Source organism: Lysinibacillus sp. NPDC093210 (assembly GCF_044753985.1).
Classification (GTDB): Bacteria; Bacillota; Bacilli; order Bacillales_A; family Planococcaceae; genus Lysinibacillus.
This window is the reverse complement of the sequence record NZ_JBIVOE010000006.1, coordinates 1-115,343: the sequence shown is the minus strand read 5'-3', so window position 1 is coordinate 115,343 and position 115,343 is coordinate 1. Positions and strand designations below refer to the sequence as shown.

Sequence of the window (115,343 nt, the reverse complement as noted above, 5' to 3'; positions counted from 1 at the left end):
GTTAATAAAAGGGGCACGAAATGCAATAACAAGTACATAAATGCCAATAAGTAAGTACGTGATAAAAATACTAGAAGTCAATTTGTGCATAATATATCCTCTTTATTTTTCATAATCATTATGAAAATGCCTCGTTTCATCAATAAGTATCTACTGTATTATCCCTAATTTTAGGTTTTTTTGGAATACCGAAAAAGTGCGTTTCGGAAAACCACTATCATTTTTTCGGAATAACGAAATAGTCTTTTCGGTAAAAGCTGTGATAATGTGAATCTAGCTTATGAGAAGGAAAGGGGAGCCTGCATGAAAAAAAGTGTGCTAACACTAATCCTATTTTTCCTAGTCGCCATCTCTATATATCCGATGACAACAATCGCTAAAACTATTGTTAAAAATCCTGTTGAAGTGGATATCTGCATCATAGGAAGTGACAATCATTTTGTTTACAAGATTCCTAAACAGTTACATAACAATACGCAATATAATGAAATGAAAAATGATATTGAAGCCTCCTTAGCTAGTCATTGGAAAGTGGAAAGTGCTCATTTTGAAACTAATCAATCTAATGTAGCCTATACATTTTTTATCGGGGATTTGTTTCAAGAGAAACAAGATGGTCAATTGAAATTATCAATCCCCTATCGCACATTAGTAGGGATGTTTAGTGAAGATGAGACTATACAATTACGTATTATGGCAAGTAAATTAGCAAATTGGCAAGTAAATGCTAAAGAATGGTCAACATTTGGATTTGACCAGCCGCTAACATTTTTGAGTGAGCGAGAATACGTCTATAATGGTGCAGTTAACGAACTGTTACAGCAGCGAGTTGCACATTTCGATGGGGCAATTGCAAAACAACAAATGATCTTACGTAGTATTATGTATTTTAGCTTTATTATCGTTCAAATTTTCACATGCTTGTTTTTATCTAAACGTTTAAAAAAGCGAATTATTCAGCATCCAGAAAATATGCATCAATTTAGAAAACTAAACTATTTATATCAACTCATTCCGTTATTAATTGTCATTGCACAAATTGCATTTTTAGTGATGTCTGGATTACTGACAGCATTTGGCCTCTTTTTTAGCCCTGGCATCGATTTATTATTTATTGTTGGACCTATTCTTGTATCAATTATACTGTTACCGATGTTTTTCGTTGCAACGGAAAATGAAATTTCTAAAGAATTACACGATAAAACGTTGGGTTCAGACATGTAATTGACCTTTAAATGAAGATGAAAAACAAATAACAGTAGATTCTAATGTAGATGTTGATTTGTAGTTTGTTTTTCTATTTGGGCGTCCATTTATCAACATTAGATGGTATAATGTTCAACAGCATATTTGAAGGAGCTGGTGACAAATTGACGCATCCAGAAACTGCGTATTTAAATTTACTACAACATATATTAGAAAATGGTGTCAAAAAGGAAGACCGTACTGGTACAGGCACATACAGTGTTTTTGGCTATCAAATGCGCTTTGATTTAAGTAAGGGTTTTCCACTTTTAACGACAAAGCGAGTACCATTTAAACTTGTAGCAAGCGAGCTTCTTTGGTTTATTAAAGGCGATACTAATATCCGCTACTTATTGCAAAATAATAATCATATATGGGATGAGTGGGCATTTAAAAAATGGGTAGAATCTGATGAATACCGTGGTCCTGATATGACTGATTTTGGTCGTCGTTGTCTAACGGATGAAGCGTTTAATGCGGTATATCAAGCTGAGCTGGCATCGTTTTGTGACCGCGTTATCAAGGATGATGATTTTGCGAAGAAATACGGGGACCTTGGTAATGTCTATGGCAAGCAATGGCGTAATTGGACAACATCAAATGGGGAAAGTCTTGATCAATTACAAGATGTCATTCACCAAATTAAACATAATCCAGATTCACGACGTATTATTGTGAATGCTTGGAATCCAGAAGATGTCATTAATGCAGGTGCAAAGGGCAGTAAAGCTGCTTTGCCACCTTGTCATGTAATGTTTCAATTTTATGTAGCAGAAGGTAAGTTAAGCTGCCAATTAATGCAAAGAAGCCTAGATACATTGCTTGGGTGTCCATTCAATATTGCATCCTATGCATTACTAACACATTTAATTGCCCATGAATGTGGGCTTGAAGTTGGCGAATTTATTCACAGTATTGGCGATGCACATATTTATGCAAATCATATCGAGCAAGTGAAAGAACAGCTCTCGCGTGAGCCACGGGAACTACCAACCTTGAAAATAAACTCAAATAAAACGTCAATATTCGATATAGAACTTGAGGATTTATCGATCGAAGGCTATAACCCACATCCAGCAATTAAAGCACCCATTGCGGTATAAAAGCGAGCAGTAACCATTGTGGTTGCTGCTCTTTTTAACTTTTCTTTTGTAAGAAATAGGTAATAAGTTGGATGGTAACACGACAAAACGTCTATTATAGTATTTATGGTATTAATAGGAATATTTAGGGGTGGCTATGTTGCTAGAAAAAGCAGAGCTTCAAACGACAACGAAAGCAAAACGTTGTCACTTGAGAGAAAATAGACAATGGGACGCTTTAATCCAAACAGAACAGCAAATTGAACAAGCATGCGCAATCATTCATAAGACATTAACAGAACAGCAATTAGAGGAAATGATGCAAGTTATAGAGGAAATCCGCCTTAATGGTTATAACATAAAAATGTAAGCGCCTTCGATAGATGAATAAAAAGCTATTGCCTTATCTCTTGTCCGATTTTATCATAAAAAGTAAAAATGGCAGGAAACGTATCTACTGCATCAGGAGGTAGTTTAAATGTTTTCATAAATGGTGTAGAAGTATCAACTTCGATTTCTTTTTCAAAATTCATCCAGTTTGTTGTCAATTTAATTTTGGCAACATTGCTGTCTAATTCGTGTACATATAGTGTGCCATAGTTGCCTTTGTTGGTTTTATATTGTCGATAGGTTTCTGAGGGATCTGTTGCTAAATAAATAAATTTAAGTTTGCCATTCCACCCTTTATTAAAACGTGCATGACCATACTTACTATCATTTATTTTCAACTGGACTAACCACATATTTGTTTCTTCTATTCGTTCAAAATGCATGATTTGTATGCTACTGTCGATAAATTCCTCTATAAAATCTTTCACTGTCGTTTCGGATGATTTTAGATGATAGTCGTTATAATAAGCATTTCCGTAAATGAAAAGTCCTAATAATAGTAATGGTGAAAATGAGCATATTACAATTAATATAAATTTGATTTTCATGCTAAATATCCTCCTATTTTATAGAAAATACTTTTACTTATTTTTTTATAATTTATCATTTAATTATGAAAAAAAAAAAGAGGAAACCAATATAAAAAAATTATTTTAGTCTTTTTTTCAGCTAGTCAGTCCAGTAAATTTACAGAAGCTACGACACATGCAAAAGTAATATTTTAATAAAAGCCTTCCCTAGGCGAGTATAGAGACTCAACTTAATTAACGCTATAAATCCAAGCACCTTCTAAGCTATAATGGCTAAGGAGGTGTTTTTAAATGAACGTATTTTTTATTGAAACGATTTCAGGGATGGAACTTTTACATATAGTGTCACATGATGTGGCTGGTATACTCGCTGCAGCTCAAGGTGAGAGCGTGACATTTCCTGTTGGTCATTTTAAATATGAATTTCATAACTTAGATTTTTATGAAGAGAATGGGCAAATTCAACAAGAGCTCGTTATTTATGTGTCAAAAATATAAGAGGGGTACATGTTAGATTTCTCAACATGTATTGTGTTCAGTAAGAATGAACAGGTTATGATAAGAGCAAAATACTTGTGATTATCTCAACCTGTAACTATAATAGTTACAACAGGTGGTGATTCATATGGTGAACAGTCGATTTTCGGTCGCAATCCATATACTTTCGCTCATTGCAACAACATCTGATAATAGCATGCTGACATCTGACTTTATTGCTGGTAGCGTGAATACAAATCCGGTAGTTGTGCGGCGTATGATTAGTGTATTAAAAAAAGCAGGGTTATTAACATCCCAATCCGGCGTTGCTGGCTATCGTCTCGTAATTGAACCGCAGAATTTGTCTTTACTAGCTATCTATCAAGCGATTGAAGGACCTGAGCAAATTTTTGCAATTCATGATGAGCCAAATCCAGCATGTGCGGTTGGTCGAAAAATTCAGCACACGTTAGAAGCCGTTTATTTAGATGTTTGGCATGCAATGGAAAAACAGTTACAAGCACAAACTTTACAAGATGTGCTAGATCAACTTCGTTAATGTAAAACGAGGTCGGTCTTACTGTGATTAACCTGTAACTAAAATGGTTACAATTCTATTGAGGAGGAATTTAAAATGAAAATAGGCGTTATTGGAGCAACAGGGAAAGCGGGACAAAAAATAGTTGAGGAAGCATTGCAACGTGGCCATGAAGTTACTGCCATCGTTCGTTCAGCTTCTAAAGTAAAAGAAGACATTAAGGTGATTGAGAAGGATGTATTGGAATTAACACAAGAGGACATTAAGGATTTTGATGTTGTTGTTAATGCATTTGGAGCGACTTTCGGACAAGAGGAGTTACATGTGAGAGTAGGACGTCATTTGATTGATATTTTCAAAGGCATTGCAACAAAATTATTTGTTGTCGGTGGCGCAGGAAGCTTATTTGTTGATCCAGAGAAAACAGTTCGTGTTATGGATACACCAGATTTTCCGGAAATGTTCTTTGCAACTGCAAAAAATCAAGGTGAAAACTTAACTGATTTACAAGCATCAAGTATTACGTGGACATTTTTAAGTCCATCTGCAATGTTTGATCCAGAAGGTCCACGAACAGGGCACTATACTACAGGAAATGATCATCTACTCTTAAATGCGTCGGGTGAAAGTTATGTCAGCTACAGTGATTTTGCCATTGCCGTTTTAGATGAAATTGAAAATCCGCAAAATATTAATAAACGTTTTACCGTTTCTTCAACGAAATAATAATGCTACCGAGCGTGCGAATTGCGCTCGGTTTTTATTGATTATCGTTAAAATTGAAAAAAACTTTCGATTTATGGTGAACTGACTGTTTACAAGACGGCATTTATTAGCTACTATCAGTGTGAGTATTACTTCAAAGGAGACGACAATAATGTCCACACAACGTATAGAAAAAGATTTTTTAGGTGAACGAGTATTACCAGCAGAAGCTTATTATGGGATTCAAACGCTTCGCGCAACAGAAAACTTCCCGATTACAGGTTACACAATTCATCCAGCCCTTATAAAAGCAATGGGAATAGTTAAGAAAGCTGCTGCACTAGGTAATATGGAAGTACACCTATTATCAAAAGAGATTGGAGAGGCAATTGTCGAGGCTGCACAAGAAGTCATCGATGGTAAATGGGATGCAGAGTTTCTTGTAGACCCAATCCAAGGTGGTGCAGGCACTTCTATTAATATGAATGCTAACGAAGTTATTGCGAACCGTGCACTTGAAATTTTGGGTAAAGCAAAAGGCGAATACCAAACGATTAGCCCAAATAGTCATGTTAATATGTCACAATCAACAAATGATGCCTTCCCAACAGCTATTCATATCGCTGTTTTAAATTTAATAGATGAACTTCTTGTTACTATGGAAAATATGCAAGCTGTATTCCATCAAAAAGCAGAGCAATTTGCCCATGTCATTAAAATGGGACGTACGCATTTACAAGATGCTGTACCGATCCGTTTAGGACAAGAGTTTGAAGCATATTGCCGTGTAATTAACCGTGATATTGTCCGTATTCGACAAACGCGTCCAAACTTATATGATGTAAACATGGGTGCAACGGCTGTTGGTACAGGGTTAAATGCATTCCCAGATTATATTAAATCTGTAGATGAGCATCTTGCTGAAATTTCTGGCTTACCATTAAAAGGTGCTACACATTTAGTAGATGCTACGCAAAATACAGATGCATATACTGAAGTATCCGGTTCACTTAAAATTTGTATGATTAATATGTCTAAAATTGCTAATGACTTACGTTTAATGGCATCTGGTCCCCGTGCAGGTTTAGGTGAAATCATTTTACCAGCACGCCAACCTGGATCATCCATTATGCCTGGTAAAGTTAACCCTGTTATGCCAGAGGTGCTAAATCAAGTAGCATTCCAAGTAATTGGTAATGACCATACGATTTCTTTAGCATCTGAAGCTGGTCAATTAGAGTTAAACGTTATGGAACCTGTGCTTGTCTTTAACCTAATTCAATCTATTAGCATTATGAATAATGTTTTCCGTGCATTTACTGAAAACTGCTTAAAAGATATTGAAGCAAATGAAGAGCGCATGAAAGAGTATGTAGAGAAAAGTGTTGGGGTCTTAACTGCAGTGAACCCACATATTGGCTATGAAGTAGCAGCACGTCTTGCACGTGAAGCGATTCTTTCAGGACGTTCGATTCGTGAGCTTTGTATTGAAGCGGGTGTTTTAACGAAAGAACAATTAGATTTAATTTTAGATCCATATGAAATGACACACCCAGGTATCGCTGGTTCTAGTATGATGAAATTAAAATAATTTTTTAGAGTACTTTGCTATATATTTAGTACTTAAAGTGTCGACAGAAGGCATCAGGAGTGAACTCTTGATGCCTTTTGTCTTTTATATTTCTTTAAAAGACTTAATAAAGAGCGTCTTTTACAAACGGGTGAGTAGAAATTAAATGTCTTTGTCTCTTTATTCTTTTCCCTTGAATATAAAGTAGGCGTTTTTCTGTGAATATTAGGATAAATCGACTATAATAATGGTATTATAGTAATATTATAGTTGGGGGAATTTAGTATGAGTTTACGAAGAAAAAGCATTATCGGTTTTTCTGTTTTAAATTTAATTATGATTATTGTATTAATTATTGATTTGGCAAATTTAACATCATTAGCTTGGCTTTCTACAATTTTAACAATCGTTGGTATCTCGATTACTTTGTCTTATATGTTCTATGTCAAATATAAAGTAATTTTACCGATTAACCAATTATCAAATGCTGCAAAAGCGATTACAGTAGGTGAATTTGATTCAATTACAATTGCCACACATGACAATAGTGAGATTTCAGAGTTAGCTATAGCCTTTCTTGAGATGAAAGAACAACTTCATACGATGACGCAAACAATTGCCAACAGCTCGACCGATTTATCTGCAAGCATAGAGGAACTTTCAGCAAGTACAAATGAAATTACGATAGCTGTAAAAGAGGTTGACCATCAAATGGAGAAAACGTCAACTGGTCTAAAACAAGCTGCACAATCTGCTAATGAAAGTGCTATTGCCATGCAGCAAACGGTAGATGGAATTGAACATATTACCACTGCAACACAAGGTGTTTACGACCATGCTAAAGAAGCGAATGATATAGCAGGAAACGGAGCAGAAATATTGCATGTAGCGAAAAAACAAATGGAATTTATTTCAACTTCTACTGATAAAACGAGTGGATTAATGCAACAATTAACAAATAAAATGACAGATATTAAAGCCATGACAGAAATGATTACAACAATTACCGATCAAACGAATTTACTGGCATTGAATGCTGCGATAGAAGCTGCACGTGCTGGTGAACATGGCAAAGGCTTTGCTGTAGTTGCAGAGGAAGTTCGTCATTTAGCAGAGCAATCCAAACATTCGGCTACTCAGATTGTTGACCTAGTAGTAGGTATTGAAAGTGATACGAAGCAAGTAGCTGTAGCTGTTGAGGAAGATTTAAAAAATGTCCAACAGGGTGTTTATGTTATTGATGAAGCGACAAAATCTTTTGGTAATATTTCAAATCATGTGAGTCAAATGACTAATCAACTCGAAGATATTTCGACTACTGCAAAACAATTGTCGGGAAGCGCCAATGAGGTAGCAACATTAGTAACCAACATTGCAGGTGGCATGGATAGATTATCTAACTATACGGAAGCTGTGTTACAATCTATGGATGAGCAAACGGCCTCTATGCAAGCAGTCAATCAAGTTTCTCAGGAATTAACGATTCAGGCTGATGACTTGCAAAAGGTTACAAATCGATTTCAAGTAATTTAACCCTAGCAAGAGGGATTTATGGGGTCAATAAATGCTTCTTTAAAATAAAAAAATAAGTTTACTAATATACCTTTTTTAACGTTTCTATGTTCGAATATAGCAGGCTATTTTGCAAAAGTAATTTATTTTTGTGAAATAGTCTCTTTTTTTTACTTTTTATTCAGAAAACTTGTAAGTTCACAGACAAATAAAAATGTTGAATTTTTTAATATAGTTTCTTATAATGGACTAACTGTTACCTCTTCTTAACACACTTCAACTATTGCAACCCGCTCTCGCCGGGTCAACAAGTCATTTCTATAACCTTCGCAAATCCCAGCGAAATCATAACTTATATGAAAAAACAAAAAACTAAATTGTAAGAAATTGAAAGACTGAATTATATCGAGAATCATTATAGAAAGATAATTCTGAATTTTGGAAAGAGAGAGATTGGATTGAAGCTATCACAAGTAGAACAAGAAAAACTACTCCTCCATGTGGCAGGAGAACTTGCGCTGAAAAGAAAAGCGCGTGGATTAAAACTGAATTATCCAGAGGCTGTAGCGCTCATTAGTAGTTTTATTATGGAAGGCGCTAGAGATGGAAAAACAGTTGCACAATTAATGAGTGAAGCGAAACATGTTCTAACTGCAGAAGACGTTATGGAAGGTGTGGGTGACATGATTTCCGATGTGCAAGTAGAGTGTACATTCCCAGACGGAACAAAGCTTGTTACTGTACACCGTCCAATTCAGTAAAGGAGGAATTGATAATGATTCCTGGAGAAATCAGACCAAAAGATGATGTTATCGAAATAAATGTAGGAAGAGCAACAAAAAAAGTACTTGTGTCGAATACGGGAGACCGTCCGATACAAGTAGGCTCCCATTTTCATTTTATTGAAGTCAATAGATTTCTAGAGTTTAACCGAGAAGATGCGATTGGAATGCATCTTCATATTCCATCAGGTACAGCAGTTCGATTTGAACCTGGCGAAGAAAAAGAAGTGGAGCTTGTTGAGTTTGGAGGCAAACAGCATGTTTTTGGATTGAACATGCTAACGGAAGGCTCTACTCATCATAAGGATGAAATATTAGATAAGGCAATTGAAGGTGGCTTTAAAGGAGCGGAAGAAAAATGAAGGTAACGCATGAAGCTTACGCGAAAATGTTTGGTCCAACAGTAGGAGATAAGGTTCGGCTGGCCGATACAGATTTATGGATTGAAATCGAGAAGGACTATACAACGTACGGGGATGAAGGCGTATTTGGTGGTGGTAAATCACTGCGTGTCTCAATGGGACAAAACGGAAAGAATACGCGAAATGAAGGAGTGCTTGACACAGTAATAACGAACGTCATTATCATTGATTATACTGGGATTGTGAAAGCTGATATTGGAATAAAAGATGGGCGAATTATTGGCATTGGCAAAGCAGGCAATCCGAACAGTATGGACGGCGTCGATCAGGATATGATTATTGGCGTTGGTACAGAGGTTTATGCGGGTGAAGGTCTTATCGCAACGGCTGGCGCTATCGACACGCATATTCATTTCATTAGTCCAGATCAAGTAGAAACAGCGTTATTAGCAGGGACAACAACTTTTATTGGTGGAGGTACAGGTCCCGCTGCTGGTTCTAAGGCGACAAGCTTAACTGCTGGTGAATGGCATCTTCATCGCATGCTACAAGCTGTAGAAGGTTTTCCGATAAACGTTGGATTACTTGGCAAAGGTAGTGCATCTGATCCGGAGCCAATTATTGAGCAAGTTCGTGCTGGGGCGATTGGTATGAAAATACATGAGGACTGGGGTGCAACACCCGCAGCACTTGATCAAAGTTTAACAGTTGCTGATGAATATGATATTCAGGTGGCATTACATTCAGATACATTAAATGAAGCCGGATTCGTAGAAGATACGATTAAAGCTATTGATGGTCGTGTTATTCACATTTTCCATACGGAAGGTGCAGGTGGTGGTCATGCGCCAGACCAATTAGTAATGGCATCATTACCTAATATATTGCCAGCATCTACCAATCCGACAAAACCGTTTACAACGAATACGATTGATGAGCATTTAGATATGTTAATGGTCTGTCATCATTTGAAGCATGATGTACCAGAAGACGTGGCGTTTGCCGATTCTCGTATTCGTCCAGAAACAATTGCTGCAGAAGATATTATGCAAGATTTAGGGATTTTAAGTATTATGTCTTCCGATTCACAAGCGATGGGTCGTGTTGGTGAAGTGACAATACGAACGTTCCAAACGGCAGACAAAATGAAGAAACAGCGTGGTGCTTTACCGCAGGATGAAGGGAAAGATCACGATAATTACCGCGTCAAGCGCTATATGGCTAAGCTCAATATTAACCCAGCGATTGCACATGGAATTAGTCATGAAGTAGGCTCATTAGAAGAAGGCAAGCTAGCGGACATCGTACTTTGGGATCCAGCGTTCTTTGGCGTCAAAGCAGAAGTTGTCATAAAAAGTGGTATTGCAGTTTACGGTATTACAGGTGATCCGAATGCGTCAATTCCTACACCGCAGCCTATGAAAGGACGTCGGACGTTTGGCTTCTATGGACAAGGCCCTCAAAATTGTGGCATGACATTTTTACCAAACATTGCAGTAGAGGAAGGATTACCGGAAAAATTAGGTTTAAAACGTATGATAGGGACAGTGAAGAATTGCCGAAACATTAGTAAGGCTGATATGAAGCTTAATAATGCTACACCGAAAATTGATGTGAATCCGGAAACATATGAAGTGAAAATTGATGGTGAATTAGCTACATGTGAACCAGTTGATGTTTTGCCAATGGCACAACGATATTTCTTATTTTAAGAAAAAAATAGAGAGTGTGTAACAGGAACAGAGGAACAGTCAAATAAATCGATGAAGAGGTGCAACATAGATGTTAATTGAAAAAATTATCGGCAATATTGCTAATGAAGAAGAACATTCACATAAAACAACAGAGTGGATAGAGCTTGAGTGGGAGGAATTAAGCAAACGTATCCTTCGAACAGAAACAGATAAAGGCACGGATATTGCTTTACGTTTAGAAGGTGACGAGCCATTACAATATGGTGACTTATTATTTGAGGATGATAGCCGTCGCATTGCGATTCGTACCAAACTCGAACCAGTTATCGTCATTTCACCGAAGGATATGTATGAGATGGGGAAATCTGCATTTGAATTAGGCAATCGCCATACACCTTGCTTAATTGAACATAATGAAATCATCGTACGAGCTGATCATACGATTAATCCATTATTAGATGAAATAGGAGTGAACTATGAAACGACAGAACGACGATTTAAACAACCATTCAAATACCGCGGACACGCTCACTGATTTTTCGTTATTGCGACTATTACAAATTCATGATTCTGCATTTCCAATAGGCTCTTATACTCATTCATATGGGATGGAAACGTATATTCAGGAAGATGTGATTCGCACAAAGGAACAATTAATAGATTATTGTAAGTCGTATTTATTTCATAATTTAGTGAATGGTGACGCCTTAATTATTCAGAATGCGTTTCATGCAGCAAAAGTAAGAGATGGTGCTCGCCTCACAGAGTTAGACGAACTTTGCGGCGCTATCAAACTAGCAAAAGAATCAAGAGATGCTAGTGTCAATGTTGGCAAGCAATTTATACGAACAGTGGCACCTCTTTTGGACAGCCCTTTATTATTGCAATGGCAAGAAAAGATAGCCAAAGAAGAAGTGCAAGGCCATTACGCAGTTCTTTATGCGATTTATAGTGAAGCACTTGGTGTAGATGTCTATCATGCAGTGATGACTTATATGTATGCATCCATTAGCGGATTAGTACAAAATGCTGTTCGTGCTGTGCCATTCGGACAAAATACAGGTGTACAAGCATTAAATAAACTTCTTGTTTTTATAGAGGAAGCTGCGGAAAAGGTCATGACCTTAACGATAGATGACCTCTCTAATAATGCTTTAGGTATTGAGCTAGCATCGATGAAACATGAATTTTTATTTTCAAGATTATTTATTTCATAGAAAGAGAGTGGATATAAATGACTCCAATTCGAATTGGTATAGGAGGCCCAGTTGGCTCTGGGAAAACATCTTTAGTAGATCAATTAACACGTGCAATGCATGAAAAATACAATGTTGCAGTAATCACAAATGATATTTATACAAGAGAGGATGCCCAGTATTTAATTACAAATGGTGTTCTAGAAGAGGACCGTATTATCGGAGTAGAAACAGGCGGATGCCCGCATACAGCTATTCGTGAAGATGCGTCGATGAACTTTTCTGCAATTGATGACTTGAATAAACGCTTTGAAGATTTAGATATTATTTTCATTGAAAGTGGTGGAGATAATTTATCTGCTACATTTAGCCCAGAACTTGTTCATGGCTATATTTACGTAATTGATGTGGCTGAAGGACAAGATATACCTCGTAAAGGTGGACCAGCATTAACACGTTCGGATTTACTGCTAATCAATAAAACATCACTGGCACCTCATGTTGGTGTAGACCTAGAGATCATGGACCAAGATGTGAAAAAAATGCGTGCGGGACGTCCATATATTTTTGCAGACGTTCGTTCTCAAACAAATGTCGACAAGGTTGTTGAATGGATTCAGCATCACATGTTACTTGAAGGCGCCGAAGCAGCTGACGTGAATGCTTAATCAAGGAAAAGTGAATCATTATGGCAAATTAGAGATGGCATTTGAGCCAAGAAGGGGCTATACACGACTTGTTCATGTATACCAGCAGCCGCCATTGAAGGCAAGCAGAGAATTGTATGCTGACAATAAGCCAACTGCCACAGTTTTTATAATGGAATCATCTGGTGGCATGGTAGCGGGTGACCGAAATGAAATCTCTATAAAACTTGCACCAGATAGTCAAGTAAAATTAAAACAACAATCCGCTCTAAAAATTTATCCTTCTCACAATGGTGAACAATGCACACAGGAAACTACGGTGGAAATAGCAGAAGGGGCAAGATTAGAATGGCTACCTGAGGTGACCATTCCTTTTGAACGAGCGAAATTTCAGGTGAATACAACGATTCGCATGGCAGAGAACGCTACATTAATATGGGGTGAAATTATTGCACCAGGTCGAGAAATGCGAGGAGAAATCTTTGATTATCAATCCTTCCAATCCAAATACAAAATATTTGTTGAGGAAGCGCTAATTGCATTTGATTCATTCCATTTTAAACCTCAGGAAATGAACCTTTCTACGATTGGTCTGTTAGAGATGGCATATTATATCGGTTCGTTATGGATTGTATCTCCACAAGTTGAGAATCTCAATATACGAGAATTACAGGAAATGATTCAACAGGAGAGTTCAATTCAGGCAAGTGTTACAAAATTAACAGATCATGCAATCCATTGTAGATGGCTTTCAAAAGAGCAGCGAACACTTCACAAAGAAATCAATCGCATGTTTGAACATGTGGCAACAATACTTTAAATTTCTGTGGTGATGAAGGAGATAGAAAATTGAAAAAGTTTTCAATATTTATTTTATTATTCATACTTAGTCTTGCTGGCTGTAGTAATGAGTCTAGTCAGGGCGAGGAAAAACAGCCATCCGCTGCTTCCTCTTCAAAAGCAAATGAGCTTATTTATGCATCTGAATCCGAATTTGCAGGGTTAAATCCAATTTTAGAGGAAACGAATTTAGATGCATTACTTTTTAGAGGCCTTATGCGCTTTGATGAACATAATGTACCAGTATATGATATTGCCAAAAGCGTTGAAATATCGGATGACCTGTTAACTTATACGATTATGATTCGTGATGATGTGACATTTCATGATGGGCAAGTGTTAACGGTAGATGATGTCATGTTTACTATTAACAGTATTCTTGATGATGTAAATGGGTCTTATTTAAAATCAGATTTTATCCATGTTAAAGCGATGCAAAAAGTAAATGACACAACGATGACAATCCAATTGGATGAACCATTTACGCCAATGTTAGATAAATTAACAGTGCCAATTTTGCCGAAGCATGTCTTTGAAGGTCAAGAGATGAGAACGGCTACGTTTAACCAAGAACCTATTGGTGCTGGACCTTATATGGTGGAGCAATGGAATAAAGGAACTAGCTTGACGCTTAAAGCATATCCATCTTTCTTCGGAACAAAAGCATCCATTGAAAAAGTGATTTTTAAATTTATTCCTGATAGTAATGTTCGTGCATTGCAACTAAAATCCGGTGAGGTAGATATTGCCTTACTTGATCCGAATCAGGTTGAAGAACTTTCAAAAGTAGAGCAGTTAAAAATGTATGAAGTTGAATCAGCAGATTATCGAGGCGTGTTATTTAATATGAAGTATCCACTTTGGAAGGATGTCAATGTTCGAAAAGCGATAAGCTACGGTACAGATCGAGCTGGCATCGTCAAAGGTATTTTACATGGTTATGGTACAGAAGCGTATTCACCGCTACAAAAGCATGCCTATGTTAACGAAAATATTGAACATTATACTTTTGATGTTGAAAAAGCAAATGAATTATTAGAAAAATCAGGCTGGATATTAGCAGATGATGGATTCCGCTATAAAGACGGTAATAAGCTTGCCTTTACTATTACTGCACCAATTACCGATACAGTTCGCGTCAATATGGCCAATTATGTCGCCCAAGGCTATAAAGAAATAGGGGCAGATGTAGAAGTAGCTGCACTTGATTGGGGCAATATTGTTATTGAAGAATCACAAGCGTTTATGGTGGGCTGGGGAAGTCCGTATGATGCTGACCACCATACGTACAGTTTATTCTATTCAGACGAATCTAGCGTAACAAGTGCTGGCTACAATTATGGTAGCTATGCAAATGCGAAAGTAGATGCTTTGCTAGAAGAAGGAAGAACAACTGTCGATCCTGAAAAACGCAAGGAAGTCTATATGGCATTACAAGAGGAGCTAGCAGAAGATCCACCGTTCGCTTATTTTGCCTATGTTGATGCTGTTTATGGCATTAATAAAAATATTAGTGGTGTGAAAGAGCGTATTTTAGGTCATCACGGTGCCGGCTTCTTATGGAATGTCGAGGAGTGGAAATGGAATGATCGCTAAGTGGATCGGGAAGCGAGTGATATTGGGGACAATTGTCCTCATTATCGTGAGCTTCCTCTCTTTTTTCATTATGCATGCTGCACCTGGCAATCCGGCGGCGGCTTATTATGGAGGTAATGCTCAAACATTAACATTAGCTGAGCAAGAACGAATTGAAAAAGCGTTTGGTTTAGATAGGCCAGTTCTTCTTCAATATGGCACTTGGCTAAGTGAAGCGGTAAAAGGGAATTTAGGCATTTCTGCAAAAGAAGGTAGACCAGTAATAACGATTTTATTAGAGCGTTTACCCAACACATTACAGCTGGTGGCACTCACATTATTCATCGTTACAATTGTCTCTACTTGGCTAGGTTTACGGGCAGGAATGAAAGAAGGTTCTTTATTGGATCGAGGATTATCCATCTTTAGTATTGCGAGCTCTGCGATTCCTCCATTTTGGCTAGGTATTGTCTGTATTATAATATTTTCCCTACAGCTTGGTTGGTTTCCTTCTTCAGGTATGAATGATGTGCGTGGCAATGGAGGTTGGCTAGATCGTTTAAACCATATTGTACTCCCTCTAATCGTTTTAGTAATTTCTCATGTGGGCATATTCGCACGATTTTTACAGGACAGTGTTAAGGCAGAGAATCGTAGCTATTATGTCCAAGTTGCACGTGCAAATGGAGTACCAGAACGCCAAATAAGAAACCTCATACTACGGAATTCTGTTATTCCGTATATCAATTATATTGGTGTGACGATTCCTTCATTCTTTGGTGGTTCCATAGTAGTTGAAACACTCTTTGGCTGGTCTGGTTTAGGATCACTGCTAGTGAAATCAGTGATGGTAAAGGATTTTCCTGTACTTATGGGAGCCATTCTGATTATTGGTGTTGTGGTGGTCATTTGCTTATTTGTAATCGACGTTTTAATGATTTGCATCAACCCTAGATTGAGAAGAGGGGAAATAGTATGAGAAAACGACGGAAGTTGCCACTATTTTGGCTTGCACTTCTTTGCATAATATTAGGAACAACTATTTTCTCCTCACTGTTGGCACCTTTTGAGCCAAATGCAATGGATATGAATCAGATTTATGAAGCACCTAATCTTACACATTTACTCGGTACAGATCAGCTAGGCAGAGATGTTTTATCACGAATACTTATTGGAGGGAAAGTTACACTTTTCATCGCCATTGTGTCAGTCGTAATTGCTAGCATTATAGGCATTATTTACGGTGGTATAAGCGGTTTTGTTGGTGGTGCCGTCGATGTAATAATGATGCGCATTTTGGAGGCTTTTTTAACGATCCCATCCTTGGTAATGGTGCTTGCTCTGCAAGCAATTATGCAAGGAAGTATTTGGCGAATGGCCATGATTATCGGATTCACAGGCTGGTTTGTCACTGCTCGAATCGTGCGCTCAGAGTTTATTCGTTTAAAGGAAATGGAATTTGTTCAAATGGCTAAAATGTTCCGTACCCCACTGTGGAAAATATTATTTAGTCATTTATTACGTAATAGTTTGCCAGCCATCGTTGTCGTGACAATATTTAATTTTGCTGGTGCGATTTTTACCGAAGTGTCTTTAAGCTTTTTAGGTATCGGTGTGCCGCCAGCCATCCCATCATGGGGAACGATGCTGTATACAGCGCAAAATGATTTACTCGTTGGCGCTTGGTGGATCGGCCTCTTTCCTGGGTTGATGATTTTTATAACGATATTATGTGTGCAAGCGATCGGGAGCACTTTCAAACAAGGAGGAGAACGATCACATGTTTAAAATCGACAATTTAACTGTTCGAGTGAACGATAAAAATCTCATCCACAATATCTCGTTAACAGTGCCAAAAGGCCAAATTACAGCAGTTATTGGTGAAAGTGGGAGTGGGAAAAGCACAACCGTATCAGCTATTTTAGGGTTGCTCCCGCCACAGGCTGAGGCGACAGGAGCAGTTTACTTTAATGGGAAAAACATAATGGCGATGTCTAAAAGAGATAGGTTACTTTTACGGACAAAACATATTTTCACCATTTTTCAAGATGCTACAAATAGCTTTTCTCCTACCCAAAAAATGAAACAACAATTGTATATGTTTACTGCCTTACGAATGGGCGAGGAGAAAGAGATGTTTCTTCCTAAAATGACCGCTATATTAAAGGAATTAAACTTGACCGAAGATGTATTAGATTGCTATCCATTTGAGTTGTCAGGGGGAATGCTGCAACGTTGTATGCTTGCCTGTGCATTGTATAATAAGCCAGACATTTTGATAGCTGATGAACCAACTTCTGCCTTAGATATGCTGCATCAACAACACTTTATTACATTACTAAAAAATCTTCATGCTCAACAGGGAACAACTATTATATTGATTACCCATGATTTAGGGGTTGCTGTTTCACTAGCGGATACGATTGTTGTGATGAAAAAAGGAGAGATTGTCGAGACGGGGCAAGCGACAGAAATTTTTGAGCAACCAAAACATCCGTATACAAAACGGCTTGTCGCAAATCATTTTTAGGAGGCGTTTTAGTTGCTTCGGGTAGAAAACGTAAATAAAAGTTATGGAACAGGACAGCAAGTTTTAGCAAATATAAACCTTACTGTAGGAGAAGGCGAAATTGTCGGACTTGTAGGAGAAAGTGGAAGCGGTAAAAGTACTTTAGCCAAAGTCATTATGCAGTTAGAATCACCTGATAAAGGGACCGTAAATTTTCAAAATCAACAAATCACAAAGAACAATCGAAAGTCCTTCTATGAAAAATGCCAAATTATATTCCAAAATGCAAGTAATGCTTTAAACCCTATGTGGACGGTAAAGGAACAATTAAGGGAGCCACTGCAGCATCAGAAATTCGTAACGGACACCTATTTACAAATGATGCTTGAGAAGGTCAAGTTATCAAAGGATGTATTACATGCTCTGCCTTCTGAACTTAGTGGTGGAGAGAAGCAAAGAGTAAATTTATTACGCTCTATTCTAGTTGAACCGAAATTGATAGTATGTGATGAAATTGTTTCTAGCCTAGATCGTCTAATTCAACGGGAAATTATCGATTTATTAATTACGTTAAATAAAGAAAGAAACATGGCTATTTTATTTATTTCTCATGATTTAAAAGCAGTTTCATATTTAAGTGAACGGATTTATGTAATGAAAGCTGGCGAAATTGTCGATGAACAATACAAGGAACAAGGTGGATTTAATTTCACCGATAGTTATGCACAAAAGCTATTTCAAGCGATGGAAAGTGAATGATATTTAAAAAAGATTTGCTTTGATTTGGCGGGAAAAGTATCTTTTTTACGTACGTTATCAACACTATATTAACCCGTAAGTCTTGATAGATACCTTATACTGTTCATTGACATTGAAATTCCAGTACTTTACAATATGATTTAATAGTATACTAGTGATACTATTCATTTCATTACAACTGAATAGCGTGTAGTAATAGGTGTAAATTGCGTGCAATTTACTGAAAAGGGAAGTCGGTGCAAGTCCGACACTGTCCCGCAACTGTAAATGTGAGCGTCTTTTCAAATACCACTGTCAAATGATGGGAAGGTGAAAAGAAGCGATGACCATAAGTCAGGAGACCTGCCTGTTACAAGTACACACCAATAACCTACGAGGAATAGGAGGTGGCATGTTGACAAAACAGAATGTTCTGTTCGTCACAGTACGTCAAACGATAAAAACCAAAGGATATAAAGGGATACGGCATCGAGCCAATTCTCTCCCATTGGTGCGATGTTTGATGTTGCTGGATGAATGATAATGATTAGCCGAATGACGGATTTCCTCTCAAAGCAGGAAATCCGTATTTTTATGTGTGATCTAAACATTTGTTTTGAAAATATGTACGAAAAGAGGTGCACGTATGACGAAGATTCATATTTGTACAACACAGGAAAAGCAATATGGAGATATGAAGATTTGTAAACTGCCGCGCATTGAAGTTGCCAAGCAGCCAAAAACTAGAATGGTCATTGAAGCACTTGTTGATCAGTTTTTAGCAACAGGACTTATTCGGAACGAACGTTTATTTAATCAAATTTTCTATAACAAAGGCATCATTTGGATTCAAAATGAGGTATATGAAGGGTGCCTTTTTGCTAAAGCAAGTGTGGCGGATGAGCTGAAAACAAAAAAGAATAGCTTTATGATGTACATGCCAACAAATCCAATCGTTTATGAGGTAAATGGTGAGCCGTATCATTTAATAACACGTATTGATTCGATTCGAGCTAAACCAAATTTAGATAGGCTTGATTTAGAGCCAAAGCCCATCTTAAGTGCTGCAAGAGTCAATGATTTGCTATGCTCGATGGTTATGCGTTTCTATCACACCTATTTAGAAGAGTTGTCGTTAGTAGTTCATACAAATCAAGATAGTAATAAAATAGTACATTTAATAAAGTATGTAGAGTCCGAATACGCTCAATTTCTTCAAAGTGTTAAAGAATTAAATGATTATCATTTAAATTGGCATCCAAGAGGCAATGGTCATCAATTATTGCTCCAATTAATTGAGCAATTACAAATTTTAAAGAGTAAACCAGGTTCAGTTCTTGTTGATTTTTCAAATAGTAATGGTTACGTAATTGTGGAATCAGCGAATACTTTTGTTGCGAAAGCAAAAAAGGCTTTATAGGATTTATATAAAAGGCATCGAGATATTCTCGATGCCTTCAGTCATTAATTATGGTAAATAACATGGATGAATTTTGCCGTTAACTTTTAACCGATAAAACCATCCCCAATTTTTGTGATGCTATTGGAAATTGCGGTTTCTGGATAATTACAAGCAATGCATGGCTTCTTTTGCCTCATACCAAGGTACTGAATAGCCCTTTCCTTTCGCACAAAAAATACTTGATGATGTATAGTCGGGATCTGCCTGTTTATTGTAATTGATTTGCGCAATTATTTCTTCACTATTATGGCATTTATCATAGCCATCAAATTGTAACGATATTGACCCTTTGCCGTTTGTATAAGCAGCGAAAGTAGTACTATAATGCATAAATGTTGCAACAGGGACACGTCCTGTTAATGTTACTTGTTCCTCTGTTAATAGAGGGTCATCAAAAGTACCATCTGCTTGCTGGATATCGTTCATCATACGACCAATAAAATCATTCGATGCTTTCAATTTAAAGCGATAATATGGTTCAAGCAATATATTTTCGGCTTGCTCCAGCCCTTGTCGAAGTGCACGGAAAGTTGCTTCGCGAAAATCGCCACCCTCTGTATGCTTGATATGAGCACGTCCTGTCAAAAGGGTGAAGCATACATCTGTCACTGGGGAGCCTGTTAAAACACCGTGATGCTCTCGTTCAAATAGATGTTTTTCAATTAGTCGTTGGTTTCCAACTGATAAATCATCAGCATGACAAGCGTTAACAAAAGTGTTACCAGTTCCTCGAATATTAGGCTCCATTAACAGGTGTACTTCAGCATAATGTTTTAAAGGCTCGAAATGACCGTATCCTGTTACAGTCGTGACGATTGATTCCATATATAAAATTTTTGGCTCACCAAAAGTAACAGAAAGTGAAAAGCGATTTTTTAACACTTCAGCAAGTACTTCAAGTTGAATAACACCCATAATATGTACATGGATTTCTTGGAACTTCTCATGCCAAACGACTCGCAGCGATGGTTCCTCGGCTTCTAGTAAACGGAATACTTGTAAAACTTCCTTTAGATGCTGTTGTCCATCATACTGTACTTTAGCTTGTAACGTAGGCACAAGCTCATATGGCTGAGGAGGTATTGTACTACCTAAAATATCACCGATTTTTGCTAGACTAAGCCCCTTAACCGCGAAAATTTCTCCTGCTTGCACTTCTTGTGCTGTGTCAAAACGGCTTCCATTATATAATCGAATTTCAGTTATTTTTTCAGTCACATCACCAAATGTAAAGTCTTGGCGTGTATGTAAAGTTCCTTGCAATGCTTTGATAAACGTTAACCGTTGAGTTCCATCATGACGAATTTTAAATACCTCACCTTGAAATGGTGCTTGATGGTCGAATCGAGTTTCCGTAAGTAGAGGAAGCTGTGATAAAAATTCTTTTATTCCAATATCCTTTAATGCCGCACCAGTAAAGCAAGGAAATGCTTGCTCTTGTTTAATCAACTTTTGCAACTGTAATAGGCATGTTTGTGCATCAAGAGTTTCTGTCAAATAGGCATCGAGTAGTTGTTCATCACGTTCAGCTAGCCATTCAGCAATGTGGCTCTGGACATAATCTGTACGCAATGGGTCGTCTATTAAAAGTACGTCGAGAGAACATTCCTTTCGAAGCTGCTTCATAACAGCATCTACATCAGCGCCTTCACGATCTATCTTATTAATAAAGAAGAAGGTTGGTACGTTGTATTGACGTAGCAATTGCCACACGGTTTCAGTATGTCCTTGTACACCTTCTACAGCGCTTACGATAATAATGGCGTAATCCATTACACGAATTGCGCGTTCCATCTCTGGCGAAAAGTCGACATGCCCAGGTGTATCAATTAGTGTGTATGTATCATCCCCAATTTGCATCCGTCCTTGTTCGGCAAAAATGGTAATACCACGAGCTTGTTCGATAGTATGATTATCTAAAAAAGTATCTTGGTGATCGACTCTTCCACGCGTTTGAATACTGTTCGTATGGAATAGTAGTTGTTCACAAAAGGTTGTCTTTCCTGCATCGACATGTGCGAGCACACCAATCGTTTTATACATAAAAAATCCTCATTTCTATTTTTCCTATATTCTTATTGTAACAGATAGTCCTAAAAAACATTTCGGGTAGAATAGTTCTCGTTTATGTTTGAATAGTGGTCAATTATTCGTAATTATTAGTTATGGATTTTTTTGTGTGATTGAAAACAAAAATTACTTCTGCTAGGCTATTTTTATAACTTAATACTTCTATATATTGGTGCAAATGGTTTCTATCATTTGCTTAAAAGGGAAATCGGTGTAAATCCGATGCTGTCCCGCAACTGTAAATGGGGAGTTTATACAACACAGTCACTGTAGTTTAACTATGGGAAGACGTATAAACGTTGAACCTAAGCCAGGATACCTGCCAATATATATTATTTTACTTAACACCACGAGGATGGGAATAGTGATTGGTTGAATAACCATTGTTTTTTCACTATGTCACCCTCTTGGAAACAAGAGGGTTTTTTGTGTCCATTTTGATGTGCAGTAGATTAAGCAGGAACCATAGCATTAAACAGCAATTCATGCTTTTACCAGGAAATGAAGCGTCAAGAAGTGCTCGTGATCAGTAGCAATGAAGTCATTGATTTCTTACTATAAAGATGAAAAATTACAAACTAAAGGAGAAACAAACATGAACAAATGGAAAGGCATGTGGCTAGTTTTTGCAATTGCACTATTGAGCATTTTAGGCGCTTGTAGTGCAAAGGATGATTCAAAATCAGCTGCACAAAGTGAAAACATTGAACCAGCACAAGCAGAGGCAAAAGAAGTAACAATTGATAATAACGATACGACACAAGTTTATAAAGAAGCTCCTAAAAAGGCGATTAGCTTAAATCAGCACGTCACAGAAATAATGCTAGCATTAGGTTTAGAAGATTCAATGGTTGGTACTGCCTATTTAGATGATAAAATTTATGAACCTTTACAAGCAGCTTACGATAAAGTACCAGTGATAGCTGAGCAGTACCCGACAAAAGAACAAGTAATTGATAGTGAAGCGGATTTTTTATACGCTGGGTGGAAAAGTGGTTTTAGCGAAAAGGGTGTTGGTACACCAGAAGAGTTAGAAGCACTTGGTATTCACACATATTTACATACTTCTTCAAGTATTACAAAACCAACGTTAGAGGATATATTTACCGATATCCGTAATATTGCAAAAATCTTTCGCGTTGAAGACCGTGGAGAGGCATTAATTAAACAGATGACAAAGGATGTTGATGCTGTTCGCGCAAAGTTGCCACAAGGTGAAAAAGAATTACGTGTTCTAGTTTACGATAGTGGGGATAAGGAAGTCTTTACAGCGGCACAAAACTTTATGGATGAACTTGTCACAGTTGCTGGCGGTAAAAACATTTTTGGTGATGTTGAGTCGGGCTGGACAACGGTATCAAAAGAAGAAACAGTTGAACGCAACCCTGAAGTCATTGTCGTAATTGATTATGGTTCCCAAACTGCAGAAGACAAAATTAAATTCCTAAAAAGTGATCCAGCACTAAAAGAAACAGATGCTGTGAAAAATGAACGCTTTGTCATTTTACCGCTTTCAGCAGCTTCAGAAGGGGTTCGAGCTGCAGAGGCTATTGAAATTTTAGCAAAGGGATTTTATCCTGAAAACTTTTAAATAACATCGAAAGAGTTAGCTACTTGCTAGCTCTTTTTTATAAGGAGAACAAACAATGAATGCCTTTCGTTCAAATACACCAGATCGAACATTTGAAAAACTAAATACAAATGGGCATTTTACACGCCTTGCAGTAAGTCCAGGTATTATCAATAAGCATTATACACCAGCTCAGTTTCAAAAAATTGCTGAGGTTGTAGGCGAAAGTGGCGCAATTAAATACTCGGCTTCCTATAGTATTCTTTTGTCAGTCCCAACTATAAAAGTAAATGAAATTATAAGAGAGCTTCAAGAAGAAGGCTTGTATATTGCGAAGCAAGGTCCTATCGTAGCGATAAAAGCATGTGATTTTTGTGATGGGGATAAAATGGAGGCTGCCGAAATAACAGAACAACTCTACGAAGCATTACAGGAAGAAACGGTGCCTTCTAGACTACGCTTAAATATTAATGGCTGTGCATCGGCATGCTATAATGCTGTATATGATGATATTGGGCTTGTCTATCAAAAGGATAGCTTTGATGTTTACTTAGGCGCCGTGCCGATGGGTGCCAATGCAAAGGCGGGAACACTATTTGCTAAAAGGGTTTCAGTACAAAAAATAGAGGGCTTTCTACAACAAATAATTAGTCTTTATCAGAAACAAGCTCGTCCAAATGAACCTTTCCATAAATTTTATCGAAGAACGCATAGCGCTGAATATTGGCAAGCATTAAAGAAAGAGTGATTCTCCTTTGATTTCTGGTAGGAAGGGGGAGTTTCTAAGCGTTCCCTCTTTGGAGTCGATGTCCTTTTAAACAACTGAATGAAAGCAAAGAGCTAGCTCTTTTTTAATGGAAACAATAGATGACTAGGTAGGGGTATAGATGTTAAAAATAATGTCTTTTAAAGGAGAAGTTTTAGCCTGATACGCTAGGGAAAGTTGGGTTAAAATATTAAAAATTAGGGAATGATAAGGACGAAAATCTAAATGTAGGGGGGATGGAATGACCATCATAAACAATCATAACAATACACAAGTTTATGTAAGCCGTAATTTATTGTCAGGGTTTCTATTTGGGATAGGACTAGTTGCTTTTATAGATGAGACTATTTTTCATCAACTATTTCGCTGGCATCATTTTTATGATAAGTCTACAACGGATATTGGCTTAATTTCTGATGGTATATTCCATGCGATTAGTTGGTTTGCTACAATTGCAGGATTATTTTTACTTGCAGATATTCGTCGTAAAAGTGGGTTTTGGTTGAAGCGATGGGTTGGTGGCATGTTACTAGGTGCAGGCGGTTTCCAATTATATGATGGCATCATTCAACATAAGCTAATGCGAATACACCAGATTAGGTATGTAGAAAATGTAATCGTATACGATGTAATTTGGAATGTACTTGCTGCAATTATCCTCATAATAGGACTTTATCTAGCCGTTCGCACTAGCAATAAAAATCTTAAAGCAGAGGCTACCACGAATGAACGCTAACCATCACCAAATAGTAGAGGGTGGACCTAGTCATGAAGTTTTTGGGATCATTCATCCTCAACTATTTTTTTTATGTTTGTTTATTACTATATTAATTTTGTATAGTAGTGCTACTGTAATTACGAATCGTAATTATAAAACATGGCCATTTTATCGTACAGTGAGTTTTGTTGTTGGCATTTTGTTGGCGATTATTGCAGTTGTTGGTCCCTTAGCAAATCGTGCTTCTATAGATTTTACAGCACACATGTTTAGCCATTTACTTTTAGGTATGCTAGCACCGTTATTAATTGTACTTGCAGCTCCGATGACCTTAATACTTAGAACTTTAAGCACCCCATTAGCTCGGGGGCTTTCAAAAATTCTAAGAAGTTGGCTAGCGCGTATACTTATTCATCCACTAGTTACTAGCTTTCTAAATATAGGTGGACTTTGGTTATTGTACACTACGAACCTATATTCATTAATGCACGACAATAGTCTAATACATGTAATTGTCCATTTACATGTATTCATTGCAGGATATTTATTTACCGTTTCTATCATTTATTTTGATCCTGTATATCATAGAAAATCCTTTATTTACAGAGCAATAGTTTTAATTATCGCATTAGCAGGACATGGAATATTATCAAAGTATATTTATGCTCATCCTCCTATAGGTGTTCCAATAGAACAAGCAGAAATCGGAAGTATGGTTATGTACTATGGTGGAGATGTAATTGATGCCATGATAATTTTTACACTTTGCTTGCAATGGTATAAGGCAGCAAGACCACGAGACCGTGAACTGCAAAACGGTAAAGGAACATTAAAAGTTAATTAAAGAAAGCGTGACTTATGTAGAGTCCCTAACAAACAGTAGACAAACTATTTTTGGTGAGTTCAGATGCTAAAACTAGTTTGTCTCTTGCTTTATAGAAAATTTATCTAGCGACATTTATACGTAGTGCTTTCTATGCTACAATTTCCTTGAAGTGAGGGAGGAAGGTGTCTTATGAAAATATCCGTTTATGTTGCAAGTGCATTTAGCAAGGATCAAAAAGGCGGAAATAAAGCAGGAGTAGTATTTATGGAGAATACATTGACCACTACTCAAAAAATGGCCATAGCCAAACAACTGGGCTATGCGGAAACCGCATTTATATCAGAATCTGAAATTGCTGATTATAAATTTGAGTATTTTACACCAAAAGAAGAAGTTGATTTATGTGGCCATGCCACAATTGGCTCATTCGCGATACTGATGCATTTAAATAAACTTTTCAGGAATCGCTATACGATTGAAACGAACAGCGGTGTTCTTACTATTACTATAAAAGATGACATCATATTTATGGAACAAAACAAACCGATATTCTACGATGTACTATCTCCAAACGAGTTCGTCGACTGTTTTGACATTCAAGCTATAGACAATAAATACCCAATTCAAATTGTCTCTACGGGCTTAAAAGATATTTTAATGCCTATAAAAAGCGAAACACAATTACATGCACTGCAACCTAATTTTGAAAAAATTAAAGAAATCAGCAAGTATTATAATGTTGTAGGGATGCATCTATATACTTTTAAAGACAATCGAATTATATGCAGAAATTTTGCTCCACTATACGACATCAATGAAGAAGCAGCGACTGGAACTTCCAACGGTGCATTAGCTTGCTACCTTTATGAACATCATTACTTGCAAAAAGAAGTCTATGTATTTGAACAAGGTTATTCTTTACACTCGCCTTCCGAAATATTAGTTAAATTAGCAACCAATAGCAAGAATGAAATAGAAAAAGTTTATGTTGGCGGCAAAGGCTATTATTGTGAAACTAAGTGTTTAAATGTATAAAAAATTGAGTGAAAAAAATAACGAATAAAAAGGTTGAGAAAATAATTTCTCAACCTCAGTCTGTAGACAAAGTATCTGATTATTTGATACTTTGTTTTTTTCTTGGTAAAACGGAGAAATGAAGCTGATCTAGATGTTGAAAAACAAAATATGAGTAAACGAGATCAAGTTGGTTTTTATTCTTTAGATGATCTAGTTAACAGGAACAATTGTTAAGAGATAAATATAGATATGTTGATTTCTATTTTATTTATGAATTAGTAGTGAAGAGACACTCTTGTTAGCTTCGCTTTTGAATAAAAACCACTTTTAAGTAATTGAATTCAGGATGCTCACACGGCACACGGAAATCTTTTGGTAAACCATATTCCATTCCTTTCTTTATATAATTTCATATTAACTGACTAATAACCTTACATAAAAAATCGCTTATTATATTGCGAATTTTCAGTTCGTTTAATAAAATAAAAATATAAATGACTGGTTAAATACTATCATAATGGTTCATTACCATAACTTAGGGTTGTCATCCATTTCCGCTGGCCGTTTTCATGAGCATCCAGATTTCACTCCAACAGCTAACATTCTAAAATCCATTTTCTTTTTTTATAAAATGTTATTCTAGCCTTTTGATGAGACATAATAATGGTATTTTACCTAATAAAATATCGAAAGGAGCTAAGATTAGATGAAAAAAATAGGTTCGTTCTTTGTTGCAATGTCAGTTTTAGTTTCTTCACTCTTTTTGGGGGGAGGTACAAAAGTTTTTGCAACGACAGGAGAAGAGTCATCTTTGACAGATAAAGAACTTTTAAATGCGTGAACAGTTAGAATCCTATATTTATTATGAGGACGGAAAACCGTTTGTTAATATTGAAAAAGTAAAATTAGATGGCTTAGCAGAGGAATATATTGAAATTAGTTTGATGGTGAATCACATTAGTAATAGTTACGCTAACTATCAAGCAAACACTACAATGAGTACTAGAAAAGGGCTACCTATTTGGGGGAATTGGTGTGGTCCTGGACATGGTTCTGGCCCTCCACAAGATGTATTAGATAGGGGTTGTCAAATACATGATATGTGCTATGAAGATAAAGGGTATTTTAGCTGTTCATGTGATTGGGAGCTTGTTGCTTATATAGATAGAAATTTTCATAGAATGGGACTCAAAGAAAAACTATTTGCTTCTGCGATAAAAATATATTTTAATAACAATTTATGTAATCCGTTGAAATAAGGAATGGTTAAAATGGTGAAAGCTTTAGCTGTAAGTACGATCATTATTTCTTTATTACTTTGGGTACCGAATATTGTGTTTCAAAAAGCATCAACTTTATGGATTTTCACGTTTGTATTATCAGGCATAGGTATTGTCTTAGCCGTATGCGTTAAATCTAAAATATTAATTATAGGGAATATCATCACATTCTTTAGTTTTTTTATCCTAATGTTTTTAGGGTATATTTTTGTTTTTTTAACAAAGTAATGGAAACTTGATTCAAAAAAATAGTAGACAAAGTTGAAAAATTCGACTTTGTCTACAGTCTGAGAGTGACTTTCTGAGAGTCGCTCTTTTTTAGCTTAATTTTTCAATAAAAACAACTTTTAAGTAATTGAATTCAGGATGCTCACGCGGCACGCGGAAATCCTTTGGTAAACCGTATTCTTCAACGATTTTATAACGCGTATTTGTTTCTTTAAATGCTTGGTCGATAAAGCCTTTAAACTTTTTCATGCCAAAGCTTGCATTGTTCGTAGAGGCAACAATGATACCATTCTTTTCAGTAATAGCGATTGTGTCCATTAATAATTTAGGATAGTCCTTTGCTGTTGAAAACGTCATTTGCTTTGTGCGCGCAAAGCTAGGCGGATCTAATACGACAAGGTCGAACTTCAACTGATGACGCTGCGCATATTTGAAATAATGAAATACATCCATTACTTTAATGTCCTGTGCTTCATAGTCAATATTATTGACACTAAATTGCTCAATTGTTTTCGCTAAACTACGTTTGGCTACATCCACACTTGTTGTTTTTATAGCGCCACCAAGTGCTGCTGCTACAGAAAAAGCACCTGTATAAGAAAATGTATTTAACACGCTTTTATGTTGAGAATAGCGTTCTCGAATGGCAAGTCTCACTTCACGTTGATCCAGGAAAATGCCTGTCATTGCACCATCATTTAAATGAACAGCATAGTTCATGCCATTTTCCTTCACGATTAGTGGGAATTCACCACGTGTACCCATAACAAAATCGTCCTGTTCAATATATTGCCCTTTACTATCAAAACGTTTTTTCTCATAAATGGCTTTAAAGTTGACTGTTTCTGAAAGTGCCTCATAGATGGCTTCTTTAAATGAATAAATACCTGCACTATACCAGCTCACCATATAGTAGCCTTCAAAGAAATCGATGGTCATGCCCCCAATTCCATCACCTTCGCCGTTAAAAGCACGAAACGCCGTCGTATTAGCGTTATTGAAAAATGCTTCACGATTTTGTAGCGCCTTGCTTATTTTTTTTGCAAAAAATGCCTTGTCAATTTCTTCATTAGCATCCGTAGTTAACAGCCAACCGATGCCTTTATTTTGGATACCGTAATAGCCAGTGCCGATAAAGCGATTATGAATATCTAATAGACGAAGTACTGCACCTTCTTCAGTAGGCAGTTTTCGAGTATCGACTGCTTCCTTTGAAATTAGTGGATAGCCTTTTTTTAATGGGCCAGCATATTGATTATTAATTTGTAATGCAATCGTTTGTGTCATGTTGTCATCCTTTAAAAAACATTTTGCTCTATTATCGCATTGTTTAGTAGCATTACACAAACTTATTTCACGAATGTCGCAATTTTTCTTTTTATGCTTAGCTCACGGTAAATAGAGATAGTGTATGAAACAGATAAAATAAGAGGGAAAACGAGAAAACCCTTCTATTTTAACGAGAAAATAAGTGGAAAATTAAGTGAGGGCGTTTCTATATAATTGATTATTAGGTAAATTAATAAGGATTTATCTCTATAATTTTTGAAGCAATATTCGAAATAAACGTTTGATTATGTTCAACAAATAAAAGTGTAGGTCTATATTTTACTATCATAGTTTCAATTTGCTTTTGATTGAAGACATCTAAATAATTTAGAGGCTCATCCCAAATAAATAGCTCTGCAGGTGTTCCAAGTGACTTTGAAAATTCCACCTTCTTCATCTGTCCATCGCTCATTTGTTCAATCGGGATATTAAATACGTCACGTTCAATCCCTAAAATACGAAGGTTATGTAAGAAAAGTGTATAGTCAAGATGATGTGCATTAGCAAAATCTTTTAATAATCCATCATTGTCATTGTAATGTTGGCGAATAATACTTTTCGTAATACCTTGGGGAATAATAAGCTCGCCACTAACATTTCCTGGAAAATTATGATTGATTAAATAATTCAAGATTGTTGTTTTTCCACTTCCATTTGGTCCGACTAATGCTACTTGCTCTCCTTGAAAAATTTCAAATGTAATTGGCTGAAAAATTGACTTTTCTTCAAAAGCTAATGAAAAATTTTTCACACGAAGCACTGGATTTCGGTGATTGAAAACACAATTTATCGTAAGAGAACTAACATTTTCAATATTTTTTAGTAGTTTTGTTTTTTCTTCAATTTTTGAAAGCATACGTTTTTCGATTACTTTTGACTTTTTCATCATGCGAGCCGCCCGTGCATTCTCAAATGCATCATTTCCTGATTTTTTTTCTCTCTTAAGTGCCCAATCAGCTTTTTCCTTCGAAGTTTTCTTCAAACGCTCAATTTCAACTTTTATCCGACTATTTTGTTCAATTTCAAATTGATCTTTTAATTCTTTTTGTCGTTCATAGGTCGAAAAATTTCCCTTATAAATAGTTAATTGGGATTTTTCAATAACTAATATGTGATCAATCACTTCATCTATAAAATGCCGATCATGACTTACCACAATGTAGCCTTTCTTTTTCTTCAAATACTCTGAGACAGTCTTTCTTGCATTAATATCTAAATGATTAGTAGGCTCATCTAAAAGAGGATATCTTGACTTTTCACAAAAAAGAGCTGCTAACAGAACTTTTGTTTGTTCACCACCAGATAATTCTTCAAATGGTCGCCACAAAATTTCTTTATCTAACGATAGTAATTGACATTCTCGTTCTAGCTTCCACAATTCTACGGGCATAATTTCTTCAATCGCATAGTAAGTTAAGTTTTCTTTACTCGGAATAGATTGAGGAAAGTATACAAAATCTACATCACAAATAATTTCACCTTCGTAAGAGTATTTTTGCATAAGTATGTTTAATAACGTAGTTTTTCCCCGACCATTTCTTCCTATTAAACCAAGACGCCATCTCGTATCTAGATTCAAATTGACATTATGAAATATAGGTTGTTCAAGCGCACCAAATGAGAAGTTCAGATTTCTAATTTCTATTTTCATATTAGTATGACCTCCAACTTTATAATATAGAGATGAAGTGATTTATAATCATTCCAATTATTTGGTATTAATGTATACGTATTTAAAAATAAAAATCCTACTGAAAAAATACAGAAGGATTAGAAATCTTAATCGAATAAGCCTATAAGATATAAACATGAATAAGTTGACTAATCCTAGTTTTGATCTCTTTCTCTATTTTGGATACAAATAAAGGGGAGTCCAGATAAGATTGATAAAGTTGATATTTAATTTAAAGTTTTTCAGGAATTGTAGAATATTTTTTACTTAGTATAATAGAAAAAAATAATAATATAAAAGAAATTATTAATAAAATGAACCATGAAAATTCAACTGATACAGTATTTGCCATTAATAAAAAAATTGCACTTCCTATAGGTACTGTGATCTGTATAATGGAATAAAAAATACTAGTTACTGAACTTAAAGAGTTTTCAGGAGTAATTATCATTATAAAAGAATCAATCCTAGGATTTGATAAACCTAAAAAGTAACCAGATAAAAAGGTAAGTAGAAATAATATATACTTATCTTGAATATATATTATATTAAGAATTATCCCGCATGTTAAAAAGATTTCCATTATTAGATTAGACTCTATAGATTTATTTCTAAAATAGCCCAAGGGTATTAGTGCACCTATGATTAATCCCAAACTTTCTATAGTTCCAAATAAAGCAATTGTCAATCCAAATGAACTGAATTGTAGATGTTCATATTTGTTGAATGTCAGGGGAATTAAAGAAAACTGTGCAGAACTAATTAGATTCATTATAGAAAATACAATAGTAAAATGGAATATTTGACGAATGGAATTCAAAATTTTTAAATTATTTAAGGAGTCTATATAAAACTGTTTAATCATTTTTATATAGATTTTATTTTCACATTTTTCTTTCTTTACAACCTCAACAACCTCATAAAAATTTTTTCGATTTACCCAAAATAAAATACAAGATAGTGAGAAGAAAAACGCGTTTAATAACCCAAACAATGTGTAGTTATAATTTAATAGAATGATTAAAGTTGCACCAAATAATTTTCCAGTCAAATCTATTATATTCATAACACCAGTTTGAAAGGATCTAGCAGACGTCAAATACTTTTGCTCAACAATATTTTTAGTAATAGGTAAGGTTAGGTAGGTAGTATAAGTACCTGATAAGTCACTAAGCAAATTAATTAAAAGCACAATCCCGAAAACTAGCCAACTTTGAGAAAAACCTACTATTAGCGCAAAAATAAAATAAAGTGAAGCTTGAAAAGCTCTTATCTTAATAAACATCTTGATTCTGTCTCTAGTTTTATCTGCAACATATCCTAATAAAAAATCTGATAAATAAGGTAATGTAGAAATAAATGTAACAGCACTGATTGCTAATTCGGGATTAGGAAAAGATTTTGCATATATGATAAAGACAATATCAAATAGAGTTATTCCAATGACACTTAATATATTTGATGTTAAAAGATACCTGAAATTTCTGTTTTTTATGAATATATTCATTGTTACATATCCTTTTTGAAAGATTCCAAAATCCTATATTGTACATAGGCGATCCCAGCATTACCAGATTTAAAGTCGAAAGTAAAATTATTATATGTTCTATTTGGGATATATGCGCAGAAGTGTTTATCAATATTAAAGGTATCGACATTTAATAAAATAGACATAGCTTCATCTAACAAAGTATTTAAAGAGAAAGCTTTACCCACTTTGAAAATCGTATAGGCAATTCCTGTTAACCCATCAATAAAACCAGGGTATTGAGCCCACTTCTCTTTTAATAAGCTTTTAACACAGGGGAATATATATTTGTCTTTAAGTTCAGTTTTGATAGTATCATCTAAGTCATCCATTAAATATAATTCTAATGTTACATAAAGAAATCCAGACAGCCCGTCCATTAGATATGGTGAGGATGTATTGCTTCCAATAGTAATTGGAAAATATAGTGTTTCATTGGGTTCCAATTTAATAATACAGTCTTTTATTTTATTAATAATGGACAAGGAGCTATTTAAATTCTTTTTATTTTTATTCCTGTTATAAAGTAATAACTTAAAATAAGCTAGTCCAAGATAGCCATCAATTAGACCTAAATTTTCTCCCTTATTAAAGAGTAAAAGTTTATCATTTATTTTTTTATCTATTAGGCTTAAATAAATTTCTATTTCAAAGATTTCCTTTTTAGGATCACAAAGCATTAAAATTATCCCAAATCCTGTTATCCCGTTTGAAATGCTTAAATCAGTAGAATTTCTTAACCAATTTATGATGTCTAAATCAAGTGTTTTTTTTGCAAAAAACTCTTTTTTAAAATGAGGATTTAATAAGAATCCTAGGTTACTATTATTTACACCCCCTAAAGCTATATCATTTGGTAATATTAGGTCATGTTTGTTAATTCCAGCAACCAACGTTGGAATGTAGAAACCGGATAAAATATTAAAAAAAGAGGTATTAGGAGGTGAAAGGTGATACTCATTGAAATATTTATCATATACAAATTGAATAGTGTTTAAATTCTTTAAGTATGAATTTTTTATTTTTTCTAGTAAAATTTCTCTTCTTGGAGTAGGTTCTTTCCTTAAACTTTCCATATAATTAACATTATTAAGTAATGTAAACAGCTCTTCTTTCCAACCTTCATTTTGGTTAATTAATAGATTTATTATTTTAGATACAGATATTGGAACTTTATTATCTTTACAATATAAATTAAATTGTTTCAATGAGGATGCTCCACTTAAATCAATATAGTTTAATCTATTAGATGGGAAAATAAAGTTCATTAGTAAATAACCTAATTTTTGATAATCAGATTCGAATGCGGTTAAATTAGCGAGAGTATTATTATAATAACCTTCTGTAGCTCCCAATTTAAAATGAGGAGGAGAATAGTCATTATAAATATAAGATGAACCAAAATCACAAATCCAAACATAAGGTTTTGTTTTTCTACATAACATAAAATTATTTGGACTTATATCGTTTAAAATAACATTCTTTTGGTGTATTTTTTTTAATAATATAATAGACTCCTTAATAATTTTATGAATGGTTATATCTTTATTAAGTGTGACATCAGCTCTTATTTCAGTAAAGGTAACCCCATCAATAAATTCTTGTATAACAAAAAAGTTTTCCCATTCAATAAATTTACTATATATTCTTGGTATACCTGGAATTCCTTTTAGTATATCTAATATTCTAATTTCATTTTTCAAGTCATCAATGGCTGTTCCCCATATACCTGTAACATATGGCCTAGCTTCTTTTAGGATTGCTTTTTTTTCATTATAGATTGAAAAGTATACATTCCCTGATGCTGATTGATGAATTATTCTTTTTGGAAAAATGATTTTATCAATGTATTTATTTTCTTGTTCAATGGAGTTTTCATTTAGAAATGGTTCTTCTTCAAATGAAGGAACAGAATAAAAACGACGTTCATCTAAAATTTTATCTCCATTAGGGGCAATTAAGTAATCGCTATCAGATCCGATTACTCCATATCTATAATAAATATTCGAATTTTTATAGCGTTTATCAGATAATACATATGGACCTTTGAAGTTTTCTAATAGTTTGTATAATGAATGTATAATGTATTTAAATTGACTTTTATCGATGGGATAGATAGTAATAAATTTGCCTATCTGTAATGGAGAATTTTCGCCAGATATACAGTAAAAGAATTCAGATTTATTATAAATAAACTTGAAGCTAATGTTATTATCTATACAAAATTTGTAAACAATATCTAAGACTTGTTGATAATTTAATTTTGTACATGAAATATGAACTTTCCACCCCTGTCTTGGTAAGATAGATTTTTTGTAAATATATAAATGAAATATTGAAAAAAAGTTTTCTTCAAAATTTGCAACATTTTTAATCATTAATGTGGGAATTATATTTTCTTTTAATTTTAACTGGTGCATCTTACTACCGTATAGAAAATCTTCTACTTGTAATTTATCCATCATTTAATACTCCTTCAGTCAAAAAAATTATTTAAATTCTGGAATAAATCAAAAAATATCAGTATGATTGTTTACATTAATCATACTGATATTTTAGTTTGGTGAAAATTCGTATATGAGAATTTTCTGGTTCTCAGTAATTATAATGTTGTTTTAGTTGATTTTTCTATGCATTTTGTAGATTTAGCCATTCGCACATTTTTTTCTGTCTTCTCAGCCGGTAATCGTAGTAATTCTAATACTTTGTTCATAATATCACCTCCTATCTTTGTAATTATTATATTAATTAGCAAATTAAAATACCATTTAACAATTAAGAAAGTAAATGGGCATTAAAGAGTGTATTTTTATAAAAATTACATAAAAAAATAAAAAGGGGAGATTTTATATGAAAAAAAGGGATTATAATTTTGGCCCTCTGATTAAAATTACTAGACGGAGATTAGGATATACACAAGAGGAAATTTGTGATGGTATATGTACTCCATCTTATTTAAGTAGAATTGAAAATTGTCATGTAATTCCGAGTGAAGAAACGTATAAATTAATATTAGAGCGGTTAAATCTGGATTACGATAAGTTTATTGAAGATCTAAATAATTTAGACGACAATTTAGAAACTATTTATTCAAAACTTCTTTCAAAAAAAGAAGATATTAAGGATTATGATTTGAGAATTTTCGAAAATTCATATTTGTATTTAGGTAATAATGATTTATATATAAAATCAAGGCTTATAAATTGCAAATATTTACTTTCTTTACAAAAATATTTAGAAGCAGAGGATATTATTAATCAACTAAGTGTAATATATAACTCATTTTCTAATAGAAATAAGTTTATTTATTTAAATGTTGCAATATCACTTTATTATCTTACAAACCAAACAAACAAAGCCTTAAACTTAATAATAAATAATAAAAATAATTTTAATATTCAAGGGAGTGATTTCGAAGTAGCGTGTTTCCGCTTTAACGTTGCATTAATTTTATGTAAAGAATACAGGCATTTCGAGTCAATTGATTATTGTCAAAATGCACTAGAATATTTCAAAACGGTATATCTCCCGAACTTTTCTTTTAAATGTCACATCTTATTAGCGATAGCTAAAAATAATCTAGCTCAATATAATTTAGCACGAACTCATTTTAATATATGTTTCAATATATTGGAAAATTCTGAAAAAATGAATCGCCCTGAGAATTATAATATGGTCTATTCAAATTTGGGGTGTTGTTTTGAGAGGGAGGGTAATTTAGAAAAAGCAATTTATAACTATAAACTTGCGTTAAGTTATAAAAAAGAAGGAGGTGATTATATTAATATCATACGTTGTACATATAAGAAGGGGGATCTAGGGGAAGCTATAGAGTATTTAAACCATGTAAATAATATTCATGAAGAACTTCCACTTAAATTACAATATCAACGGGATATTTTTTCGTTTATTTTATTAGGGCAATTAAATAGTAAAGTAGCTAATAGTTTTAGTGATTTAGAAGAAACATGCTTGAAATATTTTGAAAAAAATAAATTATATAATTTATTAATTTTTTATACAAAATTATTCGCAGACTTTTATAAAAACATTAAGTTGTATAAAAAATCATGTGAACTATATGAGTTTGCTTTAGAAACCAGTGAAAATATAAGAAAAGGAACAAACTAACGATTGTTTAATATACAACGAAACGCCATTGTAACAGTATTTTGCTTATTATTTTAGCAAAAAAATGTCTAATATATTATTTTTCAAAGGCATTGGCTGTTAGCGACCAATGCCTTACTTTGTGTCATGTTGTCATCCTTTAAAAAACATTTTGCTCTATTATCGCATTGTTTAGTAGCATTACACAAACTTATTTCACGAATGTCGCAATTTTTTCAACTGTTTCAATTGTAGCAGCTTCGAAAAACTCCATTTTACTGAAATAACTATGAATCAAACCCCCCATTTTGACATGTTCCACATACACGCCTGCTTCAGATAATTTTTGAGCGTAAGCAAGTCCTTCGTCATAAAGTACATCTGCTTCAGCAGCGATAATTATTGTTTTTGGAAGTACGCCAAAATTTTCAATTTGCAAAGGTGAAACGAGTGGGTTTTTAAAGTGACTCGGTTTTGTATAATGCTCAGCAAACCATTGCATCCCTTGCTTATCTAAACCAAAATGTTCTCCGTAAGCACTATAAGAAGCGGTCGTAAAATCAAGGTTTACTACAGGGTAAATAAGTGCTTGTGAAGTAATAGTTGGACCATCAAATATCGCTGCTAAGTAAGAAACTACCGTTGCGAGGTTACCACCAGCACTATCACCAGCGACCGTTATTCGCGTGTTATCACCACCGAAAGACGCAATATTGTCAAATACCCACAGTAACCCATCATATGCGTCGTTTAGTGGGATAGGGAAGGGGTATTCAGGTGCCAAGCGGTAATCTACAGATACAACGATAGCTTGCGCTTTATCAGCTAATAACTGACAACCGGCATCTGAGGACTCTAAATCGCCAAATACCCATCCACCACCATGATAATAAATGATAACTGGTAAATTTTTTGCGTGTTCAGGAATGTAAAGGCGAATATTAATCTCTTGTCCATCGCGCATAGGTATTTTTCGATCCTCAATCGATGCGAGGTGAGGCATATGGCCAGATTGCCAAGTTGGAACTGCGCGCATAACTCTTGCTTCCTGTGGTGTCATTTCATAATAATGTGGTTTTAAATCCGTAGCTTGAATATAGCAAACGGCCTCTTTTGTTAAATGTGTCATAACATCATCCTTTAGTAATTTTTATTGTTATCCCTTATTATAAACTATTCTTATAAATTTACTATGATTTAACATTGAAGAAGAAATTTATTTTCATAATGAGCAGAAATATTCCGATAGTAAAGTAAAATTATGTTTATAATAGGATGAATGATATAACTTGGAGGGTAATTATGATTTCATTAATAGTAGCGCATGATAATAATAATGTCATTGGATATGAAAACGGTATGCCATGGCATTTACCTGGTGATTTACAATATTTTAAGGAAAAAACAATGGGCAAACCAATGATAATGGGACGTAAAACATTTGAATCGATTGGCAGACCGCTACCAGGGCGACGCAACATTGTCATTACACGTGATGCCAACTATCGTGCTGATGGGGCTGAAATAGTGACTAGTCTCGACGAAGCACTGTCATTAGCGGGTGATGTACCTGAAATCATGATCATCGGTGGCGAACAAATTTTTAGACTATCAATGGACATAACAGATCGAATATATGCTACAAAAATTAATCATTCCTTTAAAGGGGATACATTTTTCCCAGAATATGAAGATGACTTTGTGCTATTCTCGTCACAACAACCAGTAACAGCACCAGAAGGTTACACATTTCAATATCAAATTTTTGAACGCAGAAAATAAATGTATTTTGAGGCGTTTGCCACATAGTGGACGTTGTTTGAAGCTGTAGTCTAAATTATAAGAAAAAGCACACGGACTTATGCCGTAGTGCTTTTCTTGTTTAAGATACATATTTTTATTTGAAAAACTTCATTATTATAAATAAAGATACACACAGGCATACATTGAACCACATCCAGCTAACACAAAAAGATGCCAAATTGTATGATTATAAGGGAGGCTGCGCCAAGCATAAAAAATAGCGCCAAATGTATAGAAAAGACCACCAGCTAATAAAAAAGCAAAGCCGTTACTTCCTAAGAAAAAATAAATAGGCTTAATGGCAAAGATAATAAGCCAGCCCATACCAATATAGAAAATAAGGGATAGTATTTCAAAACGGTTAATAAAAAAGCATTTAAAAACAACGCCTAGTAAGGCAAGTACCCAAATGATACTTAATAAAGTAATCCCTAATGTGCCACCGATAGCGATCAATAAAAACGGTGTATAGGTACCGGCAATTAAAATGTATATAGAAGAATGGTCAAGAATAGCGAAAAAATATTTGTATTTTTCAGGCATGCTGTGGAGTAATGTTGACATAAGAAACAAGATGATGACAGAAGCACCAAAAATACTAAAAGTTGTAATATACAATGCACTCCCGTTTTGGACGGCAGTTAATATTAAAATAACAAGTGCTGGAATACTTGCAAGTAAGCCTATACCGTGAGTAATGGCATTCCACAATTCTTCCTTCCATGTTTTATAGTCAAATGAATCCACCATTATAAACACTCCCTTCGTTGTATATTTACTATAGCCCAATAATGTGCGTCTTACTATTTACATTTGTCACATATTTACTTATCTAAAATGTCATGTCGAATTTTAGAGGAAATTGTTAGACAAATTTATTGAAAAAAGGCTATAGTAGCGAAGGAAGTGGAAATGAAAAAGACTTGAAATAGACACTTGAGATGACAAATGTCATGTTTACATATGGAAACATTAGTCTATATAATAATTTCAATGATGTTAAAGGATGTGTCAAAGTGGGACGAATTCATATTGTAACGGACTCTACTTGTGATTTAACAAAAGAAGAAGTAGAGCAACACGGTATACATATAGTACCGTTAACAATTCAAATTGATGGGAAAACATATATAGATGGTGTAGATTTAGATCCACAACCTTTTTTAGGCTTGATGAAAAATGCTAAAGAATTGCCGAAAAGTTCGCAACCTGCACCAGGGAAATTCAAAGAACTATATGACGAGCTTGGCAAAGATGGCGACCAAATACTTTCTATTCATATGACTGGTGGAATGAGTGGAACAGTGGAATCTGCTCGACAGGCTGCACAAATGACGGATGCAGATGTAACGGTCATTGATTCTCGTTTTATCGCAATTGGTCTTGCTATTCAATTAAGAGAAGCTATTAAAATGCGCGATGCCGGAGCGAGTGTTGAAGAAATCGTCACACGTTTAGACAAGGTGCGTGACAATACACATTTATATGTAATCGTTGACACACTTGAAAATTTAATTAAAGGCGGTCGAATTGGTAAAGGGACAGGATTTATTGGTTCTTTACTAAATATTAAAGTCATTGCGAACCTTGAGGGTGGAGCATATAACCCTGTGTCAAAAGTTCGTAGTCATAAACAGGTTGTGAACTACTTATTCAAACAATTCCAAGCGGATACTGCTGGTAAAACAGTTAAGGCTGTAGGTATTTCACATGCTGACGGTTTGACAACAATGGGGGCTCCATTAAAAGAGCTAGTTGAAGGAACAGGCTTCAATGATGTTGAAATCGCTTTTACGTCACCGATTATTTCTACACATACTGGACCAGGTGCAATAGGTTTTATATATTTTTCAGAATAATTGACAAGAGCTGCTACATAAGTAATTGTAGTAGCTTTTTAACGCTTTACGTGGCTAGTTGTAAAAACGTATACAGGTAATGTGATGTTTATGCTTGGATTTTCTTGATAAACTGAAGCATCGTCACTTTTCATTGTAGCGACAACTAATTATAATAGAACTAACAGTAAATGATGGAAGGTGGTCAAATGGGCAGCTGGCGAATTATTTTGTCATGTTTGATCGTCTTAGTACTAAGTGGTTGTGCAATATCAATAGATGAACCGAATGCACCTGCAGATAAAGAAAGTGAGCAGGCAGAGACGGAGCAAGATATGAGACAGGATGAGCAACAAGCAGAAGAGGAGGCAAAACCTTCTAGTAATGTATTGACGCAAATTTTTGAACATTTTTTTGAACCTTCAGAGGAAGATTTACGGCAAATTGATGATGATAACGCAAAACAACTACATTACTTGGCACTTGGAGATTCACTAACAGATGGTGTCGGGGATGAGTATGGTCAAGACGGTTATGTTGGAAGATTAGCAGATTCGATGCTAGCGTGGACTTCGATTTCAGAAGTGGATGTTGATAATCGAGGAAAAAGGGGAAGACGGAGTGATCAGCTATTAAAATTAATAAAAAAAGGGCATTATGATGAAGAGTTGCAACAAGCACAGCTTATTTCATTAACTATGGGTGGAAATGATGTAATGAAAGTAGTCAAACAGGATCTGTTTAATTTAAAACGAGATGCGTTTGATAAGGAATTATTAACCTATGAGGATCGTTACGGTAAAATTATTGCTAATATAAGGGCAAAAAATCCAACCGTGCCTTTATTACTTATTGGATTTTATAATCCTTTTTCCATTGTCACAAATGAGGCAAATGAATTTGATACAATTATTACAGAATGGAATAATGTCATTAAAAAAATAGCAAGTAAAGATTCAAATGCTTGTTATGTCTCAGTTGAAGACTTGTTCGATTCGAATCAAGAACTGGTCTATCATACAGATTTTTTCCATCCTAATGCAAAAGGCTATGATAAAATGACTGAGCGAATATTAGAAGCAATGGAGCAATGTAAATTGGAACAAAAAATTAATAAGGAAATAGGCTTCGAGGAGTGACTAAATGAATAAATGGAAATTCGCATTTTTTGCGTTAGCAGGTATGGTTCTTCTTTCAATCCTCCTCGTCGTTTATTTAGCAACGAAACCAGTAGATGGATATGATATAACAAAGAGCTCAGACAGTGATACTGAAATAACAGGAAATGTACTAGTTGTCCAAACGACTACGAAAGAGTTAGAGTCAATTACGAAAAAATATTTAAAAGACAGTGCAAAAGGCTCTCCACTCCCATTGGATTTTTCCATTGGGGATGATATTGAATTACGAAGTAAATTAACTGTTTTTTATACAGAAATCCCGATTTCAATGAATTTTGAGCCTATTGTCGATGATAAGGGTAATATTATTTTAAAGCAAACAGGGATGAATGTGGGGTTATTAAATATTCCACCGGAGACGACAATGAAAATTATGAGAGATTCGGTGGATTTCCCTTCGTGGATTACTGTTAATCCGAATAAGGCTGAAATTTATATTGACTTATCGCGAGTGAATATTGCATCAGGATCTCGTGTACGTGCGAAGGAATTAGACTTACCAAACGATAAAATCTTACTAGAAATCATCGTCCCTGGAGAATAAGGAGTGAATATAAATGGCAATGAAAAAAGCAACATTTGCAGGTGGCTGTTTTTGGTGTATGGTCAAGCCATTCGATGAAACACCTGGCATTGAAGCTATAGTTTCTGGTTACACTGGTGGACATGTTGAAAATCCAACATATGAACAAGTCTGTTCGGAAACGACAGGCCACGTAGAAGCGGTTCAAATTACGTTTGATGATGATATCTATTCATACGAGCAATTATTAGCTACATTTTGGACTTTAATTGATCCGACTGATGCAGGTGGACAATTTTATGATCGTGGACAATCCTACACTACTGCCATTTTCTATCATGATGAAGAACAACATGAATTAGCTGAACGTTCAAAGGCAGATCTACAGGCATCAGGTAAATTTGATAAGCCAATTGCTGTGAAAATTTTACCTGCAAGTACATTTTATGCTGCTGAGGACTACCATCAATTTTATTATAAAAAAAACCCAATGCATTATGAACGCTATGCAGTGGGATCTGGGCGAAAAGCATTTCAAGAACTACACTGGGGGCATAGAAAATGAATAAAGAACAACGTTTAAAAGAACTAACAGATATCCAGTACTATGTAACTCAGGAAAATGGTACTGAGGCACCGTTTCGCAATGAATATGATCAGCATTTTGAAGAAGGCATTTATGTAGATATCGTTTCAGGCAAGCCATTATTTAGCTCGCACGATAAATTCAACTCAGGCTGTGGCTGGCCAGCTTTCGCAAAGCCGATTGCACAAGAACAAGTTACGGAGCATTTTGATACATCACATGGCATGCGCCGTGTTGAAGTACGAAGCAAGGACGCTGATTCTCATTTAGGACATGTCTTCCCAGATGGTCCAGCAGAGTTAGGCGGCTTACGTTATTGTATCAACTCAGCATCACTTCGTTTTATCCCGAAAGCTGATTTAGAAAAAGAAGGCTACGCTGAATATTTATCATTATTTAAATAAGGAAAATGAGTACGTAAGCGAGTTTATGTAAAACTTGGTAAATAGCCAATAGAAGCCCGCGAATCGACGGTAAACTATCGGAAAGGCTTGCGTAGTGGACAACGATCAATGCAAAAAAGTGTTAGATTGACTACAATCAATCTAATACTTTTTCTTATTTGTCCCAACCTCGTTTTGAAGAGAAATTTTGCAAACAAAAAAGAATGCCTCTGCGGAGACATTCTTTTTTTTGTTAAATTTTAAACGCACCGACGACATTGCGTAAACTATCTGCTTGATGGGCTAGTTCTGTAGCGGCAGCATTAATTTCCTGCATGGATGCAGAACCTTGTGTAGCAGCAGCAGCAGACATCACCGTATTAGAAGCGGTTTGTTCAGCATAAGCGTTAATATGCACAAAATCATTTGCTACAGCATTACTATAATCAAGTGTTTGCGCTATTTTATCAACCATTGTCGCAATAATTGTAGTCGTTTCTTTCGTTTGCATTAGAATGTTAGACAATGACTGGTTTGTTTCATTCGTCACTTCGACTCCTCGAATAACTGATGTTACACCTTCATGATTTTGTGTAATAATTGATGCGACTTCATCTTGGATGGATGTCACAATCGTTGTTACTTCTTTAGCAGCAGTTTGTGATTGCTCAGCGAGCTTGCGCACTTCATCTGCTACAACAGCAAAGCCACGGCCATGCTCACCAGCACGTGCAGCTTCAATTGCGGCATTCAATGCAAGTAAATTTGTTTGCTCTGAGATGGCTGTAATGGTACCAATTATCGATGTTATATCTGCTGATTTTCGACCAAGTGCCTCAACTGTTGTAGAGGTAGAAGCAATCGTTTCTTCAATAGATTGCATAACTAATGTAGATTGATGAACGGATCGACTACCTTCATCAGCGGCTTGTTGCATGGCCAATGATGCCCGTTGAACAGCATTCGCCTGTTCATTTAATTGATGCATAGAATGATCTAAATCACTCATTTTTTGTTGGGCACTATTCATACTATTGATTGTATTTTCACTATCACTTGCTATATCTGCACTTGCATCCGCTATATTTTGGATTGTACGGGCATTATCATCTGCTAACGTCATCAACTCCTGGCTACTGCTTGAGACGTGATCAGCGAGTTCGCTAACACGTTTAATAAGGTTTGATATTGAAATGATGAGGGTATTCGTAGAGTTAGCAATAATAGAAAATTCATCGTTATTACGTACATGGACACGTCTTGTTAAATCACCACCAGCTTGGGCAATATCAAGTATAGAGTGGTTAATAGCGCGCGTATTGTTTTTCAACGATTTAAATAACATAATGCCAAAAATAACGATTGCTATAAGACCGATAATTGAAATAATTAAAAAAGTACTGTTTGACAAAGTTACCTGCTTGTTCAACATATTAAGTTTTGCTTTATTGGATTTATCCATTACGTTGTTGATAGATTCAATATTTTGATCAATATGCAATTTCATCGTTTCGCCGGTACCTTCGATCATTAGCTTTCGAGCTTGTTCAAGTCCAAGCTCATCACGCATCGTCATGACTTTTTTCGAGTACTCTAGGTAGTTTTTATAATATTGACCGATTGCTTGTATATGTCCAAGCTCAACTTCGCGGTCTGCGAATTTTTCTTGTAACGCAGCTATTTTTTTATTGATAGAATCGATTTTCATTTTGTAAGAAGTAGAATAGCTACCATTTCCTGTAATGATGTAGGCTTGTTCTAAGTTAGTTAATCTAGCAATTTCATAGGCTAGCTGATTAACGGTAAGTTGCTCCTGCACATTCTTCTCAGTAAAATCTTTCATTTGCTGTTGAAGATTCGTTATATTGTTGTACGACAATATACCCATTGCGGCGGTAATAAAAATAAGAAGAGAGAAAATAATAAGTACTTTGCCGCGAATTAAATGATAAAAACGTTGTCGTTTTTCTGTAGTAGGAGGGAGATTATGCCTACTAACGTTAGAATCAATAGCTTTCTTTCTTTTAAAAAAGCTAGAATCTAAGAGAGACGGGCGTTTTCTCGTTGGTTTACTTGATTTTTTCTTGTTTTTCATCGCCATCACCTTCCTAATTTTTGCAGTATTGTCTACAATTCTATCGTATAATACTAAAAAATTCTATCTTAAATTCACAAAATTTTCATTTTTCAGATAAAAAGCGTAATATTTTTGCATGACAAAAGTCTAATAAGGTGAAAAAGACTTTTCGCATTTTGCTTACTAGGAAAAATTACTTAAATAAAAATGTGGTCCATTTTATGACGAAATGTATTTTTTTTGATAAACTAGCGGAAAGTAAAAATGACAAGAGGAGGGCACTTTTCAGTTATGAAAAAGAGCTTTTATTTATATGTACTAACATTTCGTGGAGGGGATTGGTCGGATGCTAAAGTTCGCTTTGCCGAAGAAGTATTTAATGAACATAACTTTCCTAAACAAAGCATAGATTTTGATGAGCTATCTACATATATCGAAACATATGCAACAGATAACTTAACGACAGAAGTATTTGATGAATTATGGGATTTATATATCGAACAAGGTAGATAATATCGGAATACTCTAATTATTCTTTCTTTTAGAGTTGCTAGACGTCTAGCATTGCGTAAATACGTGAAACAAAGTATTATTTATAATGATAACTGACAGAAAAGAGGGATTGCAGTATGAGTATTCATATTAATGCAAAAAAAGGCGAAATCGCTGACACTATTTTACTTCCGGGAGATCCACTACGTGCAAAATACATTGCCGAAACATTTTTAGAAGATGTTACTTGCTATAACGAAGTCCGCAATATGTTTGGTTATACAGGTACGTATAAAGGTAAACGTATTTCTGTACAAGGTACTGGTATGGGTGTGCCTTCCATTTCTATTTACGCAACAGAGTTAATGCAAGAATATGATGTGCAAAAATTAATTCGTGTAGGTACTTGTGGTGCAATTCAAAAAGATGTAAAAGTACGTGACGTTATTTTAGCTCAAGGTGCTACAACTGATTCTCGTATGAATCAAATCATTTGGGGCAACAACATTGACTTTGCGCCAATCGCAAACTTTGACTTATTATTAAAAGCGTATAATGCTGGGAAAGAAGCCGGTTTAAGCCTTCAAGTTGGTAACATCTTTACAGCTGACCTGTTCTACTCAGATGAGCACCAAAATGAAAAGCTAGCTAAATACGGTGTATTAGCTGTTGAAATGGAATCTGCAGCACTTTACACATTAGCAGCGAAATTTGGCCGTCAAGCTCTTTCTGTCTTAACAGTAAGTGACCACATCATTACAGGCGAAGTAACGACTTCTGAAGAACGTCAAACAACATTCAACGACATGATCGTTGTTGCTTTAGAGGCGGCTATTCAAGAGTAGTCATAACAAGGGTTTGAAGTTTGGAATAAATTTCAAAGGGACTAAACTAAAAATTAAATAGATTTTTAATCCTCAATGGGCGACTCGATAAATGAGAGCCTGTTGAGGTTTTTTTTGTTTATAAATAGTTAAAAAGCTCCGTAGCTTCTTTCTTTTGGTCTTGACCAACATGAGAGTACGTATTAAGTGTTTCATGTATTGTAGTATGTCCTAATTGCTCTTGGATGACTTTGATGTTAACGCCTTTAGAAAGCATGTAAGAAGCAAATGTATGTCGCAAGCCATGAAACGTAATTGAAGGTAGAGAATATTGACGTACAATATCTTGCCATTGTTTACTCATGCGATCAGGGTGATTTGGAAAACCATTATCCTTTGAGAACATTAAATAAATAGGCTTTCCGTCTTTATCTAAAATAGGATTGAACCTATCTCCAAGTTTAGATAACTTCTTTTGCTTTATCTCAATGTAAGTTTGTAACTCGTTCATAAGGCTTTCAGGAGCGTATACAAGGCGATTCTCGCCTGTTTTTGTGGAGTCTAAGAAGAATCGCTGTTGCTCCTTATCATACTGTAATGAAAAGGATTAAAGAATTTATTCATAGGCTATAAAATTGAGGTAAATGAGCTTCTTCCTGAAGAACAGTGGGTGGATATGCAACAATTCCTTAAGGCTTTTTCCGATAGATTAATCCAATTGACCTTAGAGAGAGAGAATAACCCTGATTATCAGGTCAATTATGTTGAAAAAAGATTTTATATTTTCAACACTTTATCTTTGCTGAGAGAATTAGGCTATTGAGTAGAAGAGGCATTAATATCGAAATATGAACCTAATGTATCAGATGTTGAAGCTATTCATGATTCTAAAAAGGAATATGCAATGGGGAAAAGTGAGCAGTTTAAGTTGCAATACGCTTTTTCTAATAGAATTAAAGATGAAACACTTCAAACTTGGGGTTTTAGAACGGTGTACCTATAGCATTAAGTTGGAGTGCTTTTAGGTTGGTGAAGTTTTTAATAAGTAGGAGTGATGCATATGTCAGAATATTTTAATTTGCCCCCGATGAAATTTAGTTTGGGTGATAAGGTTCGATTCACAATCAATGGCAATGAAATGATTGGAATAGTTAAAATAGCAGACTATGGCGGTTCGCTTGAACACGATTACCATTCATATGATATTTTCGTTGCTGAAGACAATTGTTTGTAACATATTCCTGAAGAAGTTTGTAGAATTGCTTGCTCCTAACGAGATTGAATCAGTGCTCAGACGATTTGAAAACTAGATTAACGTACACTGGGTTACATAGGCTACTTTCTCAAAGATTGTTGTTTGTTCAACTAACTAACGTTGCAGTTTAGTGGAAGAGCGCTGTTTAACTTTTGTTCAACAATCGGGTCAGGTTGTAGAGGAACACTTTTACGTATTCATGTAGAATATTAGTTGAGATTGTAGAGCGATTAATAAAACAATAATAATTGTAATGATAAACTTCTTAGGGAGATTTTTATTAATAAATGCGTGCTTGCATTTAATTAAAATGACTTTTAAGGATAGGGAAGGAGAGTAAATAAATGAGCAAAGAAGAAGAGCTTATAAAATATTTAGAAGAAACCACGACATGGCAAGTATTAAAAGACATAAACTGTGGGCGAAAACCAAGAGAAGCAGATATAAAACTGATAAACGATATACAAGAGAAAACGGGGCTTCCTACTGGTGTTATTAATGTATTAACGGAATACGTATTTTTATCGTCTAACAATAAGCTAGTCCGTCCATACATGGAAAAGATAGCCGACCATTGGGCTAGTGTTAAGCTTGAAGACACTAAAGGGGCTATGTACTTCGCAAAAAAACATAGTGAAAAGTATAGAGAATGGAATAGGACTACGGATACTCAAAAAATTGAAGCTACACCAGTCGAAAGGGAACGTATAAGGGCGATACAATGGGCAATAGATAGTGGACTAGATAACGAGAAGTTAGGGAAGTTTGTTCGAACTATGTTTAACGAGAGTATCACAGAATGATAGGTGGGGAATATCTATTATTCATATTGTTAAGTAAAAATCATTGACAGTTATTCACCAAAAGGTTAAAGCTAACGACAAGGGTAAATCACAATTAAGTTGGTGTGTTTTTTCTATTTTCACCCTCTAAGAACAGCCCTCGGACGATTTGATAATTGATGCAGTGGTGTTGCAGTTGAACATGACATACAAAACCTATGAGCAACGATCAAAATGGCTTGTGTGAGCTTTACGCACAAGCCATTAAGTGATGTAAGGCTTATTGTTTCGATAACAATATCTCCATTTATATATTTGAAAGTAACCATCTTCTCATGGTTTTTGTTGAATTTGTTTCTTGTGGCATCTTTATAAAAGATTTTGTTAAAGGTTCTTTGTCTGTATCGAAGAAAAGAATCTTTTCATTTGAATCTTTTGCATAATAACAGTATCCCTCATATTCAATATTATCTATAAACACAATAGGATGTTCATGTTGCATTGTGCAAAGTACCATTTCGGCATTTAGATTGCCATAGATAGGTTGAACTTGATGTAAAAAGTCTTTATGTACAGGTATGGCAGGGGGAGGAAAATTAAGTTTTCTTTGTTCATCACCAAAATAACGTTCTTCAATATACACTACATAATAATCACTTTCTCTAAATGACTCTTTCTCACGTTCCTTTAGAAATAAATTAATAAACTTATTCGATAATTTATGCAAATGACGAGAGTGGGGAAGTTTTTCACCAAATAATAATAAAGTTAATTGTTCCATTAAGTGCTCCTAACCGATTTTTTACCTTTTCCTAAATAACTGAAAATCTAAAATTCTTTCAGTATTGAGATTGTAGCACATTAGGAGAAAAGTTAGTATTGTGTGGTAAAAGTGTGCATAACATAGCAGAGTTTGAGTTTATAGTGGAATGGTAAATGTGTAATCCTACAGAAGTGTTCAAAGCGACAGTAGAACCTAGCGTTGAGAGTGGAGTTGAGGAATCATTTATAGAGGTTGTCTACTTGGAGCAACAGAGACATTTGTGGGGCTGTAGGAGCAATTGTGAAAGTATAACAAAAGGACTTGCATAGATGAAGATAGGTCATACATGCAAGTTATACATTATTAATAAAGCCTTACTGAATTAATCAGTAGGCTTAATTTTATTCCATACATACCATGGTATTGTATAATCCATTTTCTTACCTTGTTTACTATTTTTATCTGTTACTATCCAATTACCATCTTTCTTTTGCACTTTATAAATTACATTTGTGCCATCAGACTTTTTATAGAGCATATAACCTGTGTTGTCTTTTATAAAGGTTACAGGGTCAATAACATTTTTGTTGGGTATCTTTCTTTCGGGAAACAATATGTTGGTTACTACTTCTTCTGCAATATTAAAAAGAGATTTAAATTCATTATTTATTTCTGCTTGGTATTGCAATTGATTATATGTGTAAGAAGAGTAAGACCCTAAATCCAAATTAAAAGACTGTTTTATATCTGAAAGTGTTGCTTTATAAAATTCATTTATATCCTTTTCTAATTTTTCACCCTCATGTTGAAAGCTAATGGTTTTAACCCCAAATGGACTTATATTAAAAACCATTGTTTCCTTACCATAAGGCGGGTCATGTGCATGTTCAAATGTTGTGACTTGGACTTTTGCATTAAAATCAAAACTGCCCTCATGCCTTCTGATGATACTCAAAATCTTAGCATCATATAATCCATATTGTTTGGGATACCCATAGTAATTAATAATTTCTTTTTGTATGGAAGGGTATAGTGTTGTAATCAAAGTATCATAAATAAGCTTATAATCAGGCTGTTCACTTTGGGCATCAAGATTTCCTGAAATTAATGTTAACAAAGCATTTTTGTATAAGTCCTCATTCGTGGTTTTTTCCGCAACCACTTGATGGTTATTAATATACATACTAAAAAGAATAAAAGATAATATTAATAGTATTTTCTTCATCAGACACTCCTTAAATAGAGTTTTAATTAATAAGTATTTTCCCCTGAAATCTTTAAATTATTCTTCAACTAAACTGCTTCGTTATTTCAATAACTGATTAATCAGTTGTTTGGTCTAGTCTAATAAATATGCAAATATTGGTTGTGTTGGGGGTGAGGTATAACAAATACACATCGATGTTATATTTTTGATCGATACGATAGGGATAATTATCGATTCAAAATATTTCTTTAAAGTATAAGCAACGATAAGGCTTTAAGGGTAATTAAAGAATTTCAATAAACTCCCTCGAAAGAAGTTGGATATCGTGTGGCTTACAGTAAGATTAGTAAGGTTTTGTGAGAAATGCTGAAATTTTATGTACCCAAAGACTCTATATAATAGCAGGTTCAACGACAAGCGCATTACACCGTTATGATGGCTGTGGATTAGATAGAGGGCTACAAATTAGAAGTGGAATAAAAAAGAAGCCTGCTAAGGAGAAGAAGCACCTTAAAGCAACGGTGATGGAGCATAGAGAGCCATTAGCAACTATGTATTTGGAGCATCGTGAGGAACTGTTTAGCGTATTACTAGAGCCGTCATGTGCCACAGAACAGCACTGTGACGCATCGAGATTTGTTGAGTCGCACAGTTGGTCACTTTGATTCATCTCACAGTTGATTCAATGGACTTTCTTGTGACCGTTGAGAACATAACAAAAGGACTTGCATTTATGAGGAATAATCATAAACACAAGTCCTGTTCTTATTGAAATATAGCATCCGTAAATTTTACAATTTTCAACGCTAAAATTTCCCAATAAATAATCTAGAACTCTTTAATAAATGCATTTAGTATAAGAGCCAAAATCGCTAATACAACACAAATATTTACAATAAATATACTGATTTTGTTATTATTTTCATCTCCCTTACGCTGTTGTTTTATCTTTCTATATAAACCTTGAACCTTTTTTTGCACTTAGATTTTATCTTGCTTATTTTGGCTCAATTATTTTGCCTCCTTTTTTAATTATTATTTTTTCTAAATAAAGGTATTTCTTATAACTAGGAATTCATGATTAATTGCGTTTCAGAAAATAATTTATTTGCTGATAAACTAAATTGCTCTGTTGGTTGGTTAACTGAATAATCAGTCGTTTGGTTTAGTGTAACATATTTACAAATAATGGTGCGAGTTGAGTGTGTATATGACTGATAAGAAAGATTGACTGCTACCTCGAAGCGATTAGAAAGAAGTTAAATCGCTTCAACTTTGAGTTAAGCTTACAGTGACCATAGCACCTTGTACACGAGATTGTGAGCGTTGATAGGGAAGAGGTGGAGTTATCTAATAGTTGCTACAAAGCTGTTTGTGGAGCTACAGCAGAGATAGAGGAAGCATAACAAATGGACTTGCAGATATGAGGAATAATGATAAATACAAGTCCTGTTCTTTCATGCTACAACGTGTATAAAAATCTATATATTATTGCTTACAACACGAATTGGCTTTGTCAATATCCCTTTCTCTTACAAACACAGACCCTTGATTATCAACTACATAGTCTATATTATTTTCATCTAACTTCTCTAATAATGTTTTTTGCGACTCTTTTGTTAAATTTTCAAATTCAGCAAAAAGAGTTACTGTTCCTTCAGTGAAGGTGCCTCTTCCTTTTTCTAACTCATCATGATTGCTACATCCATTCAGTATACTCAAACTTAAAATAATACATAAAAAGTGTTTAAATTTCATAAATTCCCCACCTAACAATCAGTTGTTTGGTCTAGTTTAACACATTTCCAAATGTTGGTGTGATATGCGTGTAGCACTAACGAGAAAGATTGGCTGTTACAAAACTAACGAGACGATAAGGTCTAAACTGCTAATAATCCTATCGTTAACTTATCCTAGAAGAATCGCATCATAAACCTGTATTAATTGCACCGATGGATAAATAAATGAAAGAAAAGTAATTAATATGGGGAAATGTTCTGTTTATTAAAGTGAATGATTAAAGATGGATATTTACAAAGAGAAGTGTGGGTGTTAACGATGGGACTATCAAACATTAATGGTGTCGAAACTTAAAAAGTATTGACACCGAAAGTCCGATGCTGTAATATCAAGGTATCAAACGGTGTCGCAATTAAGTGTCATAAGTGAACGTGAAAAGAGGAACTGAAATAACAGTATATGGATATGCTCGTGTATCAACTAAGGGTCAAGAGCTAGAGGTACAAATTGAAGCATTAGAGAAAGAGAATGTGGAACACATTTACAAGGAAAAATTTACAGGTACTTCAACTGATAGACCACAGCTACAAGAGCTAATTGAAACATTGCAAGCAGGAGATAAATTGGTGGTAACTAAACTAGACCGTTTAGCAAGAAATACAAAAGAGGGAATTGATTTGGTAGAATCCTTATTTGCAAAAGGAGTAAAAGTACATGTGCTTAATGTTGGTCTATTAGAAGATACAAGCATGGGGCGGTTCTTCTTGACAACTTTACTTGCTGTTGCTGAAATGGAGCGTAATATGATTATTGAACGCACACAGGAAGGCAAAGCGATTGCCAAACAGAATCCAAACTATCGTGAAGGTCGTAAACCTACATACACAAAAGCACAGCTTGACCACGCTATGAAGCTTAAAGAAACTCATTCATTCTCGCAGGTTGAAGAAGCAACAGGAATTAGTATGAGTACCTTGAAGCGTGAAGCAAAGAAACGCAAAGCACAAGAAGTTGTAGAGGATAGCAAATAATTGACCTAAGGTGCATCATTTACAAAAAGTAGATAAAGCATTGATTTATAAGGGTTTATCATCTATTCAATAACTGTAAATTGACTGTAAAATCTCTCTTTTACTTAGTGTTGAAATTGGGGTCAATGGGTGACTGTGAGTGCGACTGAGCCACCTGTGAACGCCTGTTAGTGTCCCTGTGTGCGACACTAGAGGTCGAGATGACACATTGGTCAGTGGAGGTCAAAGTGTGTCAGGCGGACGATTGGTGCGCTACATTGCATGGGTGATAGAGGGGGTACTTTTCCGATATTGAGATAGGGTATCTTCTTATATATATGTGACCTGTTGCACTCACACGAATTGAGGTTGCTATTGAAACGACATGATTAATATCATTACGATGGAAAATATGTCCCCTAAAAAATAGGGGACTAAAAGGGACTAAAATTTTTCTTGTTAAAGTAAAATCGCTATACAGCTTTTGTATATTTAGCGTGAAAGTAATGAACCTTTAAAAGTATCATAAACCCTGTCATATCAAGCTCTTTCTGTCTTAACAGTAAGTGACCACATCATTACAGGCGAAGTAACGACTTCTGAAGAACGTCAAACAACCTTCAACGACATGATCGTTGTTGCTTTAGAAGCTGCTATTCAAGAGTAGTTGATATAGCAAGGGTTTAAAGCAAGCATAAAACAATAAGCATAAGTGCAACCGACTAAAAAGTGACCATTTTTTAATGGAATCGAAAAAGTCGGTTGCTTTTTTTCTTTAAATGGATAGGTGCTATAGGCGACAAAAAGGAGACATTTACAAGATGTCGTCGAACAAGTTACTTGCCTTTATATTGTTCCGCTTTGATAAATGACTGTAGGTATTGAGGGTTTGTTTATTATCCGTATGCCCGAGGTGTCCTGGATAAATATATTTCTTGATCTCTTGGTTTTGGTGTTCCCAAGAAAAAAATGTTTAGTTTCTTTACGATTGACCAATTAGCTATTTATTTTTTTAAACAGTTATGAGTTTGAAATCCTCTTAAAATCGCAGGAAGATAAATCAATTATATTGGAAAAAACTATTGTCTTTGTTGTATTAATATTTATGATTGTTAAAGTGATTTGTGTGTAAAATATTGTATAATGAGGTGCGTAATTAGAGAATAGGAGTTGGTTTGTTGTCTAAAAAAATAAATGTTCGGTTTGTCATCTGTTTTATTTTTGTAATGTTTTTAATGGGCTGTATAAATAAAGTTCCGAATAAGTTTGATTTAAAACAACTCACTAGGATAGATATTGAAGAGGTTAAGGCAGATGGTAGCTATGGAGAATCTCTAATGATTACTGAAGAAAAAACATTGGAGATCATAAGGAAAATATTTAAACAAATTAAATGGGAACCAAATGTAGAATCTAAAATGGCTAGAGAAAAAGATATAAAGGCAACACTATTTTATAAGTATGATGAAAATATGCCTGAACGATTATTTGAATATCAGATTTGGTTCAATCAAAATAATGATACAGCTACAATTATTAGCAATAATGAAAAAGAAGGCTATGGAAATTTAGATAAAGAAAATGCACAGGCATTAGAGAATATTTTACTAAACAAGTAAAAGAATAGGGAATCACTACTCTCTTATTTGTGATTTTTTAAATGTAAGCTCTATTTAACCTAGGTGCTATACAATATAGGCGGGAGAGTTAAAGAATTTTATGAACTCAAATTGTACGATGATAATAAAGTTGTTTAAAAATCCTTCTTTCACTCCCATGAAAAAACGTAATAAACTATTATTTTCTGTTGTATAGTGTTGATTTTCTGTGACATGGGTAGCTAGCAGGGCAGTCTAGTAGAAGAAGGAGTAATTGGAAGCAATATAGAATATAAGGATTAATACAGAGCTCATGGTTTTACCCCTGCACATCGAGACGGGGGGACGGTATTATCAGAAAAATGTTCTTTCAAGTGACACTACGATTTCATCAAGTTATATCCCTTGAAAGAAGCGAAAGGAGTAGAAATACACATGAAAGAACCAGCTGAACTACTCATTGAAATGCTTGGCCAACCGTATAATCCCAGGAATGTTCAAGCCTTGCTGCAATCATTCGGTGTCAAAAGAATGCCATCTCCGAACAGCTATTTCAAAGACGATATTATCTGGTCTGTGAAAACATCAATCCGTTTCGATATTTATCGCCCACCAAAAATAAATGATTTGACTGGACTCAATTATACAAATCAAGACGAATGGATCATTGGTGCCATACATTTTCTTGCGCCCGGGTCGGATGACAGAATTAAAGCTCCGTTTTCCGGAAAGCTTTCAAAGGGGATCACGATGAGCTCAACACCAGAGCAGTCGATAAAGGTATATGGTCAACCTGAAATGGATGAAGACTGTAGTTGGCCTGGATTTTCCGGTCGAATATTGGCGTGGCGCAAGCCAGGCGTAAATATCGCAATTGAATATGCGAACAGTGAAATCGGAAAGGTCATGCGAAGCTACACGGTCTGTCTAATTGGTTGCATAGGCGCATGGCGAGACGATAATCCAGAAGTCTTTGCGCCTTGATTCAAGGTCGACATCGCTGCGGCTGCTGATGGCAGTTTGCTCGCTATCTAATAAATGGTTAACATAGAAAACATCGCAACGATTTGATAATTTGATGCAGAAAGCGGAAGAAGAGAAAGCTGTCTGTTTTCCTAGCGGAACTATATTAAAACGTTGGAAAGAAAATGATTTTTTAACAGTTGAGGAAGACAATAAACTACTTCATTTGCTCTTTTTTTTATGCATTTGAAACAAAGTTTAATAAATAGAATCATCAGTGACTAAGAATGCTTATTTGATAGGCGTCTTAGTCTTTTTTATCGATATATTGTAAAAAATTAAGGATTACAGCCGTTAGTGATAAGTAGGGGTCCGTCCTCGTATTCGTGTTATAATTAAAAAAATCTTGTTTCTCGCAAGAGGTATATTTTAATGAAGTTTCGGGCGGTGAATTCATTTTCCTCTCAATCACCGCAACCATCCATAATAAAACTGTCACGCAAAGCATTTGACATAAAAACCGAAAATATGGGAACATTCTTCCCTCGTTTGGAGTGATATTATGTTTATTACTATATGTGATGTATTAAAAATGGAAGGGTTTGAAGACGTAAAAGTGATTGCTGGCGATTCCGGTTTAAGCCGCAGAGTTGAAAACGTGTATTTTATGGAAGTTCCCGACATTTACGCATATATCGATCAACATGGCTTACTGCTTACCACATTGTATCCTGTTGCGGATAAACCGAAGCATATTCAAACATTGATTCCAAAATTGGCAGAAATGAATGTTGCAGGAATAGCAATCAAACCAGGAAGATATGTCGCTGAAATTCCCAAAATTATGGTGGAGCAAGCTAACGAGCTTGGGATTCCGTTAATGCAGCTCCCCGATGGTGCAAACTTATCAACGCTTGCCAATCAGGTACTGACAAAGTTTTTAGACGTAAAGACATCTCTGTTGGAATTCCGAAATAAGATGCACCAGCAATTGCTAGAGCTATTATTGGAAGGTACTGATGTAAACAAGTTCGTTCTTTCTATTGCGAATCTCGTTAACGCTCCTATCCTGCTTCTAAACAATGATTTTGAATATGTTCGGTCGTCTATACAAAAAGAACAAGAAATATCAATTCATCGCAAGCGATATAATTCGGGTTCAAGCAAGAGCACGTTTTCCGTTCAAGTGGGTAATGCTATTTATGAAAAAAATGATATTTTTATTCAGTGCATTTATGCTGGAGGCAACGAGTATGGCTTTTTAGTCGTTTTGTTGGATAAAGAAAAAAATCTGACAGAGGACATGATTATTGCCATCGAACAGGCATCCTTTATCATTGCTTTTTTATTTCAAACAGAGCAAACATTGCTTCAAAAAGAAAGGAATCATTTAAGCAGTTTTGTCAGGGACATTTTTCATAATCAATATTCCTCTCAAACCGAAATGATTGAAAAAGCGAAAGTATTTAAATGGAACTTCCAATTCCCATTTGTCTTGGTGAGCATCAAAACAAATGAGAAAGAAAGCGAAAAGAAATTAGCAATATTCCACAAAATGCTCGATTCAGGTCTGATTGAAAGGTCTGCTTCAAAAATAGTCGATGTTCCTATAGAAAATTGCAAGGTTCTTTATATTAATGACTCTTTAGTATGTTTTATCAGTCTTGTATCAGAAAATAATGTTCGGCAAAAACTCCAAAATCTAGGGGATGTGATTCTTTCACTGTTTGAGAAGTACGGTAATCTTGGAGTCAGCATTTCCGATACAGTGCACCGTTTTAACCAGATTAAAGAGTATTACGACAATTCAACATTAGTATTTCAAGTGTATAAAGAAAACTTACAAAAACAATCCTATGTTCATTTTTATGGTGATATCGGCTTGTTCCGCCTTTTTCATTACGTTGAGAATCTTTTCATCCTAGAAGATTTCGTAACGGAGAAATTAGGGAAAGTGTTCGAATATGACAAAAGGAAGAATACTAACCTTATAGAAACCCTCAGGTACTACATTAAAAACAATACAAATGTGCAAAAAACATCAGAGGATATGTTTGTTCATTATAATACGATGCGCTATCGGATAAATAAGCTGAAAGAACTTGGAATAGACGGTGAGGATGGATTTGAATTAACAGAAATTGCATTGGCCTACCAATTGCATCAATACTTGCAACTGAAAAAAGGGTAAGGGTGGGGAAATCTCAACAGACTTCACATTAGACATTGTCTACAAGACAATGTCTTTTTTTTGTAAAAAAGACGTTCCGCTTCGTAGAAAGTTGCCAATTAAAAGTGAAATAAATATCAACTTCTTACAATGATTAAACCGCTTTCAAGTGCTATTATTTAGGTATTAAAGGATGGAGGTAATCATTATACAGCCGTCATAGAAAAAAGATTCAAGTAATAGGTTTTTGTTTACACTTTGGGATACAAGGAGTGTTTAAAATGCGTGACTATCTTTTATCTTTAGCAGGTGGTTTGATTGTAGGCATTTTATTTTCATTAGTTAAGTTGCCGTTACCTGCCCCTCCGTTAGTTGGAATATTTGGAATGGTAGGTATATTTTTAGGAGGTGTACTAATGGATTCTCTTTTCAAATCTCTTAAAGAAAAGAGAAAGGTGAGTACATAAAAAAATTAAGACTGTATGTTTGGTTGCTATGTTTTTGATATATACATCCCACTTAAAAAGGAGCAAGTAAGATGTTGCAGATCGTTCTATCTTTAATTGGAGGTTTACTAGTAGGCATATTATTCAAATTCATCAAGCTGCCAGTTCCGGCGCCTCCTCTTATCGGAATTGTCGGGGTAATAGGAATCTTTCTTGGCGCAGAGTTAGTAAACGCTGTCCTTCATCTTTTCTAAAAAGACATTAAATCCTCCTTCCTTTATTGTCTAATCGTTTAAAAGATTAACGTATGGAAGTTTGTGTATATCTTAAAATAATGGACTATAGTTTTTTCTGTATTTTATTCAGTATAACAAATAGAATCCTTGTAAAAACGGATTGCGGGTAGTAGCCCATATTCATCTATTTTAAATTACATTTGAGAGGGAGATTTACATGAGTAAAGTATATGCAATAGACGCGAAACCTTATAGTTTTGAATTTGAGTTAGAAAAAACTGCCCTAATTATTATTGATATGCAGCGTGACTTTTGTGCACCTGGCGGCTTTGGCGAGAAACTGGGGAATGATATTACGCTAACACGCGCCATTATTCCTACCACTCAGACTGTACTGGAAGTTGCACGTGAAAAAGGCTTGATGGTGATTTATACCCGAGAAGGGCATCGACTAGACTTATCGGATTGCCCGCCAAGCAAACTGAAACGCGGCAGCAAGCAAGGTGCAGGCATCGGTGATGAAGGCCCAATGGGAAGAATTCTTATCCGGGGTGAATATGGTCATGATATTGTGGATGAGCTAAAACCGCTTGAAGGTGAGATTGTTATTGACAAGCCTGGGAAAGGCGCTTTCTATCAAACAGATCTTGAAGTGATTTTGAAAAATAAAGGCATTACACATTTGCTTGTCGCTGGCGTAACGACGCATGTCTGTGTGCAAACAACCATTCGTGAAGCGAATGACCGTGGATTCGAGTGCTTGTTACTCGAAGATTGCTCAGCGGCATTTGATCCAAGAGACCATGAAGATTCCATTCATATGATTAACCAACAAGGTGGCATCTTTGGGTGGACAACATCTTCTCAGAATTTGCTTGCTTCACTATGTAAATAAGGAAAGCAACTTTCCGCCAGATAAATCCATGAAATTTTCTATTGTTGAATAAAGCATTTGAGGGCATGCTCTATTCCCATATCCATAGCATGCCCCTATATACCTCTCAAACGTATTCTGCCCCATGATGATAAGTAAGAAGTCCGAAAATATTTATTATTGTTGTATATAGGGAGAACAATTCTCGGTCGTTTGCTGAAATTGTCAATCTTGAAAATTTGGTGATATCAATGGTTAGAACTTATACAAGTAAAATCAATCAAATGGACGGCCGTCTGCTTGAATGGTTACGCCACCAACCGATTGGCGAACAAATCGGAGCAATCCACAGTGTTTTCGATACGGTGGTGAATTTTATAACCGAAGATGGTACCCTGCTCTTTTCTTTGGCAAAAAATGAGGTGGTCCAATCACCAGGAATGATGAAAACCTTTGAAAATGTCTATTTTTCAGAGATGTGCTCAACTTTAAAGTCGACTAAACAAGTTTGTTTAGTTGATTATTGTCTTTTGAAAATTAGTGATTGGCAATGGGACTTTTCTAAAGCGGTAGTTTGGAACAGAGCAATTAATCCACCTAGCAAAGCTAAGAAAGAAACAACCTTATCCAGTTTGCAGTTGTTGAATCATTTCATACTACATAACGGAGCAACAGGAGGGGTTTTCCCAGCATGGAAAAGCTTCACTTATCCAGATTGGGAAGTTTCTATTGCCACAAGGAGAAATATTTACTTTTCCAATTTTATGGAGGGGTTTAACCAATTAGAGCGGGAAATCAAGGCGGATAAGCTTGATAAGTCTATTTTTAAGTTTGCTGGCCTTGGAATCGGGCTGACTCCATCAGGTGACGACTTTCTAACAGGGCTGCTGGCCACTTGGCAGTATTATGATGAAGCCTATCTATACAAGAAAGTTGAAAGTCACATCGCTGAATGGCTGCAAAAGTTGAAAGGAAGAACAACCACAGTAAGCTATTTTATGATAAAGCAATGCTTAGAGGGGCAGGTCAATGAAGCTTTGCTAGATGTATTGGAGAACTTGGACAATAATCCAATTCCCCATTTACAGCGACTTGTTGAAATTGGATCAACCTCTGGGACAGATATGCTGATTGGTGTCAGTGTGGCATACCAACAGCTTTTAAATTATAAGGAGGGAAAACATAATGGCATCAAAAGTATTGATAGAAAGAAACGCCTATCATGACTCGGTAACGTTAATGTCATTATCTGGCAAAATGAATAGTATCGAGGGTGTCGAACAGGCAGTTGTCACGATGGCCACCCAAATGAATAAAGAATTGTTAGAAAATATCGGATTGTTAACGGATGAGGCAAAAGAGTCCACAGGAAATGATTTGATTATTGCGTTGATTACCGATACAGATGAGCGTGCAGAGGAAGTGATGGAGCTCATCAAGTCAGAATTAACATCCAAGAAGGCGAAAAAAGGAAAAGACAAAGATCAAACAGCAAAAACTTTAAATTCTGCGCTGAATCTTATGCCAGGTGCTAACTTGGCAATTATCTCTGTTCCTGGAACATATGCAGTGCGAGAAGCTAGTCTAGCCTTAAAAAAGGGCATGCATGTCATGCTGTTCAGTGACAATGTCAGTATCGAAGATGAGAAATTATTGAAGGAAACAGGCAGAGACAAAGGATTATTCGTCATGGGACCAGACTGTGGGACAGCCATTATCAATCGCAGTGGACTTTGCTTTGCCAATAAAGTCAGCGAAGGAGGCATTGGACTAGTCGCAGCCTCCGGTACTGGGCTACAAGAAGTGACAGTGCAAATCGACCGCCTTGGGTTTGGCATTACACAAGCGATTGGCACAGGTGGTCGAGATCTCCATGAATCAATCGGCGGTATTATGATGCTTCAAGGGCTTAAAGCATTAGAAAATGATAAGAAGACAAAGGTCATCACACTAATTTCTAAGCCGCCTGCCCCAATTGTTCAAGATAAAATTCTTGCAGAAGTAAAAAAATGCCGAAAACCAGTTGTAGTCTGCTTCCTGGATGGAGATGCACAAGCAGTAGAGGCAGCAGGAGCAACTTTTTCACCAACATTAATTGATGCTGCCCGAAAGTCTGTTAAATTGCTTGATCCACAAGCAGTTATTGAAACTGAAATTACGGAAGGTGTTCAAAGATGGATTACTGCAGAAAAAGCAAAATTAAATGATTCCCAACAGGACATTCGCGGATTATTTTGCGGCGGTACGCTGACGGCAGAAGCTTTGTCAATTATTCGATCTACAGGAAAAACTGTCAAAAGCAATGTAGCAAAGAAAGTGGAAGAGAAACTTAGCGATATTACCCATAGTGTAGACCATACGTTGCTGGATATGGGGGATGACGAATTTACAAAGGGTAAACCTCATCCAATGATAGAGCCCTCACTTAGAAATGACCGGATTCTTCAAGAAGCAAAAGACCCAAAAACCGCCGTCTTATTATTGGACTTTGAATTGGGATTTGGTGCTCATGATAATCCAGTAGGTGTGACGCTCGATACGATTAGATTAGCAAAGGATGAGGCCGCACAAGCAGGAAGGTACTTGCCAGTCGTTGCCTATATTTGCGGAACTTCCAAAGATAAGCAAGATTATCAGCAGCAGCAAAAAAAACTTCAATCTGTTGGTGTTTATGTGGCTGACAGCAATGAAATGGCAACGAGAATTGCAGCAATGCTTGTGGAAAAGGAGGTCAATTAAATTGAGTACGCTAAATGCGCTTTTTAATCAGCCATTACGAGTGATTAACATCGGAACGTCCAAATTTAAAGAAGATTTGGAACTGCAGGGCATCGAAACAATTCAAGTTGACTGGCAGCCCCCAGCAGGAGGCAATATGCAACTACTCAAAGCATTAGATTTCTTTCAGGACAATGAAAAAGTGGAAAAGGCAAACCAGGAAGCCATTCAACGCATTAAGGATGCCCATCCTTTCTTAATCGATATTGAGCAGGCTATCGATGTCATTCCAAGTATGCACAGCAAAAAAATACTGCACTCTGGACCTCCCATCGCCTGGGAAAACATGGCTGGTCCAATGCAAGGTGCAATTATCGGAGCCCTCATTTTCGAAGGAATGGCAGCGAACGAGGAAGAAGCGAGAGCATTGATTAATGCTGGAGAAATTGAATTTGGCTCATGCAATGAGCATTCAACAGTTGGGCCAATGGCGGGCATCGTCTCGCCATCCATGCCAGTGCATGTCATTGAAAACAGAACACATGGAAACAGAGCATATTGTTCAATTAATGAAGGTCTAGGCAAGGTGTTGCGTTTTGGTGCTTTTTCTAGCGAAGTAATTGATCGGCTAAAGTGGCTGCGCGATGTTTTTGCCCCTGCATTGAAAAAGGCTGTTGTGCTAGCAGGTGGAATTGATTTGAAATCCATTACTGCTCAAGCTCTTCATATGGGGGATGAATGCCATAACCGTAATAAGGCGGCAACAAGTCTTTTCTACCGAGAGATTGCTGATTATTTCATGCAAATCGATATCGAGACTGACACATTACGAGAGGTCTTGCGTTTTATCCAAAACAATGAACACTATTTCTTAAATCTGTCCATGCCAGCATGTAAAGCTGCACTTGATGCAGGGCATGGCGTTCCATATTCCACTGTTGTCACGACAATGGCCAGAAATGGTGTGGAATTTGGCATTTGCATTAGTGGGCTAAGTGAAAAGGAATGGTTTACAGCACCTGCAAACTTTATCAAAGGTTTATTTTTCGCAGGGTATTCTGAGGAGGAGGCAACTCGGGATCTAGGAGATAGTGCCATTACCGAGACGATGGGAATTGGCGGATTTGCGATGGGCGGCTCCCCTGCGATTGTTCAATTTGTTGGAGGAGAGGTAAAAGACGCCATTCAATATAGCGAGCAAATGTATGAAATTACGGTAAGTGAAAATAGTAATTATTCCATTCCAACTTTAAACTTTCGAGGTGCTGCCTTTGGAGTTGATGTTAGAAAAGTGATTGAAACAAACATTCTTCCAGTCATTAATACAGGTATAGCACATAAAGTAGCTGGAATCGGGCAAATTGGCGCGGGCATTGTCCACCCTCCTATGGAATGCTTCGAAAAAGGCTTCCTTCGTTTCTATAAAGTTTATGGAGAGGGCGCTGCAAATGAGTAGAATATTAATAGCTCTTGGAGGAAATGCTCTTGGCTCTACGCCTCAGGAGCAGCAGCAATTAGTACACAGTGCAGCAAAACCGATTGTCGATTTAATTGAACATGGCCATGATGTAGTTATTGCCCATGGAAACGGGCCACAAGTTGGTTCGATAAATCTTGCATTTGAAAAAAGCTCGAAGGAACATGCAAGCATTTCTAGCATGCCATTTGCTGAGTGCGTGGCAATGAGCCAAGGGTATATAGGCTACCATTTGCAAAATGCAATCCAAGAAGAACTGTTAAAGCGCTCCATCAATAAATCAGTCGCAACGATTGTCAGTCAAGTGGTAGTTGATAAGAACGATCACGCCTTTCAAAGTCCTACAAAACAGATTGGTTCCTTTTATTCAAAAGAAGAGGCACAAAGATTAATGGCTGAAACAAATGACATTTATATTGAGGATTCCGGCCGCGGCTATCGCCGGGTTATTCCATCGCCTGTTCCTCTAAAAATCGTTGAAAAAGATATTATTCAAGACTTGGTGAATGCAGGACGCATAGTGATTGCTGTTGGTGGCGGAGGTATTCCGGTAGTCGAAGAAGACAACCATTCCTTAATCGGTGTGGAAGCGGTCATTGACAAAGATTTGGCAAGCAGATGCTTAGCCGATGAGCTGAATGCAGACTTTTTGTTCATTTTGACAGCCGTCGAAAAAATCGCGATCAACTTTGGTAAGCCGAATCAGCAAAACCTTGATCATTTATCCGTTGAAGAGGCAGAAAAATTGATTAGAGAAGGGCATTTTGCACCAGGAAGTATGCTTCCTAAAGTCCAAGCAGCTATTTCATTCGTCAGAGGCAAGCAAGGAAGAAAGTCGATAATCACCTCGCTAGATAAAGCAAAGGATGCAATCCTTGGAAGGACAGGTACCGTTATTTTCGACTAACCGAGTATCGCATGAGGTATCGCATGGGCATGAAAATATCATATAAGGAGTGATTGGATTGACCGAAAAAAAAACGAAAGTGAAAATTGGTGATGAATTAAAGTGGAACGTATTTACAGAGCACCGCAAAGTCCATCACCAAGAGCTCCTAAGTGCCAAAGAGGCGGATGAACTGGGTGTAAGTGTCAGCTCGGTCTTAAGAGAACGCATTGAGGTGGGCGGAGCCGTATTGCCCCATTATCACGATGTGGCTGAAGTAATTCATATTACAAAAGGAAAAGTAAAACTCCTACAAAATGGTGTATGGAAATCCTATTATGAAGGTGACACATTCCTAGTTCCAAAAGGGGTCGTTCACTCTGTTGCTAATGACGATGTCGAACCTACCGAACAAATAAGCATCTTCATACCGGTTCATGAAGGAATCCATAACGAAAACTTCACATCACATATGGTAGACGTAGGAAATTAAATTGATATATACCAAAAAGAGCAATCCACAAATATATTCGGGATTGCTCTTTTGTTGTAACGTGCATGGCAATTGGCTAGTCGTTGAAAATATTAGAAAAAATAGTAAAGATTTTTTTGCATCTGAAAGGTTTGATGTTAAAATTCCCGCGCATCCGGTAATTAAATATTCTCGCCAATAGAAATTAACAAAACCATTTACAAAACCATTTGTTCGCTTGAGTATTAAAATAAGGCATAGTTTGATAAAGGTAAATCTATTTAAACAAGCATTTATTATTAAAAGTTTGAGAATATTTACATTACCATCCACCCAATACAACTTGATCTGGCAAGCTTGTAGCATCTTACACATATGACTCATGGGGGAACATTTTAACGCAAAGTGGTACAGATGACATGGACTCTATTAACCCATATCGTAATGATGATACAAAACTGTATTACTATAATCCAGATACAGGTTTTTTCTTATCATCAGATTCTGTGCAAAAAGCTGATTATAAATGGGGGAATATATGTTCAAGGGCCTGGGTGACTATTTATCGTCTCAGGTATCTCTGTAATCATTTATAATCGAAAAAAGTCGAATTTTGTAATATTCTTCTCTATAATGAAAAGTAACGCCTGTTATACTAGAAAGGATGCTTTTTATGACACGTATTTTAGCCATTAGTGATATACATGGGGAATTAGAACTTTTAGAAGAATTATTAATAAAGGTAAAGTTCGATGCTACACAAGATAATCTATTTTTGCTCGGGGATTATATAGATCGGGGACCTGCTTCATGTGGTGTGTTGAATATAGTTGCTGAGCTACAAGCCACTGGGGCACGTGTGCTAATGGGAAATCATGAGGCACTTATGCTAAAAGCATGTCGTTCAGGGTCTCCAAAAGCTTGGAATCATTGGACTGCACTCAATGGCGGGGATGCGACACTTGCTAGCTATGGCTATCATATGGAAGATTTTGAAGATGCCATTCTCACTAATACATTACCTAGTTACATTCAAACATTACCGAAGCTCGAAGAACATTTACAGCTTATAGAAACTTTTGAAACGTATATAGAGTTAGAAGATGCAATTTTTGTCCATGGTGGTGTTGTGCCGGGCGTAGCGTTAGCGGACACAGACCCCTTACGACTTTTATGGATTCGAGAGGAATTTCATACTGGTTATAAAGGCGAGAAAACGGTGATTTTTGGGCATACACAAACATATGAGTTACATCAAGACCCAACAAATTACGATGTTTATTTTGGTGACAATAATATTATTGGCATTGATGGCGGTGCTGTATTTGGAGGGCGACTTCACGCACTCGAATGGCCGAATCGTCAAATTATATCTGTTGAAAGTAAAAATCCAACAAGGTTAGAATAACTTGTTGGATTTTTTTTCGGTTTTACCTATATAACAGTTATCTTATAAACATGTAAGTGGCTATTCAGAAAAGTTATTGTATAAAATACATTCTAAATACTCTGGAAAAGTAGAGTGAGTAAAATCAACACGTATAATGGACTTATACTGAGCTACAAACTTAGACAGAGAATTAAATGTTGAGAAAATCGAAATTACAAAGCACAGCGCTACCCTCCAATGGGCGCACAAAGCCAAAAAAACTACCTGTTTTTTATAGGTGGTTTTTATTTATGATTTAATTACATGCTGCAACTAAATCATAGTAGATTTGTATCTATTTTATTTACTATTATAATTTGCTGTTTTCCAACATAACGAGGTCCATCTTTACTTTGCGTTATTCGTTCTACAAAATTTAAGTCATTTTCTCAATTCGGTACTATCAAAACTTAGAGCAGAGGATTCCCTCAAATTAATTCTCCTTTAAATTACAATTCGATATTTTATTCCTACCGTCAAGTTAGAAATTCATATGTGCATTTTACCTATATATCTCAGTAATGTTCATAAGAATGTACATCGGATTGACAACCCTTTTTCTTTATGTTAACTTTACCAATATACCAATCATCCTACAAATTTAAGGAGGCGTCATTATGATTCAAAAGACAAACAGAATGAACCTTGTAGAACAGGTTGCTTCCCAAATTGAGCAGTTAATTGAATCTGGAAGCTGGCAAGTAGGGGAAAGAATTCCTCCTGAAATGGAACTGATGGAAAAGTTTGATGTCAGCCGTAATACACTTCGCGAAGCAATTCGTGCCTTAGTCCATGCAGGATTACTTGAAACGAAACAAGGCAGTGGAACAACCGTACGCTCTGCCAATTCTCTTGGAGCAGCACTGAAGCGTTATGTAAAAAAATCAGCGTTGCTTGAAATCCTTGATGTGCGCTTAGCTTTAGAAAAACAGGCTGCCCAGTTGGCTGCTGAACATAGGACAGAAGCGGATTTAGCTAAACTTGAATCATATATTCAAGATTCGCTTCAAGCTGCTAAAAATAGTAATCGTGAACGCTTTATAGAATTAGATATTAGTTTTCATAAAGCCGTTGTAGTGGCTTCTAACAATCAGCTCTTAATTGATTTATACGAGCCACTGTTAGAAATCATCTACTCGTTTGTGGAAGATTTAATGACAATGAATGTGCCTTTTAAATTTGAAGAAGAACTTCACATTGAGTTATATACAGCCATTCGTAGTCAGGATAAAGTAGCTGCTGCAACCTATGTTGAAAACTATATGGAGGCATTAAGAAAAGTAATTGTTAAATTGATGGAGGAATAACAACATGAATAAGGAAGCCATATCATCCACATTAAATAAAAATACAAGAAATAGTTGGTTATTACTTATTGGTATAATCTTAGTGGGATCTAATTTAAGAGTGCCTTTAACTTCTGCTGGGTCACTTATACCTTTGATACGGGATGATCTTGGTATCAGTAATGCTCTTATAGGAACGATTACAACAGTGCCTTTACTTGCCTTTGCACTGCTTTCACCGTTTGCTCCAAAAATAGCAAATCGGATTGGCATGGAATTAACGATTACTTTATCCCTTATATTACTTATAATTGGTATTGCAATTCGCTCATTTTCAGGAATTTTCTCTTTATTTTCTGGTACTATTTTAATTGGGGTTGCCATTGCAATGGGTAATGTACTTATTCCAGGAATTGTAAAAATGAATTTTCCACAAAAAATCGGTTTAATGACTGGGATTTATGCTATATTTATGAATCTATTCGGTGCGCTTGGTTCTGGGGTAAGTGCACCTATTGCTTCTGTTGGTAATTTTGGATGGCAAGGTGCGCTTGGCATATGGGGAGTGTTAACACTCATTTCTTTATTGCTGTGGTTACCACAGCTTAGTAAACGACAAAAAGGTGAGAAAGTACAAGTTAAAGTAAATATAAAGAAAAAAGGTAGTTTGTGGCGTTCTCCACTCGCTTGGAAGATAACAATATTTATGGGTGGACAATCACTCATGTTTTATACTTTAATCACATGGTTACCAGATATTTTAAATATGAAAGGGTATAACTCAAATGCTGCTGGTTGGATTGTTTTTCTAATGCAGTTCTCACTTATTCCTATAACGTTCATTGTTCCCGTACTAGCGGAAAAAATGAAAAATCAAGTTGGTCTAAGTATTACAACGGCCATTCTGTTTATTATTGGATTAGCAGGGCTACTGCAAGGAAATTCTGTGCTTGTTCCTTTATGCGCTATCATTCTTGGAATTGCAGGAGGGAGTGCCTTCAGCCTATCCATGATGTTCTTTACACTAAGAACAAGTGATGGAAAAGAAGCCGCAGAAATGTCAGGAATGGCTCAGTCTTTCGGTTACCTTTTAGCGGCAGTTGGACCAGTGTTGGTTGGCACATTGCATGATATTACAGGTGGATGGTCAATCCCACTTATTTTACTCATTTTTTTATCTTTCGTTCTGTTAATTGTCGGAATTGGAGCAGGAAAAGAAGGACATGTTACAAATGATGTAGATCAACATCATACTATGTTGAAGTAGTAATCCTGACACGAATGTTTGGTGTTGGAATTAGCTGTGAAATTATTGCAGATAAATTATAAAAAAGAACAATGATTTTTCCATTTGAAAATAATAGTTTAATTGACTCGGGTATATCATTATTTTTCTATCGATAGAAAGGAGTATGTATTTTGGTCAAATTAATCATTAAAATACTTATTACGCTATTTGGTGCGATTGTAATTATTACAGACTTAAAAGAAAATACCACATGGTTATTTAGCTTTTGGATCGTACTCGCTTTGTATATGATTTTCGAAGGATTTTTTTCTAAAAAGAATAATGTGCAATAATGTTTATAGTGAACTTACAGGTGTTGAATTTAATTTACAAATGTTTTAAAAGCCTTCCACATAATCTGTGGAGGGCTTTTTTTTATATAAATAGGAAGGAGTGAAAGGGAAACAGACACATTATCGCTTATTTTATTGGCTGGTTTGACCATTATTTCATTTTCCTGATACTTCTATAAGTATTCATTTTTATAAATTTTTTTCTTTTTTTCAATAATACTGATTTATAAGTCATTTTCGATGAAATTTTGTTTTTTTACTTTAAAGAAATTAATAATAAATTACATATTGGATAGCTTAACAATAGTATCAATTAATTTTAACAACGAGGAGGATTTCGATTGGCTGATTACAATCACCTTAATAGCCCAAAATTTAAAAGAAAATCGAAACCAAAGTTGAAAAAAGAAGAAATTACTGTTGTTGACACGAGTTCCGCCCGAAAGGCTGTTATAGCAACTGCTGTTGGTAATGGAATGGAATGGTTTGATTTTGGAATTTACTCTTATTTAGCTGCTACAATTGGACAAGTATTTTTTCCTGAAGTAAGTGGTCCTATGCAATTAGTATTTTCTTTTGCGACGTTTGCTGTTGCCTTTATTGCTCGACCTATTGGAGGAATTTTCTTTGGAATGCTCGGGGACCGTTTAGGCCGTAAAAAAGTCTTAGCTATTACTTTAGTCATGATGGCTCTGGCAACATTGAGTATTGGCTTGATTCCAGCTCATTCATCTATAGGGTATACTGCTACAGTACTTTTACTCATTGCACGTTTAGTTCAAGGATTTTCTTCGGGTGGAGAATATTCGGGTGCTATGACGTTTATTGCGGAGTCCACGCCAGATAAAAAAAGAGGGTTTATGTCAAGTGGTCTTGAGGTTGGGACCTTAGTCGGCTATATCGCAGGAGCTGGTCTTGTTACTTTACTTACTTATATTTTAGGGGAGGAAACAATGTTAGATTGGGGTTGGCGAATTCCATTTTTCTTATCAGCCCCTATTGGTTTAATTGGCTTTTATTTGCGAAATAATTTAGAAGAAACACCTGCTTTTGAAGCAATGAAAGAAAAAAAATCAGATGATGACAATCATATATCTGTAAAAAATATTTTACAATTTCATTGGAGAGCAATAGTTGTCGGAATGTTTGTTGTTTTCTTTTACATCGTTGTAAACTATATCGTTTTATCTTATATGCCATCTCATTTAACTGCTGTTCTTGGATATGGAGAAGCAGAAGGGCTTTTATTAATTGTCATTGTAATGGTTATTATGATTCCAATTGTTCTATTAATGGGATATTTTAGTGACCGCATAGGAGCGAAAAAGATTATTCAAGGGGGATTAATCGGGCTAATCCTTTTAAGTATACCTTCGTTTAATTTGATTGGTAGCGGAAATACATTACATGTATTTTGGGGGTTATTAATTCTAGCAGTATTTTCTGCTTCTTTTCAGGGAACAATGCCAGCACTATTGCCCTCCCTATTTTTTACAAATGTGAGGAATGGGGCATTGGCGATTACCTTTAATATTTCTGCGTCATTGTTCGGTGGTACAACACCTTTACTTGTATCATGGTTAATTAGCAAAACGATGAATGAAATGGTACCTGCATACTATGTCATATTTGCATCTGTTGTTGGTATTATCGTTGTAAGTATCTTTCTAAAAGATACTTCAGGCAAAGCACTTCGAGGTTCCCCGCCAGCTGTCGAAGAGAAAGCTGAAATTAAAGAGATTTTAGAAGAACCAGAAGAAGCATTATGGTGGCACGAAGAAAGGAAAGAAATTGAAGATCGCATTGAAGAGCGTTTGGACGAAGGAAAGTTATAGTGGGAATAATTATCGGCGTGTTTTTCGATTAAGGGCAATTGTGGATTGCTTTTCAAGTGTAGCTGATAAAGCAAGGGTTATATAAACAATAAGAATAAAGCAACCGAACAAAATCAATCATTTTTTAAATGAAATTGAAGCAGTAGGTTGCTTTTTCGTTTTAGCTTTCGGTTAGTGAAAATTTTTGTTAAAGGTAAAATAGCTTATTAGAGCTACTATCCTAACTTCGGAATTATCTAGGCTCGAAAATTGTTACCTAACTTGTTACCAAGTGCAAAGTAATGACGGAAATTATAAATAAGTGGGCTCCATTTATTTGGATCAATATGATTTTCTTCAATAATAATTTCCGTATGTGCATGTACGTGTACTGCTTGTGTTTCGACAATGGCAAAATGAGGAGAATAGTCTGGGATACGAATGTGTTGAACCTTTGCCTCAATTTGGATGGGACACTCCATAATCCGAGTTGGTTTTACTAATGTGGACTGTATAGGCGTTAATCCACTAATATCATATTTCTCTTTTTTATAAGTATAGCCAGTTTGCTTTTTATATTCTGGAACTGGATTTTTCCCTGTAAAAGGAGCTAACTGTTCAACATTCTCGCAAAGTGAATGGTCTGGTATATTAATCACACATTCTGGATGTCGTTCTAAATTTTCAATTGCCTTCCCACCAATACCAATACCTAATACAATATAGTCTCCTAATGCCCAAGAAGATGATAACGGGCTAATATTCACTGTTCCATCCTCATTTAAAGTAGTTAGTAAAATTACTGGGAATCCATAATATAAAATTTTAGGATTTATCATTTTTGTGTTGGGGTTGGGCAGTTGCTTTATTATTTTCATTTTAGTTCCTCCCACTCATTATTCTTATTTTCAAAATTCATTGTAAACTATTAATATTTCGAGTTATATCGAAGTGTCGATTACATATAAAATTTTCTTTAACATTAATGAATGTTGTTGTGCCGATTAATAAACTATTGAATAGAGCTATTAATTAACTAGAAATATATTACAATAAAAGTGTGATATGCCACTATAAAGGAGAATGACAATGCCTATTTATAATAAGTTAGTACGAGATCAGATTTTAGAAATTATTGAAGCAGATGGTTTAAAGTATAATGCAAGAATTTTAGAACCACAGGAGCTTCTAGTAGAAGTAAAAGCAAAAATGATGGAAGAGGCTAAAGAGTTTCATGAGGCAGATAGCGTTCCAGAGGGCGTTGAAGAATTAGCCGATATTTTAGAACTAATACATACAGCTTTAAATACGCTAGGTGTAAGTTATGAAGATCTAGAAGAGATTCGTGAGCAGAAAAAGGCTAGACGTGGGGGATTTAAGAAGGCGATTTATTTAATTGATGTAGAGGATAAATGATAATTGGAACTATTTGTATAACCCGAACGTCTAAATGTTAAATAAATGGAACTTGTAAAGGGGAAATAGGGGGGGTAAGAAGTGATTGGTTTACTTAATATTGGCAGTTTAGTGATTGGTCTTATTGCATGGCTACTTCCTGTCGTTGGACTTATGCAATCTAAAAAGAACGACTTTAAAATATGGGGATTGCTTTCAAGTTTGAGTTTGAGTGCTTGTAGCATTTCACTTATTTTTCAACTGTACTATCAATACCATCTCGTTAATATTGAGGATTGGAGTGCGCTTATGGACACTACAGGAGCTGTCATTTTCGCTGCAACAGTTCTTCTTGGCGTAACTGTCATTTTGAATATTTTATCGCTAGTTGTTTTATTTAAAAGAATGCAAACTGCTAACTATAGAGGGTGAAGGGGTTATTTTTCATTCAAGTTATGCCAAAACAAAAGTGGATTTTTTGGGATATTAATTTCATTGAAAACGAAGGAAAGCGATTGTGCAAATAAGGGCAATCGCTACTTTTACAATCATCGCATATATATATACTAAGTGCGTGAAAGTGGCACATTAACTTGCTTATTAAAAGTCTTCCACTTCTATAAGATGTGCATGAAAGCCATTTATGCATTGAACCTGAGAAGGTTGAGCACAGACAAATTGATTGAAGGGAGCAGAAACGATGAAAAAATCGTATACGAAGTTTGAAAAGATAAAAATCGTTTTTGGTGTTGTACTTTTACTGCTTGCACTACTTGGCTTTAGATATGCTCATCTTACGAATATCGCGATGACAATAGTAGCTATAATAATGCTAGTGACTAAAATACAAGATTTAAAAAAAGGCAAAAAAACAATCTCGGACTATTTGCTAATTGGTTTATGGATATTATTAACCATCGCAATGTTCCTAACCACTGTTATGGAAATTATTAATTCTTAGGTTATAGAACACAATCCTTCACTTACATCAGAAGTAAGAAAGGATAGTGTTCATTTTTTTGGAGAAAATATACCTAAATATAATTTAGGAGCGATAAAAATGACGAAAAATATACTGCTTTCATTGTTTTTCGTAAGTATTTTCCTATATGGAACAATTAATGAATCAGTTTATGCAAATTTGAATGATCGTCCTCAACCGTTAGAGCAATTTCTTCCTCAAATAGGATACAAAACAATTGAAGCTGCAATTAGAGATTTTGAACAACATTTTAATCAAGAACTTAAACTGCCACTTCGGGTTCCACCAATAACCTTTACACATCAGTTCGGAAGGTTTAATTCTGATCAACATTTAGAAATAACGATGATAAGTGATGAATGTCCTCAAAACCATTATAAAATTGATATACGGCCTATTGAGCAAAAAATCAACTTTGAAAAGTATATTTCAAATGTTTTCAAATTGAAAAATGGCAATAATGCACTTTATATTGATAATCCGAAAATTGGATTTAATTTATTAGTTATGGAGAGAGATAATTGGCAATACGTGTTTAGTATCGATAGAGATGTGGCAGACAAAGTAACAGCTGAAACGCTTATTCAAATAGCAAATACGATAGACTATTGATAACATGTTTTCTCTTATGAAGTAAGAAATTGAGTTGCTTAAAATCTTGTGAATGGTATCCACTTTAAAAACTGTTTCTTTTGCGGTCTTTTTGAAAAAAGCATTACTTCACTAAATTCGTCCATACTACAAATAATTATTGTTTTTATTTGAATAGGGGATATGTTGGTGAAGAAAATAATGCTAATTACAATGTTGTCACTCGTGGTAGCAAATGCTTTATCGATCGTTGTTCACGCGAATGAGCAACAAGAAGAAAACTTCATCCAAATTGTTAAGGCATTTATGCCGTTGAACTCTTCACTTATCAATCCCAATATGCCTGTCTCCACAAAGTCCATTCAATTTTATGATTTTAACAACGATGGGCAGAAAGAAATCATTTTTACGTTTGAAATAAAAGCAAAAGATCAACCTGCTCCTTCCCATTTTGGCGTAATTGTTCTCAAAAAGGACCAAACAGGATGGCATAAAGTGTGGGAAACAATAACGGAAGGCGTAAGTTTGGACGTTTCTGGTTTGATAGACATTACAGGTGATGGCATAAAAGAGTATTTATTCGGTGTTACAATCGGTGCAGCAATCGGAAATGAACTTGAAGTTTTCCAATGGGGTAATCATTCATTAAAAGAGATTGCAGAAATTCCTTATCATAAAATGGATGTTGTAAAAGAAAAACAAAAAGTGGCTATAGCAATTTGGCAACTGTACATTGGTGATAGCTATTTAGTGGATGTCCTAAAATGGAATGGCGACAAGTTAGTTGATGATGAAGCTTCCTATTTGAAATACTATCCGAAAATCGAAAAATTTTATCACGATAAAATTTCACAAATGGATGCTTGGTTTTATTGGTATTGCCTCGCAGATGCCCAAATAAAAGCAAGAAAATTAGATGAGGCTTATCGTTCTATCCAAAAGGGAATTGAAATAGCTAAGAAATCTGCTGTACAAGAAGCAGTCCAATACTTTGATGATTTAATAAAAAAATTAATGAACAAGAAAAAATAATCGATTCATTCTAAAGCGCGTACAATAGATGGAACGCGCCTCTTTTTTGCCAATGAATCAGATCAGAGAGTTGAAAGGGGAGTTATATTACCCCGAAATTTACCATTTCATGCATGGCAATCTTGGACGAGTAATCGCGATAGCCCGTTAATTGCGCATTCTTTTCGAATAAATCACGAACCAAATAAAATATAAAGTGGTAACAGCTGATAGACCTAATGAAACATATCGATTTTGTTCATATGGCAACATCATATAAAGTACTATGGCAATGATTAATGCGGGGAAAACCGTGTAAAACCAAATCCTCACAGCTTTATTTTTAAACGAAACTTCAAACCTTTGCATGCAATCACCTATTCCTTCCCCAAAAAATTATTTCTCCCAAAATTTCCCTATTTCATTAAGGTGAAAAAATCCAGCAACTATAAATAAACATCCAATACCTTTATAAGTAATCGTTTTAAATGTTTCATTAAAGACAGTTATATTCATAAAAAGTGATCCAATAAAAATAATCACGAAACCTATAATGGCGTTCACTATTTTCAGAATCATCAATAAAACTTATAATGTTTTAATTGTTCTGGCGGCAGAATTTTGCCGTAAATTATATAGTGTTCAAACTGTCCTATGTGTTCTTTATCATGAACAAAATAAATATAGACATTATTTGGCTCATCAACAAACATAACATCCACCGAATCGATTGGTAATCCTCCTATATATCATTGGCACTCAATGGATTGAATATCTTCCTCTGTATATTTGATTTCTTCTATTTAAACAGTCATACAGTCATAAACTGTATGTTCATAAAATTGCTTCTTAAATTGCACAAGGCAATATGGACATAGCACAATGAAGAGTAATAAAAAATAATAAATTTTTTTATACAACTTCACCTACCTCGTCGAGCTCGTACGCTTATTATTCAATTATACCATGTGAAATGGAATATTACGGAAAAATAATTCACGGCACACAGAGCTATTAACAAGAGGAGTCAATAAACAGATTGCGTAAGAGTTCTAGCTGGGGAAGAGGTGCAGTGAAAGGCGGTCAGTGATTCATCACATCTTATCGTTGGACGAATAATACATATGTATACTAAACGCTATTCATTAGTCATATTGAAAACAATACTGAAAGAAATATTGAGTTATGTACAAACCCACGATTCAAAGATTTTATCTATGACCATTTTCGTTTCTTCGTTATTCATCCTTTCGTCAATTCCTAATTGTGCAAAAGTGAAAGTCTCTTGTATTCTTTCTTTATATTTCGTATTTACTGCAAAAGTGACTGTTCGGCTCATTTTGAGTATCCTCCATTATGTATGTAATAACACTGGACTTATTTCTAGACAATGAGTCTTAAACGCAAGTCCAGTATAAAAAGTAGAATCAGTGTTTTACAATTTCACTTTTTAAGACTTCTTCATTCCTATTTTGGTTCTTTTGGATACATAAAATAATAAGTGCTTGTACAGTCATCGCAAGTACGATAAAAATTAAATGCGTATTTTGATAGAACCATTTTGAAATGAAATAAAATATAGGTGCCGATGATAAATAAGAGATATATTGATTTTTAGTTGCAATAAAAACGATGGTTGCGATACAAGAAGTAACCAATAAAAGTTCTACTATAACACCGATTGAACTACTGTCTAGATAGTATTGTAAATCGTTCACATAGGACATGCCAGGTTCACCTCACTTTGTTACAAATAATTATTTACAAAAATTGTAACATATTAAAGTTGTATGTGGAAGTTAATTGGTAAATTGCAAGTGAGTGAAATATATGTCATTAGCCTGATTGTAAGATTTGATTAGATTTCACCTTTTCACCATGCCTAATTGATCAAATTTCTACTTTGTCCTCTTCTGAAATATATAACTGTATATAATGATGAATTGGAGAATTTAATGAGAATGCACCAAGTTATTGTTACATTCTACAAAAATCCAAACCTCTAGCTATAGAGATTTGGACGGATGTTACATTACGGATTTTCCTAATTCACTGTGGGAGCTTTAATTATGTAAATGGGTTAGAAGCAGAGCTAAAGATTTTTGATGATCAATGCTTGTATTTTATTTTAAATATTTTTTTATGTGTTTTAATTCTGCAATTAAGTAATCGATTTGCTTTTGCATGTTTTCTGTCTGTTTTGATTGGTTCGGTAAGTCTTGAGAACTTTGGTTGCTTGCTTTTTTTAATGATTCTAAAGTGAGCCCCGCGGCAATTGTTTGAATGCCATCTCCTAATGTAGAAATAGACGTCCCTATATAGGCAAGCTTTGCAGCGTAAATATCGAGTGAATCCGTAGATTGGTTGGAATTGTTTTGATTATTGTTCATTGTAAAGCCCTCCCTAATTCCTTTTAATTCTCGGTCATCTTATGACTATCTTATGCGCCCGAGACCAAAAAGGGGAATGGATATCATGCTTTCTTGAGACATTCTGTTAAATAGTATTCTGAAGTGCATTTTAAAGAGCAACATTTGCCGATAATTTTGGTTCATGTCAATTTCGAAAAAATGATGTTCTGTAACAAAACCACCTTTTGAATTACGCAAAAATAAATCAAAAGTTGAGATGCAATAGCTTTAGGTGTTTCGCGTAATAGAGTGGATATAAAAACACAAATGAACTTGGCAATAGCGCATACTATAGCATTAAGCATCCATTCATATGGATGTTACTTATGGCAAGTGACGAGACGAGAGCAAGTAAGTTAAACAATAATGCTCGTTATTTAGACCAGTTACAGTTTAAGTAGACGGTTTTCTAATGAGTCACTATAAAGAGTATGAAACGTAATTTAATAGGAGGGGGGTAATCGCGTGGTATCAATAAGACAAAAATTAGTACCTGCAAATCAAGCTGCCAAGATTACGAATGGGAAAAATAATGCAAAAAAATACATCGTTGTCCATGAAACAGACAATACGAGCGTAGGAGCGGATGCAGATGCCCATGCTCGACTACAAATTAATGGTAATAGCAGAGCGGCAAGCTGGCATTGGCAAGTAGATGATCATGAAGCAGTACAATCTTTTGAGCACTATTGGGAATGCTGGGGAGCTGGAACTTATACAGGAAATACGCAAGGAATCCAGGTTGAAATATGTGTTAATAGTGATGGCAATTTTAATAAAGCTGTAGAAAATGCAGCAGCTTTAATAGCAAAAATAATGAAAGATGAGAATATATCAATCCAAAATGTCGTTCAACATCATTATTTCAGTGGCAAAAACTGTCCGAGAAATATACGTGCGGGGAAAGTCTCATGGACTAATTTTTTGAAAATGATAACAGATATTGATACGCCACAGCCCGAAAAACCACCAACCGAGTCAATGAAGTACCGTATCATCACTGGAACATATAGCACTCGAAATGCAGCTGTTAGCGTAGTAGATGTAATGAAGAAACGTTTTGGTTGGGTTGCTTATATTGAACAGGAAGGCGCGCAATATCGTGTGAAAACAGGAACATTTACAGGGCTATCTGCTGCCAAAAGTGCAGAAATAAAGATAAAAACGGCCAAATTAGCACAAGTAACATATATTATAGAAGCTTAATTACTATAAAACAAAATCTATGAGTATTTTAGTTGACTGCGTATAGGAAATGAGTAAAATAGAAAAGCAGTACTATTATATACTTTAAACTTAGCAGCTAAGAGCATGGATGTGCCTCAGGAAGGTATCTGGGGCGCTTTTTATTTATAAATTGTAAATAGAAAGCTTATGTAGAGATACTGTTCTATTCATAGAAAAAGGTCTAGAAAAAACAGCCTTTTTAATGCGCAATTTTATAAAGTTAATAGAGGGACAAGAGCTGTCATGAAATTTTGACACGCTTTTTCTTTTCGTCTCCTCTATAACCTGTTAAGATGGTAATAGTGTGACAACAAGTTAGTGTATATGAGAGTGGTGACAATCAAGATGGACGAACAGAAAAAAGATGGTTTAGAGCAACAGCAAGAGCAAACACAGCAAGTAGAGATGAAACCAGCGGGACAATTTATTCAGATGAAACCGTTTAAATTTATTATGCTGATGTTCTTTACAATCTTAATTACCGCAGGCTTAACAATTTTTGCGTTAACATTCGGTGAAAAGAAGGTAGTAGAAGTAAAAGTTCCGATAGAACGTGCGGAATTTACAAAATTATACGAAGCATTTGATATGCTAAAAGACAAATACTACAAAGATATTGAAGATGAAAAAGTAGTGGATGGTGCTATTAACGGCATGTTTGATGCATTAGAAGATCCATATTCTGATTTCATGGTGAAAGATGAAGCAGAACAGTTTAATTCTGGATTATCTTCAAGCTTCCAGGGAATCGGCGCTGAAATTCAAGAACGTAATGGTTTCATTACTGTTGTGTCACCTATTAAAAATTCACCTGCTGAAAAAGCGGGATTATTACCAAAAGACATAATTTTAACTGTTGACGGCAAAAGTATACAAGGGTTTAGCGCTTCTGAAGCAGTTGCACTAATTCGTGGTGAAAAAGGCACTCCTGTTAAGCTAACAGTGAAACGCGGAGAAAATGCTGAGCCAATTCAAATGACGATTGTTCGAGATGATATTCCTGTTGAAACGGTTTATGGTGAAATGCTAGATGGAGATATTGCGCATATTCAAATTACATCGTTTAGTGAAGAAACAGCAAAAGAGCTAGAAAAAATACTTGCTGAATACGAAGGAAAAGGCATGAAAGGGATTGTCCTTGATTTACGCCAAAATCCAGGTGGGTATTTAAATGCAGCAGTTGAAATTTCTAATTTGTTTGTGCCCGAAGGTAAACCGATTGTGCAAGTGCAACAAAAAGACGAAGAGCCTGAAATTACGAATGCTGCAGCAGGGAAAAAATACAATTTACCTGTAACTGTATTAGTTGATAATGGGAGTGCTTCAGCATCCGAAATTTTAGCAGCCGCTTTAAAAGAGTCAGTTGGTGCAAAAATTGTTGGTGAAACTTCATTCGGTAAAGGGACTGTACAAAATGTTACGCCATTAAAAGATGGTTCTAATTTAAAATTCACTACTGGTAAATGGTTAACACCAAACGGTAACTGGATCAATGAAAAAGGTATTGAACCAGATGTAAAAGTAGCTTATCCTGCATATGCTTCTTTACCAATTATAGATCCAACGATTGAAATGAAAGACGGCTTGCAATCAGAATCAATAAAAGTGGCTGAAGAAATGCTAGAGGTGCTAGGATATGAGCCTGGTAAAGCTGACGGTATCTTTGACCAGTTTACAGAGCGTGCGGTGAAAAAACTGCAAGCTGATAATAAGCTTGAAGAAACAGGCATTTTATCGAATGAAACTACTTACGCATTAATGGATGCGTTACGTGCAAAAATGAAATCAGAAGATCCTCAACTTTTAAAAGCAAAAGAACTTATTTCTGATGCAAAAGATCAAACTGAGAAAAAAACAAACTAACACAGTAGCTGTCGCAGAAGTCGTCTCGTACGGCCCATGCGATGGCTTTTTTAATAGGAGGAATGATTGTGAAGGACGTATATTTATTTAGTGGGTTTCTAGGAAGCGGTAAGACTTCTATGCTGACAGACGTAATTCGACAACTAAAAGAAAAGGGATTAAAGCCAGCTGTTATAATGAATGAGCTTGGTAAGCTGCCATTTGATTCACAAGCAGTGGAAGAGGATGTTCCTCTTAAAGAGATGCTAGAAGGCTGTATTTGTTGTTCAGGTGCTGAAAAAACAGAGGCTCAAATTCAATCTCTACTATTAGATAGTGAATTTGATGTGCTAATTATCGAAACTACTGGAGCTGCTCATCCTGTAGAAGCATTGGATGCTGTCTATTCCCCCATTTTTGCCGAGCAGTTAAATGTAAAGGGCATTGTCACAGTTGCAGACTCAAAGCTATGGTTAAATCGTGAAACATTAACGCCACAAGTTCGTACATTATTTATGGAACAAATTCGCCATGCGCATTTATTACTGGCCAATAAAACGGATTTGCTAAGCGAAGCGGAGCAAGCTAAAGTAGTCTATGAGCTACAAGGTTTTAATCCACATGCTTTTATTTTGCAAACTACAAATGGACGTGTACCATTACATTTACTTGAAAGTTTAACGGCTACCGTACAAATCGATAAACAAAATATTATTAAAGCACCCATATCATCAATGCATTTAGGCTCTCGATTAGTGGAGTTCGACGGTGTGCACTTTACACAGGAGCAATTTGAGGATTGGGTACGGACATTGCCAGATTCAGTTTATCGGATGAAAGGGTACGTTCCAATCGAAGGTGTTAAAAATCCAATGCTGTTTCAATATGCCTATGGAATGGTGCAATGGCTTCCAGAATACATTAAAATGCCAGCAAAGCTTGTTTTAATAGGTGAAAATATTGGGATTGTTAATGTAATAGGTATTGATTAAATTGAGCTAAAAATAAGTTTTAAGAGTATTTCTGCGCGTGCACTAACTAGATAGCGTCAAGCTATCCAGTAGGGTCGAGCAGAATTTTTTTATTTTAGTTCAGTTTCTATAAAATTTTATTGCTTCTTTTAATGGATTGCTATAGGAATAAACTGTTCTTTTAAAAAAACATAGTCTATAAATAGCTTCATTTTGAGTATTGTCAACCCTATATAAAACGTAAGTATTTCATTGCTTGGTGAAACTTGCTAAAAATTATAACAAAAAAACCCCTGTTTAACGTAAACTACTTTTCTATTGGAGAAGCTAGCAGATGTTGGGAAGATTTTTAATAGAATCGTACTTTACGATAGGTTGCAGAGAGGAGAGATTGCAAAATGAAAAAAACACTTACTGCAATTTGTGCAACATTTCTTTTAGCAGCTCCAATTCAGTTGGCTTCTGCTGCTTCTAATACTACAGAGGGGAACACAGCAAATCAGACAACTAACTGCAAAGTTTACTATTATAATAATTGGTCAAATCACAAGTGGGTTGTAACGAAACCACATACGACAGCACCATCTAAAGATACTCAAACAAATCAACAATCAAATCAACAATCGAATCAACAAAATAATACAACAACGACACCACCGACTACTTCTACACCGACGACAACTACTTCGGATGTGAATGCTTTTGAACAAGAGGTAGTAAAATTAACAAATGCTGAGCGTACAAAAGCTGGTTTAAAAGCATTACAAACAGATGATAAATTAATGGCTGCTGCTCGAGAAAAATCTCAAGATATGCAATCAAAAAAGTATTTCTCACATACTAGCCCAACTTTTGGTTCACCATTTGATCGTATGAAAGCTTTAGGTATTACTTACAAGAGTGCCGGCGAAAATATCGCTCAAGGTCAACGTACACCTGAAGAGGTAGTACAAGCTTGGATGGATTCACCAGGTCACCGCGCTAATATTTTAAATGCTAATTACACACATATTGGTGTTGGTTATGTGAAGTCTGGAAACTACTGGACACAACAATTTATTCAAAAATAATAATGTGGATGTTTACGAGAAACAAAACAATCAAAATAGGATGTCCAATAAGTCTTTAAGACTTATTTGGACGTCTTTTTATTTTGAAAAGAACAGAGAACTGAACAATTAAAAAGAAGACATTGCAGTTTGAGAAAAGCCCTTTTTGCCTATACTTCCAAGTATAGGAGGCGTTTTATGGATAAAGTGGAATTAATGATGAAAAGCCTACAAAAAGCATTTAATCATTCGTCTGACTTTACAGTGAGACAAGTAGACTGGCGAGAAGGAACGTCTGCTATTTTATGCTTTTATTCCTCGCTCGTAGATGCAAAAGAAGTGCAAAGAGTACTCGATACTATTTATGCGCGTTTAGATACAAACAAGCCTTTTTGGAGTGAAACGTTAATAACCACACTTGAGCCATTTTCTCTACCACTAGCTATTGAGCATATTTGTAATGGAGAAACACTGATCGTTATACCTGAAACTGGTGACATGCTTTCGCTTACTGTTGTGAACCAAGTACAACGAAATCCTGACGAGCCAAATAATGAGCATGTTCTCCGAGGATCACATGAGGGGCTTGTCGAAGGCCTCGAAACAAATCTAGCATTATTACGGAAACGAATTCATAATCCAGCGCTTGTAGTTAAATCTTTTTCAATCGGTAAAGAGACAAATACGAAAGCATATTACTTATATATTGATGGGGTCATAAAACCTGAAACTTTGGATGAGATTGAAAAACGTATTGACGCCATTAACATTGAATATTTTTATAGTGTTGGTCAATTAAGTGATGAGTTAGAGGATTCTGTTTGGTCGCCTTTTCCACAATTGCTAAATACGGAAAGACCAGATCGCGTTGTAGCTAATTTAGTAGAAGGTAAAGTCGTATTGTTAACGAATATTTCCCCGACAGCTTTAATAGCACCTGTAACGTTTTTTTCCTTTTATCAATCGCCTGATGATTATAATGGTCGTGTGTTGGTCGGTACCTTTTATCGGATAGTTCGGTTAATGTCATTTCTTGCAGCTGTTTTCTTACCTGCATTTTATATTGCTATTATCAGTTTTCACTTTGAAGTACTTCCTTTAGAGTTGAGTAATCAAGTAAAGAATGACGTAAATGAAATACCTTATCGACCGTTAATAGAAGCCCTTATTTTAGAAATTATTATGGAGCTTATTCGAGAATCCAGTATACGATTGCCACAATCAGTAGGTCAGACGATAGGCATCGTTGGTGGTTTAGTAATAGGGGATGCTATTGTAAGTGCTGGCTTAGTATCAAATTTAATGGTGATAGTAGTCGCTTTAACCGCAATTTCAAGCTATGTAGTGCCTTCAGTTGAGCTAAATACATCAATTCGTATGCTTCGATTTCCATTTATGTTGCTCGCCTCTTTATTTGGATTTTTCGGTATTGTCATTGGAGTTGTTGTGCTATTGATTCACTTGATTAATTTAAGTTCATTAAAACAACCATACTTTGCACCAATTGTGCCATTTCAGCCAAAGGAAATATACAAAGTTTTTGTACGAGGACCGTATTTCAAACCAACTGTCCAAGTCACAACTTTTAGTCCACCGAAGGATAACAGTGTAAAGAATGGTGATACACCTTGAATTTTTCCCTATCTAAAGGACAATTTTTTTTACTATTATTTTTTATTGAAACAGGATTTATTTATATATCCTTTCAAACGCCATTAATTAGTGAAAGTAGAAATATGGCTTGGGTACTATTTATCGTAGCAGCAATATGGCATTATTTTTTATTAATATTTTTTGAACGTTATTATCGTTATTTCTATTTAAATACTTTTTTTCAATGGGTATATAAAATTTACTGGTTTTTAATGCTCGCATCATTTATAGCCTATATGGAGTTTGTATTAGCATCATGGGTTTTACCTCAAACACCCGAATGGATTGTGATCTTTTTTATTGTGGCTCTATCGTTATATGCCAATTTAAGTCGACCTGAAACAGTAATCAATATTGGTGTGATGCTTATTCCACTCATATTTATTTTTATCATTTTTTTAATGCTAGCGGTACCAGATCTCACATGGACAAATTTATTTCCGCTTGATTTTACTATTAAAAAAGAAATCATTCAGGGCTTTATTCATAGTGCATTTGCATTTATGGGCGCAGAAATGTTTTTAATATTTCGCCCCTTTTTACAAAAGGAATTAACTTTAAAGGGCAAGCCGATATTCATATATCAGCTTGTAATTTTTGTATTTTATTTAATCTCAGTGCTTTTTTCTCAAATGTTTTTCACTATTGAGGAAATTAAACTAGTACCAGAGCCAATTATTTATATTTTAAAATCACAAGAAGTGACATTTGTGAAGCGACTTGATATTTTCTTTGTGTATATTTGGTTATCTTGGTCAATCGTTACTGTAATGATTGTGAATTTTACCTTTAGAGTCATCCATTTTGTAAAAGAAAGAAACGTCCTAAGTTACAAATTATTGTTTATCATGTTTTGCTAGCGATTGTCCCGCTTTTTTTTGTTAAATTTAGAGTGATTGAATTTATGAAAAATTCCTTCCATTATATATTTTTAATTTTTACCTTTCTATTGCCTATACTCATTATTTTTTGGAATAAATGGAGGGGGAAAGAGTGTATCGAAAAGGGATAATATTACTGTTGATTGTATTCCTTGCTGGTTGTTGGGATGAGCGTTTATACAAAAACTCGTCAGTTGTGTCACTCGTTGGCGTTGAAGGGAAAGTAGGCGAATATAAAGGCTATTACGCTTACCCTAAGTTAATTGACAATAAAAGTAAAATAATGGTAATAGAAGCGGAAGGCATTTCTCCCCGCGATATCCGTAATAGAGCTGACATGAAAGTGGAACAAACATTAGACTTATCTGAATTAGCAACACTTCTCATTTCCAGTGATACTGTAAAAGAACCTCTTTATGACATTTTAGATATTTATTTTCGTGATCCTCAAAATCCGATATCTATTAAAGTTGCGTTGACTGAAGGGGATGTAAAGCCTTTTATTGAGTTAACTAAGGAAGTAACAGACAATGCAGGAGGATACTATCAGCGCTTTATTGAAAGTACGGAGAAAAATACAATTTACCCCAAACTTGATTTGCAAATGATTGGCTCGACGCTGTTTGATGATGCAATAGATATATCAATTCCCTATATAAAAATGAATACAGAAAAAAATATGGCAGATGCGGCAGGGGTTGCTTTGTTTTCTGGTCAGGTATTTACAGGGAAAATCTTAAATCCTAAACAATCGTTAAGTATGCTTTTATTAAGGGATGAAGCAAGTCAACACGCACGTATTGAATATATGATGAATTTAAATGATAAGGAAATACCTGTCACTTCTGAGGTCATTCATTTAAAAAGAAAGTGGACAATCTACGAAGACATGAAAAAAATAACGATGGACTATAAAATTGATTTAGAAATTGATGAGTTTTCAAAGAATCATTTGTATAAGAAAGAAACTTTAAAAACGCTAGAGGATAATTTTCAACAAAGAATTCAAGCTGACTTTGAGGAAGTGCTTCAAATTCTACAAGAACAGAAGTCAGATACTTTAGGGATAGGGCGATATATTCGTGCCTATCATCCAAAAATGTTTAAGGAAGACTGGCACGAGCAATATGCTTCCCTTACATTAGAGCCGAAAGTGAAAGTTTCAATTATTCGTACAGGGATTCTCCGATAGTAAGGGCTTTAGTCTTTTAATACAGAAAACAACGCAAAAATGTCCATATTCAACATTTTTGCGTTGTATTTATCGTAAAATGAATCTTTTTTGTACGAGCAGTAGGCGTATTAATAATGTAATAGCTCCAGCAGATAGGCCAGCTACAAGCCCAAGCCAATATCCAACTGGCCCGAAGTTAGTATAGTTAGCTAGTAAATATCCTGTAGGTAATCCGATAATCCAATAGGAAATAATCGCCATAATAAATGTTATCGTGACATCTTTGTATCCTCTTAAAGCTCCTTGTACTGGAGCCTGAATAGAATCTGATAACTGGAAAATGGCAGCAAACACTAAAAATTGTTGTGCATATTTTAAAACTAACTGATCACTTGAATACATTGTCGCAATTTGTTCGCGCAGTAAGTAAAGAATACAAGCTGAAAAAAAGCTAAATACAATGGCTGTCCCAACGCATAAATAACTATAAATTTTTGCATCATGTAGTCGACCAGCGCCAATTTCGAAACCTACTAAGATCGTAACACCCATTGAAATACTAAGTGGCACCATATATAACAATGATGTAAAGTTAATTGCGATTTGATGTGCAGCAATAATTTCAGTACTAAAGCTGCTCATCATCATCGTTACGGCAGAAAATATACTCGTTTCCGCAAATAAGGAGATGCCGATTGGCACACCAATAACTAAAATCTCTTTCCAGCTTAACCATTCCAGTTTAGGCCATTCTCGGAATATATTAAAGTGTTCAAAAGGCACCCGCTTTGCTACTATCCAAACGGTGATAAAGAAAATTAACCAATAAGTAATGGCGGTAGCGACACCAGCACCCACACCGCCAAGCTCAGGCGCACCAAATTTGCCGAAAATGAAAATGTAATTTAGTAATATATTAATAGGTGTTGCAAGTAGCGTTATAATCATTGTTACACGTGTTTGACCTAACGCATCGATAAAGCAACGTAGGACAAAAAATAAAAAAAGTGGTATAAGTCCAACGCACATTGCATGAATATAGGATTTGGCAATGTTATGTACAGCTTCTTCTAATTGCATATGTCCAAGTATCCAATCGAGTCCCACAAATAATAAAATAAATATGATGGCAGAAAGAACTAGGGCAACATATAAGCCTTGCTGAACAGCCTTTTTTGCAGCATATTCTTTCTTTGCTCCCACGAGTTGGGATACAATCGGCGTTATCGCTAATAGAATACCAGAAAGTCCCGTATAAATAGGCATCCAAATGGATGAGCCTATCGAAACCCCTGCTAAATCGGCTGTTCCGTAGCGACTAGACATTAAAATATCGAAAAAAGAGATAAGATAAATGGCTACTTGGGTGACTAAAATCGGCACAATGATTTTTAAAATTAAAGCATACTTTTGTTTTAACGTTTTCGTTTTATCCATAGTAAGTAACTTCCTTTATAAGCATAATGAATTAGTATAGCATAGAGTAGACATAATATGACTGAAAAATTAAAAGCTTCATCTATATCTTTTCTTTCGCATATAGTAAAATAAAAGACTGTAAACAAAAAGTAGCGGTTGGCTACAATGGCTTTTAAGGAATAGGAGAATTTACGTGAAACAACTAACAATCATTTTAACCGGTGGTGGGACAGCAGGCCATGTATCACTTAACCAAGCGATATTACCTTCTTTACTTGAACTAGGTTATGATGTCCACTATATTGGTTCAGAGCAAGGTATTGAAAAAGAATTAATAAGCGAGGCATTTCCTAAAGTCCCTTTCTATGGGATAGCAAGTGGGAAATTGCGTCGTTATTTCTCTATGAAAAACTTTACAGATCCTTTTAAAGTGCTTGCTGGGATTATGCAAGCGTTTAGTATTATAAAAAAAGTGAAGCCAGAGGTCATCTTTTCAAAGGGTGGTTTTGTCTCTGTGCCTGTTGTAATGGCAGCTAAATTGGCTGGTGTACCAGTCGTAATACATGAATCAGATGTAACGCCTGGCTTGGCAAATAAAATTGCCCTACCTTTTGCTTCTCATATCTTCACTATTTTTGAAGAAACGCTGCAGCATTTACCAAATGAAAAAGCAACATGTACTGGTTCCATTATTCGTGAAGAATTATTTACTGGTGACAAAGCAAAAGGTCTTTCTTTCTGTGGTTTTACAGCAGCTAAACCCGTTCTTTTAGTTATGGGTGGAAGCCTTGGATCTGTAGTGTTAAATGATGCATTACGCCATAATCTACCTGAGTTACTTCAAACATTCCAAGTAATTCATTTATGTGGAAAAGGGAATAAAGATGAAAGCTTGGAGTCAATGCCTGGCTACAAACAATTTGACTACGTGACAACTGAATTACCTGATTTGCTGCATGCAGCCGATTTTGTCGTTTCACGTGCAGGATCTAATTCTATTTTTGAATTTTTAGCACTTCATAAACCAATGTTATTAATTCCACTTTCTGCTCAAAAAAGTCGTGGCGATCAAATTTTGAATGCAAACTTATTCAAAAAACAAGGATATGCCGAAGTATTGCAAGAAGAGGAACTAACGAAGGAATCTTTCATAAAATCAGTATATACATTAACAGAGCGAAAATCCGAAATGACAGCTACGATGGAAAAAACCCAAAGACCGAAAACGCCAGATGAAATGGCGAAGTTAATATTACAATATAAAAAATAAAAAGCAATGTGTGCTGTTATGATAAACAGTACACATTGCTTTTTTGATTGTTTCTATTACATTGCTTGTTCTTCGCCTTCTTGTGTTTGATTGGCAGTTGTCAGATAGAACAAGTCACGTGGAATTTTATATAAATTGAATTGTGCCTCGCCACTATTAACTTGTGCTAATAATGTAGGATGACTATCATTTGCACTTACAACGTAAGGTAACTTTAATGCGGCACGCTGTGATTTAATATTTTCTACTCGAATACGAAGGAAAACCGTATTGAAATTATAATCAAAAAATAATTCATTCAAAAAAAGCATTTTTGCCTTTTGGTTGTAACCTTGCCCTTGATAAGGGAGTCCTATCCACGTTCCGAGGAAGCCCGCACCGTCCTCAACATCATGAATGCTAATGGTGCCGATTGGTTGCCCCCAATCGTCGGTAATTGTCCTTGAGATAGCGAGCCCTCTCGCTTCTTCTTCGATTAGTTGCTTGGTCATAAACCAGTATTCATCCGCCGATTTGGCTTTTTGACGGACGAAGGGAAAAACAGATGGATGCGATAATAGCTCATAAAGCTCTGTACATTCATGTAGGTCTCGATGTTTAAGCATACGAAACGCCTCCTTTACAAGGGTAGTCAAAACAATTCCGTTAAAGCATAAAGAATAAAACTAAAATTCGTACTGGAATTAAAAACCCAAAGAACTAGACGTTATAACTATGATATCCATAATCTCCCGCTGTCTTACTGATTTTGCGACCATACCGAAAAATGGCTAGTTTTATTGATATAATATAACAAGTCTACTGCTTGGTGCAATCAATTTGCTCTTTTAAACAAAAAATAAGTTTAATTGTCAGTTAATTCAGAATAATAGAGAAAAAACACTATTTGCTTTCTTATGTTATATATGGATAAAAAGTCTTTTATAGTATTATATTACATCAAAATGGCGAAAATGGTATTACCTTAGTATCGTTTTCTTGATTTTTTAATAAAATATCATCAAATTTTTCTCCAAAAAGGATAGAATCTTTCTTAATTCAAGAAAGTTAAACGAGTGTAAATATGGTATAATATTAGTGTAATTTTTATGTTATAAATAAATACCATTTATAACGAATTTATATATATGTGACTTTATAATGGAGAGTGACATTATGGAATATCTTTTAAGCGAAAAACTTTTCAATCAACTATTTGTTGGAGAAGATTTCGTCTATTTAATGAAAAAAGTTGGAGACGATTATCAATATGTTCGCTTAAATCAGGCTGCCCAAGTTCTGGTATCTACTAATGCCCTTGGGAAAATGCTGTCAGCTGTTACTTCTCGTCGGAATTTTGTCATTATTCAAGAAAATTATCACCGAGCTATTGAACAGCATCAACAAATCGATTATGTGGATTATGCTTATGTTAAATCAGAAGTTAGAAAATATGAGACCTCTGTCCGACCGATAAAAGACGGGGATGATAACTATATTTTAGCTATTACAAAAGAAATCTTATATGACAGAAGTATTGAAGATAAATTTTTATTTATGCGATCAATGTTTGACCATGCTTATTTTTCAACAGTCATTTTATCTGCAGAAGGTAGTATATATGAAGTAAATACAAGCTTCATAGAAGATTTTAATTTAGATAATGATATGGTGAAACATCAGCCGTTCATTGACTTACCTATTATCCCCCATGAGGAAATAGAGAAAATACAAAACTATTTGCAAAGGGCTGCAATGGGCGAAAATATTGGTGAAAAGCTGATTAAGCTTCATACATTGGATAAACAGGAGCGCATGTATTTAGTATCGTTGTCACCAGTAATGCAAGGTGATAACTCCTTTGCTATTTTTCTTATCATGCAAGATTTTACACAATTTACAGAGCAAAAGGCAGAGCTGCGTTCAAAAACCCATGGTCTCGAAGTGTTTAAGGCGGCTTTAAATTTCGCAACTTCTATTGCTATTTTAGATAACGAAGGCACGATTATGGAAGTGAATGATTTATTTTTAAATGCTTCGGGATTTACTGCTGAAGAGCTAATTGGTCAACCGTATAATCTTATCGAGCCACGTAATAATAAAAAAGGAGTTTTTCAAACAATCAACGAATCCCTTGTGTTGGGGGAGGTTTGGCGAGGGGAGCTGTGCTATCGCACCAAATATCATGCAGACTATTGGGTAGAGGCAGCCATTGTGCCATTGAAAAATGAATTTGGCAAAGTGGAACAATATTTATCCATTAACTATGATATTACGGACAAGAAGAGAATGTTAACGGAATTGAAAAATATTGAGCGTACTTTCCGATTAATTACTGAAAATACAAATGATTTAATTGTCATCATCAATGAGGATGGCATTATTATTTATGCCTCACCGTCCTATAGGATGTATTTAGGCTATGAGATTGTTGAATTACAGGGGCAGTTTTACAATAGTATAATCGACGAGCAAAGTAAGCCAGCGTGGCAAGCATTTCTAAATGATTTTACAGCTAAGTCGGACACACAGTTTGAACTTTTGCTTAACTCAAAGGATGGTACGCCTGTTTGGACTGAAGGAAATGTCACCGTCGTGCATGATACAGAACGCGAAACAATTTCCCAAATAATAATGGTTTCACGTGAAATTACTCATCGAAAAGAACGAGAGAATGATTTACTATATCTAGCCTATCACGATAGCCTAACGCAGTTACCGAATCGAAGGTTTTTATTGAAAGAATTCCCCAAACTTCTTTCGGACGCACATGCAAAAGACACTTGTATCGCAATGCTTTATATTGATGGTGATGATTTCAAGGATGTAAATGATCAATATGGCCATGATATGGGTGATGATTTTATCCGTAATTTCGGTAATGTGCTAATAAGATCTGTACGTAGTCATGATTTAGTCATTCGAATGGGTGGAGATGAATTTATCATTATTTTAACGGGTTTAACACGGAATTCTGAAGAGAGACAAGTTCAAATAATGCATATTATTAACCGTATTCGCAATGAATTGAAAAACGGATGGACTATAGAAAAGTACTTTTTTGCACCTACTGCATCTATTGGGATTGCTTATTATCCTGACCATGCAACAACGCTTGAGTCGTTAATGGATTTAGCAGACCAAGCTTTATATAAAGCGAAGGAATGCGGAAAAAATAATTTGTTTATTACTGGACCACTTTAAAAAAAGTCTGTACAAACGAGTATTTACTTGTGGTACAGGCTTTTTAATTGATGTTATGCTAGTACTATTAAGAGATGATGTATATATTTTGAAAATAGAAGGTGATCAGATGCCTAAGAAAATACTTTTAGTAGAAGATGAGAAGCATATTGCCCGATTCGTAGAGCTAGAGTTACAACATGAGGGCTATAATGTAAACGTTGCCTTTGATGGGCGAGAAGGGCTAGCTTTTGCCACAACTGAAAATTATGATGTGCTATTACTCGATGTGATGCTACCTGGTATTAATGGAATTGAAATTTGTCGTAGGGTACGTACTCAATCCCAGGTACCGATCATTTTACTTACCGCTAGAGACGCAGTAATGGATAGAGTTGCTGGTTTAGATGCTGGGGCTGATGATTACATAGTGAAGCCATTTGCAATCGAAGAATTGCTTGCACGCATACGAACTATTTTGCGCAGAGTAGAGCCTAACGAAAAAATGGGAGGGGACACACTTCAATTTCGAGATATTGAAATTGACATTGATGCATATGAGGTATTGGTTCAAGGTAAAAAACTTGATCTGACTAAAACCGAATATGATTTGTTAAAGCTATTAATGGAACAAAAAAATCGTGTGTGTACACGTGAGCTAATTCTAACTTCTGTTTGGGGATATGATGCTGATATCGAGACAAATGTCGTTGATGTATATATTCGCCATTTACGGACAAAACTACCCGGTGATTCAAATGCCTATATTGAGACTGTTCGTGGAGTAGGATACGTGATGCGTGAATGAAAAAAATAAAAGAATACTTAAGTAATCTATCATTACAAAGAAAATGGATGTTGACATCTAGTGCAGTTATTTTTATAAGCTATGCGATTATTTGTATAGTCGTATATGTATCACTGCATACTTGGCTATTAAATGATGAAGGAAGCAAAGTGAAACGAACAAGAGATGATGTCGTTTCATTCTTAGAGTCACAAGGGCCAAACATCTCGATACAACAAATTCAGCAAAATACGGGATTATTAAAATCAATTGTCGATCGTGATCAAACTGTTAGACTATATAATAATGATGGTATTGAAATTTTACGTATTAATAATGCCTCACAAGCTGCACCGCTATCTTCTATGGGATCAATAGTACAGACGACCATTGATAAAAAAAATGCGTATGTTGTGAATGAACCGTTACAACTTGGTTTTTTTCAAGTATATATACAAGTGATACATCCGTTAACACGTTTTGAATCATTAATGCGTTATTTGTTGACTGCTATGCTCATTGCAGGAGTTGGCGCATTATTACTTTCAGGTTCCATTGGGTATTATTTAGCAAATTATTTAACGAAGCCACTTCATGCATTACGTGCATCAATGAAAACAGTTATGGATCAAGGTTTTAATGAACCAATTCAGCTATCCTATACATCACATGATGAAATTGGTGATTTGTTAAAAATGTACAATGCAATGATGAATGAACTGCAAATATCATTTGCTCAACAACAACAATTTGTTGCAGATGCTTCCCATGAATTACGGACGCCGATTCAGGCGATAGAGGGACATCTCTCATTATTGAAACGCTGGGGCAAAGACGATCCTGCTATTCTTGAAGAATCTATAGACACTTCGCTGACGGAAATTACACGAATGCGTAAAATGATTGAAGAGTTACTAGAGCTTGCACGACGGGAAGAAAAAGATGAGATGAGTGAAGCAAATCCAATAGATGTAATTGAAAGTGTGATAGAAGAAATGGCGCTATTATACCCAACTGCAAAAATAACGCTGTCGAAAAATGGTGAAATAGGGGCAGTGTTTATAACATCTAATGCACTTAGTCAAATAGTTCGTAACATAGTAGAAAATGCAATTCGTTATTGTGAAAAAGTTCCGGAAGTAAATATTTCTCTTTCGAAACAGGAAGATGAAATGCAAATTCAAATCGCTGATAATGGTATTGGTATAGCTGAAAATAATTTGCCATATATTTTTGATCGTTTTTATCGGGTTGATGAGGCAAGAAATCGCCAAATTGGCGGTACAGGCTTAGGTCTCAGTATCTCTAAAATGTTACTTGAAAAATACAATGCTTCGGTAGAAGTCAAGAGTGAAGAAAATGTTGGAACCGTTTTCTTGTTGAGGATACCGCTAAAATATTAAAGAAAATGCGCGGTTTATTTAAGATTTTTAGCCTTCGGGAAAAAAATTGCTTAATTTGCTAAAAAGTGTTGTATTTTTTGTGAAGAGTAGTAAGATTGAGATGGAAAAAACGTTCTTTAAAATATGGATAACTTGTGTCAAACATCCTTTAAAAGAACGGGATAATATTATATAATTAATTGTAATTTAATTAATGGAACTGCCGATAGGCAAAATTTGGAGGTCATTTTTCATGTCGAACAACGTTACAACTGTAAGTTCTCCATGGTCAGCTTTCTCTGGTCCTAACTTAGGATATGTGATGGAGCAATACGACTTATTCTTACAGTCTCCTGAAGAAGTAGAACCGGAGTTAGTATCATTATTCCAACAATTTGGTGCACCAGTAGAAGTAGAAGGTGAAGTAGCTGTAGTAAGTGGTTCAGCAGCTCCTGCTGGCGATTATAAAAAGGTATTGGCAGCTGTTAAATTAGCTGATGCAATTCGTTCTAAAGGGCATTTAGCTGCAGATATTTATCCTTTAAAAAATCGTGCACTTCAAACAGCACAAATTGAAGAAAGTGCGTTCAACTTAAGTCCTGCGGATTTAGCAGAAATACCTGCTGCTATCTTCTTCAAAGATGTGCCAGCGGGCGTGAAAAATGGTAAGGATGCTATTGACTATTTGAAATCTGTCTATACAGATAAAGTAGCTTTTGAATATGAGCATGTTGTAGCAACTGAAGAACGTGAATGGATTCAAGCACAAATCGAATCTGGTTCTTTAAAACAAGCACTAACTTCAGATGAGAAAAAAGCGTTATTAGATCGTTTAACACGTGTTGAAAACTTTGAAAAATTCATTCACAAAACATTTGTTGGTCAAAAACGTTTCTCTGGAGAAGGTTTAGATACTCAAATCGTCCTTTTTGATGAAATTTTAAAAACAGTAGAAGCAAACAATGTTGAAAATGTTCGTATAGGAATGGCGCACCGTGGTCGTCTAAATGTACTAACACATATTTTAAATAAACCATATGACATGATGTTCTCAGATTTTGCACATGTTTCGAACGATTTATTTATGCCAGAGCATGGTCGACTTGAAATTACAAAAGGTTGGACTGGCGATGTGAAATACCACATGGGTGCTTCATATACTCGTGAATCAGGCATGAACATAAAACTAGCATATAACCCTTCTCACTTAGAAGTTGGAAACCCAGTTGTATTAGGATCTACTCGTGCAACACAAGATGAAACATCTAAACCAGGGCAAGCTGTGCATAATCCAGCTAAAGGCTTAGGTATTCTTGTACATGGTGATGCTGCATTCCCTGGTCAAGGTATTGTTACAGAAGTATTAAACTATTCGAAAACAGAAGGTTTCTCAACAGGTGGGACAATTCATATTATTGCTAATAACATGATTGGTTTCACTACAGAGCTTCAAGACTCACGTTCATCTGTCTATTCTTCTGACCCAGCAAAAGGTTATGAAGTACCAGTTGTTCATGTGAACGCAGACAGCCCAGAAGCTGTTTCTCAAGTAGGTCGTTTTGCCGCAAGCTACCGCCAAAAATTCGGTAAAGATATTGTTGTTGACTTAATTGGTTACCGTCGACATGGTCATAATGAAACAGATGACCCAACTGTAACAAATCCAGAAACATACAAACTTGTTGCGAAACATGAGACAATTCGTGCATTATACGGTGCGCAATTAGTAGCAGAAGGTTTAGTTACGGCTGATGAAGTTGCTGCACTTGATTCAGCTATTTATGCTGAAATGCAGGTTGCTTACGATCACGTAAAAGAAATGGCAGAAAAAGATGAACATAAACATTTAGAAATGCCAGAAGAATTGAAAATTAATTTCCCACAAGTTGATACAGCAGTAGGTGCTGAACGTTTACAAACGATTAACGAAGAACTGTTAGTATTTGAACAAAACTTCGAGCCACAAAAGAAATTAGGCAAAATTTTAGAAAAACGTCGTGATGCATTTGCATCTGCAAAAATTGATTGGGGTCATGCCGAAACATTAGCATACGCAACAATTATTCAAGATGGTACGCCAGTACGATTTACTGGTCAAGATGCTCAACGTGGTACATTCTCACAACGTCATTTAGTGTTACATGACAAAAATAATGGTAACGTATTTACACCACTACACCATATTTCTGGTGCAAGCGCTTCATTTACAGTACACAACTCACCATTAACAGAAGCTGGGGTTGTTGGCTTTGAATATGGTTACAATTTAGAAAAAGGCAACGTACTTTCAGTATGGGAAGCGCAGTTTGGTGATTTCGCGAACATGGCGCAAGTGATGTTTGATAACTTCATTTCAGGGGCACGCTCTAAGTGGGGTCAAAAATCTGGCTTCGTCATTCTTTTACCTCACGGTTATGAAGGGCAAGGTCCTGAACACTCTTCAAGCCGTATGGAACGCTATTTACAAATGTCTGCTGAAAATAACTGGTTTGTTGCAAACTGCTCGAATGCAGGGAACTACTACCACTTATTACGTCGTCAAGCAGCAATGTTGGAAACAGAAGGTGTGCGTCCGTTAGTTGTTGTATCACCAAAATCTTTACTTCGTCATCCATTAGCTGCAGCAAATGCTGAACAATTAGCAAATGGCTCATTCCAAGAAGTAATCGAGCAACCAGGTTTAGGCTCAAAAACTAAATCTGTTGAACGAATTGTATTAGGTACTGGTAAAGTAATGATAGACTTAGCAGACCGCGTGAAAGATGGAGAAGGCTTCGATCACTTACACATTGTTCGTGTAGAGCAACTTTACCCATTCCCAACAGCGCAAGTTGCTGATATTATTGCTAAGTATCCTAACGCTAAAGAAATCGTATGGGTACAAGAAGAACCTAAAAACCAAGGTACTTGGAATTACGCATTGGAAACATTACATGAATTATCTGAAGGTAAAAAGCTTCGTTATGTAGGTCGTCCTGCAATGAGCTCAACTTCTGAAGGTGATGCGGATTCTCATAAAGCAGCTCAATCAGCTCTAATTGAAGAAGCAGTTGCTGAAACGGTAAAAGTAAACTAAATATATCATTATTACTGGAAGCTGGGCTACATGCCTAAGGCGGTAGCCCTTTATGTGCATGATACGCATGCACATTAATCAAAGGAGGAAATGAAAGTGGCTGAAATTAAAGTCCCTGAATTAGCAGAATCGATTACAGAAGGTAGTATTGCACAGTGGGTTAAAAAAGTGGGAGACCGCGTAGAAAAAGGCGAATTCATCGTTGAGCTTGAAACAGATAAAGTAAATGCTGAAATCATTTCTGAAGAAGCTGGGGTGTTAACACAAATTTTAGCTGAAGAAGGCGATACTGTTCTTGTAGGTCAAGTAATCGCTGTTGTAGAAGCGGGCGAAGGGGCGGCACCTGCACCAGCAGCAGCAGCACCAGTTGCGGAAGCTCCAACACCAGCGGCTCCTCAAGCGGTAGCAGCTCCAACACCAGCAGCACCTGTTGTAGAGGAAACTTCAGGCGAGCGTGTAATTGCATCTCCTGCTGCACGTAAACTTGCTCGTGAAAAAGGTATTGATCTTGCAGCTGTATCTCCAGTTGATCCACAAGGTCGCGTACGTGTACAAGACGTTGCAGCTCACGGTACAGCACCTGTAGCAGCACCTCAAGCAACACCAGCAGCACCAAAAGCAGTAGTAGCTGTTGACGAGTCACGTGTTACAGTTGAAAAAATGAGCCGTCGCCGTCAAACAATTGCTAAACGTTTATTAGAAGTAAAGCAATCGACTGCTATGCTTACAACTTTCAATGAAGTAGATATGACAAACGTTATGGCATTACGTTCTCGTAAAAAAGATCAATTCTTTGAGTCTACTGGCTCTAAACTTGGTTTCATGTCATTCTTCACAAAAGCAGTTGTAGCTGCACTTAAAAAATACCCTTATGTGAATGCTCAAATCGTTGGCGATGAAATTCACTTAAACAACTTCTTTGATATTGGTGTAGCTGTATCAACTGAAGAAGGTTTAGTAGTACCAGTTGTACGAGATGCTGACCGCAAAAACTTTGCTGAAATTGAAGATTCGATTGCAGACTTAGCTAAAAAAGCACGCGATAAAAAATTAGGTTTAGCTGATCTACAAGGTGGTTCATTCACAATTACAAATGGCGGTGTATTCGGTTCATTAATGTCAACACCTATTATGAACGGTACACAAGCTGCTATTTTAGGAATGCACTCAATTAAAAAACGCCCAGTTGAAGTAAATGGCGAAGTTGAAATTCGTCCTATGATGTACTTAGCATTATCTTACGACCACCGTATTATCGATGGTAAAGATTCTGTAGGCTTCCTTAAAACTGTTAAAGAGTTACTTGAAAATCCAGAAGATTTATTATTAAATTCTTAATTCGATAATTTAAGTGTTTAAACCCTGCAAACTTAACTGTTTTGCAGGGTTTTTTTCATATTAAATTGTTTTCCGCTATAATGGTGCTGGATGGTCTAAATGACCTTTGTTTGACTGAAAAATCGATTCTTATGGTTTATAAATCTTGATTTTTATAATAAAAATTTGTGAAATGATGGCAAACATATTTAATGTTATTCTACTTAATTTATGGATTTAAAAAGGATTACAGGCTAATTTTGTTATTAGTCAGAAAAATGATAAAACTATCTTGACGAATATGCTAGCTTTATAGTAATATCTATATAACAATTAAATAAACAAACCTCACTTTTGTTTTTTGTGAGGTAGAGGCGCGGTATTTATTAGTCCATTGCTGAGTATAAGCAAGCGAAGACGTAATGGAGAAGGAAATATCGCCGAAGTATAAAAGGAGCTCGTACTTTTATGCTGGGTCTGCAGTGAATAAGTGCAGGACTGTCCTAGTAAATTTAATTCCAGTTTACTAGGTTGTGCTATCTCGGAAACATGGAAATTATAGTGAGGATTTGGGCAACTGTCAATAAAAGGTAAGACCTAAGTTCAAAACTTAGGTCTTTTTTTGTACAGTTGCTTTATTTTTTTTACAGAAAAGGGGAGTTTTAGATGAAAAGAAAATGGTTGTTATTTATGTTAGCGGCAATGACAGCAATCGTGTTAGCGGCTTGCGGTACTGGTGACAAGGATGAAAAGACAACAGGTGATGGTTCAAAGGAAGAAACTGGTGGGGAATTCCGCATTGGGATGGAAGCAGGTTATCCACCATTTAACTGGACTCAGCAAGATGATGCAAATGGAGCTGTAAAAATTGCTGATAATGCAGAGTATGCAGGCGGTTATGATGTACAAATGGCGAAAAAAATCGCTGAAGGTTTAGGTAAAAAATTAGTAGTTGTAAAAATGGAGTGGGATGGTTTAGTACCTGCGCTTCAGTCAAAAAAAATCGATGCGATTGTAGCAGGGATGTCTCCAACAGAAGAACGTAAACAAACAATTGATTTTACTGAAAACTACTATACTTCTGATTTTGTAATGGTTATTAAAAAAGGTAGCAAGTATGAAAATGCAAAATCAATTCAAGATTTCTCAGGTGCAAAAGTTACATCTCAGCTAAATACATCTAACTATAATGTTATCGATCAAATTAAAGGTGTAGAAAAGCAAACAGCAATGGAAAACTTCTCTGCAATGCGTGTAGCGCTAGAAGCTGGCAAAATTGATGGCTATGTAGCTGAACGTCCAGAAGGTATTTCGGCAGCAGCAGCTAATGACAAATTCACATTTGTTTCTTTTGAAGAAGGATTTGATACAGATATTTCAAATACTTCAATTGCAGTTGGTTTACGTAAAGGTGATGCTAGTCTAGATAAAATCAATGAAATTTTAAAAGGTATTTCAGAAGATGATCGCCAAAAAATTATGGAAGAAGCTATTCTTCAACAACCTGCAGCTCAGTAATGCAAAAAGAGATAGGGTTGTCCTTCACGAAAAAACAGCATACTGGCAGTTTCAAGTATGCTGTTCTTACCAAGTGAAAAATCACCTACAACATATGAAAAGAGAAGTTGATTTTTACTAAATTAAAGTCGTGACATTTTGCTAAAAGCGACTGGGACAACCTTTATCACATTTAGTTTGTTCAGAGAGGAAGTCATGCTGAATAAAGTCATGTCTAAGAAGTGTGTCACATATTTTGAATAAAGCAAATTAATTCAAATGAAGAGATGATTTCACTAAAGGCATAATTGATATAATGCAACAACACGTTGTTAGGAGGAACATCATGAGTTTAGAATGGATCATTTCTATTATAGAAAACAACTGGCAAATGTTTTTACGAGGTGCGTATTATACGTTACTCATTTCAACAATCAGTACAATTATTGGTGCATTCATCGGATTTTTTATTGGGATTATGCATACCATTCCAGTTCGTAAAAAAAGTATAAAACGTTTTTTATTAAAATGTATTAATTTTATACTGACATGCTATGTTGAATTTTTCCGTGGTACACCAATGATTGTACAGGCAATGGTAGTATTTTACGGACTAGATATTGCTTTTGGCATCGATATGCACTTCATTACTGCGGGTATTTTAGTCGTTTCACTGAATACTGGTGCTTATATGGCTGAAATCGTACGTGGTGGGATTGTCTCTATCGATAAAGGTCAATACGAGGCTGCTTCTGCGATTGGCATGGGGCATGTGCAAATTATGATGCATGTTGTATTACCGCAAGTTGCACGCAACATCTTACCAGCAACAGGAAACCAATTAATTATGAATATTAAAGATACGGCCGTTTTAAGTGTAATTGGTGTAACGGAATTATTCTTCCAAACAAAATCGATTTCGGGTAATAACTTCCGTTATTTCGAATCTTTCTTTGTAGCATGTGTGCTTTACTTCATTATGACATTTACGGCTTCGAGAATTTTACTATATGTAGAAAAACGTCTTGACGGTCCGGATGCTTATCAAAAAGAACTGAAAGAAATTGACTAGGGGGGAACGAACAAATGGCAATCATTCAAATAGAACATTTAAGTAAATCATTTGGTCGTAACCAAGTATTAAAAGATGTGAATTTTAAAGTAGAAAAGGGAGAGGTTGTATGTCTAATCGGTTCATCAGGATCCGGCAAATCAACACTCCTTCGTTGCATTAATTTACTTGAAACACCAAATGGTGGGGAAATTATTTATAAAGGGGAAAATATTTTACACGCAAAGCATAACATTCAAGCTTATCGTACTCATTTAGGAATGGTTTTCCAACAGTTTAATTTGTTTAACAATCACAATGTGCTTAAAAATTGTACAGTTGGACAAGTAAAAGTGTTAAAGCGTTCCAAAGAAGAAGCTGAAAAAACAGCTTTAAAGTATCTTAAAATCGTCGGGATGGATCAATATGTGAATGCAAAACCTCGTCAACTTTCTGGTGGTCAAAAGCAACGTGTGGCCATTGCTCGTGCATTATCTATGAACCCAGATGTAATGCTTTTCGATGAGCCAACATCCGCGCTAGATCCAGAAATGGTTGGGGAAGTTTTGAAAGTAATGCGTGAGTTAGCAGATGCCGGAAATACGATGCTGATTGTTACACATGAAATGGAGTTTGCAAAGGAAGTTGCAGATCGTGTTGTGTTTATGGATAAAGGTGTAATTGTTGAGGAGGGGCCTCCTTCAAAGGTGCTAGTAGACCCTGAACACGAACGTACAAAAGAGTTTTTAAAACGAACGCTGAAGTAATTTCTGCGTTCGTTTGTATTCTGTCTTTATTCATGTTAACTACCGTTGTCTACATGGATTGTAGTGGAGGGCGGTGACTCCTGCTGGAACGCGCGCAAGCGAGGGCTGCGGCTTATGTGCCCGCGACAGGGCCTGCCCTCAGCAGAAATCAAAAGCGGTAGACTTTATACTTATTTTCTAGAATTCCATTCAGCATATAAAATGAAGCAAATGGCAAATGCGACAGCGATGATAAAAAACCATTGTGGAACTCCACCGAAACTCATAACAACACCTCGAGTATAAATTTTATAGTATGAAATAAGCAAACAATTCGTTATTAAGGACAAAATATAGACTTCTATAGTTTTTTCTCCACAAAAGAGCCAAAATCGTATAAAATAAACAATAGATGTTAGCTAATGGCTAGTAAAGAGAGGTAGAGAATTTATGTTACATTTAAAATGGAAAGATGCACCAACACTTCGTACAGTTACTTGCAAACATACGAACGCATCAAAATATTTAGTATCAAACGTATTAACAGTTGGGAAAGAATATGAAGTGAAAAATGAAACAGAAGAGTTCGTTTTCATTATTGACAACACTGGTAATATTGGTGGTTACTATAAAGAGTATTTTGCATAATTATATAAAGGGGTGTCTCACATAATTGCTGAGACACCCCTTTATATAATTTAGCGCCCCATAATATTATTCCATCGTTTTTGATTGTTTCATGCCAGCTACATCCTGTTGCAGATGTTGTTTTTCCTTTTCGGTAGCTGTATGTAAAGCAAAAACATCTTGAATGGCCATTTTAAGCTCATGTTGTGTTTCTTTAAATTTCGATACCTGTTGTTCAAAAGATGAGCTTGTAAATCGTTCATTTGTGCGTGCTAGTCGTTCTTCTAGCTGTGCATAATGATGATCCATATTCATCGAAAGCATCATAGCTAACTGATTTTTCCAAAGAGGAATAAGTGTGACAATTGAAAACTCGATTTTCTCAGCAAGTGTTTGATTTGCTTGTTGAATCATGCGTATTTGAGGTGCTGTTTGCAATGCAACCTGTTGGGATACTTGTAAATCATATATACGTTGATCAAGACGCTCAAGTTGTGCCGTGAAATCATTGAGCTGTTGAATAGCGAGTGGCTGTTTAGTCGTTTGTACGATGCTGACTTTTGAAGGTAGCTCTACCTCAATAGCCTGGTATTTTTTCATCTGTCCAGCCGCAATGGCAGTTGCTAACTCTTCAAAAAAACCTCGATTATGTGTGTACAATTGCTCTAGCAATTCAACGTCTCTTATTAGCTGTAGCTGTGCACGTTCGAGTTGGACGCCTATTCGTTCTACTTGAATACTAATTCGTTCAAACTCAGTAAGGGTTTGTTTAACAGTTGGTTCTGTTTTACCGAACATTTTTTTAAAGAAGGAAGGTTTTTTAGGCTCTAATGCAGCAGGGTCTACACGGTCTAACGTTTGCATTAATGAATCGAGCATCTGTCCGATTTTTGTGACATCCTTATCCTTCACTTGTGCAAGCATGCGATCTGCAAATTGAGAGACGGCGCGTTGAGAGTCTTGGCCTAAAGTTAACACTGATTCAAAATTAGTTAGGTCAATTTGACTTGCATATAAAAGTGCACGGCTTTGAGCAAGAGGTGATAGCGTTTCATAGGTAGTCATTGCCTCTTGATTTGACGATTCTAAATAGGTTTGTACAAGAGGTGAGATTCCTGGTAACGATTCTAATGGAAGGATAGAATCTCTGTTTGCTGTCATTTTTCATCGCCTCGCCATTCCAGTTGTTCTTTTCTTCTTAAATTGGAACGGTTTGCAAATTCAATTTCCATTTGAAGATGATCAATATCATTTGAAAGAGCATCTTTCAAGTCAATTTGAAATGTAGAATTTAAATCCGATAACGTTTCGCGCGTTTTTGATAATGTTACTTGGATTTCTTTATCTTTGACAGGTTGCTTTGATAGCATTGTATACTTATCAGTCAATTCAACTGCAGAAGGGAGGTGCGCATAAAAAAACGGCTCCACATTGTAAAACTTTTGCGGATCAGTTTTTACAATTTTAACGATATTTTTTGAAATACGAGTCATTTCAAGTAATTGTTTAAAAGCAGAAACTGAACGTACGCGTAAATAGTTTTGACTTAATGTTTGAATATGCTTGTTTGCCGTTGAAAGCTGTAATTCTATATGTTTGTACTCATCCTTCGAAATACCAGCTATGTGCATAACTTTTCTTTTTTGATTATGTTTTAGCAACGTTGTACTCGTTGCATAGGTTCCAGCGAACAATAAACCACCAAGGAAGTATCCTGGATTTGCTGCAAACGCTGTGATAGAAACAGTTGATAGTGAAATTAAAAGGCTAGCGGTATGTCTAGAGAAAAACTGTCCTATACTGAGCATAGTTTCTTCCTCCTTGCTTTTCAGTATGTCTATCTTTTAATACGTAATAATCGACATAAAGTTTCACTAATAATAATAGTGCTTTCATTAATTTTACTGCTGTTTGCTAAGTTTCTCAATGAATACACCTGCGCAAAAGCCCTAAACTTGCCTAATGGTGTACTTATAACCTTTATAGTATGTTCGATTTATAAAAAGACCATTACCAATAGTCCGTTAAACTTAAGTTTTTCTTGCGTTTAAAGGGAAGTAGAAAAAAAGAAGCCAGACTTAAACAATGTCCGACTCCATACGTACATAACCTTTTAAATCGTCGTAAAGTTCTAAAGTAAATGAGTTAGAGTCTGCCTGAGGGCTAACACCCTTTTGAACAAATAATAGAAATTCGTCAATTGCTTTTTTTGAGCCTTCTACTTCTACTTCAATTTGGTCTTGTGCATTTAACTTGCAATAACCTTTTAAACCAAGCTCAATTGCTTTTTGTTTAATAAAAAAGCGATAGCCTGTCCCGTAAATATCTCCAAAAAATTTAATCAGCGCTCTCTTGTTCACGCTAAAACCTCCCAAAAGTAGTAGAGGGATAATCCCTCCAACTTACTGCATAACACGTTCTTTTTCCAAATAAGTAATTAAGTTATTAATAAAGAATAGAACTCGCTCAGAGGCTTCATCCACCTCTTTCAAATGGTCCTCTGCTTTTTTAATATTACCAGCTTTAAAGGCTTCTGCAGCCAGTTTGGCAGATTGGTGTACTCGTGAGTGAAATTCATCTAAATCACGATAATCCTGTAAATGACCAAAGCGTTCAACAGTACGGGAAGCAGTATACCATTTACCTAGACGACATTCCGTATGTGAAGATACATCACTTGGCTGTACTTCTTCTAAACCAAGGAACATATTATAAATACGCCATTTCCATAAAATATGATCTGCTTTAGAAAGTTGTAATAGGGCAATTGAAGAAAGCTGGACATTATTATTTGAAATAATGTCATTACGGAAACGGTTAATCTCTTTTCCTAATAAGTGAATATCGCTTGATGTATTAGAACTATAGCTGCGAATATCATCTTGAAGGTTAGAAATTTCAATCATTCTGGCAGATACTTCATCAATTGCGGCAGCTTGCTCCTGCGAAATCGCAGCGGTATTCGTCACATCAAGATTAATGCCTTCAATTGCGGCAACGATGGCATTTAACAAAGGTAACGATTCCTTTGCCTCAATTGTTGCTTCTTTAATAATAGATGTCGTTTCTGTAATGGAATGCGATACATCATTGGAATAACTTTTTAGATGGTGAACATTTGTAGAAACCTCACTAAGAGCAGTAACGGTGCCTTCAGCCAGCTTACGTACTTCTTGTGCAACAACTGCGAATCCTTTCCCATGTTCACCCGCACGAGCAGCTTCAATCGAAGCATTCAGTGCTAGTAAATTTGTTTGATCCGCAATTTGGTTTATCAAAGTTACAACGTGTTCAATATCATTTACACGTTTTTGTAATTCAGTAAACGAGTCAACGATCGTTGTAAATGTTTCTTCTGTTTTGAAAATTTCTGATAAAGCATGTTCTATCGCGTTTTTCCCTTTAACGGCATGGTCAACTGATTCCGTTGTTTTCTCTGATATATGAGAAGACATTCGGGCTACTTCATTGATCGAAGCGGCAATTTCCTCAGTGGCAGCTGTAGATGATTGGATTTCTTCATTTTGCTTGTCTAAGCTATATACTAAATCTTTCATGTACATAATTTTCGCATTGACATCCATTAGTGAAGAAATTTCAGAGACAACGTTTTCAACAATTCGCTCTGTTAATACTTCTACGAGCAATTCTTGATCCACATTGACGGCTGATTGGAAAGATTTCATATACTCAAAAGCTTTGTTTGGTTTTAAACCAAAGTTATGTAAAATATATGTCGTAATATAAAAGGCAAATTGATTGAAAACAACGATTAATTTACCAGGTTCATATTGGTTTTTTCGAAACAAATTAAAAAACTTTACTGTTTCATCTACATATTCATCATCACGAGTAGCTAAAAAAAATTGAGTTAAATATTGATTTATATTTTCTTCGCTAATCGTTTGTTGGGAGGTGGGAGAAATCTCACTTAAATAATTTTTAAATATTGCATTCATAGAAGGCGTAATATCTTTCAATTTATAAAAGAGTGCTTTTAAATTTTCTTCATCTTGTGAATTAAAGTAATTAAAAGCTAATGTTTTATTGAATCGGCCTGTTGCACTTAAATTTGTTCCACGCTTTAATAATTCATTTAGTTCGGCCTTAGGTCGAATACTTGAAAACATAAAAAAACCTCCATAATAAATAATGAATAATAAGGTAATAATAGCATATTGCAGGGTGTTTTAATAGACATTTCAGGAGCGTTTGCTAAAATTAGAATATCTTATTACAGCAAGGAATGTGGCAAATATGTATATAATACTTTACATGAAAGCTGATTATGAGCCTTGGTGGAAATTTGAAGGCTGGGAAGCTTTTATTCAAACGAAAGAAACGTTTGAAACAAAAGAACAATTTGAGCAAGCATTACAACGGAAATTAAATCATTTCCGATCAGCATACGAACATGAGGCGAGTAAAGAGGGTGGATATTGGGCATTTTGGTCTGAAGATGAAAGCTTTTACTGCGAGGCCTGTGATGATGATGCACAAGTATATCATGGCATAATGGTATTTGAAGAGCATATTTAAAATAATTTTCAAATTAATTAAAAAAACAATTTTCTTTATTTGACAAAATTATGAATGGTGGTATACTTAACTTAACAATTTAATTGCTTCACCGGAAACATGGATTCACATATTACAAAAAGTGATCGCGTTAGTTCGGTACTCTTTGTAATATGTGAATTTTTTTAATTCGTTGAAGAAATTACATATTGTTCACTTTTATTTTTTTGGAGGTTTTTTCACATGAAACAAGGTACAGTAAAATGGTTTAACTCAGAAAAAGGTTTTGGATTCATCGAAGTTGAAGGCGAAAACGACGTATTCGTACACTTCTCAGCTATCCAAGGCGAAGGTTTCAAAACACTTGACGAAGGTCAAAAAGTGGAATTCGAAGTTGTAGATGGCAACCGCGGACCACAAGCTGCTAACGTAACTAAACTTTAATTCTCAGTAATTAAAATTACTTTCGTTAAAAAAAAGCACCCTATGTTTATAGGGTGCTTTTTTCTATACATTTCGGCAAATGTCACATAGCAAATGCTGGTATTTTACTATTGACTTACACTATAACAACTCCTTTTTACCTACAGTTACGATTAATTTTTTGTTTTTTGGGTAATAGGTAAAGAGAGCAGGAGGAGGAAGATTAATGGAGGACTACCGAAGCATTCCTAATGAGCAGGAACAAAAAGATTTTTATCAAAAATTGCGAAAAAAATTGGAACAATTTCTTGTGTCAAAGGCGGGGATGAAGCACAAATATGCTGATTATTTATTGTTCGTTCCTGATATTTTTCATTTATTAATTAAGATAGTAGCAGATCCTGCTATCGATTCGAAAAGTAAGTCATTAATTGGCGCTACAATCGCGTATTTTATTTTCCCAATGGATTTTCTACCAGAAGGTGTATTTGGCTTTGGAGGCTTTCTCGATGATATTATGCTAGCCACTTTTGTCCTCAATATGACAATCAATAAATTAGGTCCAGAAGTAATCGAAAAACATTGGACAGGGGATGAGAAATTACTTGAGGTTTTACAGAAAATCACCGAGACGAGCAATCAATTCTTAAGTAAAATGCCTGTAAAATCAATATTTACTAAATATATAAAAAATAAATCTAAATAATATTATTATGTAAACTCAATTTAAATGAATGACTATTGAGAATGCCTTAAAATTTAATAAATAAAATAAGAAAAATCCCTACTTACTCTAAGTATTTTAAGTAAGTAGGGATTTTGGTGTATAGACTTCATGATATTCAAAAATTGATATTTATCTTAATTCGATGGTTTTTCTGAATCGATTTTAATAGTTGTAGTTGAGGTTGATTCTTCATATGAAAAAGTGATTTTATAATCTAATACTACATTATTTTCTATTTGACGAATGGATGTAGTTACAGCACCATTACCAACATAGGTTAACAGGCTGTTTTCATCTATTTCGTAAGTTTTTACACCCTCTACTTCATTCACCGCAAAGCATATTTTTCTACACAAATCATCGTAAATAAAAGCAAGATTACTACTATTATTTGTCTCTTTATCGTAAAAAGAAATAACGGCTTTTAGCAATGGTAGTTTATCATCTTTCACTAAGACGTAATCATAGATTTCATAGTTACTGAAATCTTTATCTGACTTAAAGGTTGTATCCTTAGTGGAGAGGAGGGACAGGAGTATGGTTTTTACTTTTTTGTTACGTGCCATTTAAGAGCACATTAATTGTAATTTTAACTTTCTTCTTTAATCTTACAACAAAAATTTAACCCCGTCCTAAATTTAGAACAGGGTTATCGTTATTTGTGCTATTAAAAATTAATTTCTATCTAGCTGGTGTCGGTGTGTTGTGTAAAAAAATTATAATTTGACCTTAACCTCGGTCCCGTCTTGCGCTTTTACATCTACAAGAATAATCCCTTTATAATTTTTCAGTTCATTGACAATTGGTTTAAGTGTTTCTTTATCTATAAGTGGGATAGTAAAGTCTATTTTTTTTCTATCGAAATGCTCTTTAGTCCATTTAGTTGCAATTTGCTGAACAAACGTTGAAAATAAGATAGAAATAAGGATGTTTAAAATTGCATATGGAATAGGGATGGTAAAATTAAAGCCTTTTGTTTTCACTTTTACATGCATCATAAGCAAATCACTACTCAATAATGACTGAAACGGTATCTCCGTTTGCAGATTTTATATCAACAATTTGACCATCTAATTCATTTTCAATTGCTTCAATTATAAGGTTGATATCTATATCTTTAACGTATTTTTCCGATTGGGGGATACTAGCTGCGATGCTGTGGCCAGCCATTAATACTACTTTGACAAGTTTTATAGGTAAATTGACCATCACGTTATCATTTTCTGATGATACAACACGAACTTTTAATGTTTTATCTAAATATTTCGTTGTTTTTTCTAAAAGATTATTTCCTGTATCCTCCTTGTCTTTTAATGCTTGAATAAGTTCGGATCCCTTCTCCGCATCAAGCTTTCCTTCTTGTATCATTGTTAACACTCTTGCAATTTCCTCATTCATAATAAATTCCTCCTTATTCCTCTTTTAAGAGCTTTATGGCTTCTTCGGGTGTGATTTCGCCATTTTCCAACATAGTGACAATTTTTTTCTCGTCCACTTCATTTTTCTTCTTTTGTACATATCCAAGCGATGAGATGATTTCTGTTAACTTACCTCGAACAGTCGGGTACGAAATTCCTAATTCTTTTTCAACTTCTTTAATATTCCCTCTACATGTTAAAAACACTTCCACAAAATGAAGCTGATCTTTTGATAGAGAGGCGAGCTTTGATAATTCAAATTCATTTTCAATCGTCGTGTGACAATGAGAGCAATGGAGCTTGGTAATTTTTAATGTTTTATTACAGACAGGACAATTCGTAATTACTTTATAGGCCATATTGAAATTCCTTTCTTTAATTTAATTCGATTATACAACAAGGTATTAAGAAAATAAATAATAAAATTCAATTTATTTAATTTTATTATTAATAATTTTAAGTTAAAGTTTAAGATAATTAATTATACCTTTAAAAATCATGTAATTATTACTTAAAAAAATGGGGGGGAACTTTTATATGTAACAAGAGAGATGAAAATAAATTTGACTGGACACCAAACAGTGTCCTATAATTAAGTCACCAATTGGTGTCCTATTTTAGGAGAGGATGATTTTGAACGATAAAGGTCAAGAACGTGATGTTTATGTAGCAGTCGCTGACCCAACAAGACGGAAATTGCTACGTTTGCTATCAGAAGTAGAAGAATTACCTCTTCACGAATTAACTGCACAATTTCAAATGGGTCGGACTGCGGTTTCTAAACATTTGGCTATACTAAAAGAAGCTGGTTTAGTTACAGATCGTAAAGTTGGTAGGGAAACAAGATATCGATTAAATGCAGCTCCTTTAAGTGAAATTAGGGATTGGGTAAGCCATTATGAGAAGTTTTGGCAAGAAAAAGCGTTACTTTTAAAAAAATTATTAGAGGAGGAATGAAAATGGCAGAATTGTCATTAGATTTTCAGTTCACAAGTTCAATCGAGAAAGTATGGAATGCATTAACAGATTCAGAAACACTTGCAAAATGGATAATGGAAAATGATTTTAAACCAGTTGTAGGACACCGTTTCCAGTTTCGTACACAACCGACAGAATGGTGGAATGGGATTATTGATGGGGAGGTGCTAATAGTTGATGAACCTTACAAATTATCTTATACTTTCGCAAGCGGTGAAGAGCATACTGTAACATGGACATTAAAAGAATTAGAAGATGGTAAGGTAAATCTTCATCTTGAGCAAACAGGTATTTCAAGTGATCAAGCAGCAGAAGGTGCAAGATATGGCTGGTTAAATTGGTTTAACGGTTTTGAAAAAGTGTTAGAGGAAATATAAAAACTAACCTCAAATCCTTTTTATTGTATAAAGTTAGTGTATAAAAAAGCAAACGGCTAAATATTGAACGAAGCCGTTTGCTTTTTTTAATAATTTTTGTGCTGACCATTAGCTTCACTAACATCAAGTTGATGTTGGATGTATTGAAAAATAGAGAGGATATGACGATGAGAATAAATCATTTAAAAGCTAATAATATTAACAATTTAGATGCTCAAATACCAGTAAATCAATCACTCGGCATGGCTGGTTAGTCTGGTTCTGGTAAAATAACATTTTGTCAAACAATTGGCGAAAAATCAAAAACGACTCGTATCCTTATTGCTTCAGGCTGAATATCAATATTTATTTCCTAATATTATGGAAACGAACTAGTTATATGTCACAAAGCCCAGCAACTAGTTTTTTATCGCTAGCTGCTGGGCTTTACTTGTCTGTTTTCCTTGCTGTAAGAAAAGCTAAAGTTAGTTCATCATTTCGACGATCAAGAGGGGAACAACACTTCCTTAGAAGAAGCGGGCTATTTCAAATTTTCACTTTGTAAATTCTCATATTGTAGGATGTACTCTTCTAACACATGTACAGGAATAAATAATCCTACTCGCCCATAAGGCTCCTTTTTCATCGTAGCGAAAATAATGCCGATTACATCGCCATCATTATTTAGAACAGGGCTCCCACTATTGCCTTTGTACACAGGTGCTTGCATCATCATGACGGGCTCCTGCCAATCGTCCAGGTAAGTTTCTTCAAGTAACGTACCTTTATTAGCAATACCTGTGAATGATAGTGGATTACCTATGAAATAAACAGACTCATCCTCTTGATAACTAGGGTTATGTGCAAGAGTTAGCGAGGGTAGATTGGTACCAGTAACTTGCAAAAGTGCTAAATCAACTTCTGGAAAGCTTTGCAGTAACTGAGCTTCCATAAGCCCTTGTTCAGGAAATACAACAGACAATGTAAGGGCGTTTTCTACTACATGGGCATTGGTTACAATTAGACCTTCAGGAGAAATAACAAAGCCTGTACCTTTACTTGAGCCTGTAGAAACCTCTACAATCGCTTTTTTATACGTTTGAATATCTTCCTGTTGCGACAATTGACGTGAGACCTTTATAAATTCGATAGCAGGAATAGAGTAAATTTGAAAAATAAGCGCAAACGTATTAAAAAAAAGTACGAATGCCATAGCCCACATAATCGATTTCATAATCGGCTTTTGTTTCTTAATCTTTTTACCATGGAGAAGTCGTTCTCTGTCCTCAGCTAGCGCTTTTTGTTGCTCTGCCAGTACAAGTTCTATAAACTCCTCTTCCGTTAATTCTTCCTTAGCAGTGTGCTTATGTATGTCGCTCATGAATGCTACCTCCTTACTTAAGAAAAAGGCGTCAAGCGAGACGCCTGTTCAGACATTTCATTCAATTTTTTGCAGAGTTGATGTAATAATAAATGATTCTCCGTTATTTGTTACCATTTCGTCTTTTGTTCGGATAAGACCCACATCTTTGGCAAAATATTTAGATGTCGTAATGTTGTCCTTCGTTTTAATAAGTTCAATTACATTGTGGAAAGTGGTTAAGCCCGTGGGCATAGAAGCAGTAGTCGAAAGAATTTCCCACCCATTAAACCGAATTCCAACTTCCAAAGGCTGTTGTAAAATGGTTTCAATAACCGGAAAAGTTGCTATTTCGTGCGCTGTTGGCAATGTTGGTGCTTCATCGATGGCTTCCATATAGACAAGTTCTATAGCAGATTTCGTAATTCGATAGATTTTTAACAATGTGACGCCACCATTATTTTCTACTTGTGCGATTGCCGTTTCATCGATGTAGGTCGTTTGAAGTGTGTAACTAGCAAACTCGTTCCCTTCACCCTGAAAATAAGCAGTTGTTCCATCTGGTGGGAAATAGGAAGCGAGAAGACTATTGGATGGTTGATTAGTTGCTTGTTCTTTATCTTTTTGCTCATCAGCATTAGTCGAATGGCTAGGCTGTGGATTTGTACTCGGATTGGTTGTACAGCCGACAAGTATTATTGCTAGAGAAAATAAGAATAAGATTCGAATACTATCAAACTCCTTTAGTAATTTTCTTTAAGTATACGTGAAGGGGCTACTATATACGAATATTAAGAGAACCAGCTTTCTAACAACAAAATGCGTTTATTCGTTGCATCTACTTTAATACACAAGCCGATAGGCAATGGATGCAGTGGATGTGTATGGCAACAATCCACCTCAGCCAAGATTGGTATAGGATTCCCGTCCAGCTGTTCTAATAAAACATCATAAGGTTTTCGACCTGTGCCTTCATCATCATACTGCTCATGCTTACCTAAAATAATCGCTGCAATTTTGTCGAAGTAGCCGTGTAACTTTAGCATTGCAAAGTTTTTTTCCACTACTGCAATTGTTTTCGAGGTATCCTCTAATAATAAAATATCGCCTTCTTTAATTTGAGGGAAGTAGGGAGTTCCAATAAAGCCATACATCGTATTGATATTACCACCGATTAATCGACCTTCGGCACTACCTTGTTGAACGGTTATCCAAGAATTGTCATGCAGCGTTTTTTCTGTTGTTTTTTCAAGCCAGTTGACTCGGTCATCTGTCCAAATAGGAGGAATCGATATTTCATAAGGAATGGGTACCGTTTGCATAAAGAGATCGATGAAATATTGTTCTGTGTAATTCACAAATGGTGGGAATTCACCAAATGTAGATGCAACAGAGGGTCCATAAAATACCGGTACGCCAGTTTTAGCATAGATGGCAAGGAGAATTGCTGTCACATCTGATAAGCCAACTAGTATTTTGGGGGATTGTTGAATCGCTTTATAATCTATATAAGGCAACATACTATTTGCATTCGTGCCACCCATTGTTGGTAAAATCATTTTCACAGTAGGGTCGTGTAATAGGTCATTGAGCTCCTGAGCGCGCTCCTTAGGGGTGCCAGAACGATAAATATCATTCTTGCCAGTTAATGAACCTTCTTTAATCGTAAAGCCAAGTGCCTGTAACCGCGCCTTTCCTCGCTCGTATCGGGTGCGGGCAATAACTGAAGCTGGTTTTGAAGGTGAGTAAATGCCAATTGTATCGCCTTTTTTTAATGGGGAAAACATAAAATACCTCTTTCTATTCGTTTAAGTTGTAGCCCATTATACATGATTTAACAAAAATATGTGCAAAGTCTTTAACTTGAGGAAAGGGAGGTAAAAATCAACTGAAATTTAGAACATTCGTAGTAAAGAGAAAAACATATAATATTTTTATGTAAACTTAATGATAGAAACTTGCGATACTATAAGGATTTTACTATGATATTAAAGAGTTAAAATTTGGGGGGGCGATTATATGTATCGACAAGTAGACGATTTTCTAAGTGAATGGACAATTGCAGCAGAAGGAACTGCTAAAGTGCTAAAAGCCATGACAGATGAAACATTAAATCAAAGCATTGTTGAAGGTCATAGTACACTTGGCTGGTTAGGCTGGCATTTAGTAGGAGCGGCAGGCTATTTTAGTTATTTAGTAGGTTTAAAGGTGCCGATGATTCGTAAAGAAGATCCTGTTCCAGCTACAGCAACTGAAATTGTAGCGACATATGAAAAGACAGCTAACAGTATTAAAGAGGAAGCTGCCAAGCTTTCAAATGAAGACTTACTGGAGGAAGTGAATGGTTTTAACGGACCGATCACTCGAGGTGCATTATTACGTGCACTAATTGACCACCAAACACATCATCGTGGACAAATGACAGTACTATTACGTCAAGCTGGCTTACCAGTACCAGGTGTACTTGGACCAACGAAAGAAATGCAAAAATAGCAACAGGCGGTAAATACATTGCGTATTTGCCGTTTTTTTCATTTTTATAATTAAAAAACCTCTCCCAAGCGATGAACTGCACCCCAATTGTTAGACACATCTAACAATTGGAGGTGCAGTTTTTTTATGGCTAAATATACTGCAGAGGAAAAATTACAAGCAGCTTT

At 35.5% G+C, this 115,343-nt stretch carries 116 protein-coding genes, 3 pseudogenes and 3 riboswitches (1 of these 122 running past the window's edge); of the genes and pseudogenes, 88 read left to right on the top strand and 31 right to left on the bottom strand.

Going from position 1 to position 115,343, the window contains the following annotated elements:
* Positions 1–90 carry the beginning of an ATP-binding protein gene (locus tag ACIP9C_RS15150; RefSeq protein WP_401011929.1) on the bottom strand. 2,109 nt of this gene lie to the left of the window's left edge, so the window shows 90 of its 2,199 coding nt (coding positions 1–90); it begins with the start codon at positions 88–90; the stop codon falls past the left edge of the window.
* A 213-nt stretch (positions 91–303) separates the two neighbouring features.
* Between ACIP9C_RS15150 and ACIP9C_RS15145 the strand changes: the two genes are divergently transcribed.
* The 3 genes from ACIP9C_RS15145 to ACIP9C_RS15135 all read left to right on the top strand — a co-directional run bounded on the left by ACIP9C_RS15145 (position 304) and on the right by ACIP9C_RS15135 (position 2,697).
* Positions 304–1,224 (top strand): hypothetical protein, encoded by a 921-nt coding sequence (locus ACIP9C_RS15145; protein ID WP_401011927.1) that lies wholly within the window; start codon positions 304–306, stop codon positions 1,222–1,224.
* Positions 1,225–1,370: 146 nt separating this feature from the next.
* Positions 1,371–2,348, top strand: a complete 978-nt coding sequence (locus ACIP9C_RS15140) for a thymidylate synthase (RefSeq protein ID WP_401011926.1) — start codon at positions 1,371–1,373, stop codon at positions 2,346–2,348.
* Between the two features lie 136 nt (positions 2,349–2,484).
* Entirely contained in the window at positions 2,485–2,697 is a 213-nt protein-coding gene (locus ACIP9C_RS15135) for a hypothetical protein (protein WP_401011924.1), read from the top strand.
* A 25-nt stretch (positions 2,698–2,722) separates the two neighbouring features.
* Here ACIP9C_RS15135 and ACIP9C_RS15130 read toward each other — a convergent pair whose 3' ends face one another.
* Positions 2,723–3,265 carry a hypothetical protein gene (locus ACIP9C_RS15130; protein WP_401011922.1) on the bottom strand — a complete coding sequence of 181 codons (543 nt, stop codon included), beginning with the start codon at positions 3,263–3,265 and terminating at the stop codon, positions 2,723–2,725.
* Between the two features lie 273 nt (positions 3,266–3,538).
* Between ACIP9C_RS15130 and ACIP9C_RS15125 the strand changes: the two genes are divergently transcribed.
* The 18 genes from ACIP9C_RS15125 (at position 3,539) to ACIP9C_RS15040 (ending at position 19,812) form a co-directional block, all read left to right on the top strand.
* Positions 3,539–3,745: a thymidylate synthase gene (locus tag ACIP9C_RS15125; RefSeq protein WP_172771652.1), complete on the top strand. Its 207-nt coding sequence runs from the start codon at positions 3,539–3,541 to the stop codon at positions 3,743–3,745.
* Between the two features lie 127 nt (positions 3,746–3,872).
* Positions 3,873–4,283 (top strand): Rrf2 family transcriptional regulator, encoded by a 411-nt coding sequence (locus ACIP9C_RS15120; protein ID WP_401011920.1) that lies wholly within the window; start codon positions 3,873–3,875, stop codon positions 4,281–4,283.
* A gap of 75 nt (positions 4,284–4,358) precedes the next feature.
* On the top strand, positions 4,359–4,988 hold the full coding sequence (locus tag ACIP9C_RS15115) for an NAD(P)-dependent oxidoreductase (RefSeq protein ID WP_401011919.1): 630 nt from the start codon (positions 4,359–4,361) through the stop codon (positions 4,986–4,988).
* A 151-nt stretch (positions 4,989–5,139) separates the two neighbouring features.
* The gene (gene aspA, locus ACIP9C_RS15110) at positions 5,140–6,558 is read left to right on the top strand and encodes an aspartate ammonia-lyase (RefSeq protein ID WP_401011917.1); all 1,419 of its coding nucleotides are present in this window, start codon (positions 5,140–5,142) and stop codon (positions 6,556–6,558) included.
* A 264-nt stretch (positions 6,559–6,822) separates the two neighbouring features.
* Entirely contained in the window at positions 6,823–8,070 is a 1,248-nt protein-coding gene (locus tag ACIP9C_RS15105; protein WP_401011915.1) for a methyl-accepting chemotaxis protein, read from the top strand.
* A gap of 437 nt (positions 8,071–8,507) precedes the next feature.
* On the top strand, positions 8,508–8,810 hold the full coding sequence (gene ureA / locus ACIP9C_RS15100) for an urease subunit gamma (RefSeq protein ID WP_340824373.1): 303 nt from the start codon (positions 8,508–8,510) through the stop codon (positions 8,808–8,810).
* A gap of 14 nt (positions 8,811–8,824) precedes the next feature.
* Positions 8,825–9,193, top strand: a complete 369-nt coding sequence (locus ACIP9C_RS15095) for an urease subunit beta (protein WP_401011912.1) — start codon at positions 8,825–8,827, stop codon at positions 9,191–9,193.
* Positions 9,190–10,905 (top strand): urease subunit alpha, encoded by a 1,716-nt coding sequence (gene ureC, locus ACIP9C_RS15090; protein WP_401011910.1) that lies wholly within the window; start codon positions 9,190–9,192, stop codon positions 10,903–10,905. The genes ACIP9C_RS15095 and ureC overlap by 4 nt, the downstream gene beginning before the upstream one ends.
* A 70-nt stretch (positions 10,906–10,975) precedes the next feature.
* Positions 10,976–11,422 carry an urease accessory protein UreE gene (locus ACIP9C_RS15085; RefSeq protein ID WP_340824375.1) on the top strand — a complete coding sequence of 149 codons (447 nt, stop codon included), beginning with the start codon at positions 10,976–10,978 and terminating at the stop codon, positions 11,420–11,422.
* The gene (locus tag ACIP9C_RS15080) at positions 11,364–12,104 is read left to right on the top strand and encodes an urease accessory protein UreF (protein ID WP_401011908.1); all 741 of its coding nucleotides are present in this window, start codon (positions 11,364–11,366) and stop codon (positions 12,102–12,104) included. Before ACIP9C_RS15085 ends, ACIP9C_RS15080 begins: the two co-directional genes overlap by 59 nt.
* A gap of 17 nt (positions 12,105–12,121) precedes the next feature.
* Positions 12,122–12,751 (top strand): urease accessory protein UreG, encoded by a 630-nt coding sequence (gene ureG / locus ACIP9C_RS15075; protein ID WP_401011906.1) that lies wholly within the window; start codon positions 12,122–12,124, stop codon positions 12,749–12,751.
* Positions 12,744–13,550 carry an urease accessory protein UreD gene (locus tag ACIP9C_RS15070; protein WP_401011904.1) on the top strand — a complete coding sequence of 269 codons (807 nt, stop codon included), beginning with the start codon at positions 12,744–12,746 and terminating at the stop codon, positions 13,548–13,550. Before ureG ends, ACIP9C_RS15070 begins: the two co-directional genes overlap by 8 nt.
* Positions 13,551–13,579: 29 nt before the next feature.
* The gene (locus tag ACIP9C_RS15065; protein WP_401011902.1) at positions 13,580–15,166 is read left to right on the top strand and encodes an ABC transporter substrate-binding protein; all 1,587 of its coding nucleotides are present in this window, start codon (positions 13,580–13,582) and stop codon (positions 15,164–15,166) included.
* Positions 15,156–16,124 carry an ABC transporter permease gene (locus ACIP9C_RS15060; RefSeq protein ID WP_401011901.1) on the top strand — a complete coding sequence of 323 codons (969 nt, stop codon included), beginning with the start codon at positions 15,156–15,158 and terminating at the stop codon, positions 16,122–16,124. The genes ACIP9C_RS15065 and ACIP9C_RS15060 overlap by 11 nt, the downstream gene beginning before the upstream one ends.
* Complete coding sequence (locus tag ACIP9C_RS15055; RefSeq protein WP_401011899.1) at positions 16,121–16,933, top strand: ABC transporter permease; 813 nt, start codon at positions 16,121–16,123, stop codon at positions 16,931–16,933. Before ACIP9C_RS15060 ends, ACIP9C_RS15055 begins: the two co-directional genes overlap by 4 nt.
* Positions 16,926–17,675, top strand: coding sequence for an ATP-binding cassette domain-containing protein (locus ACIP9C_RS15050; RefSeq protein ID WP_401011897.1), 750 nt, complete (start codon positions 16,926–16,928; stop codon positions 17,673–17,675). The genes ACIP9C_RS15055 and ACIP9C_RS15050 overlap by 8 nt, the downstream gene beginning before the upstream one ends.
* Before the next feature lie 12 nt (positions 17,676–17,687).
* A complete protein-coding gene (locus ACIP9C_RS15045; protein WP_401011895.1) occupies positions 17,688–18,413 on the top strand; it encodes an ABC transporter ATP-binding protein in 726 nt (241 codons plus the stop codon).
* Between the two features lie 180 nt (positions 18,414–18,593).
* A riboswitch (cobalamin riboswitch) is annotated at positions 18,594–18,777 on the top strand.
* A gap of 261 nt (positions 18,778–19,038) precedes the next feature.
* The gene (locus ACIP9C_RS15040) at positions 19,039–19,812 is read left to right on the top strand and encodes a hypothetical protein (protein ID WP_401011893.1); all 774 of its coding nucleotides are present in this window, start codon (positions 19,039–19,041) and stop codon (positions 19,810–19,812) included.
* Between the two features lie 147 nt (positions 19,813–19,959).
* Here ACIP9C_RS15040 and ACIP9C_RS15035 read toward each other — a convergent pair whose 3' ends face one another.
* Positions 19,960–21,897, bottom strand: coding sequence for a GTP-binding protein (locus tag ACIP9C_RS15035; protein WP_401011892.1), 1,938 nt, complete (start codon positions 21,895–21,897; stop codon positions 19,960–19,962).
* Positions 21,898–22,077: 180 nt separating this feature from the next.
* Positions 22,078–22,265, top strand: a riboswitch (cobalamin riboswitch).
* Positions 22,266–22,519: 254 nt separating this feature from the next.
* Between ACIP9C_RS15035 and ACIP9C_RS15030 the strand changes: the two genes are divergently transcribed.
* The 8 genes from ACIP9C_RS15030 (at position 22,520) to ACIP9C_RS14995 (ending at position 28,329) form a co-directional block, all read left to right on the top strand.
* The gene (locus tag ACIP9C_RS15030) at positions 22,520–23,515 is read left to right on the top strand and encodes an ABC transporter substrate-binding protein (RefSeq protein ID WP_401011890.1); all 996 of its coding nucleotides are present in this window, start codon (positions 22,520–22,522) and stop codon (positions 23,513–23,515) included.
* 55 nt (positions 23,516–23,570) lie between these two features.
* Positions 23,571–24,242, top strand: a complete 672-nt coding sequence (locus tag ACIP9C_RS15025; RefSeq protein WP_401011888.1) for a precorrin-3B methylase — start codon at positions 23,571–23,573, stop codon at positions 24,240–24,242.
* Positions 24,243–24,501: 259 nt separating this feature from the next.
* Positions 24,502–24,996 (top strand): DUF2243 domain-containing protein, encoded by a 495-nt coding sequence (locus ACIP9C_RS15020; protein WP_401011886.1) that lies wholly within the window; start codon positions 24,502–24,504, stop codon positions 24,994–24,996.
* A complete protein-coding gene (locus ACIP9C_RS15015; protein ID WP_401011884.1) occupies positions 24,986–25,822 on the top strand; it encodes a cytochrome c oxidase assembly protein in 837 nt (278 codons plus the stop codon). The genes ACIP9C_RS15020 and ACIP9C_RS15015 overlap by 11 nt, the downstream gene beginning before the upstream one ends.
* 171 nt (positions 25,823–25,993) lie before the next feature.
* The gene (locus tag ACIP9C_RS15010; protein WP_401011882.1) at positions 25,994–26,839 is read left to right on the top strand and encodes a PhzF family phenazine biosynthesis protein; all 846 of its coding nucleotides are present in this window, start codon (positions 25,994–25,996) and stop codon (positions 26,837–26,839) included.
* 688 nt (positions 26,840–27,527) lie between these two features.
* Positions 27,528–27,662 carry a hypothetical protein gene (locus ACIP9C_RS15005; protein ID WP_401011880.1) on the top strand — a complete coding sequence of 45 codons (135 nt, stop codon included), beginning with the start codon at positions 27,528–27,530 and terminating at the stop codon, positions 27,660–27,662.
* Entirely contained in the window at positions 27,655–28,080 is a 426-nt protein-coding gene (locus tag ACIP9C_RS15000) for a phospholipase A2 family protein (protein ID WP_401011879.1), read from the top strand. Before ACIP9C_RS15005 ends, ACIP9C_RS15000 begins: the two co-directional genes overlap by 8 nt.
* A gap of 12 nt (positions 28,081–28,092) precedes the next feature.
* Positions 28,093–28,329, top strand: a complete 237-nt coding sequence (locus ACIP9C_RS14995; RefSeq protein WP_401011877.1) for a hypothetical protein — start codon at positions 28,093–28,095, stop codon at positions 28,327–28,329.
* 90 nt (positions 28,330–28,419) lie between these two features.
* Here the strand turns inward: ACIP9C_RS14995 and ACIP9C_RS14990 are convergent, their stop codons facing one another.
* The 4 genes from ACIP9C_RS14990 to ACIP9C_RS14975 all read right to left on the bottom strand — a co-directional run bounded on the left by ACIP9C_RS14990 (position 28,420) and on the right by ACIP9C_RS14975 (position 35,320).
* Positions 28,420–29,616: a class I SAM-dependent rRNA methyltransferase gene (locus tag ACIP9C_RS14990; RefSeq protein WP_401011875.1), complete on the bottom strand. Its 1,197-nt coding sequence runs from the start codon at positions 29,614–29,616 to the stop codon at positions 28,420–28,422.
* A 232-nt stretch (positions 29,617–29,848) separates the two neighbouring features.
* Positions 29,849–31,309, bottom strand: a complete 1,461-nt coding sequence (gene abc-f, locus ACIP9C_RS14985; RefSeq protein WP_401011874.1) for a ribosomal protection-like ABC-F family protein — start codon at positions 31,307–31,309, stop codon at positions 29,849–29,851.
* Between the two features lie 253 nt (positions 31,310–31,562).
* Positions 31,563–32,837 (bottom strand): MFS transporter, encoded by a 1,275-nt coding sequence (locus ACIP9C_RS14980; protein ID WP_401011872.1) that lies wholly within the window; start codon positions 32,835–32,837, stop codon positions 31,563–31,565.
* 2 nt (positions 32,838–32,839) lie between these two features.
* Entirely contained in the window at positions 32,840–35,320 is a 2,481-nt protein-coding gene (locus ACIP9C_RS14975; protein WP_401011870.1) for a class III lanthionine synthetase LanKC N-terminal domain-containing protein, read from the bottom strand.
* 388 nt (positions 35,321–35,708) lie between these two features.
* On the opposite strand from ACIP9C_RS14975, the gene ACIP9C_RS14970 reads away from it, so the two are divergent.
* Positions 35,709–36,989 (top strand): helix-turn-helix domain-containing protein, encoded by a 1,281-nt coding sequence (locus tag ACIP9C_RS14970; protein ID WP_401011868.1) that lies wholly within the window; start codon positions 35,709–35,711, stop codon positions 36,987–36,989.
* Between the two features lie 190 nt (positions 36,990–37,179).
* Here the strand turns inward: ACIP9C_RS14970 and ACIP9C_RS14965 are convergent, their stop codons facing one another.
* Positions 37,180–38,097 (bottom strand): alpha/beta hydrolase, encoded by a 918-nt coding sequence (locus tag ACIP9C_RS14965; protein WP_401011866.1) that lies wholly within the window; start codon positions 38,095–38,097, stop codon positions 37,180–37,182.
* A 173-nt stretch (positions 38,098–38,270) separates the two neighbouring features.
* On the opposite strand from ACIP9C_RS14965, the gene ACIP9C_RS14960 reads away from it, so the two are divergent.
* A complete protein-coding gene (locus ACIP9C_RS14960; protein ID WP_401011864.1) occupies positions 38,271–38,750 on the top strand; it encodes a dihydrofolate reductase in 480 nt (159 codons plus the stop codon).
* A 135-nt stretch (positions 38,751–38,885) separates the two neighbouring features.
* Here the strand turns inward: ACIP9C_RS14960 and trhA are convergent, their stop codons facing one another.
* The gene (gene trhA / locus ACIP9C_RS14955; RefSeq protein ID WP_401011862.1) at positions 38,886–39,521 is read right to left on the bottom strand and encodes a PAQR family membrane homeostasis protein TrhA; all 636 of its coding nucleotides are present in this window, start codon (positions 39,519–39,521) and stop codon (positions 38,886–38,888) included.
* Between the two features lie 266 nt (positions 39,522–39,787).
* Between trhA and ACIP9C_RS14950 the strand changes: the two genes are divergently transcribed.
* The 5 genes from ACIP9C_RS14950 to msrB all read left to right on the top strand — a co-directional run bounded on the left by ACIP9C_RS14950 (position 39,788) and on the right by msrB (position 43,303).
* Positions 39,788–40,630, top strand: coding sequence for a DegV family protein (locus ACIP9C_RS14950; RefSeq protein WP_401011860.1), 843 nt, complete (start codon positions 39,788–39,790; stop codon positions 40,628–40,630).
* Between the two features lie 188 nt (positions 40,631–40,818).
* On the top strand, positions 40,819–41,748 hold the full coding sequence (locus ACIP9C_RS14945) for a GDSL-type esterase/lipase family protein (RefSeq protein WP_401011858.1): 930 nt from the start codon (positions 40,819–40,821) through the stop codon (positions 41,746–41,748).
* Between the two features lie 4 nt (positions 41,749–41,752).
* Entirely contained in the window at positions 41,753–42,334 is a 582-nt protein-coding gene (locus ACIP9C_RS14940; protein ID WP_401011856.1) for a YpmS family protein, read from the top strand.
* Between the two features lie 13 nt (positions 42,335–42,347).
* A complete protein-coding gene (msrA, locus tag ACIP9C_RS14935) occupies positions 42,348–42,878 on the top strand; it encodes a peptide-methionine (S)-S-oxide reductase MsrA (RefSeq protein WP_401011854.1) in 531 nt (176 codons plus the stop codon).
* Positions 42,875–43,303, top strand: coding sequence for a peptide-methionine (R)-S-oxide reductase MsrB (gene msrB / locus ACIP9C_RS14930; RefSeq protein WP_401011853.1), 429 nt, complete (start codon positions 42,875–42,877; stop codon positions 43,301–43,303). Before msrA ends, msrB begins: the two co-directional genes overlap by 4 nt.
* A 232-nt stretch (positions 43,304–43,535) precedes the next feature.
* On the opposite strand, the gene ACIP9C_RS14925 is transcribed toward msrB, so the two are convergent.
* Complete coding sequence (locus ACIP9C_RS14925) at positions 43,536–45,377, bottom strand: methyl-accepting chemotaxis protein (protein WP_401011851.1); 1,842 nt, start codon at positions 45,375–45,377, stop codon at positions 43,536–43,538.
* Between the two features lie 273 nt (positions 45,378–45,650).
* On the opposite strand from ACIP9C_RS14925, the gene ACIP9C_RS14920 reads away from it, so the two are divergent.
* Complete coding sequence (locus ACIP9C_RS14920; RefSeq protein ID WP_401011849.1) at positions 45,651–45,872, top strand: YozE family protein; 222 nt, start codon at positions 45,651–45,653, stop codon at positions 45,870–45,872.
* 116 nt (positions 45,873–45,988) lie between these two features.
* Positions 45,989–46,696, top strand: coding sequence for a purine-nucleoside phosphorylase (gene deoD / locus ACIP9C_RS14915; RefSeq protein WP_172771600.1), 708 nt, complete (start codon positions 45,989–45,991; stop codon positions 46,694–46,696).
* 118 nt (positions 46,697–46,814) lie between these two features.
* Here the strand turns inward: deoD and ACIP9C_RS14910 are convergent.
* Positions 46,815–47,252 (bottom strand): annotated as a pseudogene (locus tag ACIP9C_RS14910) (tyrosine-type recombinase/integrase); the annotation flags it as partial.
* A 483-nt stretch (positions 47,253–47,735) separates the two neighbouring features.
* Between ACIP9C_RS14910 and ACIP9C_RS14905 the strand changes: the two are divergent.
* On the top strand, positions 47,736–47,909 hold the full coding sequence (locus ACIP9C_RS14905) for a hypothetical protein (RefSeq protein ID WP_401011847.1): 174 nt from the start codon (positions 47,736–47,738) through the stop codon (positions 47,907–47,909).
* Between the two features lie 365 nt (positions 47,910–48,274).
* Positions 48,275–48,733 carry a DnaD domain protein gene (locus tag ACIP9C_RS14900; protein ID WP_401011845.1) on the top strand — a complete coding sequence of 153 codons (459 nt, stop codon included), beginning with the start codon at positions 48,275–48,277 and terminating at the stop codon, positions 48,731–48,733.
* Between the two features lie 286 nt (positions 48,734–49,019).
* Here the strand turns inward: ACIP9C_RS14900 and ACIP9C_RS14895 are convergent, their stop codons facing one another.
* Together ACIP9C_RS14895 and ACIP9C_RS14890 are read right to left on the bottom strand one after the other, a co-directional pair.
* Positions 49,020–49,493 (bottom strand): hypothetical protein, encoded by a 474-nt coding sequence (locus ACIP9C_RS14895; protein ID WP_401011843.1) that lies wholly within the window; start codon positions 49,491–49,493, stop codon positions 49,020–49,022.
* 364 nt (positions 49,494–49,857) lie between these two features.
* The gene (locus ACIP9C_RS14890; protein ID WP_401011841.1) at positions 49,858–50,700 is read right to left on the bottom strand and encodes a DUF3888 domain-containing protein; all 843 of its coding nucleotides are present in this window, start codon (positions 50,698–50,700) and stop codon (positions 49,858–49,860) included.
* Positions 50,701–51,038: 338 nt separating this feature from the next.
* On the opposite strand from ACIP9C_RS14890, the gene ACIP9C_RS14885 reads away from it, so the two are divergent.
* Positions 51,039–51,347 (top strand): hypothetical protein, encoded by a 309-nt coding sequence (locus ACIP9C_RS14885; RefSeq protein ID WP_401011839.1) that lies wholly within the window; start codon positions 51,039–51,041, stop codon positions 51,345–51,347.
* 823 nt (positions 51,348–52,170) lie between these two features.
* Here the strand turns inward: ACIP9C_RS14885 and ACIP9C_RS14880 are convergent.
* On the bottom strand, positions 52,171–52,440 hold the full coding sequence (locus ACIP9C_RS14880) for a hypothetical protein (RefSeq protein ID WP_401011837.1): 270 nt from the start codon (positions 52,438–52,440) through the stop codon (positions 52,171–52,173).
* 407 nt (positions 52,441–52,847) lie between these two features.
* Here ACIP9C_RS14880 and ACIP9C_RS14875 point away from each other — a divergent pair, with 407 nt between their 5' ends.
* From ACIP9C_RS14875 to ACIP9C_RS14790, 18 genes and pseudogenes are all read left to right on the top strand, one after another.
* Positions 52,848–53,453 (top strand): recombinase family protein, encoded by a 606-nt coding sequence (locus ACIP9C_RS14875; protein ID WP_401011835.1) that lies wholly within the window; start codon positions 52,848–52,850, stop codon positions 53,451–53,453.
* Between the two features lie 520 nt (positions 53,454–53,973).
* Positions 53,974–54,099 (top strand): annotated as a pseudogene (locus tag ACIP9C_RS14870) (purine-nucleoside phosphorylase); the annotation flags it as partial.
* A gap of 511 nt (positions 54,100–54,610) precedes the next feature.
* A complete protein-coding gene (locus ACIP9C_RS14865) occupies positions 54,611–55,051 on the top strand; it encodes a hypothetical protein (RefSeq protein WP_401011834.1) in 441 nt (146 codons plus the stop codon).
* Positions 55,052–55,465: 414 nt separating this feature from the next.
* A complete protein-coding gene (locus ACIP9C_RS14860; RefSeq protein WP_401011832.1) occupies positions 55,466–56,014 on the top strand; it encodes a hypothetical protein in 549 nt (182 codons plus the stop codon).
* Between the two features lie 541 nt (positions 56,015–56,555).
* Positions 56,556–58,184, top strand: coding sequence for a PucR family transcriptional regulator (locus tag ACIP9C_RS14855; RefSeq protein ID WP_401011830.1), 1,629 nt, complete (start codon positions 56,556–56,558; stop codon positions 58,182–58,184).
* A 260-nt stretch (positions 58,185–58,444) separates the two neighbouring features.
* Positions 58,445–58,630, top strand: coding sequence for a XapX domain-containing protein (locus tag ACIP9C_RS14850; protein WP_401011829.1), 186 nt, complete (start codon positions 58,445–58,447; stop codon positions 58,628–58,630).
* A 71-nt stretch (positions 58,631–58,701) separates the two neighbouring features.
* Positions 58,702–58,863 (top strand): XapX domain-containing protein, encoded by a 162-nt coding sequence (locus tag ACIP9C_RS14845; RefSeq protein ID WP_172771582.1) that lies wholly within the window; start codon positions 58,702–58,704, stop codon positions 58,861–58,863.
* Between the two features lie 199 nt (positions 58,864–59,062).
* On the top strand, positions 59,063–59,740 hold the full coding sequence (locus tag ACIP9C_RS14840) for a cysteine hydrolase family protein (protein WP_401011827.1): 678 nt from the start codon (positions 59,063–59,065) through the stop codon (positions 59,738–59,740).
* A gap of 230 nt (positions 59,741–59,970) precedes the next feature.
* Positions 59,971–60,945 (top strand): oxamate carbamoyltransferase subunit AllH family protein, encoded by a 975-nt coding sequence (locus ACIP9C_RS14835; RefSeq protein ID WP_401011826.1) that lies wholly within the window; start codon positions 59,971–59,973, stop codon positions 60,943–60,945.
* Positions 60,905–62,458 carry an acyl-CoA synthetase FdrA gene (gene fdrA / locus ACIP9C_RS14830; protein ID WP_401011824.1) on the top strand — a complete coding sequence of 518 codons (1,554 nt, stop codon included), beginning with the start codon at positions 60,905–60,907 and terminating at the stop codon, positions 62,456–62,458. The genes ACIP9C_RS14835 and fdrA overlap by 41 nt, the downstream gene beginning before the upstream one ends.
* Position 62,459: 1 nt before the next feature.
* Complete coding sequence (locus tag ACIP9C_RS14825) at positions 62,460–63,893, top strand: YlbE family protein (RefSeq protein ID WP_401011822.1); 1,434 nt, start codon at positions 62,460–62,462, stop codon at positions 63,891–63,893.
* Complete coding sequence (arcC, locus tag ACIP9C_RS14820; RefSeq protein WP_401011821.1) at positions 63,886–64,821, top strand: carbamate kinase; 936 nt, start codon at positions 63,886–63,888, stop codon at positions 64,819–64,821. The genes ACIP9C_RS14825 and arcC overlap by 8 nt, the downstream gene beginning before the upstream one ends.
* A gap of 58 nt (positions 64,822–64,879) precedes the next feature.
* Positions 64,880–65,293 carry a cupin domain-containing protein gene (locus tag ACIP9C_RS14815; RefSeq protein WP_401011819.1) on the top strand — a complete coding sequence of 138 codons (414 nt, stop codon included), beginning with the start codon at positions 64,880–64,882 and terminating at the stop codon, positions 65,291–65,293.
* 652 nt (positions 65,294–65,945) lie between these two features.
* Positions 65,946–66,680, top strand: coding sequence for a metallophosphoesterase (locus tag ACIP9C_RS14810; RefSeq protein ID WP_401011817.1), 735 nt, complete (start codon positions 65,946–65,948; stop codon positions 66,678–66,680).
* A gap of 635 nt (positions 66,681–67,315) precedes the next feature.
* A complete protein-coding gene (locus ACIP9C_RS14805) occupies positions 67,316–68,008 on the top strand; it encodes a FadR/GntR family transcriptional regulator (RefSeq protein ID WP_483869672.1) in 693 nt (230 codons plus the stop codon).
* A gap of 4 nt (positions 68,009–68,012) precedes the next feature.
* On the top strand, positions 68,013–69,254 hold the full coding sequence (locus tag ACIP9C_RS14800) for a CynX/NimT family MFS transporter (RefSeq protein ID WP_401011814.1): 1,242 nt from the start codon (positions 68,013–68,015) through the stop codon (positions 69,252–69,254).
* Between the two features lie 152 nt (positions 69,255–69,406).
* On the top strand, positions 69,407–69,568 hold the full coding sequence (locus ACIP9C_RS14795) for a hypothetical protein (protein ID WP_401011812.1): 162 nt from the start codon (positions 69,407–69,409) through the stop codon (positions 69,566–69,568).
* 341 nt (positions 69,569–69,909) lie between these two features.
* Positions 69,910–71,403 carry an MFS transporter gene (locus tag ACIP9C_RS14790; protein WP_401011810.1) on the top strand — a complete coding sequence of 498 codons (1,494 nt, stop codon included), beginning with the start codon at positions 69,910–69,912 and terminating at the stop codon, positions 71,401–71,403.
* 236 nt (positions 71,404–71,639) lie between these two features.
* Here the strand turns inward: ACIP9C_RS14790 and ACIP9C_RS14785 are convergent, their stop codons facing one another.
* Positions 71,640–72,260, bottom strand: a complete 621-nt coding sequence (locus tag ACIP9C_RS14785; protein WP_401011809.1) for a flavin reductase family protein — start codon at positions 72,258–72,260, stop codon at positions 71,640–71,642.
* Positions 72,261–72,471: 211 nt separating this feature from the next.
* Here ACIP9C_RS14785 and ACIP9C_RS14780 point away from each other — a divergent pair, with 211 nt between their 5' ends.
* The 5 genes from ACIP9C_RS14780 (at position 72,472) to ACIP9C_RS14760 (ending at position 75,382) form a co-directional block, all read left to right on the top strand.
* Complete coding sequence (locus ACIP9C_RS14780) at positions 72,472–72,798, top strand: pyrophosphohydrolase domain-containing protein (RefSeq protein WP_401011808.1); 327 nt, start codon at positions 72,472–72,474, stop codon at positions 72,796–72,798.
* A gap of 81 nt (positions 72,799–72,879) precedes the next feature.
* Positions 72,880–73,209: a hypothetical protein gene (locus ACIP9C_RS14775; protein WP_401011806.1), complete on the top strand. Its 330-nt coding sequence runs from the start codon at positions 72,880–72,882 to the stop codon at positions 73,207–73,209.
* Between the two features lie 268 nt (positions 73,210–73,477).
* On the top strand, positions 73,478–73,738 hold the full coding sequence (locus ACIP9C_RS14770; RefSeq protein WP_401011804.1) for a hypothetical protein: 261 nt from the start codon (positions 73,478–73,480) through the stop codon (positions 73,736–73,738).
* A 99-nt stretch (positions 73,739–73,837) separates the two neighbouring features.
* A complete protein-coding gene (locus tag ACIP9C_RS14765; protein WP_401011803.1) occupies positions 73,838–74,371 on the top strand; it encodes a hypothetical protein in 534 nt (177 codons plus the stop codon).
* 162 nt (positions 74,372–74,533) lie between these two features.
* Positions 74,534–75,382 (top strand): hypothetical protein, encoded by an 849-nt coding sequence (locus tag ACIP9C_RS14760; protein ID WP_401011801.1) that lies wholly within the window; start codon positions 74,534–74,536, stop codon positions 75,380–75,382.
* A gap of 1,162 nt (positions 75,383–76,544) precedes the next feature.
* Here ACIP9C_RS14760 and ACIP9C_RS14755 read toward each other — a convergent pair.
* The 3 genes from ACIP9C_RS14755 to ACIP9C_RS14745 all read right to left on the bottom strand — a co-directional run bounded on the left by ACIP9C_RS14755 (position 76,545) and on the right by ACIP9C_RS14745 (position 77,751).
* Positions 76,545–76,700, bottom strand: a complete 156-nt coding sequence (locus ACIP9C_RS14755; protein ID WP_401011799.1) for a hypothetical protein — start codon at positions 76,698–76,700, stop codon at positions 76,545–76,547.
* Positions 76,701–76,788: 88 nt separating this feature from the next.
* On the bottom strand, positions 76,789–77,088 hold the full coding sequence (locus ACIP9C_RS14750) for a hypothetical protein (RefSeq protein ID WP_401011797.1): 300 nt from the start codon (positions 77,086–77,088) through the stop codon (positions 76,789–76,791).
* A gap of 396 nt (positions 77,089–77,484) precedes the next feature.
* Positions 77,485–77,751, bottom strand: coding sequence for a translation initiation factor 2 (locus ACIP9C_RS14745; protein WP_401011795.1), 267 nt, complete (start codon positions 77,749–77,751; stop codon positions 77,485–77,487).
* 486 nt (positions 77,752–78,237) lie between these two features.
* Here ACIP9C_RS14745 and ACIP9C_RS14740 point away from each other — a divergent pair, with 486 nt between their 5' ends.
* The 7 genes from ACIP9C_RS14740 (at position 78,238) to ACIP9C_RS14710 (ending at position 86,587) form a co-directional block, all read left to right on the top strand.
* Positions 78,238–78,978, top strand: coding sequence for an N-acetylmuramoyl-L-alanine amidase (locus tag ACIP9C_RS14740; protein ID WP_401011793.1), 741 nt, complete (start codon positions 78,238–78,240; stop codon positions 78,976–78,978).
* Between the two features lie 366 nt (positions 78,979–79,344).
* On the top strand, positions 79,345–80,862 hold the full coding sequence (locus tag ACIP9C_RS14735; protein ID WP_401011792.1) for a lmo1851 family serine protease: 1,518 nt from the start codon (positions 79,345–79,347) through the stop codon (positions 80,860–80,862).
* 68 nt (positions 80,863–80,930) lie between these two features.
* Complete coding sequence (locus ACIP9C_RS14730; protein ID WP_401011790.1) at positions 80,931–81,833, top strand: CobW family GTP-binding protein; 903 nt, start codon at positions 80,931–80,933, stop codon at positions 81,831–81,833.
* 377 nt (positions 81,834–82,210) lie between these two features.
* Positions 82,211–82,882 carry a CAP domain-containing protein gene (locus ACIP9C_RS14725; protein ID WP_401011788.1) on the top strand — a complete coding sequence of 224 codons (672 nt, stop codon included), beginning with the start codon at positions 82,211–82,213 and terminating at the stop codon, positions 82,880–82,882.
* Positions 82,883–83,059: 177 nt separating this feature from the next.
* On the top strand, positions 83,060–84,493 hold the full coding sequence (locus ACIP9C_RS14720; protein ID WP_401011787.1) for a spore germination protein: 1,434 nt from the start codon (positions 83,060–83,062) through the stop codon (positions 84,491–84,493).
* Positions 84,490–85,374 (top strand): GerAB/ArcD/ProY family transporter, encoded by an 885-nt coding sequence (locus ACIP9C_RS14715; protein ID WP_401011785.1) that lies wholly within the window; start codon positions 84,490–84,492, stop codon positions 85,372–85,374. The genes ACIP9C_RS14720 and ACIP9C_RS14715 overlap by 4 nt, the downstream gene beginning before the upstream one ends.
* A gap of 133 nt (positions 85,375–85,507) precedes the next feature.
* The gene (locus tag ACIP9C_RS14710; protein ID WP_401011783.1) at positions 85,508–86,587 is read left to right on the top strand and encodes a Ger(x)C family spore germination protein; all 1,080 of its coding nucleotides are present in this window, start codon (positions 85,508–85,510) and stop codon (positions 86,585–86,587) included.
* A gap of 69 nt (positions 86,588–86,656) precedes the next feature.
* On the opposite strand, the gene ACIP9C_RS14705 is transcribed toward ACIP9C_RS14710, so the two are convergent.
* Positions 86,657–88,006 (bottom strand): MATE family efflux transporter, encoded by a 1,350-nt coding sequence (locus ACIP9C_RS14705; protein ID WP_401011781.1) that lies wholly within the window; start codon positions 88,004–88,006, stop codon positions 86,657–86,659.
* A gap of 175 nt (positions 88,007–88,181) precedes the next feature.
* Between ACIP9C_RS14705 and ACIP9C_RS14700 the strand changes: the two genes are divergently transcribed.
* On the top strand, positions 88,182–89,258 hold the full coding sequence (locus tag ACIP9C_RS14700) for an undecaprenyldiphospho-muramoylpentapeptide beta-N-acetylglucosaminyltransferase (RefSeq protein ID WP_401011779.1): 1,077 nt from the start codon (positions 88,182–88,184) through the stop codon (positions 89,256–89,258).
* A gap of 56 nt (positions 89,259–89,314) precedes the next feature.
* Here ACIP9C_RS14700 and ACIP9C_RS14695 read toward each other — a convergent pair whose 3' ends face one another.
* The gene (locus ACIP9C_RS14695) at positions 89,315–89,863 is read right to left on the bottom strand and encodes a GNAT family N-acetyltransferase (RefSeq protein ID WP_401011777.1); all 549 of its coding nucleotides are present in this window, start codon (positions 89,861–89,863) and stop codon (positions 89,315–89,317) included.
* Between the two features lie 550 nt (positions 89,864–90,413).
* On the opposite strand from ACIP9C_RS14695, the gene ACIP9C_RS14690 reads away from it, so the two are divergent.
* The 9 genes from ACIP9C_RS14690 (at position 90,414) to ACIP9C_RS14650 (ending at position 102,924) form a co-directional block, all read left to right on the top strand.
* Positions 90,414–92,441 carry a diguanylate cyclase domain-containing protein gene (locus ACIP9C_RS14690; RefSeq protein ID WP_401011775.1) on the top strand — a complete coding sequence of 676 codons (2,028 nt, stop codon included), beginning with the start codon at positions 90,414–90,416 and terminating at the stop codon, positions 92,439–92,441.
* 109 nt (positions 92,442–92,550) lie between these two features.
* Positions 92,551–93,228, top strand: coding sequence for a response regulator transcription factor (locus tag ACIP9C_RS14685; RefSeq protein WP_401011773.1), 678 nt, complete (start codon positions 92,551–92,553; stop codon positions 93,226–93,228).
* The gene (locus ACIP9C_RS14680; protein ID WP_401011772.1) at positions 93,225–94,610 is read left to right on the top strand and encodes a sensor histidine kinase; all 1,386 of its coding nucleotides are present in this window, start codon (positions 93,225–93,227) and stop codon (positions 94,608–94,610) included. Before ACIP9C_RS14685 ends, ACIP9C_RS14680 begins: the two co-directional genes overlap by 4 nt.
* Before the next feature lie 232 nt (positions 94,611–94,842).
* The gene (locus ACIP9C_RS14675) at positions 94,843–97,665 is read left to right on the top strand and encodes a 2-oxoglutarate dehydrogenase E1 component (RefSeq protein WP_401011770.1); all 2,823 of its coding nucleotides are present in this window, start codon (positions 94,843–94,845) and stop codon (positions 97,663–97,665) included.
* A 96-nt stretch (positions 97,666–97,761) separates the two neighbouring features.
* Positions 97,762–99,003 carry a 2-oxoglutarate dehydrogenase complex dihydrolipoyllysine-residue succinyltransferase gene (gene odhB / locus ACIP9C_RS14670; RefSeq protein ID WP_401011768.1) on the top strand — a complete coding sequence of 414 codons (1,242 nt, stop codon included), beginning with the start codon at positions 97,762–97,764 and terminating at the stop codon, positions 99,001–99,003.
* A 340-nt stretch (positions 99,004–99,343) separates the two neighbouring features.
* Positions 99,344–99,529, top strand: a riboswitch (Lysine riboswitch).
* 119 nt (positions 99,530–99,648) lie between these two features.
* Positions 99,649–100,500: a transporter substrate-binding domain-containing protein gene (locus ACIP9C_RS14665; protein ID WP_401011766.1), complete on the top strand. Its 852-nt coding sequence runs from the start codon at positions 99,649–99,651 to the stop codon at positions 100,498–100,500.
* Between the two features lie 325 nt (positions 100,501–100,825).
* Positions 100,826–101,551 carry an amino acid ABC transporter permease gene (locus tag ACIP9C_RS14660; RefSeq protein ID WP_401011764.1) on the top strand — a complete coding sequence of 242 codons (726 nt, stop codon included), beginning with the start codon at positions 100,826–100,828 and terminating at the stop codon, positions 101,549–101,551.
* Between the two features lie 14 nt (positions 101,552–101,565).
* On the top strand, positions 101,566–102,297 hold the full coding sequence (locus tag ACIP9C_RS14655; protein WP_401011762.1) for an amino acid ABC transporter ATP-binding protein: 732 nt from the start codon (positions 101,566–101,568) through the stop codon (positions 102,295–102,297).
* A 429-nt stretch (positions 102,298–102,726) separates the two neighbouring features.
* Entirely contained in the window at positions 102,727–102,924 is a 198-nt protein-coding gene (locus ACIP9C_RS14650; RefSeq protein WP_340824510.1) for a DUF6501 family protein, read from the top strand.
* 66 nt (positions 102,925–102,990) lie between these two features.
* On the opposite strand, the gene ACIP9C_RS14645 is transcribed toward ACIP9C_RS14650, so the two are convergent.
* From ACIP9C_RS14645 to ACIP9C_RS14630, 4 genes are all read right to left on the bottom strand, one after another.
* Positions 102,991–104,064, bottom strand: coding sequence for a toxic anion resistance protein (locus tag ACIP9C_RS14645; protein WP_401011760.1), 1,074 nt, complete (start codon positions 104,062–104,064; stop codon positions 102,991–102,993).
* The gene (locus ACIP9C_RS14640; protein WP_340824514.1) at positions 104,061–104,711 is read right to left on the bottom strand and encodes a 5-bromo-4-chloroindolyl phosphate hydrolysis family protein; all 651 of its coding nucleotides are present in this window, start codon (positions 104,709–104,711) and stop codon (positions 104,061–104,063) included. The genes ACIP9C_RS14645 and ACIP9C_RS14640 overlap by 4 nt, the downstream gene beginning before the upstream one ends.
* 270 nt (positions 104,712–104,981) lie before the next feature.
* Positions 104,982–105,263, bottom strand: coding sequence for an acylphosphatase (locus ACIP9C_RS14635; protein ID WP_401011758.1), 282 nt, complete (start codon positions 105,261–105,263; stop codon positions 104,982–104,984).
* A gap of 42 nt (positions 105,264–105,305) precedes the next feature.
* A complete protein-coding gene (locus ACIP9C_RS14630) occupies positions 105,306–107,033 on the bottom strand; it encodes a methyl-accepting chemotaxis protein (protein WP_401011757.1) in 1,728 nt (575 codons plus the stop codon).
* 127 nt (positions 107,034–107,160) lie between these two features.
* Between ACIP9C_RS14630 and ACIP9C_RS14625 the strand changes: the two genes are divergently transcribed.
* From ACIP9C_RS14625 to ACIP9C_RS14615, 3 genes are all read left to right on the top strand, one after another.
* Complete coding sequence (locus ACIP9C_RS14625; RefSeq protein ID WP_401011756.1) at positions 107,161–107,442, top strand: DUF1033 family protein; 282 nt, start codon at positions 107,161–107,163, stop codon at positions 107,440–107,442.
* A 222-nt stretch (positions 107,443–107,664) separates the two neighbouring features.
* Entirely contained in the window at positions 107,665–107,865 is a 201-nt protein-coding gene (locus ACIP9C_RS14620) for a cold-shock protein (RefSeq protein ID WP_004230088.1), read from the top strand.
* A 205-nt stretch (positions 107,866–108,070) separates the two neighbouring features.
* A complete protein-coding gene (locus tag ACIP9C_RS14615) occupies positions 108,071–108,550 on the top strand; it encodes a YkvA family protein (protein WP_401011754.1) in 480 nt (159 codons plus the stop codon).
* A gap of 155 nt (positions 108,551–108,705) precedes the next feature.
* Here ACIP9C_RS14615 and ACIP9C_RS14610 read toward each other — a convergent pair whose 3' ends face one another.
* The 4 genes from ACIP9C_RS14610 to ACIP9C_RS14595 all read right to left on the bottom strand — a co-directional run bounded on the left by ACIP9C_RS14610 (position 108,706) and on the right by ACIP9C_RS14595 (position 110,348).
* Positions 108,706–109,137 (bottom strand): hypothetical protein, encoded by a 432-nt coding sequence (locus tag ACIP9C_RS14610; RefSeq protein WP_401011752.1) that lies wholly within the window; start codon positions 109,135–109,137, stop codon positions 108,706–108,708.
* A 150-nt stretch (positions 109,138–109,287) separates the two neighbouring features.
* Positions 109,288–109,569 (bottom strand): hypothetical protein, encoded by a 282-nt coding sequence (locus tag ACIP9C_RS14605; protein WP_401011750.1) that lies wholly within the window; start codon positions 109,567–109,569, stop codon positions 109,288–109,290.
* Between the two features lie 10 nt (positions 109,570–109,579).
* Positions 109,580–109,969: an SHOCT-like domain-containing protein gene (locus tag ACIP9C_RS14600; protein ID WP_401011749.1), complete on the bottom strand. Its 390-nt coding sequence runs from the start codon at positions 109,967–109,969 to the stop codon at positions 109,580–109,582.
* A gap of 13 nt (positions 109,970–109,982) precedes the next feature.
* Positions 109,983–110,348 carry a DUF2089 domain-containing protein gene (locus ACIP9C_RS14595; RefSeq protein WP_337981186.1) on the bottom strand — a complete coding sequence of 122 codons (366 nt, stop codon included), beginning with the start codon at positions 110,346–110,348 and terminating at the stop codon, positions 109,983–109,985.
* Positions 110,349–110,622: 274 nt separating this feature from the next.
* Between ACIP9C_RS14595 and ACIP9C_RS14590 the strand changes: the two genes are divergently transcribed.
* From ACIP9C_RS14590 to ACIP9C_RS14580, 3 genes and pseudogenes are all read left to right on the top strand, one after another.
* Positions 110,623–110,946 carry an ArsR/SmtB family transcription factor gene (locus ACIP9C_RS14590; RefSeq protein ID WP_401011747.1) on the top strand — a complete coding sequence of 108 codons (324 nt, stop codon included), beginning with the start codon at positions 110,623–110,625 and terminating at the stop codon, positions 110,944–110,946.
* A complete protein-coding gene (locus ACIP9C_RS14585) occupies positions 110,943–111,344 on the top strand; it encodes an SRPBCC family protein (protein ID WP_401011745.1) in 402 nt (133 codons plus the stop codon). The genes ACIP9C_RS14590 and ACIP9C_RS14585 overlap by 4 nt, the downstream gene beginning before the upstream one ends.
* 167 nt (positions 111,345–111,511) lie before the next feature.
* Positions 111,512–111,716: pseudogene (locus ACIP9C_RS14580) on the top strand (ATP-binding cassette domain-containing protein); the annotation flags it as partial.
* A 148-nt stretch (positions 111,717–111,864) separates the two neighbouring features.
* Here the strand turns inward: ACIP9C_RS14580 and ACIP9C_RS14575 are convergent.
* The 3 genes from ACIP9C_RS14575 to ACIP9C_RS14565 form a co-directional block, all read right to left on the bottom strand.
* Positions 111,865–112,704: a S1C family serine protease gene (locus ACIP9C_RS14575; protein ID WP_401011743.1), complete on the bottom strand. Its 840-nt coding sequence runs from the start codon at positions 112,702–112,704 to the stop codon at positions 111,865–111,867.
* 57 nt (positions 112,705–112,761) lie between these two features.
* Positions 112,762–113,127 (bottom strand): hypothetical protein, encoded by a 366-nt coding sequence (locus ACIP9C_RS14570; RefSeq protein WP_401011741.1) that lies wholly within the window; start codon positions 113,125–113,127, stop codon positions 112,762–112,764.
* Positions 113,128–113,474: 347 nt separating this feature from the next.
* Entirely contained in the window at positions 113,475–114,470 is a 996-nt protein-coding gene (locus ACIP9C_RS14565; protein ID WP_401011739.1) for a S66 family peptidase, read from the bottom strand.
* 232 nt (positions 114,471–114,702) lie between these two features.
* On the opposite strand from ACIP9C_RS14565, the gene ACIP9C_RS14560 reads away from it, so the two are divergent.
* A complete protein-coding gene (locus ACIP9C_RS14560; protein ID WP_401011737.1) occupies positions 114,703–115,176 on the top strand; it encodes a DinB family protein in 474 nt (157 codons plus the stop codon).
* Positions 115,177–115,343 lie beyond the last annotated feature (167 nt).

Bases quoted from the DNA above. Each gene is read 5' to 3' on its own strand.
- ACIP9C_RS14660 (WP_401011764.1), top strand. From the start codon at position 100,826: ATGAGTTTAGAATGGATCATTTCTATTATAGAAAACAACTGGCAAATG.
- ACIP9C_RS14665 (WP_401011766.1), top strand. From the start codon at position 99,649: ATGAAAAGAAAATGGTTGTTATTTATGTTAGCGGCAATGACAGCAATC.
- ACIP9C_RS14990 (WP_401011875.1), bottom strand. From the start codon at position 29,616: ATGACACAAACGATTGCATTACAAATTAATAATCAATATGCTGGCCCA.
- ACIP9C_RS14810 (WP_401011817.1), top strand. From the start codon at position 65,946: ATGACACGTATTTTAGCCATTAGTGATATACATGGGGAATTAGAACTT.
- ACIP9C_RS14585 (WP_401011745.1), top strand. From the start codon at position 110,943: ATGAAAATGGCAGAATTGTCATTAGATTTTCAGTTCACAAGTTCAATC.
- deoD (WP_172771600.1), top strand. From the start codon at position 45,989: ATGAGTATTCATATTAATGCAAAAAAAGGCGAAATCGCTGACACTATT.
- ACIP9C_RS15055 (WP_401011899.1), top strand. From the start codon at position 16,121: ATGAGAAAACGACGGAAGTTGCCACTATTTTGGCTTGCACTTCTTTGC.
- ACIP9C_RS14880 (WP_401011837.1), bottom strand. From the start codon at position 52,440: ATGAAATTTAAACACTTTTTATGTATTATTTTAAGTTTGAGTATACTG.
- ACIP9C_RS14610 (WP_401011752.1), bottom strand. From the start codon at position 109,137: ATGGCACGTAACAAAAAAGTAAAAACCATACTCCTGTCCCTCCTCTCC.
- ACIP9C_RS14770 (WP_401011804.1), top strand. From the start codon at position 73,478: ATGAAAAAATCGTATACGAAGTTTGAAAAGATAAAAATCGTTTTTGGT.
- ACIP9C_RS14595 (WP_337981186.1), bottom strand. From the start codon at position 110,348: ATGGCCTATAAAGTAATTACGAATTGTCCTGTCTGTAATAAAACATTA.
- ureG (WP_401011906.1), top strand. From the start codon at position 12,122: ATGACTCCAATTCGAATTGGTATAGGAGGCCCAGTTGGCTCTGGGAAA.
- ACIP9C_RS14780 (WP_401011808.1), top strand. From the start codon at position 72,472: ATGCCTATTTATAATAAGTTAGTACGAGATCAGATTTTAGAAATTATT.
- ACIP9C_RS14620 (WP_004230088.1), top strand. From the start codon at position 107,665: ATGAAACAAGGTACAGTAAAATGGTTTAACTCAGAAAAAGGTTTTGGA.
- ACIP9C_RS14905 (WP_401011847.1), top strand. From the start codon at position 47,736: ATGTCAGAATATTTTAATTTGCCCCCGATGAAATTTAGTTTGGGTGAT.
- ACIP9C_RS14605 (WP_401011750.1), bottom strand. From the start codon at position 109,569: ATGATGCATGTAAAAGTGAAAACAAAAGGCTTTAATTTTACCATCCCT.
- ACIP9C_RS15040 (WP_401011893.1), top strand. From the start codon at position 19,039: ATGACGAAGATTCATATTTGTACAACACAGGAAAAGCAATATGGAGAT.
- ACIP9C_RS14745 (WP_401011795.1), bottom strand. From the start codon at position 77,751: ATGAACAATAATCAAAACAATTCCAACCAATCTACGGATTCACTCGAT.
- ACIP9C_RS14980 (WP_401011872.1), bottom strand. From the start codon at position 32,837: ATGAATATATTCATAAAAAACAGAAATTTCAGGTATCTTTTAACATCA.
- ACIP9C_RS15130 (WP_401011922.1), bottom strand. From the start codon at position 3,265: ATGAAAATCAAATTTATATTAATTGTAATATGCTCATTTTCACCATTA.
- ACIP9C_RS14625 (WP_401011756.1), top strand. From the start codon at position 107,161: ATGTATATAATACTTTACATGAAAGCTGATTATGAGCCTTGGTGGAAA.
- arcC (WP_401011821.1), top strand. From the start codon at position 63,886: ATGAGTAGAATATTAATAGCTCTTGGAGGAAATGCTCTTGGCTCTACG.
- ACIP9C_RS15025 (WP_401011888.1), top strand. From the start codon at position 23,571: ATGAATGCCTTTCGTTCAAATACACCAGATCGAACATTTGAAAAACTA.
- trhA (WP_401011862.1), bottom strand. From the start codon at position 39,521: ATGGTGGATTCATTTGACTATAAAACATGGAAGGAAGAATTGTGGAAT.
- ACIP9C_RS15135 (WP_401011924.1), top strand. From the start codon at position 2,485: ATGTTGCTAGAAAAAGCAGAGCTTCAAACGACAACGAAAGCAAAACGT.
- ACIP9C_RS14900 (WP_401011845.1), top strand. From the start codon at position 48,275: ATGAGCAAAGAAGAAGAGCTTATAAAATATTTAGAAGAAACCACGACA.
- ACIP9C_RS14965 (WP_401011866.1), bottom strand. From the start codon at position 38,097: ATGACACATTTAACAAAAGAGGCCGTTTGCTATATTCAAGCTACGGAT.
- ACIP9C_RS14675 (WP_401011770.1), top strand. From the start codon at position 94,843: ATGTCGAACAACGTTACAACTGTAAGTTCTCCATGGTCAGCTTTCTCT.
- ACIP9C_RS14945 (WP_401011858.1), top strand. From the start codon at position 40,819: ATGGGCAGCTGGCGAATTATTTTGTCATGTTTGATCGTCTTAGTACTA.
- ACIP9C_RS14840 (WP_401011827.1), top strand. From the start codon at position 59,063: ATGAGTAAAGTATATGCAATAGACGCGAAACCTTATAGTTTTGAATTT.
- ACIP9C_RS15085 (WP_340824375.1), top strand. From the start codon at position 10,976: ATGTTAATTGAAAAAATTATCGGCAATATTGCTAATGAAGAAGAACAT.
- ACIP9C_RS14705 (WP_401011781.1), bottom strand. From the start codon at position 88,006: ATGGATAAAACGAAAACGTTAAAACAAAAGTATGCTTTAATTTTAAAA.
- ACIP9C_RS14650 (WP_340824510.1), top strand. From the start codon at position 102,727: ATGTTACATTTAAAATGGAAAGATGCACCAACACTTCGTACAGTTACT.
- ACIP9C_RS14850 (WP_401011829.1), top strand. From the start codon at position 58,445: ATGCGTGACTATCTTTTATCTTTAGCAGGTGGTTTGATTGTAGGCATT.
- ACIP9C_RS14725 (WP_401011788.1), top strand. From the start codon at position 82,211: ATGAAAAAAACACTTACTGCAATTTGTGCAACATTTCTTTTAGCAGCT.
- ACIP9C_RS15000 (WP_401011879.1), top strand. From the start codon at position 27,655: ATGCGTGAACAGTTAGAATCCTATATTTATTATGAGGACGGAAAACCG.
- ACIP9C_RS14800 (WP_401011814.1), top strand. From the start codon at position 68,013: ATGAATAAGGAAGCCATATCATCCACATTAAATAAAAATACAAGAAAT.
- msrB (WP_401011853.1), top strand. From the start codon at position 42,875: ATGAATAAAGAACAACGTTTAAAAGAACTAACAGATATCCAGTACTAT.
- ACIP9C_RS15080 (WP_401011908.1), top strand. From the start codon at position 11,364: ATGAAACGACAGAACGACGATTTAAACAACCATTCAAATACCGCGGAC.
- ACIP9C_RS15030 (WP_401011890.1), top strand. From the start codon at position 22,520: ATGAACAAATGGAAAGGCATGTGGCTAGTTTTTGCAATTGCACTATTG.
- ACIP9C_RS14615 (WP_401011754.1), top strand. From the start codon at position 108,071: ATGGAGGACTACCGAAGCATTCCTAATGAGCAGGAACAAAAAGATTTT.
- ACIP9C_RS14685 (WP_401011773.1), top strand. From the start codon at position 92,551: ATGCCTAAGAAAATACTTTTAGTAGAAGATGAGAAGCATATTGCCCGA.
- ACIP9C_RS14640 (WP_340824514.1), bottom strand. From the start codon at position 104,711: ATGCTCAGTATAGGACAGTTTTTCTCTAGACATACCGCTAGCCTTTTA.
- fdrA (WP_401011824.1), top strand. From the start codon at position 60,905: ATGGCATCAAAAGTATTGATAGAAAGAAACGCCTATCATGACTCGGTA.
- ACIP9C_RS15145 (WP_401011927.1), top strand. From the start codon at position 304: ATGAAAAAAAGTGTGCTAACACTAATCCTATTTTTCCTAGTCGCCATC.
- aspA (WP_401011917.1), top strand. From the start codon at position 5,140: ATGTCCACACAACGTATAGAAAAAGATTTTTTAGGTGAACGAGTATTA.
- ACIP9C_RS15005 (WP_401011880.1), top strand. From the start codon at position 27,528: ATGAAAAAAATAGGTTCGTTCTTTGTTGCAATGTCAGTTTTAGTTTCT.
- ACIP9C_RS15010 (WP_401011882.1), top strand. From the start codon at position 25,994: ATGAAAATATCCGTTTATGTTGCAAGTGCATTTAGCAAGGATCAAAAA.
- ACIP9C_RS14760 (WP_401011801.1), top strand. From the start codon at position 74,534: ATGTTGGTGAAGAAAATAATGCTAATTACAATGTTGTCACTCGTGGTA.
- ACIP9C_RS14645 (WP_401011760.1), bottom strand. From the start codon at position 104,064: ATGACAGCAAACAGAGATTCTATCCTTCCATTAGAATCGTTACCAGGA.
- ACIP9C_RS14855 (WP_401011830.1), top strand. From the start codon at position 56,556: ATGTTTATTACTATATGTGATGTATTAAAAATGGAAGGGTTTGAAGAC.
- ACIP9C_RS14755 (WP_401011799.1), bottom strand. From the start codon at position 76,700: ATGAGCCGAACAGTCACTTTTGCAGTAAATACGAAATATAAAGAAAGA.
- ACIP9C_RS14785 (WP_401011809.1), bottom strand. From the start codon at position 72,260: ATGAAAATAATAAAGCAACTGCCCAACCCCAACACAAAAATGATAAAT.
- ACIP9C_RS14940 (WP_401011856.1), top strand. From the start codon at position 41,753: ATGAATAAATGGAAATTCGCATTTTTTGCGTTAGCAGGTATGGTTCTT.
- ACIP9C_RS14690 (WP_401011775.1), top strand. From the start codon at position 90,414: ATGGAATATCTTTTAAGCGAAAAACTTTTCAATCAACTATTTGTTGGA.
- ACIP9C_RS14560 (WP_401011737.1), top strand. From the start codon at position 114,703: ATGTATCGACAAGTAGACGATTTTCTAAGTGAATGGACAATTGCAGCA.
- ACIP9C_RS14845 (WP_172771582.1), top strand. From the start codon at position 58,702: ATGTTGCAGATCGTTCTATCTTTAATTGGAGGTTTACTAGTAGGCATA.
- ACIP9C_RS14975 (WP_401011870.1), bottom strand. From the start codon at position 35,320: ATGGATAAATTACAAGTAGAAGATTTTCTATACGGTAGTAAGATGCAC.
- ACIP9C_RS15060 (WP_401011901.1), top strand. From the start codon at position 15,156: ATGATCGCTAAGTGGATCGGGAAGCGAGTGATATTGGGGACAATTGTC.
- ACIP9C_RS15070 (WP_401011904.1), top strand. From the start codon at position 12,744: ATGCTTAATCAAGGAAAAGTGAATCATTATGGCAAATTAGAGATGGCA.
- ACIP9C_RS14860 (WP_401011832.1), top strand. From the start codon at position 55,466: ATGAAAGAACCAGCTGAACTACTCATTGAAATGCTTGGCCAACCGTAT.
- ACIP9C_RS15115 (WP_401011919.1), top strand. From the start codon at position 4,359: ATGAAAATAGGCGTTATTGGAGCAACAGGGAAAGCGGGACAAAAAATA.
- ACIP9C_RS15020 (WP_401011886.1), top strand. From the start codon at position 24,502: ATGACCATCATAAACAATCATAACAATACACAAGTTTATGTAAGCCGT.
- abc-f (WP_401011874.1), bottom strand. From the start codon at position 31,309: ATGAAAATAGAAATTAGAAATCTGAACTTCTCATTTGGTGCGCTTGAA.
- ACIP9C_RS14925 (WP_401011851.1), bottom strand. From the start codon at position 45,377: ATGAAAAACAAGAAAAAATCAAGTAAACCAACGAGAAAACGCCCGTCT.
- ACIP9C_RS14765 (WP_401011803.1), top strand. From the start codon at position 73,838: ATGACGAAAAATATACTGCTTTCATTGTTTTTCGTAAGTATTTTCCTA.
- msrA (WP_401011854.1), top strand. From the start codon at position 42,348: ATGGCAATGAAAAAAGCAACATTTGCAGGTGGCTGTTTTTGGTGTATG.
- ACIP9C_RS14565 (WP_401011739.1), bottom strand. From the start codon at position 114,470: ATGTTTTCCCCATTAAAAAAAGGCGATACAATTGGCATTTACTCACCT.
- ACIP9C_RS15015 (WP_401011884.1), top strand. From the start codon at position 24,986: ATGAACGCTAACCATCACCAAATAGTAGAGGGTGGACCTAGTCATGAA.
- ACIP9C_RS15095 (WP_401011912.1), top strand. From the start codon at position 8,825: ATGATTCCTGGAGAAATCAGACCAAAAGATGATGTTATCGAAATAAAT.
- ACIP9C_RS15125 (WP_172771652.1), top strand. From the start codon at position 3,539: ATGAACGTATTTTTTATTGAAACGATTTCAGGGATGGAACTTTTACAT.
- ACIP9C_RS14655 (WP_401011762.1), top strand. From the start codon at position 101,566: ATGGCAATCATTCAAATAGAACATTTAAGTAAATCATTTGGTCGTAAC.
- ACIP9C_RS14750 (WP_401011797.1), bottom strand. From the start codon at position 77,088: ATGTCCTATGTGAACGATTTACAATACTATCTAGACAGTAGTTCAATC.
- ACIP9C_RS14890 (WP_401011841.1), bottom strand. From the start codon at position 50,700: ATGAAGAAAATACTATTAATATTATCTTTTATTCTTTTTAGTATGTAT.
- ACIP9C_RS14630 (WP_401011757.1), bottom strand. From the start codon at position 107,033: ATGTTTTCAAGTATTCGACCTAAGGCCGAACTAAATGAATTATTAAAG.
- ACIP9C_RS14600 (WP_401011749.1), bottom strand. From the start codon at position 109,969: ATGAATGAGGAAATTGCAAGAGTGTTAACAATGATACAAGAAGGAAAG.
- ACIP9C_RS15120 (WP_401011920.1), top strand. From the start codon at position 3,873: ATGGTGAACAGTCGATTTTCGGTCGCAATCCATATACTTTCGCTCATT.
- ACIP9C_RS14995 (WP_401011877.1), top strand. From the start codon at position 28,093: ATGGTGAAAGCTTTAGCTGTAAGTACGATCATTATTTCTTTATTACTT.
- ACIP9C_RS15035 (WP_401011892.1), bottom strand. From the start codon at position 21,897: ATGTATAAAACGATTGGTGTGCTCGCACATGTCGATGCAGGAAAGACA.
- ACIP9C_RS14895 (WP_401011843.1), bottom strand. From the start codon at position 49,493: ATGGAACAATTAACTTTATTATTATTTGGTGAAAAACTTCCCCACTCT.
- ACIP9C_RS14735 (WP_401011792.1), top strand. From the start codon at position 79,345: ATGGACGAACAGAAAAAAGATGGTTTAGAGCAACAGCAAGAGCAAACA.
- ACIP9C_RS14720 (WP_401011787.1), top strand. From the start codon at position 83,060: ATGGATAAAGTGGAATTAATGATGAAAAGCCTACAAAAAGCATTTAAT.
- ureC (WP_401011910.1), top strand. From the start codon at position 9,190: ATGAAGGTAACGCATGAAGCTTACGCGAAAATGTTTGGTCCAACAGTA.
- ACIP9C_RS14835 (WP_401011826.1), top strand. From the start codon at position 59,971: ATGGTTAGAACTTATACAAGTAAAATCAATCAAATGGACGGCCGTCTG.
- ACIP9C_RS14695 (WP_401011777.1), bottom strand. From the start codon at position 89,863: ATGCTTAAACATCGAGACCTACATGAATGTACAGAGCTTTATGAGCTA.
- ACIP9C_RS15050 (WP_401011897.1), top strand. From the start codon at position 16,926: ATGTTTAAAATCGACAATTTAACTGTTCGAGTGAACGATAAAAATCTC.
- ACIP9C_RS14575 (WP_401011743.1), bottom strand. From the start codon at position 112,704: ATGAGCGACATACATAAGCACACTGCTAAGGAAGAATTAACGGAAGAG.
- ACIP9C_RS14680 (WP_401011772.1), top strand. From the start codon at position 93,225: ATGAAAAAAATAAAAGAATACTTAAGTAATCTATCATTACAAAGAAAA.
- ACIP9C_RS15105 (WP_401011915.1), top strand. From the start codon at position 6,823: ATGAGTTTACGAAGAAAAAGCATTATCGGTTTTTCTGTTTTAAATTTA.
- ACIP9C_RS14970 (WP_401011868.1), top strand. From the start codon at position 35,709: ATGAAAAAAAGGGATTATAATTTTGGCCCTCTGATTAAAATTACTAGA.
- ACIP9C_RS14960 (WP_401011864.1), top strand. From the start codon at position 38,271: ATGATTTCATTAATAGTAGCGCATGATAATAATAATGTCATTGGATAT.
- ACIP9C_RS14920 (WP_401011849.1), top strand. From the start codon at position 45,651: ATGAAAAAGAGCTTTTATTTATATGTACTAACATTTCGTGGAGGGGAT.